The sequence below is a fragment of the Maribacter spongiae genome (genome assembly GCF_047345125.1).
Classification (GTDB): Bacteria; Bacteroidota; Bacteroidia; order Flavobacteriales; family Flavobacteriaceae; genus Maribacter.
In genome coordinates, this window is record NZ_JBLFEQ010000007.1 from 1 (window position 1) to 115,343 (window position 115,343).

At 39.5% G+C, this 115,343-nt stretch carries 112 protein-coding genes and 1 other RNA gene (1 of these 113 running past the window's edge); 54 read left to right on the forward strand and 59 right to left on the reverse strand.

The window, feature by feature from the left end; translation table 11 throughout:
- Positions 1-445: 445 nt before the first annotated feature.
- Together uxaC and ACKWB9_RS10770 are read right to left on the reverse strand one after the other, a co-directional pair.
- Entirely contained in the window at positions 446-1,843 is a 1,398-nt protein-coding gene (gene uxaC, locus ACKWB9_RS10765; protein ID WP_414003021.1) for a glucuronate isomerase, read from the reverse strand.
- A 78-nt stretch (positions 1,844-1,921) separates the two neighbouring features.
- On the reverse strand, positions 1,922-2,866 hold the full coding sequence (locus ACKWB9_RS10770; protein WP_414003022.1) for a ThuA domain-containing protein: 945 nt from the start codon (positions 2,864-2,866) through the stop codon (positions 1,922-1,924).
- A 259-nt stretch (positions 2,867-3,125) separates the two neighbouring features.
- Between ACKWB9_RS10770 and ACKWB9_RS10775 the strand changes: the two genes are divergently transcribed.
- The 5 genes from ACKWB9_RS10775 to ACKWB9_RS10795 are packed head-to-tail and all read left to right on the forward strand — an operon-like array spanning position 3,126 to position 7,946.
- On the forward strand, positions 3,126-3,944 hold the full coding sequence (locus ACKWB9_RS10775) for an SDR family oxidoreductase (protein ID WP_414003023.1): 819 nt from the start codon (positions 3,126-3,128) through the stop codon (positions 3,942-3,944).
- A 1-nt stretch (position 3,945) separates the two neighbouring features.
- Positions 3,946-5,142: a mannonate dehydratase gene (gene uxuA / locus ACKWB9_RS10780; protein ID WP_414003024.1), complete on the forward strand. Its 1,197-nt coding sequence runs from the start codon at positions 3,946-3,948 to the stop codon at positions 5,140-5,142.
- Positions 5,143-5,151: 9 nt separating this feature from the next.
- Entirely contained in the window at positions 5,152-6,162 is a 1,011-nt protein-coding gene (locus ACKWB9_RS10785; RefSeq protein WP_414003025.1) for a TRAP transporter substrate-binding protein, read from the forward strand.
- Positions 6,162-6,635 carry a TRAP transporter small permease gene (locus ACKWB9_RS10790; protein ID WP_414003026.1) on the forward strand — a complete coding sequence of 158 codons (474 nt, stop codon included), beginning with the start codon at positions 6,162-6,164 and terminating at the stop codon, positions 6,633-6,635. The genes ACKWB9_RS10785 and ACKWB9_RS10790 overlap by 1 nt, the downstream gene beginning before the upstream one ends.
- Complete coding sequence (locus ACKWB9_RS10795) at positions 6,636-7,946, forward strand: TRAP transporter large permease (RefSeq protein ID WP_414003027.1); 1,311 nt, start codon at positions 6,636-6,638, stop codon at positions 7,944-7,946.
- A gap of 72 nt (positions 7,947-8,018) precedes the next feature.
- Here the strand turns inward: ACKWB9_RS10795 and ACKWB9_RS10800 are convergent, their stop codons facing one another.
- Positions 8,019-8,444 (reverse strand): DUF4268 domain-containing protein, encoded by a 426-nt coding sequence (locus tag ACKWB9_RS10800; RefSeq protein WP_414003028.1) that lies wholly within the window; start codon positions 8,442-8,444, stop codon positions 8,019-8,021.
- Positions 8,445-9,116 carry a ZIP family metal transporter gene (locus tag ACKWB9_RS10805; RefSeq protein WP_414003029.1) on the reverse strand — a complete coding sequence of 224 codons (672 nt, stop codon included), beginning with the start codon at positions 9,114-9,116 and terminating at the stop codon, positions 8,445-8,447.
- Between the two features lie 93 nt (positions 9,117-9,209).
- Between ACKWB9_RS10805 and ACKWB9_RS10810 the strand changes: the two genes are divergently transcribed.
- Complete coding sequence (locus ACKWB9_RS10810; protein WP_414003030.1) at positions 9,210-10,391, forward strand: THUMP domain-containing class I SAM-dependent RNA methyltransferase; 1,182 nt, start codon at positions 9,210-9,212, stop codon at positions 10,389-10,391.
- Between the two features lie 43 nt (positions 10,392-10,434).
- Here the strand turns inward: ACKWB9_RS10810 and ACKWB9_RS10815 are convergent, their stop codons facing one another.
- From ACKWB9_RS10815 to rlmD, 3 genes are read right to left on the reverse strand one after another with little or no spacing between them, the layout of a single operon-like run.
- A complete protein-coding gene (locus ACKWB9_RS10815) occupies positions 10,435-11,199 on the reverse strand; it encodes a DUF6048 family protein (RefSeq protein ID WP_414003031.1) in 765 nt (254 codons plus the stop codon).
- On the reverse strand, positions 11,180-11,689 hold the full coding sequence (locus ACKWB9_RS10820) for a DUF6452 family protein (RefSeq protein WP_414003032.1): 510 nt from the start codon (positions 11,687-11,689) through the stop codon (positions 11,180-11,182). Before ACKWB9_RS10820 ends, ACKWB9_RS10815 begins: the two co-directional genes overlap by 20 nt.
- Before the next feature lies 1 nt (position 11,690).
- The gene (gene rlmD / locus ACKWB9_RS10825; protein WP_414003033.1) at positions 11,691-13,103 is read right to left on the reverse strand and encodes a 23S rRNA (uracil(1939)-C(5))-methyltransferase RlmD; all 1,413 of its coding nucleotides are present in this window, start codon (positions 13,101-13,103) and stop codon (positions 11,691-11,693) included.
- A gap of 134 nt (positions 13,104-13,237) precedes the next feature.
- Between rlmD and ACKWB9_RS10830 the strand changes: the two genes are divergently transcribed.
- From ACKWB9_RS10830 to rocD, 4 genes are all read left to right on the forward strand, one after another.
- On the forward strand, positions 13,238-13,573 hold the full coding sequence (locus tag ACKWB9_RS10830; RefSeq protein WP_414003034.1) for a DUF3291 domain-containing protein: 336 nt from the start codon (positions 13,238-13,240) through the stop codon (positions 13,571-13,573).
- 22 nt (positions 13,574-13,595) lie between these two features.
- Complete coding sequence (locus tag ACKWB9_RS10835; protein ID WP_414003035.1) at positions 13,596-14,132, forward strand: RNA polymerase sigma factor; 537 nt, start codon at positions 13,596-13,598, stop codon at positions 14,130-14,132.
- 4 nt (positions 14,133-14,136) lie between these two features.
- Positions 14,137-14,523: a DUF6768 family protein gene (locus ACKWB9_RS10840; protein ID WP_414003036.1), complete on the forward strand. Its 387-nt coding sequence runs from the start codon at positions 14,137-14,139 to the stop codon at positions 14,521-14,523.
- Positions 14,524-14,693: 170 nt separating this feature from the next.
- Positions 14,694-15,971 (forward strand): ornithine--oxo-acid transaminase, encoded by a 1,278-nt coding sequence (gene rocD, locus ACKWB9_RS10845; RefSeq protein ID WP_414003037.1) that lies wholly within the window; start codon positions 14,694-14,696, stop codon positions 15,969-15,971.
- A gap of 69 nt (positions 15,972-16,040) precedes the next feature.
- Here rocD and ACKWB9_RS10850 read toward each other — a convergent pair whose 3' ends face one another.
- The 3 genes from ACKWB9_RS10850 to ACKWB9_RS10860 are packed head-to-tail and all read right to left on the reverse strand — an operon-like array spanning position 16,041 to position 17,005.
- Complete coding sequence (locus ACKWB9_RS10850) at positions 16,041-16,334, reverse strand: CCC motif membrane protein (RefSeq protein WP_414003038.1); 294 nt, start codon at positions 16,332-16,334, stop codon at positions 16,041-16,043.
- A 21-nt stretch (positions 16,335-16,355) separates the two neighbouring features.
- Positions 16,356-16,685, reverse strand: a complete 330-nt coding sequence (locus ACKWB9_RS10855; RefSeq protein WP_414003039.1) for a CCC motif membrane protein — start codon at positions 16,683-16,685, stop codon at positions 16,356-16,358.
- Between the two features lie 14 nt (positions 16,686-16,699).
- Positions 16,700-17,005 carry a DUF2752 domain-containing protein gene (locus tag ACKWB9_RS10860; RefSeq protein WP_414003040.1) on the reverse strand — a complete coding sequence of 102 codons (306 nt, stop codon included), beginning with the start codon at positions 17,003-17,005 and terminating at the stop codon, positions 16,700-16,702.
- A gap of 60 nt (positions 17,006-17,065) precedes the next feature.
- On the opposite strand from ACKWB9_RS10860, the gene ACKWB9_RS10865 reads away from it, so the two are divergent.
- On the forward strand, positions 17,066-17,608 hold the full coding sequence (locus ACKWB9_RS10865) for a Smr/MutS family protein (RefSeq protein WP_414003041.1): 543 nt from the start codon (positions 17,066-17,068) through the stop codon (positions 17,606-17,608).
- A gap of 11 nt (positions 17,609-17,619) precedes the next feature.
- Here the strand turns inward: ACKWB9_RS10865 and ACKWB9_RS10870 are convergent, their stop codons facing one another.
- On the reverse strand, positions 17,620-18,123 hold the full coding sequence (locus ACKWB9_RS10870; RefSeq protein ID WP_414003042.1) for a hypothetical protein: 504 nt from the start codon (positions 18,121-18,123) through the stop codon (positions 17,620-17,622).
- A gap of 114 nt (positions 18,124-18,237) precedes the next feature.
- Here ACKWB9_RS10870 and ACKWB9_RS10875 point away from each other — a divergent pair, with 114 nt between their 5' ends.
- Positions 18,238-19,386, forward strand: a complete 1,149-nt coding sequence (locus ACKWB9_RS10875; protein ID WP_414003043.1) for a cysteine desulfurase family protein — start codon at positions 18,238-18,240, stop codon at positions 19,384-19,386.
- Here ACKWB9_RS10875 and ACKWB9_RS10880 read toward each other — a convergent pair whose 3' ends face one another.
- Genes ACKWB9_RS10880 through ACKWB9_RS10890 form a run of 3 tightly spaced genes read right to left on the reverse strand, consistent with a single transcriptional unit; the run spans position 19,387 to position 24,212 of the window.
- Positions 19,387-20,040 (reverse strand): hypothetical protein, encoded by a 654-nt coding sequence (locus ACKWB9_RS10880; protein ID WP_414003044.1) that lies wholly within the window; start codon positions 20,038-20,040, stop codon positions 19,387-19,389.
- 9 nt (positions 20,041-20,049) lie between these two features.
- On the reverse strand, positions 20,050-22,479 hold the full coding sequence (locus tag ACKWB9_RS10885) for a TonB-dependent receptor (protein ID WP_414003207.1): 2,430 nt from the start codon (positions 22,477-22,479) through the stop codon (positions 20,050-20,052).
- Between the two features lie 41 nt (positions 22,480-22,520).
- Positions 22,521-24,212 (reverse strand): M23 family metallopeptidase, encoded by a 1,692-nt coding sequence (locus tag ACKWB9_RS10890; protein WP_414003045.1) that lies wholly within the window; start codon positions 24,210-24,212, stop codon positions 22,521-22,523.
- Positions 24,213-24,604: 392 nt separating this feature from the next.
- On the opposite strand from ACKWB9_RS10890, the gene ACKWB9_RS10895 reads away from it, so the two are divergent.
- The 4 genes from ACKWB9_RS10895 (at position 24,605) to rny (ending at position 26,985) form a co-directional block, all read left to right on the forward strand.
- Positions 24,605-24,895, forward strand: coding sequence for a hypothetical protein (locus tag ACKWB9_RS10895; RefSeq protein WP_414003046.1), 291 nt, complete (start codon positions 24,605-24,607; stop codon positions 24,893-24,895).
- 12 nt (positions 24,896-24,907) lie between these two features.
- The gene (locus ACKWB9_RS10900) at positions 24,908-25,204 is read left to right on the forward strand and encodes a cell division protein ZapA (protein WP_414003047.1); all 297 of its coding nucleotides are present in this window, start codon (positions 24,908-24,910) and stop codon (positions 25,202-25,204) included.
- Between the two features lie 58 nt (positions 25,205-25,262).
- A non-coding RNA gene (ssrS, locus tag ACKWB9_RS10905) (6S RNA) lies at positions 25,263-25,372 on the forward strand.
- A 44-nt stretch (positions 25,373-25,416) separates the two neighbouring features.
- Entirely contained in the window at positions 25,417-26,985 is a 1,569-nt protein-coding gene (gene rny, locus ACKWB9_RS10910; RefSeq protein WP_414003048.1) for a ribonuclease Y, read from the forward strand.
- 153 nt (positions 26,986-27,138) lie between these two features.
- Here rny and ACKWB9_RS10915 read toward each other — a convergent pair whose 3' ends face one another.
- From ACKWB9_RS10915 to ACKWB9_RS10990, 16 genes are all read right to left on the reverse strand, one after another.
- The gene (locus tag ACKWB9_RS10915; protein WP_414003049.1) at positions 27,139-29,382 is read right to left on the reverse strand and encodes a DUF349 domain-containing protein; all 2,244 of its coding nucleotides are present in this window, start codon (positions 29,380-29,382) and stop codon (positions 27,139-27,141) included.
- A 155-nt stretch (positions 29,383-29,537) separates the two neighbouring features.
- Complete coding sequence (locus ACKWB9_RS10920; RefSeq protein WP_414003050.1) at positions 29,538-30,290, reverse strand: shikimate dehydrogenase family protein; 753 nt, start codon at positions 30,288-30,290, stop codon at positions 29,538-29,540.
- Entirely contained in the window at positions 30,262-31,281 is a 1,020-nt protein-coding gene (locus ACKWB9_RS10925) for a DUF368 domain-containing protein (RefSeq protein ID WP_414003051.1), read from the reverse strand. The genes ACKWB9_RS10920 and ACKWB9_RS10925 overlap by 29 nt, the downstream gene beginning before the upstream one ends.
- Before the next feature lie 12 nt (positions 31,282-31,293).
- Positions 31,294-32,208, reverse strand: coding sequence for a DUF368 domain-containing protein (locus tag ACKWB9_RS10930; RefSeq protein ID WP_414003052.1), 915 nt, complete (start codon positions 32,206-32,208; stop codon positions 31,294-31,296).
- 16 nt (positions 32,209-32,224) lie between these two features.
- Entirely contained in the window at positions 32,225-33,628 is a 1,404-nt protein-coding gene (locus tag ACKWB9_RS10935; RefSeq protein ID WP_414003053.1) for a tetratricopeptide repeat protein, read from the reverse strand.
- A 97-nt stretch (positions 33,629-33,725) separates the two neighbouring features.
- Positions 33,726-34,907 (reverse strand): aspartate aminotransferase family protein, encoded by a 1,182-nt coding sequence (locus tag ACKWB9_RS10940; RefSeq protein ID WP_414003054.1) that lies wholly within the window; start codon positions 34,905-34,907, stop codon positions 33,726-33,728.
- Positions 34,908-34,986: 79 nt separating this feature from the next.
- Positions 34,987-36,669: an OstA-like protein gene (locus ACKWB9_RS10945; RefSeq protein WP_414003208.1), complete on the reverse strand. Its 1,683-nt coding sequence runs from the start codon at positions 36,667-36,669 to the stop codon at positions 34,987-34,989.
- A gap of 102 nt (positions 36,670-36,771) precedes the next feature.
- Positions 36,772-37,761: a ThuA domain-containing protein gene (locus ACKWB9_RS10950; RefSeq protein ID WP_414003055.1), complete on the reverse strand. Its 990-nt coding sequence runs from the start codon at positions 37,759-37,761 to the stop codon at positions 36,772-36,774.
- Between the two features lie 21 nt (positions 37,762-37,782).
- Positions 37,783-40,896, reverse strand: coding sequence for a PVC-type heme-binding CxxCH protein (locus tag ACKWB9_RS10955; RefSeq protein ID WP_414003056.1), 3,114 nt, complete (start codon positions 40,894-40,896; stop codon positions 37,783-37,785).
- Positions 40,897-41,086: 190 nt separating this feature from the next.
- Positions 41,087-42,541, reverse strand: a complete 1,455-nt coding sequence (locus ACKWB9_RS10960) for a Gfo/Idh/MocA family protein (RefSeq protein ID WP_414003057.1) — start codon at positions 42,539-42,541, stop codon at positions 41,087-41,089.
- Between the two features lie 10 nt (positions 42,542-42,551).
- Positions 42,552-43,346, reverse strand: coding sequence for a 3-keto-disaccharide hydrolase (locus tag ACKWB9_RS10965; protein ID WP_414003058.1), 795 nt, complete (start codon positions 43,344-43,346; stop codon positions 42,552-42,554).
- A gap of 106 nt (positions 43,347-43,452) precedes the next feature.
- The gene (locus tag ACKWB9_RS10970) at positions 43,453-44,724 is read right to left on the reverse strand and encodes an adenylosuccinate synthase (RefSeq protein ID WP_414003059.1); all 1,272 of its coding nucleotides are present in this window, start codon (positions 44,722-44,724) and stop codon (positions 43,453-43,455) included.
- 25 nt (positions 44,725-44,749) lie between these two features.
- The gene (locus ACKWB9_RS10975) at positions 44,750-45,196 is read right to left on the reverse strand and encodes a Fur family transcriptional regulator (RefSeq protein ID WP_414003060.1); all 447 of its coding nucleotides are present in this window, start codon (positions 45,194-45,196) and stop codon (positions 44,750-44,752) included.
- Between the two features lie 49 nt (positions 45,197-45,245).
- Positions 45,246-47,450, reverse strand: a complete 2,205-nt coding sequence (locus ACKWB9_RS10980) for a RelA/SpoT family protein (protein ID WP_414003061.1) — start codon at positions 47,448-47,450, stop codon at positions 45,246-45,248.
- Between the two features lie 44 nt (positions 47,451-47,494).
- Positions 47,495-48,727: a M48 family metallopeptidase gene (locus ACKWB9_RS10985; RefSeq protein WP_414003062.1), complete on the reverse strand. Its 1,233-nt coding sequence runs from the start codon at positions 48,725-48,727 to the stop codon at positions 47,495-47,497.
- A 49-nt stretch (positions 48,728-48,776) separates the two neighbouring features.
- Positions 48,777-49,583, reverse strand: coding sequence for a TrmH family RNA methyltransferase (locus ACKWB9_RS10990; protein WP_414003063.1), 807 nt, complete (start codon positions 49,581-49,583; stop codon positions 48,777-48,779).
- Positions 49,584-49,659: 76 nt separating this feature from the next.
- On the opposite strand from ACKWB9_RS10990, the gene ACKWB9_RS10995 reads away from it, so the two are divergent.
- The 14 genes from ACKWB9_RS10995 (at position 49,660) to ACKWB9_RS11060 (ending at position 63,222) form a co-directional block, all read left to right on the forward strand.
- Positions 49,660-50,472, forward strand: a complete 813-nt coding sequence (locus ACKWB9_RS10995) for a DUF6503 family protein (RefSeq protein ID WP_414003064.1) — start codon at positions 49,660-49,662, stop codon at positions 50,470-50,472.
- Positions 50,473-50,653: 181 nt separating this feature from the next.
- A complete protein-coding gene (locus ACKWB9_RS11000; protein WP_414003065.1) occupies positions 50,654-51,112 on the forward strand; it encodes a (2Fe-2S)-binding protein in 459 nt (152 codons plus the stop codon).
- Positions 51,113-51,130: 18 nt separating this feature from the next.
- Positions 51,131-53,347, forward strand: a complete 2,217-nt coding sequence (locus ACKWB9_RS11005) for a xanthine dehydrogenase family protein molybdopterin-binding subunit (RefSeq protein WP_414003066.1) — start codon at positions 51,131-51,133, stop codon at positions 53,345-53,347.
- A gap of 3 nt (positions 53,348-53,350) precedes the next feature.
- Positions 53,351-53,590, forward strand: a complete 240-nt coding sequence (gene moaD, locus ACKWB9_RS11010) for a molybdopterin converting factor subunit 1 (protein ID WP_414003067.1) — start codon at positions 53,351-53,353, stop codon at positions 53,588-53,590.
- On the forward strand, positions 53,590-54,006 hold the full coding sequence (locus tag ACKWB9_RS11015) for a molybdenum cofactor biosynthesis protein MoaE (RefSeq protein ID WP_414003068.1): 417 nt from the start codon (positions 53,590-53,592) through the stop codon (positions 54,004-54,006). Before moaD ends, ACKWB9_RS11015 begins: the two co-directional genes overlap by 1 nt.
- A 35-nt stretch (positions 54,007-54,041) precedes the next feature.
- Positions 54,042-55,025 (forward strand): GTP 3',8-cyclase MoaA, encoded by a 984-nt coding sequence (gene moaA, locus ACKWB9_RS11020; protein WP_414003069.1) that lies wholly within the window; start codon positions 54,042-54,044, stop codon positions 55,023-55,025.
- Positions 55,025-55,498, forward strand: a complete 474-nt coding sequence (moaC, locus tag ACKWB9_RS11025; RefSeq protein ID WP_414003070.1) for a cyclic pyranopterin monophosphate synthase MoaC — start codon at positions 55,025-55,027, stop codon at positions 55,496-55,498. Before moaA ends, moaC begins: the two co-directional genes overlap by 1 nt.
- Positions 55,482-56,075 carry a molybdenum cofactor guanylyltransferase gene (gene mobA / locus ACKWB9_RS11030; RefSeq protein ID WP_414003071.1) on the forward strand — a complete coding sequence of 198 codons (594 nt, stop codon included), beginning with the start codon at positions 55,482-55,484 and terminating at the stop codon, positions 56,073-56,075. The genes moaC and mobA overlap by 17 nt, the downstream gene beginning before the upstream one ends.
- On the forward strand, positions 56,072-57,121 hold the full coding sequence (gene moeB / locus ACKWB9_RS11035) for a molybdopterin-synthase adenylyltransferase MoeB (RefSeq protein WP_414003072.1): 1,050 nt from the start codon (positions 56,072-56,074) through the stop codon (positions 57,119-57,121). Before mobA ends, moeB begins: the two co-directional genes overlap by 4 nt.
- 6 nt (positions 57,122-57,127) lie before the next feature.
- Complete coding sequence (locus ACKWB9_RS11040) at positions 57,128-57,904, forward strand: sulfite exporter TauE/SafE family protein (RefSeq protein WP_414003073.1); 777 nt, start codon at positions 57,128-57,130, stop codon at positions 57,902-57,904.
- Between the two features lie 64 nt (positions 57,905-57,968).
- On the forward strand, positions 57,969-59,159 hold the full coding sequence (locus ACKWB9_RS11045) for a molybdopterin molybdotransferase MoeA (RefSeq protein WP_414003074.1): 1,191 nt from the start codon (positions 57,969-57,971) through the stop codon (positions 59,157-59,159).
- A 572-nt stretch (positions 59,160-59,731) separates the two neighbouring features.
- Positions 59,732-61,747: a beta-glucuronidase LacZ4 gene (lacZ4, locus tag ACKWB9_RS11050; RefSeq protein WP_414003075.1), complete on the forward strand. Its 2,016-nt coding sequence runs from the start codon at positions 59,732-59,734 to the stop codon at positions 61,745-61,747.
- Positions 61,748-61,804: 57 nt separating this feature from the next.
- Positions 61,805-62,092 (forward strand): hypothetical protein, encoded by a 288-nt coding sequence (locus tag ACKWB9_RS11055; protein ID WP_414003076.1) that lies wholly within the window; start codon positions 61,805-61,807, stop codon positions 62,090-62,092.
- A gap of 152 nt (positions 62,093-62,244) precedes the next feature.
- A complete protein-coding gene (locus tag ACKWB9_RS11060) occupies positions 62,245-63,222 on the forward strand; it encodes a Fic family protein (RefSeq protein WP_414003077.1) in 978 nt (325 codons plus the stop codon).
- Positions 63,223-63,339: 117 nt separating this feature from the next.
- Here ACKWB9_RS11060 and ACKWB9_RS11065 read toward each other — a convergent pair whose 3' ends face one another.
- Complete coding sequence (locus ACKWB9_RS11065; protein WP_414003078.1) at positions 63,340-64,401, reverse strand: DUF3810 domain-containing protein; 1,062 nt, start codon at positions 64,399-64,401, stop codon at positions 63,340-63,342.
- A 68-nt stretch (positions 64,402-64,469) separates the two neighbouring features.
- Here ACKWB9_RS11065 and ACKWB9_RS11070 point away from each other — a divergent pair, with 68 nt between their 5' ends.
- Positions 64,470-65,927: an aminoacyl-histidine dipeptidase gene (locus tag ACKWB9_RS11070; RefSeq protein ID WP_414003079.1), complete on the forward strand. Its 1,458-nt coding sequence runs from the start codon at positions 64,470-64,472 to the stop codon at positions 65,925-65,927.
- A gap of 55 nt (positions 65,928-65,982) precedes the next feature.
- Here the strand turns inward: ACKWB9_RS11070 and ACKWB9_RS11075 are convergent, their stop codons facing one another.
- Genes ACKWB9_RS11075 through ACKWB9_RS11085 form a run of 3 tightly spaced genes read right to left on the reverse strand, consistent with a single transcriptional unit; the run spans position 65,983 to position 68,697 of the window.
- Positions 65,983-67,122, reverse strand: a complete 1,140-nt coding sequence (locus tag ACKWB9_RS11075) for a peptidylprolyl isomerase (protein ID WP_414003209.1) — start codon at positions 67,120-67,122, stop codon at positions 65,983-65,985.
- A 10-nt stretch (positions 67,123-67,132) separates the two neighbouring features.
- Entirely contained in the window at positions 67,133-67,684 is a 552-nt protein-coding gene (gene gldI, locus ACKWB9_RS11080; protein ID WP_414003080.1) for a gliding motility-associated peptidyl-prolyl isomerase GldI, read from the reverse strand.
- The gene (locus ACKWB9_RS11085; protein WP_414003081.1) at positions 67,681-68,697 is read right to left on the reverse strand and encodes a DHH family phosphoesterase; all 1,017 of its coding nucleotides are present in this window, start codon (positions 68,695-68,697) and stop codon (positions 67,681-67,683) included. The genes gldI and ACKWB9_RS11085 overlap by 4 nt, the downstream gene beginning before the upstream one ends.
- A gap of 256 nt (positions 68,698-68,953) precedes the next feature.
- Between ACKWB9_RS11085 and ACKWB9_RS11090 the strand changes: the two genes are divergently transcribed.
- Positions 68,954-69,373, forward strand: a complete 420-nt coding sequence (locus ACKWB9_RS11090; protein ID WP_414003082.1) for a nucleoside-diphosphate kinase — start codon at positions 68,954-68,956, stop codon at positions 69,371-69,373.
- 62 nt (positions 69,374-69,435) lie between these two features.
- Here ACKWB9_RS11090 and ACKWB9_RS11095 read toward each other — a convergent pair whose 3' ends face one another.
- The 3 genes from ACKWB9_RS11095 to recF are packed head-to-tail and all read right to left on the reverse strand — an operon-like array spanning position 69,436 to position 71,229.
- Positions 69,436-69,732 carry a DciA family protein gene (locus ACKWB9_RS11095; protein WP_414003083.1) on the reverse strand — a complete coding sequence of 99 codons (297 nt, stop codon included), beginning with the start codon at positions 69,730-69,732 and terminating at the stop codon, positions 69,436-69,438.
- The gene (locus ACKWB9_RS11100; RefSeq protein ID WP_414003084.1) at positions 69,732-70,148 is read right to left on the reverse strand and encodes a hypothetical protein; all 417 of its coding nucleotides are present in this window, start codon (positions 70,146-70,148) and stop codon (positions 69,732-69,734) included. The genes ACKWB9_RS11095 and ACKWB9_RS11100 overlap by 1 nt, the downstream gene beginning before the upstream one ends.
- A gap of 1 nt (position 70,149) precedes the next feature.
- Positions 70,150-71,229, reverse strand: coding sequence for a DNA replication/repair protein RecF (recF, locus tag ACKWB9_RS11105; RefSeq protein ID WP_414003085.1), 1,080 nt, complete (start codon positions 71,227-71,229; stop codon positions 70,150-70,152).
- A gap of 124 nt (positions 71,230-71,353) precedes the next feature.
- On the opposite strand from recF, the gene ACKWB9_RS11110 reads away from it, so the two are divergent.
- From ACKWB9_RS11110 to ACKWB9_RS11140, 7 genes are all read left to right on the forward strand, one after another.
- On the forward strand, positions 71,354-72,121 hold the full coding sequence (locus ACKWB9_RS11110; RefSeq protein ID WP_414003086.1) for a tetratricopeptide repeat protein: 768 nt from the start codon (positions 71,354-71,356) through the stop codon (positions 72,119-72,121).
- Entirely contained in the window at positions 72,121-72,603 is a 483-nt protein-coding gene (gene ribH / locus ACKWB9_RS11115; protein ID WP_414003087.1) for a 6,7-dimethyl-8-ribityllumazine synthase, read from the forward strand. The genes ACKWB9_RS11110 and ribH overlap by 1 nt, the downstream gene beginning before the upstream one ends.
- Before the next feature lie 141 nt (positions 72,604-72,744).
- On the forward strand, positions 72,745-73,038 hold the full coding sequence (locus ACKWB9_RS11120; RefSeq protein WP_414003088.1) for a riboflavin synthase subunit beta: 294 nt from the start codon (positions 72,745-72,747) through the stop codon (positions 73,036-73,038).
- Positions 73,038-74,885, forward strand: coding sequence for a DNA mismatch repair endonuclease MutL (mutL, locus tag ACKWB9_RS11125; protein WP_414003089.1), 1,848 nt, complete (start codon positions 73,038-73,040; stop codon positions 74,883-74,885). Before ACKWB9_RS11120 ends, mutL begins: the two co-directional genes overlap by 1 nt.
- A complete protein-coding gene (locus tag ACKWB9_RS11130; protein WP_414003090.1) occupies positions 74,886-75,644 on the forward strand; it encodes a rhomboid family intramembrane serine protease in 759 nt (252 codons plus the stop codon). It begins immediately after the preceding gene.
- 3 nt (positions 75,645-75,647) lie between these two features.
- Positions 75,648-76,526 (forward strand): rhomboid family intramembrane serine protease, encoded by an 879-nt coding sequence (locus tag ACKWB9_RS11135; protein WP_414003091.1) that lies wholly within the window; start codon positions 75,648-75,650, stop codon positions 76,524-76,526.
- Between the two features lie 5 nt (positions 76,527-76,531).
- Entirely contained in the window at positions 76,532-77,545 is a 1,014-nt protein-coding gene (locus tag ACKWB9_RS11140; RefSeq protein ID WP_414003092.1) for an endonuclease/exonuclease/phosphatase family protein, read from the forward strand.
- Here ACKWB9_RS11140 and ACKWB9_RS11145 read toward each other — a convergent pair.
- From ACKWB9_RS11145 to udk, 9 genes are all read right to left on the reverse strand, one after another.
- Positions 77,522-77,842, reverse strand: coding sequence for a DUF6122 family protein (locus tag ACKWB9_RS11145; protein ID WP_414003093.1), 321 nt, complete (start codon positions 77,840-77,842; stop codon positions 77,522-77,524). The genes ACKWB9_RS11140 and ACKWB9_RS11145 overlap by 24 nt on opposite strands.
- Entirely contained in the window at positions 77,835-78,464 is a 630-nt protein-coding gene (locus ACKWB9_RS11150; RefSeq protein ID WP_414003094.1) for a WbqC family protein, read from the reverse strand. The genes ACKWB9_RS11145 and ACKWB9_RS11150 overlap by 8 nt, the downstream gene beginning before the upstream one ends.
- A gap of 10 nt (positions 78,465-78,474) precedes the next feature.
- Positions 78,475-80,193, reverse strand: a complete 1,719-nt coding sequence (lepB, locus tag ACKWB9_RS11155; protein WP_414003095.1) for a signal peptidase I — start codon at positions 80,191-80,193, stop codon at positions 78,475-78,477.
- Between the two features lie 106 nt (positions 80,194-80,299).
- Entirely contained in the window at positions 80,300-81,001 is a 702-nt protein-coding gene (gene dapB / locus ACKWB9_RS11160) for a 4-hydroxy-tetrahydrodipicolinate reductase (protein ID WP_414003096.1), read from the reverse strand.
- Between the two features lie 85 nt (positions 81,002-81,086).
- Positions 81,087-81,740, reverse strand: a complete 654-nt coding sequence (locus ACKWB9_RS11165) for a DUF5683 domain-containing protein (protein WP_414003097.1) — start codon at positions 81,738-81,740, stop codon at positions 81,087-81,089.
- On the reverse strand, positions 81,733-82,638 hold the full coding sequence (locus ACKWB9_RS11170) for a ParB/RepB/Spo0J family partition protein (RefSeq protein ID WP_414003098.1): 906 nt from the start codon (positions 82,636-82,638) through the stop codon (positions 81,733-81,735). Before ACKWB9_RS11170 ends, ACKWB9_RS11165 begins: the two co-directional genes overlap by 8 nt.
- 1 nt (position 82,639) lies before the next feature.
- The gene (locus ACKWB9_RS11175; RefSeq protein ID WP_414003099.1) at positions 82,640-83,413 is read right to left on the reverse strand and encodes a ParA family protein; all 774 of its coding nucleotides are present in this window, start codon (positions 83,411-83,413) and stop codon (positions 82,640-82,642) included.
- A 192-nt stretch (positions 83,414-83,605) separates the two neighbouring features.
- On the reverse strand, positions 83,606-83,932 hold the full coding sequence (locus ACKWB9_RS11180) for a septum formation initiator family protein (RefSeq protein WP_414003100.1): 327 nt from the start codon (positions 83,930-83,932) through the stop codon (positions 83,606-83,608).
- Positions 83,932-84,546, reverse strand: coding sequence for a uridine kinase (udk, locus tag ACKWB9_RS11185; RefSeq protein WP_414003101.1), 615 nt, complete (start codon positions 84,544-84,546; stop codon positions 83,932-83,934). The genes ACKWB9_RS11180 and udk overlap by 1 nt, the downstream gene beginning before the upstream one ends.
- A gap of 106 nt (positions 84,547-84,652) precedes the next feature.
- Here udk and ACKWB9_RS11190 point away from each other — a divergent pair, with 106 nt between their 5' ends.
- Positions 84,653-85,867, forward strand: a complete 1,215-nt coding sequence (locus tag ACKWB9_RS11190; RefSeq protein WP_414003102.1) for a multidrug effflux MFS transporter — start codon at positions 84,653-84,655, stop codon at positions 85,865-85,867.
- A gap of 162 nt (positions 85,868-86,029) precedes the next feature.
- Here ACKWB9_RS11190 and ACKWB9_RS11195 read toward each other — a convergent pair whose 3' ends face one another.
- The 3 genes from ACKWB9_RS11195 to ACKWB9_RS11205 all read right to left on the reverse strand — a co-directional run bounded on the left by ACKWB9_RS11195 (position 86,030) and on the right by ACKWB9_RS11205 (position 89,899).
- Positions 86,030-88,153, reverse strand: a complete 2,124-nt coding sequence (locus tag ACKWB9_RS11195; protein WP_414003103.1) for a gamma-glutamylcyclotransferase family protein — start codon at positions 88,151-88,153, stop codon at positions 86,030-86,032.
- A gap of 125 nt (positions 88,154-88,278) precedes the next feature.
- Positions 88,279-89,154, reverse strand: a complete 876-nt coding sequence (locus ACKWB9_RS11200) for a hypothetical protein (RefSeq protein ID WP_414003104.1) — start codon at positions 89,152-89,154, stop codon at positions 88,279-88,281.
- 448 nt (positions 89,155-89,602) lie between these two features.
- Positions 89,603-89,899, reverse strand: a complete 297-nt coding sequence (locus ACKWB9_RS11205; protein WP_414003105.1) for a hypothetical protein — start codon at positions 89,897-89,899, stop codon at positions 89,603-89,605.
- A 43-nt stretch (positions 89,900-89,942) separates the two neighbouring features.
- Here ACKWB9_RS11205 and ACKWB9_RS11210 point away from each other — a divergent pair, with 43 nt between their 5' ends.
- From ACKWB9_RS11210 to ACKWB9_RS11220, 3 genes are all read left to right on the forward strand, one after another.
- Positions 89,943-90,389, forward strand: a complete 447-nt coding sequence (locus ACKWB9_RS11210) for a hypothetical protein (RefSeq protein WP_414003106.1) — start codon at positions 89,943-89,945, stop codon at positions 90,387-90,389.
- A gap of 214 nt (positions 90,390-90,603) precedes the next feature.
- Complete coding sequence (locus ACKWB9_RS11215; protein WP_414003107.1) at positions 90,604-91,404, forward strand: TIGR00266 family protein; 801 nt, start codon at positions 90,604-90,606, stop codon at positions 91,402-91,404.
- 315 nt (positions 91,405-91,719) lie between these two features.
- On the forward strand, positions 91,720-92,316 hold the full coding sequence (locus tag ACKWB9_RS11220) for a hypothetical protein (RefSeq protein WP_414003108.1): 597 nt from the start codon (positions 91,720-91,722) through the stop codon (positions 92,314-92,316).
- Positions 92,317-92,875: 559 nt separating this feature from the next.
- Here ACKWB9_RS11220 and ACKWB9_RS11225 read toward each other — a convergent pair.
- On the reverse strand, positions 92,876-94,438 hold the full coding sequence (locus tag ACKWB9_RS11225) for a M81 family metallopeptidase (protein WP_414003109.1): 1,563 nt from the start codon (positions 94,436-94,438) through the stop codon (positions 92,876-92,878).
- A gap of 122 nt (positions 94,439-94,560) precedes the next feature.
- Between ACKWB9_RS11225 and nudK the strand changes: the two genes are divergently transcribed.
- Entirely contained in the window at positions 94,561-95,145 is a 585-nt protein-coding gene (gene nudK, locus ACKWB9_RS11230; RefSeq protein WP_414003110.1) for a GDP-mannose pyrophosphatase NudK, read from the forward strand.
- A 21-nt stretch (positions 95,146-95,166) separates the two neighbouring features.
- The gene (locus tag ACKWB9_RS11235) at positions 95,167-95,664 is read left to right on the forward strand and encodes a peptide-methionine (S)-S-oxide reductase (RefSeq protein WP_414003111.1); all 498 of its coding nucleotides are present in this window, start codon (positions 95,167-95,169) and stop codon (positions 95,662-95,664) included.
- Positions 95,665-95,668: 4 nt separating this feature from the next.
- Here the strand turns inward: ACKWB9_RS11235 and ACKWB9_RS11240 are convergent, their stop codons facing one another.
- On the reverse strand, positions 95,669-96,934 hold the full coding sequence (locus tag ACKWB9_RS11240) for a D-alanyl-D-alanine carboxypeptidase/D-alanyl-D-alanine-endopeptidase (RefSeq protein WP_414003112.1): 1,266 nt from the start codon (positions 96,932-96,934) through the stop codon (positions 95,669-95,671).
- A 188-nt stretch (positions 96,935-97,122) separates the two neighbouring features.
- Between ACKWB9_RS11240 and ACKWB9_RS11245 the strand changes: the two genes are divergently transcribed.
- Positions 97,123-97,335 carry a hypothetical protein gene (locus ACKWB9_RS11245; RefSeq protein WP_414003113.1) on the forward strand — a complete coding sequence of 71 codons (213 nt, stop codon included), beginning with the start codon at positions 97,123-97,125 and terminating at the stop codon, positions 97,333-97,335.
- Between the two features lie 9 nt (positions 97,336-97,344).
- On the opposite strand, the gene ACKWB9_RS11250 is transcribed toward ACKWB9_RS11245, so the two are convergent.
- Complete coding sequence (locus ACKWB9_RS11250) at positions 97,345-98,283, reverse strand: LysR substrate-binding domain-containing protein (RefSeq protein ID WP_414003114.1); 939 nt, start codon at positions 98,281-98,283, stop codon at positions 97,345-97,347.
- Between the two features lie 335 nt (positions 98,284-98,618).
- On the reverse strand, positions 98,619-99,455 hold the full coding sequence (locus ACKWB9_RS11255) for an endonuclease/exonuclease/phosphatase family protein (RefSeq protein ID WP_414003115.1): 837 nt from the start codon (positions 99,453-99,455) through the stop codon (positions 98,619-98,621).
- An 831-nt stretch (positions 99,456-100,286) separates the two neighbouring features.
- Here ACKWB9_RS11255 and ACKWB9_RS11260 point away from each other — a divergent pair.
- Together ACKWB9_RS11260 and ACKWB9_RS11265 are read left to right on the forward strand one after the other, a co-directional pair.
- Entirely contained in the window at positions 100,287-101,018 is a 732-nt protein-coding gene (locus tag ACKWB9_RS11260; protein WP_414003116.1) for a GLPGLI family protein, read from the forward strand.
- Between the two features lie 156 nt (positions 101,019-101,174).
- Entirely contained in the window at positions 101,175-103,835 is a 2,661-nt protein-coding gene (locus ACKWB9_RS11265; RefSeq protein ID WP_414003117.1) for a carboxypeptidase regulatory-like domain-containing protein, read from the forward strand.
- 228 nt (positions 103,836-104,063) lie between these two features.
- Here ACKWB9_RS11265 and ACKWB9_RS11270 read toward each other — a convergent pair whose 3' ends face one another.
- The 4 genes from ACKWB9_RS11270 to ACKWB9_RS11285 form a co-directional block, all read right to left on the reverse strand.
- Positions 104,064-104,819, reverse strand: coding sequence for a hypothetical protein (locus ACKWB9_RS11270; RefSeq protein WP_414003118.1), 756 nt, complete (start codon positions 104,817-104,819; stop codon positions 104,064-104,066).
- Positions 104,820-104,848: 29 nt separating this feature from the next.
- Positions 104,849-105,361 (reverse strand): nuclear transport factor 2 family protein, encoded by a 513-nt coding sequence (locus ACKWB9_RS11275; RefSeq protein WP_414003119.1) that lies wholly within the window; start codon positions 105,359-105,361, stop codon positions 104,849-104,851.
- Positions 105,362-105,421: 60 nt separating this feature from the next.
- Positions 105,422-106,189: a hypothetical protein gene (locus ACKWB9_RS11280; protein ID WP_414003120.1), complete on the reverse strand. Its 768-nt coding sequence runs from the start codon at positions 106,187-106,189 to the stop codon at positions 105,422-105,424.
- A gap of 407 nt (positions 106,190-106,596) precedes the next feature.
- Complete coding sequence (locus tag ACKWB9_RS11285) at positions 106,597-107,895, reverse strand: DEAD/DEAH box helicase (protein ID WP_414003121.1); 1,299 nt, start codon at positions 107,893-107,895, stop codon at positions 106,597-106,599.
- A gap of 216 nt (positions 107,896-108,111) precedes the next feature.
- Here ACKWB9_RS11285 and ACKWB9_RS11290 point away from each other — a divergent pair, with 216 nt between their 5' ends.
- From ACKWB9_RS11290 to ACKWB9_RS11315, 6 genes are all read left to right on the forward strand, one after another.
- Positions 108,112-109,521, forward strand: a complete 1,410-nt coding sequence (locus ACKWB9_RS11290; RefSeq protein WP_414003122.1) for a C-type lectin domain-containing protein — start codon at positions 108,112-108,114, stop codon at positions 109,519-109,521.
- Between the two features lie 455 nt (positions 109,522-109,976).
- Positions 109,977-111,320 carry a histidine kinase gene (locus tag ACKWB9_RS11295; protein WP_414003123.1) on the forward strand — a complete coding sequence of 448 codons (1,344 nt, stop codon included), beginning with the start codon at positions 109,977-109,979 and terminating at the stop codon, positions 111,318-111,320.
- Positions 111,321-111,546: 226 nt separating this feature from the next.
- Positions 111,547-111,825, forward strand: coding sequence for a 2TM domain-containing protein (locus ACKWB9_RS11300; RefSeq protein WP_414003124.1), 279 nt, complete (start codon positions 111,547-111,549; stop codon positions 111,823-111,825).
- Between the two features lie 55 nt (positions 111,826-111,880).
- Positions 111,881-112,177: a 2TM domain-containing protein gene (locus ACKWB9_RS11305; RefSeq protein WP_414003125.1), complete on the forward strand. Its 297-nt coding sequence runs from the start codon at positions 111,881-111,883 to the stop codon at positions 112,175-112,177.
- Positions 112,168-112,503 (forward strand): 2TM domain-containing protein, encoded by a 336-nt coding sequence (locus ACKWB9_RS11310; RefSeq protein WP_414003126.1) that lies wholly within the window; start codon positions 112,168-112,170, stop codon positions 112,501-112,503. Before ACKWB9_RS11305 ends, ACKWB9_RS11310 begins: the two co-directional genes overlap by 10 nt.
- A gap of 106 nt (positions 112,504-112,609) precedes the next feature.
- On the forward strand, positions 112,610-113,365 hold the full coding sequence (locus tag ACKWB9_RS11315; protein ID WP_414003127.1) for a LytR/AlgR family response regulator transcription factor: 756 nt from the start codon (positions 112,610-112,612) through the stop codon (positions 113,363-113,365).
- 73 nt (positions 113,366-113,438) lie between these two features.
- On the opposite strand, the gene ACKWB9_RS11320 is transcribed toward ACKWB9_RS11315, so the two are convergent.
- Both ACKWB9_RS11320 and ACKWB9_RS11325 read right to left on the reverse strand, forming a co-directional pair.
- Positions 113,439-114,632, reverse strand: coding sequence for an LETM1-related biofilm-associated protein (locus ACKWB9_RS11320; protein ID WP_414003128.1), 1,194 nt, complete (start codon positions 114,630-114,632; stop codon positions 113,439-113,441).
- Positions 114,633-115,163: 531 nt separating this feature from the next.
- Positions 115,164-115,343: the 3' end of an efflux RND transporter permease subunit gene (locus ACKWB9_RS11325; RefSeq protein WP_414003129.1), read on the reverse strand. It continues 2,070 nt past the right edge of the window; only the last 180 of its 2,250 coding nucleotides appear in the window; its start codon lies off the right edge, out of view; it ends in the stop codon at positions 115,164-115,166.

Below are 115,343 nucleotides of genomic sequence, written 5' to 3' on the forward strand. Positions count from 1 at the left end.
AAGCCCGTCCGCGCCGATGGTACTGCTATACCAAGTGGGAGAGTAGGAAGCCGCCTTCCTCGAAGGGCCCTTCACGTTACGTGGAGGGCCCTTTTTTTATGGAAAAGACCCTCCCCCGTTCAGGTTCAGGGGGCAAAGTATTAAGAACAAAGTGTTTAGATAAAAATTGTAGTTAATCTATACAGGAAGAATTCTACATTTTGACACTTGGTCCCGATAGCTACTAGGAGTGTTTTAAAAACTTTTACTTTGGCATATTGAAGAATCTAGTTGGGGAGCGATTGCAGCCACTTCAATCAATGAAAAATCGGTATACATCTATAATTAAGGGTATTGTAAGAACCCGTAATTTTCACTAAAATCCAAAAAGTTTAACTGGTTTAATTAAAAGGGTATAATCAAATTTATACTTTTTGACCAGGAGGAGTTAAATAACGTGAGTGGTTTAAAGATTAAAATATGATTTTGCATTGTTATATGATATATCCTGAATTATTTTTCCGATCCATGACATATCATTGGGCAATTGGCCATTTTCAATTTCCTTGCCGAATAAGTTGCATAGAATTCTCCTGAAATATTCATGTCTGGGAAATGATAAAAAACTTCTGGAATCCGTCAACATTCCAATAAAACAACTAAGCAACCCTATGTTGGATAACGCATTGATCTGTTTTGTCATTCCATCTTTTTGATCTAAAAACCACCATCCGGATCCAAATTGTAGTTTCCCTTTTATGGATCCATCGTTAAAATTACCGATCATACTGGCCATGATCTCATTGTCTCTTGGGTTGAGATTGTAAATTATGGTTTTACAGAGCTGGTCCGTGCTATCCAATTTATTTAAAAATCCGGACAGGGATGCCGCCTGGGACCAATCGCCGATAGAATCCCAGCCTGTATCAGGACCCAGTTGCCCAAACTTACGGGTATTGTTATTTCTTAGCGCACCTAAATGAAATTGTTGTACCCACCCTAAACTATGGTATTCTTTTGATAAGAATTGCAAAAGAGCACTTTTAAATTTATTGGTTTCAATTTCTGAAATAGGGGAACCTTGGTATTTCTTTTTAAATATCGTAGTGATTTCATTATGCGTAAAATCCTCTGCATATAAATGGGGCAGCCCATGATCGGATATGCGACATCCATTATTGTGAAAAAATCGTATTCTATTGGACAAAGTTTCGCATAGCTCATCGTAAGAAGTTATAGATCGGTTATCCGCCGCTCCCAATTGTTCTATATAACCCAAGTAACCTTCGGTTTCTATAGCCAATGCTTTATCTGGCCTAAATGCCGTACTAACGCTCATTTTAAGACCTTCATTTGTGATTTTACGATGATCGGAGAGTGTATCGGTAGGATCTTCCGTAGTGCAAAGGAATTCAATATTCATTTTATGCAACAAATTCCTACAACTAAACGGTTTTGTTTGAAGCTTTTCCTGGGTTTCCCCAAAAATATCATCTGCATTTTCCGGACACAAAAGGCTATTGATATCAAAATAACGTTGCAGTTCCATATGTGTCCAATGGTATAAGGGATTTCTCAAGGTGTACGGAACGGTAAAAGCCCATTTTTGAAATTTTTCTTGATCGCCCGCATTTCCGGTAACATATTTTTCGTTGATTCCCACTGTTCTCATGGCCCTCCATTTATAATGGTCGCCATTTATCCAAACCTGCGTTAAATTTGAAAAAATGGTGTCCTGAGCTATATCGCCGGGTGATAAATGATTATGATAATCTATAATCGGCATGTTTTTGGCATACTCATGATACAGTTCTACTGCATATTTATTCTCTAAAAGAAAGTCCGTTCCTAAAAATTCTGTCATATTCTTTTTTATGTAAATGGTCTTCTGGATTAGCGATTGGGCCAAATGGTTTATTGATTATTGATAAAGCCTTGGAGGTCATTGGCCGTTTTCGGATATTTTTAATGGGCTATCATCACATTTTAAATCTCCCACAATATACTGCATACCGTCCAAATAAAATTGAAGTAGTTCCGGATTTTCCAAACTTTGCGCGTTATGCCCGGGAGCACTGTAAAATACCCTTCCCTTCCCATGTTTTTTAATCCAAGAGATATAGTTTGAACTATTCTTCGGTTCTTTTTGTAATCCTTCCAATTTATTTGTCTCTATGTAAAGTAGCGGTCTAAAATTGTAATCGTTATACGCATTTTTAAAAAAGTAAGGCTCGTCTACATGAATAAATCCATCTTTTTTAAATGCCTGTACCATTGGATGGGTAGAATCTACCTCTTTTACATGCATTTTTTGTTGTTTGGGATGGTAGTCAAAGCTGCCTCCTGTCATTTTGCTAAATTCCAGGGAATTGTTTTGTACCGTAATACCTCCATGTAATAGCATTAATCCACCTCCCTTTGAAACATACATCATTAAATTTTGTTCATATTCCCGGGCTAATTGAGCAATCCTTTCTTTGCTCAGGGTAGAGTTTTGGTGCAATAAATCTGCAAATAGATTTCTGTCCGGATTTGCAGGACAGGTGTTGTTCAGAATTATGCCATCATATTTTTTAAGATTGTTTTTTTGAAAATTTTGAATGTCATAGCCTATATGCACTTCAAAAGCACCTGATTTTTTACCTAAGATTTTAAGCATGACATTATTATGGGGAATGCTCCAATGTTCATATCCCGTAGCCTTGGAAAAAACCAATATTCTCTTTTTTTTCGTATTTTTTACCCTAGGGGACGAAGGGGCCAATTCCGTTATCCGTGAGTGCCAATTTTCCGAAACTTCAAATGATTTTGGTATCTGTGACCACAGATTGTAGCTTGCCAAAGAAGCCCCAATAAACACCATTATCTTTTTTATTTTATTTTCCACGGATCCTCTATAAAATAATTTTAGGGATGGGTCGTAAATTACTATAATTTCTGCAATTAATGTATATCCGTTAACGGGTATAAACTTTGTTTTTTTTGTAAAAAAGTTTAAAATATAACATAGGGGTATTTTATATATTTAACTAAAAACTATTTGCAGTATCTTGCCAATGGTAAACTTTTGGAACGGGAAATAGGCTATATCAATATAGTTTATTGCCAATATAAAAGTCCAAGATAAGGTCAAAAAATAAAATTGAATGAAAGATTTATTTTCCATAAAGGATAAAATATATGTACTTTCCGGAGGGACCGGAACTTTAGGTGGTTCCATTGCCGAATATTTGGTGCGGGAAGGTGCAAGAGTTATATTGTTGGGGCGTTCCCAAAGTAAATTACTGACCAAGAAAGAAGCATTGAATACAATCGTTTCCGATAGTACGTTCTCTTTTGAGGTGGATGTATTGAACGAAGAAGCCCTTATAGAGGTAAAGAAAGAAATAGCTTCTGATTTTGGCAGGTTGGACGGATTGATAAATTTGGCAGGAGGCAATATTCCCGGAGCTACGTTAACATCGGAACAGAGTATATATGATATTGCCATTTCAGATACGAGAAAAGTTTTGGATATCAATCTTTTAGGGACCGTAACCCCGACCATTGTTCTGAGTGGAATCATGGCGGAACAAGGTTTTGGGTCTATCATAAACATATCTTCTATGGCTTCCAAACAGGCAATTTCCCGTGTTTTGGGTTATTCTATGGCCAAGGCGGGCGTAGATACGTTTACGCAATGGATGGCCAATGAAATGGCCTCTAAATTTACGGACAAGATTAGGGTAAACGCTATCGCGCCTGGCTTTTTTATAGGAAATCAAAATAGAAGATTATTGACCAATGAGGATGGTTCATATACGGATAGAGGTAATAAAATAATAGATAACACGCCAATGGCTAGATTTGGGGATGCTTCTGAACTTAATGGTGCGGTACATTACTTATTGAGTGATGCCTCCAGTTTTGTGACCGGAAGTATTTTTGATGTAGATGGTGGATTCAGTTCTTTTTCAGGAGTATAAAATGGAGTATTTAAAGAAAACATTTCGTTGGTTCGGACCAGAATTTGGGGTAACCTTAAATGACGTTCGTCAACTGGGAGTAGAAGGTATTGTGGCGGCATGTCAAGATGTGCCTTTAGGGGAAATATGGTCCGTAGAGGCCATTGTCTCGCTTAAAAATGAAATAGAGGTACATGACATGGAGTGGTCCGTAGTGGAGAGTGTCAACGTTCATACCGCTATAAAATATGGTCTTCCCGAGCGGGACAGATATATTGCCAATTATATTCAAACCCTTAGAAATCTGGCCCAAAACGATATTCGTGTAGTATGCTATAATTTTATGCAACTCATCGATTGGACTCGTACCGATCTGGACCATAAATTGCCCAATGGTGCTTCGGCTTTATTATATGATCCTATTGCCGCTGCGGCCTTTGATCTGTATATTTTGAAAAGGGAAGGGGCGGAACGTACGTATGATGCGGCAACTTTGAAAAAAACCAGGATTTATTTTGAAGGTTTGGATGCTGTCGGGCGAAAAAACCTAGAAGAGGCTATTCTTGCAGGAATGCCGGGTTCCAGAAAATTGATCGCTCTGGACGAATTTAAAAAAAATCATGCAACTGTACTTCAGATAAGCAAAGCGCAATTACAGGAAAACTTGGCCTATTTTTTAAAGGCCATTATCCCGGAAGCAGAAAAATTAGGTGTTAAAATGGCCATTCACCCAGATGACCCGCCATTTTCTGTCTTTGGTGTGCCACGTATCGCATCAAATTATGAAGAACTCAAATTTATTTTGGATGCTTGCCCGTCACCGAGCAATGGCCTAACTTTTTGTTCAGGTTCTTTGGGAGCGTCCGGTGGTAATGATCTGGTCAAGATTATTGAGGATTTCGGGGACAAAGTTCATTTTATCCACCTTAGAAATGTGGCGAGACAAGATGATGGCAGTTTTTATGAAGCAGAACATTTAAATGGTTCCGTACCCATTGAAAAAGTAATGCGCGCGATCGTTCTGGAGCAAAAAAAGAGAAAAGAAAATACCTCTGGCATTATACGGATTCCCATGCGCCCTGATCATGGCCATGTTTTGTTGGACGATATGAAAAGGCAAGACGATTTTTATTGTGGTTATTCGTTGGTGGGAAGGGCAATGGGATTGATGCAGTTGTCCGGATTGGAAAAAGGTATCCGGGAAGGGCTTAATATTTAATTGTAAAGAATGGATCGTTTTAGATTATCGAACATTTTGAGGTTTAGGTTGGTGTATTCCTTTGCTGTGATGGTAACGGGCTTATTTATGTTAAGTTCTTGTTCTGAAATCCAGGATAGGAAAGTGCTTTATTTTGCGCATACTTTGCCTACGTCCCATCCGGTGCATAAAGGGATTTTGGCCATGAAAGAGTCCGCGGAAAAAAAATCCGATGGAAAACTACAGATTAAGATATTTCCGGATGGCCAATTGGGAAATGAACGTGAAGTACTGGAATTATTACAGATCGGCAGTATTGCAATGACCAAGGTAAGTGCGGCATCCATGTCCAATTTTGCACCGGAATATAAAGTTACCGGTATTCCCTATTTATTTCGCGATAGGGAACATTTGTTCAATGTTTTGGAAGGAGAGGTAGGAAAGGAATTGTTGGAGAGCGGTTCGGAGTATTTGTTACGCGGACTTTGTTTTTATGATGCCGGTGCCCGTAGTTTTTATGCCAAGAAAAAACCTGTAAATACACCGTCCGATCTGGATGGAATGAAAATCAGGACCATGAACGATCAAATGTCCGTGGACATGGTCAATACACTTGGAGGGTCTGCAACACCTATGGCCTATGGCGAATTGTACACGGCCCTGCAGCAGAACGTTGTGGACGGTGCGGAAAATAACATCCCTTCTTTTGTTACCTCCAACCATTATGAGGTGTGTAAGTATTATACGTTCGATGAGCATACCATGGTGCCGGACGTGGTCGTGGTGGGTACCACATTTTGGAATCAGTTGAATGATCAAGAAAAACAGTGGCTTCAGGAAGCGGCAGATGAAAGTGTGGCCAAGCAAAAAGTATATTGGGAAGATACGGTAAAGGAGAATATGGAGGTATTAAAAAAAGCGAACGTTCAGTTTTTCTATCCGGATAAAACCCAATTCTCCTCAAAATCGACTCCTGTTTTGGAAAAAATGATGCAAGAGCCGGAAATGAAAAAAGTGATCGAAAAAATACAGGCCAACTAATGCAAAAGACGTATAACATCCTCATTAAAACCATTGAAACATTTTTGATCATTATTTTTGGGTTGCTCGTAATCGATGTGGTCTGGCAGGTAATATCTCGGTATATAGTAGGACAATCAAGTTCCTTTACCGAGGAATTTGCCCGTTTTTCATTGATTTGGCTGACCGTTCTGGGAGCGGCCTATATCAACGGACAAAAAGAAGGGCACCTTTCCATGGATTTCTTATTATCAAAATTACCCGAGAAGAAAAAACAGGGAAGGCAAAAGGTCATTCAAGTGCTTATGGCGATTTTTGCTTTTGTAGTAATGGTCATAGGCGGGGGCAATTTGGTGTATACTACGCTAAAATTAGGACAAACATCTTCGGCCCTTCACCTGCCCTTGGGGTACGTGTATGCCATTGTTCCGGTATGCGGGGTGGTCATTATGTTCTTTTCCCTATACAATATCAAGAAACTAAATTTTAAATAGATGAGCATAGAATTAATAAGTGTTTTGGTGCTTTTTATAAGTTTTATAGGGCTTTTGGTCTATGGGGTCCCGGTAGCCTATTCCATCGGTATTTCCACAACACTTGTATTGATCGTCAACATTGCTTTTTTGCCATCGGTTACCACGGCTAGTCAACGGATGACCACAGGAATAGACAATTTTGCACTTTTGGCGATTCCCTTTTTTATTTTGGCCGGAGAACTTATGAACAGGGGAGGTGTCGCAAGGCGATTGATAGACTTTGCCAAGTCCCTTGTTGGCAGTTTGCCCGGCGGATTGGCTTATGTAAATATCATATCGGCCATGCTTTTCGGGGCGATTTCGGGTTCCGCCATTGCAGCGGCTTCCGCCATTGGGAGTACGTTGACGGACAAAATGGAAAAAGAAGGCTATCCACGGGAATTCAGTGCAGCCGTTAACATCAGCTCCTCAACGACCGGTCTTTTGATACCCCCCAGTAACGTTTTGATAATTTTTGCCTTGGCCAGCGGAGGAACGGCATCCGTGGCCGCTTTGTTCATTGCCGGTTATATTCCGGGAATCTTGGTAGGGTTGGCCATTATGTTGATGGTCTATATTTATGCTAAGCGAAAGGGATTGCCCAAAGCGGACAGGGTAGGTTTTAGACAGTTGTTCCGTGATTTTAAAAATGCTTTTTTAAGCCTTACCCTTTTAGTAATCGTTATAGGCGGTATTGTAGCGGGGATTTTTACGGCCACGGAAGCAGCGGCCATTGCCGTGGTCTATGCCATGCTTTTGGGTTTTTTTAATAAGGAACTACGGTTCGGGGATTTTAAGCCTATCTTATTAAAGAGTGCAAAAACTACCGCTATTGTTATGTTTTTGATAGCCACTTCCATGGCTATGTCCTGGTTGTTTTCTTTTGAGGGGATTCCCCAAATGTTAACAGGGTTATTGGTAGATTCCGTAAACAATCCTATCCTTGTTTTTTTGATCATTAATTTGATTCTTCTTATTGTAGGTACGTTTATGGACATGACCCCGGCCGTTTTGATTTTCACACCTATATTTTTGCCGGTGGCCATGACCTTGGGGATGCATCCCGTTCAGTTTGGGATGGTCATTGTGCTGAACCTTTGTATTGGAATCTGCACCCCTCCCGTAGGTACCTTACTGTTTGTGGGGAGCGGCGTGGCCAGGGTTCCGGTCACCAAGGTAATCAGACCTTTATTGCCTCTATTGGCCGCTATGACGGCGATTCTATTCTTGATTACCTATTTTTCCGGGATTTCCCTATGGTTGCCTCGTTTTTTTGGATTGATTGATTAGTGTTGGGTTTTAGCTTTGTTCCACATGTTTATCATGAAGTTCTTTGAAATTGAAGATGGGGCAGTTGGGAGGTCAAGACGTTATAATATCCCGATATTCCAAAAAGAAAGTTTCAAAACAAATCATGGTTTCATTTAAAAATACCATAGTTTCCCGCCATGTATTTTTGTCATGGATGGAAACTCCTGATTTTTCTAGGTAAATTCTAGAAATTCCTTTTTGATTTTCCAACAAGTAATCCTCTTCAAAAATAGCTTCGGGAAAATATTCATCCGTTAATATCGATTTTAGGGAACTCAATTTTTCCCAAAGAAAAATACGCCGTTCCAGATTACCATCCGCATCTAAGGAAACCATTGCCTTTTTTACATCAAAATGAAACTTAAAAGAAAGGCCCTTTACCTTGGTCTTGTACAAAATCCATTTTTTGGGATAGGATTTTCCAAAAGCGATCCAAAATTCCTCCCGAAGTTTACGTGATTCCTCTTTGTTGAACATCTACAAAAAATAAGCAATAACGATACCTGCTACGATTACGATCAACTTTCTAAGGTTGAACTTATGCCCCTCGGAACTCTCGAACAATATAATGGTCGAAATATGAAAAAACACACCGATAACGAGGGCATTGAGTATAGATGAATATTGGAGGAGCAAATCAACATTATCCGCTAAATATGTCCCTAAAGGTGTCATCATTGAAAATACCAACATAAAGAAAATAGCGTTCTGTAACTTTAGTTTGGAACCGATCAAAAATATACTGAGTATAATGGCAATGGGAACTTTATGGATTAAAATGCCGTAAATAATGGTATCGTTATTAACAATGGGCAACCCTTCCAAAAGGGAGTGGATACAGATACTTATAAATAGCAGCCATGGGAAATTGGCATTTTCAACTGAAAAATGGACGTGGCCATGCTCTGCTCCTTTAGAGAAAAATTCTAAAAATATTTGAAACAGGATGCCGAACATTATAAATACACCAATGTGTCTGGAGTTGGTATTTTCATAAATTTCCGGGAGCAATTCAAAAATGGTAAGGGCCAATAAAAAGGCACCGCTAAAAGCCAAAAAGAGTTTATAATATTCTTTTGCTTGAGGTCTTACCAAATACACAAAAATAAAACTCAGCACTACTGCCAGAATGGGTAAAATGTAGATCATCTTTAGGTGGGTACGGTAAATTGTCCAATATTAATAAAAGGGCAAAGGGTGCGTCAAAATTAGTTTATTTTTGCGGTATTATAATGGAATATGATGAGTAAAAATTTCAAAATGTTGGCCAAGACACTTTTTGGTTTCGAGGAGATTTTAGCCAAGGAATTAAGAGGTCTGGGAGCGGGAAATGTTACTCAGGGTACACGGCATGTCTCTTTTGAAGGGGACACGGGTTTTATGTACAAGGCCAATCTTTGTCTTAGGACCGCCATAAAGATCATTAAGCCTATTCAATCTTTTTCTGTAGGGAACGAAATGGACCTGTACCGAAAGATATACCAGATGGATTGGTCCCGATATTTGTCCCCGGACCATACCTTTGCCATAGATGCTACGGTGCATTCGGATGACTTTACACATTCATTGTACGTTTCCCAGAAGACAAAAGATGCCATTGCGGATAAGTTCAGGGATATGAACGGCCGTAGGCCGAGTGTGGATGTTAAGAATCCGGATTTACGAATTAATGTCCATATCCATAAGAATAATTGTAATGTATCCCTGGATAGTTCGGGTAGTTCACTGCACCATAGGGGGTACAGGATTTCGACCAATATTGCACCTATAAACGAGGTATTGGCAGCCGGACTTTTATTGTTGAGCGGATGGGACGGACAGTGCGATTTTCTCGACCCCATGTGCGGGAGCGGGACCATGCTTACGGAAGCGGCCATGATTGCCTGCAATATCCCCGCTAATATTAACCGGAAAGGTTTTGCTTTTGAGAAATGGCCCGATTTTGATGATGTATTGTACGGGAAAATAATGGATGCCTGTTTAAAGAGGACACGGGAGTTCCATTACAATATTATAGGATATGACAAGGCACCTTCCGCTGTACGCAAGGCCCGGGAAAATATTGAAAACGCCAACCTTTCGGAGTATATCACCATCGAAAGAAATAATTTTTTTAAAACCATAAAACAATCGGAAGGCCCATTGCATATGGTCTTTAACCCGCCATATGGTGAAAGGCTGAACCGTGCGGATATTGATTCAAGTTTTAATGTTGAATCGTTTTATAACGATATAGGGAATACCTTAAAACAAGGATACCCGGGGACCAACGCCTGGTTTATAACCTCTAATTTGAATGCCTTGAAATTTGTGGGGCTCCGGCCTTCACGGAAAATTAAAGTCTTTAATAGCCACTTGGAATCCCGGTTGGTGAAATACGAAATGTACGAGGGCAGCAAAAAGGCAAAGTTTCAAAAACAATGAGATGGATATGTCGCTAAAAAAGAGGTAAAAGAACTTTAACAAATTATTGCCCTTCTCCTGTTTCCGCTATTTTTTTCTTCGTCTTATTTTTTTTCTTGTAAAAGGGTAAAAAATACGAAATGGAATAGTTGTAGCCTACACCGAATTTACTACCGTCCGTAACCTTGTTAAAGCCCGGTATCCAAAGATCGGGAAAACGTGTGTCGCTTGTATCCGTAAACAAAAAACCTAACCGAACACTGGCCCCTAGAAAAATATTGGCAAAAAGTTCCACCTTGGTTCCAAATACTGCTTCTATCCAAGCTGCGCTTCTCCCCGAAAATTCTTCCGAGACGTCCGAACCTGGGGCAAAACCATCGGGATTCCAATAGCGGTTGGAGTCAAAATACTGATAATTGTTCAAGGTATGGCTAAAGGTACTGTACGCCAAACGACCCCCTATAAAAATCGAGTTTTGTTCTCCATACCAGTTGGCATAGGTATTATTGTCAACACCGATCTTAATATAACTTCCCGAAGTGGTAAAGTTAAGCAGATCTTCCTGTTTTGTTTTTTCTTCATTACCCAGTTCCCCGGCGATGTATAATGTTTGGGTAAGCCTATAGTCCGCTACAATTTCAACCCCCGTATAATCATCGTCCAAAAAACCGAGAATAGGCCTGCTCAGATCGATTCCTGCCCTTAGACCATAGGATTGTTTATAAACAACGGTATCCTTGGGCCGTGTATCAATGGGTTTGTCTTGTCCATAGCTATAGCCACCGATCAGACTCAAAAAGAGAAGTAGACTAATGAAATATCTTAACATGGGTAGAATCTGAATTAATGACCTGTGATTGAACGACCGTTATGTCCTGTATCCAAGAATCCGTGTCCGTGGTCTGTAGAGATGCGCTTAAATTCTCATAATTGACAATAAACCCACAAGCCCTGGATTTAAAATCCTCCAGTCTATCATAGGAAATATTAATGGTGTCTATGTTGCCCGTTTCCACACCATTTTCATCTGAATCGGAATCCCGTATCAACAAAAAACTAGTGATATCTTCTGTGGTTTTTAGAGGGATACTAATGGTATTCAAATTGGTACGGTCCATTACGGTATTTACAGTGACCGTTTGTCCAAGGCCAACTACCCGTAGGCTATTTACGTTTTTGGTATCCGTACTATTGGCATTATCAAAAAATTCTATGACCAATAAAGGTGTATTGGCATCTACGCAGATATCATCCTTTTCGCAGGATGAAACCGCAACAATGGCCAAAAAAAATATGATGATCAAACGTATCTTAGGCATGCTATGGTTTCTTGGTTAAAAGTACAACATTTTCCACATGGTGCGTTTGGGGAAACATATCTACGGGCTGTACTTTTTTTATGTGGTAAGCCTCCTTCATTAATTCCAGATCCCTTGCCTGTGTTGCACTATTGCAACTCACATAGACCACTTTTTGGGGGGCGATATCCAGTATTTGTTGTACTACGGCCTTATGCATCCCATCACGTGGCGGATCGGTAATAATAACATCCGGAGTACCGTTTTCCGCAATAAATTCCTCATTGAAAACGTTTTTCATATCACCTACAAAAAAATCCACGTTGGGGATATTGTTCCTGTCGGCATTGGCCTTTGCATCCAATATAGCTTCCGGTACGGATTCTATCCCAATAACTTTTTTAGCTTTTTTGGAAATGAATTGGGCTATGGTCCCTGTGCCCGTATAGAGGTCATATACCAACTCTTGCCCTGTGAGGCCCGCAAGGTCTCGGGTTATTTTATACAATTCATAGGCCTGTTCGGAATTGGTCTGGTAAAATGACTTTGCGTTTATCTTGAATTGCAGCCCTTCCATTTTTTCAAAAATATGATCACGACCGTTATAACAGATAACGTTCTGATCATAAATGGTATCGTTCTGTTTTTGATTGACTACGTACAAGAGCGATGTAATTTCCGGAAAGGTCACTTTTAAATAATCCAATAAAAGGTTTCGTTTTTCCGGTTCATCTTCAAAGCATTGGATCAAGACCATTAGCTCTCCAATGGACGAAGTGCGGATCATTAAGGTCCGTAGCATTCCCTTATGATGCCTGGGATTATAAAAGGATATGCCATTTTTAACGGCAAACTGTTTTACCGCTAACCGAATGGTATTGGAAGGGTCTTGCTGTAAGTGGCATTTTTTAATATCCAGGATTTTGTCCCACATGCCCGGTATATGAAAACCCAGCGCATTTTTGTCCTCGATGGTCTCCTCGGAATTTATCTCCTCCAAGGTCAGCCATCGGCTGTCCGAGAAGGAGAATTCCATTTTATTCCGATAGAAATATTGTTTTTTGGAGCCTAAGATCGGGGAAATTTCGGGCAGTTCTAAATGGCCTATTCGCCTTAAATTGTTTTCAACTTCCTTCTGCTTATAAAAAAGTTGATGCTCATAGCCCATATCCTGCCACTTGCATCCGCCACAAGTACCAAAATGCTCACATACGGGTTGTACTCTTTTATCGGATAGGTGATGAAATTTAGTAGCTATTCCCTCAAAGTAGGCCTTTCTTTTTTTAGTGGTCCGTACATCTACCACGTCTCCTGGAACGGTATTCGTTAAAAAAATTACCCGTCCGTCCGGGGCTTTTCCAACAGTTTTGCCTTTTGCGCCCGCATCCACAACTTCAACATTCTCAAAGACCTGTCTCCTGTTCTTTTTTCGCATTGGGCAAAAATAGGAATTGGATTGTATTTATTCCGTTAACTTTAAAATGAATAACAATATTTTAAGGAAAATATGAACCTTTTCAAAATTTCGCTGTCCTTAAACTAGAAATGTATTGAATAATAGATTTTATTATGAAAGCGACTATAACATCAATAGAATTAAAGACCCCATTTAAATTTTTCCGGCTCTCCTCTTCGGCATGGAAAATAACGAAGCAACTGAAATCTATGGGCTATATAGATTATAAGAAAAAAGGCTTTTGGACAAAACACTATACGATGACATTATGGCGATCGGAAGATGAAATGAAGAAATTTGCCTTGAGCGGACCCCATAAAGAAGCAATACGCAACAGTCGATTAATTGCCAAAGAGATAAGGACCATTACTGTTGATGCGGATAAATTGCCATCATGGTCTATTGCCAAACAACTATTGTTCCGAGGAAAGGTGATTTATTTTAAATGAGACCATTGTCAACAAGGGCGTAATGAACGACTCAAGAAAAATATTTGATGGGCTATTGGTACTTCAATATCGTTCGGGGGATGAAAAAGCTTTGGAGTTATTGGTAAAGCGGTATCATAAGAAACTATGTGGGCGCTCTCATTGGTATGTCAAAGATATGGACATATCCCAGGATATTGTACAAGACTGTTGGCGTATTATCATGCATAAAATCAATGATTTAAAGGATGAAAACGCATTTGAAAGCTGGGCCATGAGAATCGTGACCCGAAAGTCGTTGAATTTTTTAAAAAGAGAGCAAAGGCAAAGGGAAAAACTTAAATCCTATGGATCCATGCCACGGGAAGAAGAAGTTTATGATGAAAAGACGAGTGAGATACAGAAACTTAATAGTGCGTTAAAAAGCCTGCCCCATAATCAACAAGAGGTATTGCAATTATTTTATAAAGAGGAGTATTCATTAAACGAGATCAGTGAGATTTTACAAGTATCCGTGGGGACAATAAAATCGAGATTGTTCCACGCACGGGAAAAATTAAAAACAATTCTTAAAAATTAATCGTATGAAAAAGGATAGGGAAAAAATCGATCAGCTTATTAAAGAAACGTTGACCAAGGAAGAGGCAAAATTTTATGAGGGTTTGGAAGAGCCGAGCCTGTTTGGAAAATTGAACGAAGTGCATAGCGGTAAACTAGGATGGCTTGCCATTGTAATGAACATAGTGCATTTGGTGTTCTTTGTGTTATTTATCTATTGTATTTATAATTTTTTTAATACGGAGGCCACTAAAGAATTGATCCAATGGGCGGCCGGAGGGTTTTTATGTATGATCGTTATGGGAATGCTTAAACTTTATATATGGATGCAAATAGATAAGAACGATATTTTGAGGGCAATAAAACGATTGGAACTTCAAGTGTCCGCATTATCATATAAAACCGATATATAGAACCATTGTTGAAGGATTTGATAAATGAACGGAATATTTAGTAATTTAGCAGCTCTACAAAGGATGATTTCTCTCCTACGCTGAATTTTCGTCCCGATAACCATCGGGATTTCGAAAGGAAAAAGGTATAGAAGGAATTACTGAAGTTTTATTTAAAAGTAATTTTTATCATGTCAGTTTTAGAAAAAATGACCACGAAAGATGCCATTGCATTGGAAGACCAGTATGGTGCTCACAACTATCACCCCCTGCCCGTGGTTTTGAGCAGGGGCGAAGGGGTTTTTGTATGGGATGCGGAAGGAAAAAAGTATTATGATTTTTTATCCGCTTATTCGGCCGTGAATCAAGGACATTGCCATCCTAAAATTGTTGGGGCAATGGTAAATCAGGCGCAAACCTTGACACTTACTTCAAGAGCATTTTATAATGATGTTCTGGGTACGTTTGAAAAGTACGCAACGGAAACGTTTAAGTTTGACAAGCTCCTGCCTATGAATACTGGTGCGGAAGCTGTTGAAACGGCCTTGAAGCTATGTAGAAAATGGGCCTATGAGAAGAAAGGGATCCCTGAGAACGAAGCAAAGATAATTGTTTGCGAAAACAATTTTCACGGGCGTACCACAACAATAATTTCGTTTTCCAATGATCCCGTGGCCCGCAAACATTTTGGGCCGTTTACCGAAGGTTTTATAAAAATCGAATACGATAACTTACGGGCCTTGGAAAACGCTTTGGAGCATAATACTGATGTAGCAGGTTTTTTGGTAGAACCTATTCAAGGGGAAGCAGGGGTTTATGTTCCATCCGAAGGGTATCTGAAAAAAGCCAGGGAACTGTGTGAAAAACACAATGTACTGTTCATTGCCGATGAGGTACAGACCGGAATTGCCAGAACGGGAAGGTTATTGGCCACTTGTGGAAATTGTTCCTGTACCGATAAGCATTGCAGTGGAACACCTGAGGTTAAACCGGATATCCTAATTTTGGGGAAGGCGTTATCGGGAGGTGCTTATCCCGTTTCCGCTGTTTTGGCCAATGACGATATCATGGAAGTCATTAAACCGGGCAACCATGGCAGTACCTTTGGTGGCAACCCCATAGCTGCCGCCGTTGGGATAGCTGCTTTAGATGTGGTCAAGGATGAGGAACTGGCGAATAATGCTTATGAGCTTGGTGAACTTTTCCGTTCTGAACTGAACAAGTTCATACCCCGAACACCCTTGGTAAATGCGGTTAGGGGAAAAGGGCTTTTAAATGCTATTTTGATTAATGATACGGAAGACAGTTCCACGGCCTGGGACATTTGTATGGCATTAAAGGAAAATGGATTGCTGGCGAAACCAACGCATGGCAATATTATCAGGTTTGCCCCACCACTGATCATGACAAAAGATCAACTATTGGATTGCATTGCTATTATTATAAGAACGTTGCAAGAATTTAAATAAGACACAATACGTTCAAATAAAAAAGCCCCGTTTCAACAATTTGAAACGGGGCTTTTTAAATGGAATTCACTAATGGGCAGCCCCATATAGAAGGGCACCAATGGCTCCAAAATAGATAATGCCCAGAATTAAATAAACCAAGGCTACCCCTAAACCGATATAGGATAATACACGACCCGTTTTTACATTTTCGTACCCTGTATAGCTATCTCGGTTCGCTTCATACAGTTTTTCTGCCTTTTTTGCATTGCTCAGACCAATAAAGCTAAAAATAGCTCCAAAAGGGCCACAGCAAAAAAAGGTCAATACAATAGATAATATCCCAAAAGTGAGGGCATTGCTTGCGCCCGGTAGTTGTTGCATACTTTCTTGAACTTGAGTTGTTTATTGTCCGTATTGTTCCATTATTTCTTTTACTTGCTCTGTATAAGCATCCAATCCACCTAAGGACATGATGGAATAAACGGACCAAAGCAGACTTATAGCCCCTAGGGCAAGACCTATTATAGCTATGATCTTAGCCGTTTTTAATGTACTAAAATTTGAATACCCCTCCGGATTTTCGCTATACAGTTTAGTGTCCTTGTTCACCAAAAATAATGCTATTCCAGAGAGCAATATTCCTCCGATACCTGCACTAAAACAGCAGCAGATAAAAGAAATAATGCCAAGTACTATAGCAATGGTTACGTTTGGTAATTTTTGTTGTTCCATAATAAAGGGTTTAGTTAGATGAATTTTAAAATATAATTGATCAAGATCATACCTACGGTACCGATCATTAGGACCGTGGTAATCTTATTGGAAAATTTAAAGGAATAAAACCTGTCCAGGACCAGGAACCCAAAAAGCAATAACATGGGATAAATGGCCGGATACATCCCAAAGGCCGCTAAAAATTCACCTTTGGCCAAATAGACCAAAGATCTTTGGATACCGCAACCTGGGCAATCAAAACCGAACAACTTCTTGGTAAAGCACGGAAGCATGTAATTTTCTAGACCCAATAAAAAAGCCAAAGCCGTAGTACGCATAATTGCCTTATAGGATGAAATGGAAAATTACTATTATTTTTGTGTAATCAAAATAAAATCATGGCTGTTTTTAAAATAGGGGATAAGGTAGAGGCCATAGATGATGTTATTCGTGGTATTATCACGGCTATGGAAGGCAAAAACATTACTGTTTTAAGTGACGATGGTTTTCCGTTAACTTTTGAAAAAGAGGAATTGGTCAAAATAGAACAAGCTATTTCAGTAAGTAATTATGAAGTCGCTCAGATTAAAAAAGAGAAAGAAGGACCTAAGAGGCGAAAAATTGTCCACCTAAGACCAAAACAAAGAAATTTGCCAAAAATGGAGGTCGATCTCCATATTGGTCAGTTGGTAAAAAAACCAGGAACACTAAGTAATTATGATATGCTCGACCTTCAAATGGAAACTGCAAAAAGGCAACTGGAATTTGCCATATCCAAGCGTATTCAAAAGGTAGTGTTCATACATGGAGTAGGGGAAGGTATATTGAAAGAGGAGCTAAAATATCTTTTTAAAAAATATGATAATCTAAAATATTATGATGCCGATTATCAAAAATATGGAATGGGAGCAACGGAAGTCTATATCTTTCAGACCCCCTAAAATCGGACGGTTTAGAGTTTGGTGGTTACTTTTCCGAACTCGTTGATCTGTAAATTGGTGATCCTACTACCATCTTCCATAACAAATGAGATGCCACTTAACCGGATCGTGTGTTCAAAGGTCTCTGCATCTACGGCAACGGTATTCACAAGGACCGTACCTGCCTGAGCTTCTATTTCTTCAGTTACCACAGGTTCTATCGGCGGCACGGCATCACAAAAATAGGCTGTAGACACATTATCGGAGAAAATACGGTACGTGACTCTTGTATTTCCGGGGACTGCACTTTCCAATTCCGTTTCGGTCACTTCATTTTTAATAAGTCCATCGGCCAATTCTATGATCAATGCCTCGTCATCGTTGATCTTAAAAACAACATTGGTTCCCGTTACGTTGATCGTACCACAATTTTGAACGGTGGTAATACTGTCAAAATTTATGGTCTCTATCTCAAGGTCCCCATCATTGCATGAAATAAGAACCGTACTAAGTATTAAAAAGAAGTATTTCCCCATGCTCCAAATTTAAATTAAATAATGGATATGCGACCAATGGACAAAAACCATTTATGTGTAAATTAACTTTATTTGGATTATTTTTAGAGATTATAAATTTCAGGTCGTTTTACAATGAAAAAGGTGTATTTGGATAATGCCGCTACAACGCAGGTCAGAGCCGAGGTCATAACCAAAATGCAGGATGCTTTATCCAATACCTATGGAAACCCGTCCTCTACACATAGTTTTGGAAGGACATCAAAAACCGCCATAGAAGGTGCAAGGAAGACTATAGCAAAGTATTTGAACGCGCATCCGTCAGAAATAATATTTACTTCGGGAGGTACCGAAGCGGATAATATGGTTTTAAGATGTGCGGCAAGGGATTTAGGTGTGGGTACCCTAATCACCTCAAAAGTAGAGCACCATGCGGTTTTGCATACGGTAGAAGAGCTTCATGGGAGTGGGCAAATAGCTTTGGAATTTGTTGATCTGGATGCTTATGGCAATCCAAATTTGGAACATTTGGAGGCTTTGCTCCAAAAGGACGATTCCAAAAAAATGGTGAGTCTAATGCACGTCAATAATGAAATTGGAAACAAAATAGATATACAGGCTATCTGTGAACTGGTTAAAAAATATGATGCGCTTTTTCATTCCGATGCGGTACAGTCCATTGGACATTTTGCCTGGGACGTTCAAGACATGCCTGTTGATTTTCTGGCGGCATCGGCGCATAAGTTCCACGGCCCAAAAGGAATAGGGTTTGCCTATATCCGAAAGAATTCCGGTTTGGGAAGTATGATTTCGGGAGGTTCACAGGAACGAGGATATAGGGCGGGTACCGAATCATTTCATAACATTGTCGGTTTGGAAGAAGCATTCGTTTTGGCATATGAGCATTTAGGGTCGGAAAAGGAATATATCTCGGGATTAAAACAATATTTCATAGACCGGATAATGGCGGAAATCCCCAAAATCAAATTTAACGGTCATTCTGGGGATCTGGAAAAAAGCACTTATACCTTGGTCAATGTATGTTTACCGGTAAAACCGGAAAAGGCACTCATGTTATTGTTTCATCTGGATATTAAGGGAATCGCCTGTTCCGAAGGGAGTGCCTGTCAATCCGGAAGTAATGAGGGGTCCCACGTACTCTCCGAGATATTGTCTGAAGAGGATCTGAAAAATCCTTCGTTACGTTTCTCTTTCTCAAAATACAATACAAAAGAAGAAATAGACTATACGATTAGCGTATTAAAGGAATTTACGTTGCAATAACTATTTGTTTTTTCGATCTCTCTTGCGTTCGCGCTCGTAGGGGAATTTACGAATGGCCAGTTTCATCATTTTATCAATGAGGTCGGTGGTATTCTTTCCTGTTTTTTTATTGATTTGCTTTTCGTATTTCCAAAGTAGTTTGCCCGTATCCCCATCACTTATTTTTACACCTATTCTGCCATAATTGGAATCTCCGGAGAAATAATCGGTAAAACTAAATTCCGTGGGCACCCCTTTGGATAATAAAATGTTCAAATCCAGGGTTCCGCTTATGATTCCGTCCACCTGAAGGATCTTACTCAATTGTTTTATGGTATACACATCAATATTTTGATAATCTATCCCTTTCTGTGCCAAAATAGCCTTGGTATCCTTGGTGTTTTGAAATTCAACAGAAAATTTTTTTTTCTTTTTCCTTTTTGAAAAATAAGTTTCCAATGCGTTTTGAACTGCATAGCCTTCTTTTTCCTCAAGGGATTTTACATCTTCATCAAAAGATGATTTTTTTAGCTCCAGATGGGTAAGGAAAGGTAAGATGGCCAATACTTCATGATTTTCGCTGAGCTCATCGAATTTATGGCTTTCATAGATGTTTTTCTGGGCGTTAAGGGCCAGGCCGGAAAAGAGTATGCTAATTATGGTCGTTCTGATCATCTTCAATTTTTAAAGCCGCATTTGCAATCGTAAATTTAAAACCCTGGAGGTCAAAAAATTTGGTACGGCAAATTCGTTCTTACTATCTACATCCCTCACCCAAGTATTTGTTATGGAGTTTTGGTTATTAAAAAGATTAAAAACCTCGAACCCCAGACTCAATGCCTTGAACGAACGCAGCCAGTGATCGCTACCGAATGTTTTGTCCTTGCCTGCAAAAATATAGGAAATTCCTAAATCTGCCCGTTTGTAATCCCTTAATCTATTTTGAAAGATATAAGGATCTGCATAACTGGGAGAACCTCCCGGTACTCCGGTATTATAGACTAGGTTCATGTACATTTTTAAATCTGGAATGGTTGGGACGTAGTCTTGAAAAAGAATCCCCAACTTTAACCGTTGATCGGTAGGCCTTGAAATATAGCCCCTATTATCCCTATTTTCCTCGGTCTTGAGAAAACCAATGCTTATCCAGGATTCCGTGCCGGGAACGAAGGCACCGTGCATTCTTAACTCGGCACCATAGGCATACGCTTTGGCGGTATTGTTGGCTGCATATCGTATGCGAACATCCTCCAAAGTATATGGATTGACCTGTCGCAGGTTCTTATAGTATAATTCGCTTATAAGTGTAAAAGGCCTTTCCCATAGTAAGAAACTATATTCATTGCCTATTACAACGTGAATGGATTTTTGTGCTTTAACATTGGGTCTAACCGTTCCGGTGCTGTCCCTAAGCTCCCTGTAAAAAGGCGGTTGATGATACAGTCCCGCAGAAGCCCTAAAGAGCATATCTTTTTTCCAATTGGGCTTAATGGCAAACTGTGCCCTGGGGCTTACGACCATTTGGGATACTTTTTTTATTGCAGTGCCGCTTACGGTCCAGTAATGTGTACGTATACCTAAATTATAATAGATATCGCCATTATTCCATTGGGTCTGTGTGCCCATTTGCAAAAAACCGGAAAATCTATTGGTCTTTACAAAGTTTGTGGCATTTATACCAGTAAAAGGAACCAGTGGCGCATTAAATGGTTCTTCTGGTTGATTGTTGATAAACTCCGGACGTGGAGGTCTTACGGAAAACCCTGCGGAATCGATAAATTCCGATTCCTGAAGTTGATCCCTGATATCTTCATGGGTGTATTTTACCCCCCATTCGTATATCGTATTGTTTTTTTGATGTATCCCTTTATGTTGAAGATTAAAAATTAAGGCATCCAGATCATTTCTTGTACGGTTGAATTGTGATCCGATTCCTCTGGAATTGATAACATTACCCAATGTTTCACCACCCAAATTGGAATCGATTTCGCCCAATTCATACGATGCTATTACATCCGAATATTCTTCTTCGGTAGTATGGTAAATGGATGAAATAAGTTTTAAGGTCGTATTATCATCCAAGTAGTAATTGCCCTTTAAGGCACCCAGGGCCGTACCATAACGATTATTTTCCCTTCCATCATAAAAAACCAATAAGGCCCTTGGATTATTTATGGTGCCAAAATTGGTCTGCCTGTTCAAGGGCTCGTTCTTGTAATTATTAACGGATAGATTTCCCAAAAAATTTAAATTGAATTTATTGGAAAATCGGTAAGTGATATAACTCTGGACATCTGTAAAAGAAGGATTGAAATTGCTTTGCGTCTGTTGGCTATTGACGAATAAAGCGTTATTCCGATACCGGATTCCCGAAATACTGCTCAGTTTTTTGTTTTTGGATGATGTTTCCAAACTGGCACTGGCCCCTAAAAAACTAAAATCTGCCCGGGCGGAAAAAGTGGTGGGGGTTTTATAGGTGATATCCAAAACAGAGGATAATTTGTCCCCATATTTAGCCTGGAATCCACCGGGTGAAAATTTAACGTCCTGTACCAGATTACTGTTTACAAAACTTAACCCCTCCTGTTGGGCAGAACGTATCAAAAAAGGGCGATACACTTCTATTTCGTTCACATAAATAAGGTTTTCGTCATAATTACCGCCTCTGACCGAATATTGCGTGCTTAATTCATTGTTGGAAGAAACGCCGGGAAGCAACTTCAATATATTTTCGACCCCGGCATTGGCTCCTGGAATCTTTCGAATACTTTCCGGGGAAATGGATCGAATACCATTTACCCGTTTTTCACCGTTCGGGGAAACGGTAACTTCGGCCACCTGAATGGCATCGGTCTTTAATACAGGGTTGAATAGGTACGTTTCATTAGTGGTCAAAATTAAATTTTCCAAAAGAACATCCTTATGTCCCAAATGGGAAAAGACAATACCGGTTTCGGTATCTGCAACAATTTGGAGTACATAAAACCCGTTTTTGTCGGTAGAAGTGCCATATTGCCCAGCACTGATATTTACATCGGATAAAGGTTGTTGTTGTGCATCAAGTACAATTCCCGTAATAACGGCCGTTTGTGCAAGACAATGAAATTGGCACATCAGCGCAAAAAGAAAAATAATTTTACGGATTTTCAAACGCTTTATTTTCTATAAAAAGAGGTTTTAAGAGTACTCTTATTGCCAACATTATCAATAACGGTAACTTCAAGAACACATTGCTTTTTATCTAAAATTCGATCATCAAAATTATAGGTCAATGTTTTCTTTTTAGGTTCGTACTCCATTAAAATCCATTCCCCGTTCAGGGTGGCGGAATAGGTATCTATGCCGCTTAGGTCGTCGGCAATATAAACACTTAAATATTTATAGTTGTTGAGCCATTGCTTTTCCTTAAAGTTCTTGGTGCGTATTTTGGGTGGAACAGTGTCCCTGGCCAGGGTATAGGTCCCGAGATTACGTGTTCTTGTCGTAAAGCTATTCCCTCTTTTGTAGGTATTCGTGTAATTGGGATGTAGATTTTTATCCAATCTGGCGATAAAAAGCTGTTTCTGTGCGGACTTGGAATATCTGGACACATCAAAAGTAATGGTAAAGTTCCGGTGGGCAGGTACCGTATTGTTATGTATTTTAACCGTATCCTCCCCTTTTTTTAGATCGATATAAAAGTTTTCATAAAAGGTGTTTTCCGGAAAATAGACTTTGGCACCCTTTAGATCATAATTATTGGTTTTTTTTGCGATTACATAATCGGTTGTTTTTTTAGAGGCCTTTGGGAGTTTAACAACATCTTTTTTCCCTTCTATCGGAATGGTGACTTCTACTTTGTTTCCTTCCAGGTCTTTAAGGATTAGCCGTGCATTATAACTAAGTCCTTCTTTTACTTCAATCTGACCGTTATTCTCAAGTTTGTTATAAATACTGAGGAAATTCCCCGGAGCCTTAAAGCACTTCTGGATGCGTTTCCTGTACTTCCCCAGATACTCATAATCCACCAAAGTGTTAATGTAGCGGGTCTCCCCAAAGGAGAATTTTTCAAAGTTATATGAGGTATAGGTTTTACCGTTTACGATAAGTTCCACGGCATATATCCCATTTTTATTGGCAGCCATGTCCTGGCGGTCAAAACCTATAAAACCTACCCCTATTTTGCCCGTAGCATTGATCTTATTAGCTAGGTACGTACCGTCCGATTGTCTGGAAAAATTGAGTTGTATTTTTTCCTCGCTCCCGTTCACCTGTGCGGATTTTGATAAAGGATATATAAAGAGTTTTTCCAGGGTAGGGTTTGTAGCATCTGCAACTTCAATTCCGTATAACAGGGGGTTGGTCGGTCTTTCCGAGATACTGCTTCTGATTTCAAAATGCAGGTGGGGACCGGAAGAGCCGCCCGTATTGCCACTGTAGGCAATAATTTCTTTTTTGTTTACCTTGATTTCCCCATAATCCGGGAACACCTCTACCTCATAGGATTTTTTCCGGTATTGGATTTTTTTAATGTATTCCTCAATGGCCGGGGAAAACTTTTGAAGATGCCCATATACAGAAGTGTACCCATTGGGATGGGCTACATAGAGTACTTTTCCATACCCCCAAAGAGAGACTTTTATCCGGGTTACGGTACCATCTCCAATGGCATAGACCGGTAAGCCCTCACGTTGTTGGGTCTTTATGTCGATACCGGAATGAAAATGATTGGAACGCAGTTCCCCAAAGGTGCCCGCCAAAATAATGGGAACATTCAGTGGGGGGGTAAAAGCATCGGTAGGGTAATTTTCTTGGCCGATCAAGGCATATGAAAATAGCAATAAGAATCCAATGACAATTTTATTCATAGCATTTTTTTGATAATGAACCGGTTTAAACTTTTTTTTGACTAAAAAATTGGCCTTTTGCACCCTGGCCTTGTAATTTCTTCCTTCCGTAGTGCTTGCTATCTGCCTGCCGGTAGGCAGGTGCAACTCAGAAATACCTTCGGCAGGGGTGCAAAATCCTTAATTCCTGCCCGTCCGGCAGGTTCGCTATAATCCAAAAAGTTTAAACCAGTTCAGTACGAAAATAGTTAATCAACATCAATTCTTGAAAATAGACGGGATTAAATAAATCAAGGGCCGTAAACCTGCCCGTTTCATGGCTTTTCATAAATACTTGTAAGATTATTTTATAAAACTATTGTCAAGTCGTGTTACGAATGTTAACTTTGTGTAAATCGCATTGATTTTTTTGTATGGGAGAATTGATCCAGATCGTTGATTCCTTAGAAAACAAAGTTAGTAAGTTACTTCATAGACTTGAAGTATTGCAAAAAACGAATAAGGAACTGAAAAATGAATTAACGGATCTAAAGGCCGATCAGGAAAATGCTGACAAAACGGTATCGGAATGGGAGGAAAAATACAATTCGCTCAAACTTGCAAATTCAGTGCTGGGCAGTAATACGAATAAGACAGAAGCTAAGCTTAAAATAAATACATTAATACGGGAGTTGGATCATTGCATTGCGCAACTTTCGGAATAGTGTTTAAATAATATGTCAGAAAAGCTCAAAATCAAGCTTTCCATAGCGGATAGGGTCTATCCTTTGACCATAGACCCCGCCCAGGAGGAAGGTTTGCGAAAAGCGGCCAAAAATATAGAACAACTGGCCAAAAAATTTGAGCAGAATTATGCGGTTAGGGATAAACAGGATATTTTGGCCATGTGTGCCTTACAGTTTGCCTCTAAAATCGAGCAAAAAGGCATTGAGCAAACAGAAGGTACCAAGGAAGCCCAAGAGCGATTAAGAGCATTGGACGAATTGGTAAACTCTAAGTTGTCTTTAAAATAAATACGTTCTTTAAAATAAACTTTAAGTTACTGCCCACATTGGTAATATCTTTTGACGAACTCAACACTAATCTGTTTAAAAAGGGTGAGTTTAGGTTGTAAAAGCAAGCCCTACTTGTATAGGGATCCTTGATCAATCTGTTAGCCCTAAACCTGTTTAATGGAGTTTGTACAAAACTTCTCCAATGTGGGCTTTTTTATAAATATGACACTATGGATAATACGATGATTATAATAGCAGCTCTAGTTGGACTGGCGCTTGGCTTTGCCATTGCCAAATTTTTGGAAAAGGGAAAAGCTTCCAAAACGATAGCTAATGCAAAAAAAGATGCTTCTAGGCTCTTAAAGGAGGCAAAACTTGAGGGAGAGACCCTCAAAAAGGATAAAATTTTACAGGCCAAGGAGAAGTTCCTGGAGCTGAAGGCCGAACATGAAAAAGTAATTATCAATAAGGATAAGAAAATCAATGAAGCCGAAAAACGTACTCGGGACAAAGAATCCCAAATAAGTAACGAGTTGGCCAAGAACAAAAAACTGAACTCCCAATTGGAAGGGAAGCTAAACGATATTGAGCATAAGAAAGAATTTTATGAGCGAAAACAATCCGAGCTTGAAAAGTTGCATAAAAATCAAGTCCAACAATTAGAGGTCATATCCGGATTGTCGGCGGACGAAGCCAAAGATCAACTGATCGAAAGCTTGCATGAAACCGCCAAGACGGACGCTATGGGGTACGTTCAAGCTACGATGGAAGAAGCTAAACTGACCGCACAGCAAGAGGCCCGTAAAATCGTTATCAATACTATACAAAGAATCGGAACGGAAGAGGCCGTTGAGAATTGTGTATCGGTCTTTAATATAGAATCCGATGATATCAAAGGTAGGGTCATAGGTAGGGAAGGAAGAAATATTAGGGCCTTGGAATCTGCAACGGGAGTAGAGATTATTGTAGATGATACCCCGGAAGCCATTATTCTCTCTTGCTTTGATTCCGTGAGAAGGGAAGTCGCGCGGTTATCACTTCACAAATTGGTAACGGATGGTAGAATACACCCGGCCCGGATAGAGGAAATTGTTAAGAAGACCGAAAAACAAATTGAGGGCGAAATTGTGGAAATCGGAAAACGAACGGTTATCGATTTGGGTATTCACGGTTTGCATCCCGAATTGATAAAGGCCGTAGGCCGAATGAAATACCGTTCTTCCTATGGACAAAACTTATTACAACACTCACGCGAAGTAGCCAAATTGTGTGGGGTAATGGCATCCGAACTGGGGTTAAACCCAAAATTGGCCAAAAGGGCAGGGCTATTGCATGACATTGGAAAAGTTCCCAATACGGAGACTGAAATAGAAACACCACATGCTATTTTAGGGATGCAATGGGCCGAGAAGTATGGAGAGAAAAAAGAAGTGTGCAATGCCATTGGGGCGCATCATGATGAGGTAGAGATGAAGACCTTGATTTCTCCGATAGTCCAGGTATGTGACGCCATAAGTGGTGCAAGGCCAGGAGCAAGAAGACAGGTGTTGGATTCTTATATCCAACGATTAAAGGATCTGGAGGAAATAGCCTTTGGTTTTGGAGGCGTGCAAAAAGCATACGCCATACAAGCAGGCAGGGAACTTCGTGTTATTGTTGAAAGTGAAAAGGTGAGCGACGATAAGGCGGCGGAACTTTCTTTTGAAATTTCACAAAAAATACAGACGGATATGACGTATCCCGGTCAGGTGAAGGTCACGGTTATCCGCGAAACCAGGGCCGTAAACGTGGCAAAATAAAAATTGAGAATAAAAATAAACTTTAGATGAGAAAAGCCCTATATAGGGCTTTTTCTTTTTGACTCCGAGTTGTGGAAAAGTTAATGTTGTAGAAAAAGACAATATTTCGGTCCCAATAAAATTTAACGTGATATGTCCGTATGCGGATCAATATTATTCTTCCTCACCGGTATCGTATTCTTCTTCCTGTTCTTTTTGGAGGTTATTCTCCAAGATGTTCAATTTTTTAAGCTTAGCTTTCCAGGCTGCCAATGAATCTTTGTGTTTTTCAACTCTTTTGATTACATCCTGTACCAGTGGATTATTTTCTGAAGCATTGGAAAAAAACTGTAAATTGTTTTCCAGTTGGCGAATTTCATTTTTGCTTTCATCTATTTTTTTACGGATGAAGGAACGCTCATTTTGTATGGCCCTTTCCTGATTTTCGTTTTTGGCCAACTGTTGAATTTTATTACCGTATTTCAATAATTCCGATTCTTGTCTGCTTATGTTCATTTTCTGAAATAACGCATCTATAATCTTATGGAATTTTTGATTGATACTTTTTTTCCTGAACGGGACATTGCCATATTTTTTCCATTCTTGGATAAAAGCCTTTACCGTAGTTAGATCCGCCTCTTTTTCCCCGCTTAATTGAAACTCCTTAAGACGTTCCATACAAGCCTCTTTATTTTTTAAATTCTCTTCCTCTACCTTATAGGCACTGTTCTTAAGGGTATGCAAGCGGTCAAAATAGTGATTGCAGGCATTCTTAAATTCCTTCCAAAGCTTATCCGAATATTTTCTGGGCACATGGCCTATTTTTTTCCATTCACTTTGGATTCTTTTCATTTCTGAAGTAGCAACGTCCCAGTCATCGCTATCCTTTAAGGATAATGCGGTATCCAGTAAGGCTCTTTTCTTGTCCAGGTTTTCTTGTTGGTCTTTTTTTAGGTTTTTATAAAAGGCATTTTTATGATGGTTAAAAGCCCTTACGGCATCCTTAAAGGCAGACCATGTTTTCTCATTATCTTTCTGCGGAACTTTACCCGCCTTAAAAAAAGCTTCTCGAAACGCTTCCAGTTTTTTTATTTGCTGCTGAATTTCCCTGTGATTATTAGAAACCTTCTCCGATAGGTTCCGGATAGCGGCTATAATTTCTTTTTTTTGCTCCAGATTTTGCTCATGTATTTTATCCAGGTTTTTAAAATATTCCTGTCTTCTTTCATGAATGGCCTTTGTGGCCTTGCTGAAACGCTCCCATATTTCTTCCCTATGTTCTTTACTTACCGGGCCAATGTCCTCTTTCCAGATTTTGTGCAATATCTGTAATTCCCGGAAGGCCTTGTTCAAATCGGGTTCTTCGGCCAGGCTTTCCGCCCGATTCGCAATTTTTTGCTTTTCCTCCAGATTGTGTTTAAAATCCAGATCGCGCAATTCCCTGTTTAAATGAAGAAAATCATAGAATATCTCTATATGGTGATGGTACGTGCGCCAAACATTATTATAATTTACCCTGGGTATAGGGCCGGCGTTTCTCCACTTTTCCTGTATATCCTTAAAGTTTTGGTAGGTAGCGTTTATATCTTCCTCTACATTGACCAATCCCTTTAGGTTTTCTATGAGTTCAAGCCGATAGGCCAGATTTTCCTTGTGGCTCTTTTCTAGATTTTTATAATATTGATTTCTTTTTTCACGATAATCGGTATAGACCTCGTTGAATTGTCTTTTGGTTACGGAATTGTAGCGAAAATCTATTTCATTGCCTCCACTGGCAATAAAATCTTCTTTCTTTTGCTCAATAAATTCCTGAAACTTAAGATTGAATTCGTCCTTTATGCCATCAACATGTTTTTTGATGGCCTGTACCTTTTCATTTCGGACTAATTTTTGCAATTCGCCCACTAGATTCTCCATGGACATGGCATGATAATCCAAAATAGGTATTTGATGCCTTTTTTCATTTTCACGGTCTTCTGCATCCTCGGCATTGGAATCGTCTATTTCTTCCTGAACATCGGCATCCTTTTCTTCTTTTTCACCGGATTTTGTGGCTACCGCTTCTTCTTCTTCTTCTTCTTCTTCTTCGGCCACTGGAGTATCCACAGTTTCTTCCAAAATTGGTTCTTCGGTTTCGGTAGTTTCCGTATTTTCCTGTTTTTGTTCTTCTTCGCCGGATACTTCTTCTTTAGCCACTGTGGTATCCTTGGTTTCTTCCAAGACGGGTTCTTCAGTTCCGGTAGTTTCTACATCCTCCTGTTTTTGTTCCTCATCATCGGGTTTTACAACCGTTGTTTTTTCTTTAATCTCTGATTCATCGGTGGTTTTCTCCAAAATCGGTTCTTCGGCCTTGGTAGTTTCCGTGTTATCGTGCTTTACCCCATTTTCGGGTAATTGTGTTTCTTTGTCTTTTGACATGATCGTTGCTTAGGTATCTACAAGATAACAACTACCTCAAGAATGGCAAAGAATATGGAATTTCTTTTTGGAAATACCTGTTATGTTACAGCCATTTTTTAAAAGAAAATAGATTAAAAAAATAATTGAGTGGATTTAGTCCCATATAAGAGGTTTTATCCATTCCATATTTCCCATGCTTTTTCCGCTTGTAACTCCAACATTCTTAATCCATTACATATAGTAGCGCCTTGTTGTTCCCCAAATTTTAAAAAAGTCGTCTTTTCGGGATTGTAAATAAGGTCAAAAAGTAAATGTTTTTTGGTTATTGAAGTATATGGAATGTCGGGTTTTTCATTAATATTCGGATAGGTGCCCAATGGGGAACAATTTATGATCAATAGATGTTCGGTCAGGATTTCTTCATTTAGTTCTTCATAAGTAAAACCGTTGTTTTTTCCACTTCGCGATACAAATCGGTAAGAAATCCCTAAATTGTCCAATACAAAGGCAATCGCCTTGGAAGCCCCTCCGGTTCCCAAGATCAAGGCTTTTTTATGATGCTCTTTTAAATGTGGTTCCAGGGATTTTTGAAACCCGTGGGCATCTGTATTATATCCAATAAGTTGTCGCCCTTTGATCTTGATTGCATTAACGGCACCAATTTTTTTTGCCGATTTTTCCAATTCGTCCAAATAAGGGATAATTTCCTCCTTATAGGGAATGGTCACATTTAAACCCTTTAGATTGTCGGTGTCCTTAATAAGGTTGTCGAATTCCTGAATGGATTCCAGGTCAAAATTCTCATAGCTACAATGGTCCAGGTTTAAATCTTTAAACTTTTTACCAAAATAACCCCTTGAGAAAGAATAGGATATGTTTTTTCCTATTAAACCGAATCTAAGCGTGTTTTTTTCTGTTTTTTCCATACCAATCCAAAAGTAACAATATACCAATACCCAATAAAACAAAAAATAAGGCCCACCATGTTTCCGAAATCTGCAAATTGGGAAGAAAACGTTCGTAATTGACGATAATCTGCTCTCCATTGGAATCCAAAAACACCTTTCCGTCCAACCCCTCTTTATAAATGGTCTTTTTCCATGGCCAAACCGTTCCTAATGACCCGGTAATAAACCCCAGGATTACCGCGGTGGTGATGTGTTTATAGCGTTTTAAGACAAAACTGAGGATATGTGAAAGGGTTACAAGACCGGTTGCGGAACCTAAAGTGAAAACGGCCAATATTTTTAAGGTCCTTAATCGTTCACGGTTGTCCATAAAACCAAAATCGCCCTGTAACAGTTCCGCAAAAGTATCGTACAGGGCATTTACGGAATCTACCAATAAAAGTACATAATTGCCTAGCAGAATGAGTATGAAGGAACCGGACAATCCCGGCAACGTCATCCCGGAGACGCTTATCATTCCACAAAGGAAAATGAATAAGAGGTTGTCGTTCTCCTTGGCCGGACTTAAAAAGCTAATGGCTATTCCTACGGAAAGCCCTATAATTGCAGTGGTTATGGTATTTTTTGTCCAATAGCCAAAATCTTTGCCTATATAATAAATGGATCCCAGAATCATTCCAAAGAACGTGGCCCAAACGAATAGTTCGTTATGTTCCAGAAAATAATCCAGTACTTTGGAGACGCTGAAATAACTGACCAACATTCCAAAGATCAATAGCGCCAGAAAAGAACCGTTGACATACCTGTAAAAACTCTTAAAACGGCCATTGAACAACAGTTTAAAGGCTTTTGCGTTAATTTTTTGTAATGAATAGATGAATTCCTCATAAAATCCGCCCACAAAGGCGACGATTCCTCCCGAAACCCCGGGCACCTTATTTGCCGCACCCATGCAAAGCCCCTTGATTACAAGGAAGAATTTATCCATAAAGGTTCTTGGGTGATTCATGCCGGATAGCGCTTACTTTCTAGAAGCTGTTTTTTCCAGTATAAAAATAAGGGAAAAACCTATGATTGCGGTTATAATGGCAAAGGTTAATTGATTATCGCCGTTGTAGGTAAACGGGGATATATTTTCATCCAGGATAATCTCTTTTTTTCCAATTTTAATTGTTTCCACAACATGTTTCCACGGCCATATTTTATTTAAGGAACCAAGAATAAATCCGGTCAATAGGGCCAAGGTGATGTCCTTATAGTTGCCGAACATCCATTTTAAGATCCTGGCAAAACTCAGGATGCCGAAAACGGCCCCAAAGGTGACCGTCAGTACTATTTTAAAATCCTTATCGTTAAGGGCATCCAAAATAGTTTTATAAGAGCCTAGGAGAACCAGTATAAAGGAACCGGATATGCCCGGTAAAACCATAGCACATACAGCAAGCGCCCCGGACAGAAAAAGAAAAGGAAGGTTACCGGTATTTGAAGACGGGGGCAAGGTGGTAATATAAAATGCGATTACGGCCCCTAAAACAAACAATAAAATGGTAGTTAAACGCCATTTTTTAATCGCTTTTGCCACAAATAGCACACTTGCCAAAACAAGGCCAAAAAAGAAGGCCCACACGGGAATCGGATGATTTTCAAGGAGCCAGGCGATAATTTTTGACAAAGAAAAAATGCTTATGGCCATACCCAAAAAGAGTGCGACCAAAAAATTGCCGTTCAGCTTTTTCCAAAACGCTTTAAAACCTTCTTTTTGAAGTGTTCTGAACGTGGCCATATTTACATTGTTGATCGAAGTTATGAACTCCTCGTAAATACCCGCGACAAAGGCTATGGTTCCTCCGGAAACGCCCGGAACCAACTCTGCGATACCCATGGCGATACCTTTTAATGCAATAATGAAATAATCAATGAATTTTCTGTTTCCCATAAGAACTACCGGAGTGTTACGATTCCTTTTTAGAATCCGTTATAACGGATTTTACCCATTCTGAATGGGCAAATTTAGGGAATTGATTCTCCAAAAGATATAGTTCTTTTAAGTCTTTGTCAATTTTCAATACATCCAAGAGCGCTATTCTGGCATTGATGAAATCCTCTAACATAAGCAGGAAAGCAACCATCTTATAGCGTATTTCAAGATTTTCAGGATAAAATTCCTTTCCTTGCTTTAATATCTCCACACCGGATAGGGTGTCACCGACTTTATTGACGACTTCCGACCATTCAAGCCAGGTATCCAATTCATAATTGCCCAGATCTACAGCCTGTTTAAAGGCAAAATCCGCCTGATCGTACTGCTGCAGTGCATGATGTATTTTACCGCATTTTTTCCAGTATAATGGGTTTTCGCCATCTATATTAAGTGCCCTGTTTATATTTTCAAGGGCTTCTTCATATAATTTATGCTTACTGTAAAAATTAGTAATGGCCAGCCAACCTTTGTCCAAAAGCGGGTCTTCCCGAACCGTTTGTCTGTAATAGTATTTGGCCATTTTATCGTTATTCAGCTTCTCATAACATCTACCTATTCTTAGGAAAGCATGGGATGTTGGATCTTCAATATTGATGGTAATCTCATAATTTTCAATGGCTTCATGATACTTGCCCAATTTCTCCAATACTTTTCCTTTTTCAAAATAGGCCCCGATAAACGAATCATCCGAAATAATCGCAAAATCAAAAGCTGTCAAAGCCTCAGGGTACATTTTTTCTATATAGTAAAGTTTGCCCAGTTGATGCCAAGCTACTTCGCAATAAGGGTTTCGTTCCAGATAATCGTTCAAGTAATGAATTGCACCTTCATAATCTTCTAAAAATTCAAAACAATAAATTACATTGTATAAGGACGAGTAGTCCTGTTCGTCAAAATCCAAACATTTCATAAAACTTTCCTTGGCCAACTTAAAATCGTCCATAAAAAGATATTCCATTCCAAGAAGCGAATAAATATCGAAACTGTTTTGGGATAGCTCCAGGGCCTTATGCAATAGGATTACCGCTCCTTCATGATTGTCCTGTTTGGAGAGGATATTGGCACGTTGAATGTATATCTCCTCGTTATTGGCGTCCAATAATTGAAGCTCGTCCAAAAGGATTTCCGCCTTGGCCAGATTATTTTCAAAGACCATGACCTCTATATTCAGCAGCTTTAACTCAATAGCGTCCGGATGTTGCTGTAAGCCAATTTTTATACCCTTTTTGGCCAGGGATATTTTACCATTGTTCAGGTAATGGTGAACAATATCCTCAAAATCCTCCGCATCAAAGAAGTAGATATCATCCGTCTTTAACATGGATTCAAACTTGGTGATGGGTTGATCTGGTCTTTCGTTAGATTCTAACGCCATAGGAACATTTTGATTAGACTATGGACTTAAAAGTAAGTCTTTGAAGTTTTTTTTACCTTACTATTGGTCTTATATTATTAACAAATTAGTTAACAACTTATTGCGATAATTCCTCTAAGATTTGTAGAATAAAGACGCAGCCCTGTCTAATTTCCTCTTCTGAGATGGTCAGGGGAGGGGAAATCCGGACCGCTTTTGGTTCAAATAACAGCCAGAACAAAATCAGGTTTTTTGCTTTTGCCCTAAGCACCAATTCATTGGCCATTTCCTGATTTTCAAACAATAGGGCCAACATAAGTCCCTTGCCGCGTACCTCCTTTATTTTTGGGTGGGTCAAAAGACTGCGGAACAATTTTTCCTTGGCAATGGTTTCAGGAATCAAGGAAGTATCCAACAACTCCTTTAAGGTTGCTAGACTTGCTGCCGAGATAACGGGATTTCCGCCAAAGGTGGTAATATGACCCAATTTAGGTTTTTCCTGTAAAGCGTGCATTATTTTTTGACTGCTGGTGAATGCACCCACAGGCAATCCCGAGGCCATTCCCTTACCCATGACCAAAATATCCGGGACACAGTTGTAATGTTCAAAAGCGAATAATTTTCCAGTGCGCCCAAACCCTGGTTGAATTTCATCTAGAATAAGTAAAGCCCCGACTTCATTACACTTTTTGCGTACTTTTTCCAAATAACCCGCTTCCGGAAGAATAAAACCGGCACCTCCTTGAATGGTTTCCAAAACAACACAAGCGGTTTTTGGGGAAATATGTTCCAGTTCTTTTTTCGAGTTAAAATGGATAAAGGAAACATCCGGGATCAAAGGCCTGAAGACGCTTTTGCGCATTTCATGCCCCATAAGACTCAGACTTCCCATGGTATTGCCATGATAAGCGTTATGGGCGGCGATAATTTCCGAGCGTCCCGTATATCTTCTGGCCAGCTTTATAGCACCTTCAACGGCTTCTGTACCGGAATTGACCAAATACGTAGTTTCCAAAGGGGAAGGTAGGTTTTTTGCAAGAAGTTGCGCATACCGTACCGCCGGGGATTGTATATATTCCCCGTAGACCATAACGTGCATATACTTCTCTGCCTGATCTTGAATGGCGGATATAACTTTCGGATGACCATGGCCCAGGCCACAGGCCGAGACTCCTGCAACAAAATCCAAGTGTGCATTACCTTTGGTGTCATAAATATAGCTTCCTTTGGCATGGGAGATTTCCATGCCCAAAGGATGTGGTGTAGTCTGAGCCTGATATTTTAAAAAATCCTTTTTCATATATAGGATGTTCTTGGGCCTGTCGGATTTATAAAATCAAATGAGTTGGTTGCATGCGGCCAAAACAGAAAATCCCCGTCTATTGAACTTTTTTGGGCTTCACTTTCTTTTTTGGATCCGTAGCCTTGTTGTTTGAGGCTTTGTTTATCGGGTCATTCTCATTATTACTGCGTTCTTCCTCCTCGGCATCTCTATCTATGGGGTTGTCTATTCCTTTGATTACGACCAACTCAATAGTATTATCGTCTTCGTCAAAAATGTCATCTTTGGTCATGATCCGTTCATCTCCCCACCACACAAAACCTTTTAAGATCCTACTGTTTTCCGGTAAATCTTTTTCCGGAAAAATATCACCGTCCGGATTGGTAAAGAACGTAAGGTCTTCCACATCATTGTCCGCCATGGTGATCCTAATGGCACTGCATATGGTCTTGTCTATGCCTATGAGCTCATCATCATCGTTATACATGTAATAAATGACCTCCGTATTCTTGACAAGGTCAATGATCTTAAGTTCATTCGCTATAAACTTACCGAACAAATCCTTTCCTTTTGCCTGGTTGTAGCCCACCTTGCTAATACTGTCCAAAGAAATGATAAAAGCATTGCCCAATACTTTAAGGGAGTCCAGCTGATCGGTTTCCAGATTTGATTTTAAATGGATACTGTCTCCCGTCATCTGATTTTCACCGTTCCAAAGAATAGGCCTTGTAATCAATTGGGTAATGCCCGTTCTTTCTTCGTAATGGATGGAATCGCATTTACCGCTTAGGTCGGTCTTATAGAATTTGGCATTCCTGAAAGCCCTGATAATTCGTTCATCCCGCTTTCCGGTAATCATAAGCGTATCCCCATGAACATATAATGAATCCTTTTCCTGAACCGAAATGGATACCGCCCTTTTGGTGGCGAATACAGAATCTTTTGCTTTGTGCACTTCGGTATAATGGGCTTTGATAACCCCTTTGTTGATGGTGTCCGTTACCGTAATATTATTGGTGGCGGAAGCAAATTCCCTGGCCTTGTTAAAATAAACGCTATCCCCTTCAATAACTCTGTCGTTATAATCTATACGGGTGTTTTTAATACCATATCCGTTTTCAACCTTGGTATCATAAAACCCCCGTTCACAATATATTTTATAATTTTCCCCAACAATGGTGGAAGGACCGTACAGGTACACATTTTTAGAGGTCTGGTAATAATCCATTTGTTCGGAATCCAAGGTATATTGTGGATTGTCTATGTGTACACTGTCCAAGAACCGATACTTTTTAAGTTCCATAAAATAACGCCCTATTCTACTGGTAAGGGTGTTGGCGGAATCTACAACGGTACCATAATCTTGGTAATAGGCTTCTTGTTTTTCACGGTCCAAGCGCAATGTATCCGTTTTTAAGGTCATGTTGGAGTTGGTGAGTACCACATCTCCCCGGGCTTTGGCCAATTTTGTATCCCCGTCATAATCAATTCTTTTGCTCGTCATTTGAACGGAATCCCCCTGTTTCAATAGGACGTTGCCCCTGGCTTCCAATCTGTTTTCCTGTAAAAAATAGATAGCGACATCACACCAGAGGTCGGCCCCTTGATGCTCAAACTGCACCTGTTTTTCATCTTTACTAAAAATAGAGGTTCCCGGGAACTTTATTTCATCTTTCATGAAATTGGCCCCATGTACAATATTGATCTGTTTGGGTTCTTCCTGTGCGAAAATAGAAATCGAAAAAAATAGGAAAAAGAGGGCTTGTACGGTATTGCGCAAGACTAATTTTTTAGGCAATTGAAAAAGTTTAAACCAATTCTTTTTCAAAAATAGGATTTTTTCAGGCAGATCAAGTCAAATTAATATAGATTTAGCAATCCATTATTCGATCGGCCTTGGTTTTTGGTTCAATTTGTACCGTTTTCCGAACCCTGAATTGTTGGGCTCATAGGGTGTATCCAGTTTAGCGTTTACACCATTGTCGGGAATTTGGTTTTCTTTGTCCAAGGCCCAAAAAATTCCGTTCAAGGCCAGCTTTCTAACAGATTCCAGTTTAAAATCATAAGGATGGCCAAGCGTGGTAAAAAATACTTTTGACCTTATACCGGACGATCCCATATAGCTTTTGGTCCAGGCAACGGGATTTGTTATTGGAAATTTATCCAGGTTCCCTTTCATTTTATGTTGTGATTTTAAAGATCTGCCCTCCAAAAGAGGTTTGGAATCACCGTAAAGTTTCCAATCACCACCATCTACATGGTATAACCAGGAATAGGCCTTAAAGGAGTCTACGCCCTTTAGAATGGAATGTTCGGGGATTATGGGCGTTATGTGGGACAATGGTTTTTGACCGTCGTCAAAATGGCCATGGTGCGTAATCCATTGTTGCCCAAAAACTTTTGTTGCCCATTCATCGTTCCAATAGTTCAAATCGGGGTCTTCATATTTAAACGTATGTGTGGCCGTTCTAAAACCTACTATCGGCTTGCCCGATTCTACATAATCGGAAATATAATTGCGCTCCTCTTCCGGAAGGGTTCTATATCTGGCAAAAATGACCATAAGGTCCGCACTTTTTAAGGCCTCCAGTCCTTCAATGTGATCTTTTCTATTGGGATCTATATAACCCAGGGAGTCCAGCGCATAACATACGGTTACCTTGGCATTTAGTTCTCGTTTTGCCAAACGGGCCAGCATGGGCATAGATTCCTCTGATCGGTACTCCTCATCCCCGGTTACAAATACGATATGTGGAATTTGAATATCGTCTACCGTAGTGTTTTCAGAAATCTTTTTACTTTTTGCCCGTTCCCCACAACTAAAGGACAAGCATAGTAAAAGGCATAGGGCACTTGCATATTTTTTTTTCATAATGGTCGTTATTTATAAATATTATTTCATAGGATGCATTTCCAGAAGCTCGTCCGGGGCATAAAACCCTTTCTTGTCTTTTGTGGCCTCACGTATTTTTTGCACGGTTTCCGGCTTTATAACGGAAGCCCTGTTACCAAAAGCATTTCTTACATAAGTTAATACGGCCGCCATTTCGTTATCGTCCAATAAACCCCTAAAGGCCATCATTGGAACCTGACCGTCATACTGATTGCCCATCACGTTCATGGGGCCCTGTAGTCCGTTCAAGGCTAGTTTTATGAGCCTTTCTTCACTTCCCGTTACCCATCTTCTATTTACCAGGGTGGGGTAACCTGCGGCTTGTAGCCCAGCCCCACTTTCTTGATGGCATGTAATGCAATATCCTTCGGTTTCATAAATTTTCTTGCCTTGGGCAAAAACCTCCAGATCTTTGCCTTTTAAATGTGATGCAAGGATTTGATTCTTGCTGTTTTCGATAGATTCATTGGTAAGACGGGTCTTGGCAAATTGATATGAAGCATCCATCCATTTATCCAACGGACGGGTTTCTACAATCTTCAATACTTCCAGCCCTTTTCCCCTTTCGAGCCATGAAGCGGCGGTAATCGCTTCTAACCGAACCCTTCCATGATTATCCGAGGCCGCAATTTTCAATAGATCCAAGCTGTTTTCCAATTGATGGCCCATATAGCGTAAAACCCTAACGGCCGCCGCACGGACCCTATAGTCCTTAGCGTTTAATAGTTCTTGCAATAGTTCGCCATCTACGGTATTCAATCCCCAGGTTACCCAAAGGGCTTCCAGTTTATGATGTTCATAATCCGGGGAATTTTTATCCAATGATAATACCCAATCCGAAAGTTTTTTCAATACTTTTTCTGGATCTCTGCCACGTAGTTCCCTTCGTGTCCTGTATCTTGAGCGATATTCGGGGAGCTTAAGGTTTTCTAAAAGTTGTTCTATGCTGGCACCGGCGATTTTTGCGGGAGTCACCAACGGCCTGGAAGGATAGGTAATCCTGTAAATTCTTCCGTGAACGTGGTCCCTTAACGGATCACGGGCATTATGCTGCATATGTCCAATGAGTACATTGTGCCAATCGACCACATATAGTGAACCATCCGGGGCAAATTCCATATCAACGGGTCTGAAATTTTTATCCGTACCGCTAATAAGGTCCTGTCTATGTTTGGTTTTAAATCCGGTCCCTTCCTCGATCATTTGATGTTGTTTAATTCCGAGAAATCCTATGCAATTGGCCAAGATCATATCTCCCTGGACATCATCGGGAAAATGCCGGCTAGAAATAAATTCCATTCCGGAAGTAGGCCGAACACGTTGTGCTTTTTCAACCAAATCTTCCGTTAGGGGAGACGCCATTCCATAAATGGGTTTTAAGGTACTGGGCATCATCCATTGTACCGTGGTACTGGATGTATGTAAAAAGAAATCCTGCCCCCAATCATCAAAAGCTATGCCCCAGGGGTTCGGAATACTTACCTGAACCGTTCTTTCCAATTTTTTTCGTTGGGGGCTATATCTATAAAAACCTCCATTTGTTCCCCGTACCGGACCATAAGGGGTTTCTACGTTAGTGTGCAGAAATATACCTTCGGCCATATAAAATGCTCCCGAGGGGTCGGCACAAAATGCAGAAATACCATGGTGGGTATCATGATCGTCAAAACCACTTAAAATGATCTCTTCCTTATCGGCTTTGTCATCGCCATCGGTATCCGTATATAACTTTAAGTCGGTACCCTGACTTACATAGACCCCTTCCGGTGCAAATTCAAAACCGGTAGGGAGGTGTAGGTTTTCTGCGAAGGTAATTTGCTTGTCCGCCTTTCCATCATTGTCCGTATCCTCAAGAATGATCAATTTGTCATTGGGTTTTGGGTCTCCCGGACGATAGTGGGGATAGGAGGGGAGCGTGGCGACCCAAAGCCTCCCTAAATTATCAAATGATAATTGGGCAGGGTTGGCCAAATCCGGAAATTCTTTTTCTGAAGCAAAAAGCTCCACTTTATAACCTTTGGGTACTGTTAACGTTTTAATGGCTTCCTCCCCATATTTATAAGCTTTGGGGTCTTCCGCATTGCCAAAATTATAATTGGTCTCCACCGGAGGCAATGCAAGGGTGTTTTGATCTGCACGTGCTACATTGAATTTTTTGTCTTGAGCAATGGCCCAAATTGCACTGTCCCTAATGGCTGTGAGTTGTCTTGTCTTTTTTACCTCGAACGGATAGTTGTCCGGACCATAGGGGGCATGTCTCCTGCCATAAACGTGTACGCCATTGGGTATTTTATAATCGTTGTGCCAGTAGAAGTTTTTTTCGGCAACGGCCGCTTTGATCGCATCCCTTTTTTTAGGAATTTTTACCGAAGCATTTCCCGTAATCTCTTGGGTGAGGTATAAGGCTAACTTTTTATAACCTTCCTCATTTAATTGGAACCCATCTATAGTAAGGTTTGTTCCGTTGGCATACCATTGTAGGGAAGGTTCGTAGGCATTTATAAAGGGTATTCCATGTTTGGTACAAACGGTTTTCATGGTTTCTGTATATATGGCCAGGTTTGCATTTTCCGTTTCTCCGTTGGGAAGGTCATATTCCTTGGACAAATCCTGAAAGGCAATAGGGGATACAATGACCAATTGTGCATTGTTTTGCCCGTTGTATTTTTGTGCTTTGGTATGTTGTATAAAGGCATCCAGTTCATTTTTAAAACTATCCAACCCTTTTTTGCCATTGAAGGATTCAGCACTTCCAAAAAAAGCAATGATAACATCTGCTTTTAAGCGTGTGAGCCATGCATCTGGATATTCAAAAACCCCTTCGCTACCGGAATTTCGGGCAAGTTCCGTTTGAAATTTTTCAGCACCCGGAAAGGCCCAAGGTGAATTTCTTGAGGAATGTGGCCTAAATCCCGGAGTGTCACCACCATCGCACATATTTCTTATGGTCAGTGAATCATTGGGAAAGCGCAGGTACAGTTCCGTTTCAAAACTTCCGTAATTCATCATCCTGGACCCTAGATTGTTTCCTATAAGGACAATATTGGAATTCCGTTCAATGGTAACCAATGGTTTCCCTGAAGACTCACAGGCCGTGAAAAAAAACAAGAACATGCCATAAAATAAACTTAATGATACAAGCTGTTCGATTTTATGAAATCCCTTTTTTAATGGATTGGATGAGTGCATGTTCGTGTTGGTTTAATTGGCTTTTCAATAGTAATAAAAAAAGCCACAATGAAGTGGCTTTAAAACATATATGATATTTTTTAAGAATGGATAAAAAGCTGAACGGATATCATCTTTAAAAATTTCGATAATCCCCTTCTAGATATTTGTTCGCTTCTTCTTCCGAGAATTTTGCGTTTTCATTGTCCCAGTGCAAAGTCTGGTTTGGGAATCTCCCTGCGATTACACCCAATAAAATGGTTTCCGTTAATCTGGAAGCATAGGAAAACGGGGCGGTACATTCCGCAGTGCCTAAACAGGCATCTACAAATTGGTGGTAATGTTTGGGTCCTTCGGATTCATAATTTCTTATGGGCTTGCCCATATTATTGGCTTTTTCCACAGCAGCGATTTCCGCAGAGATATCAACATATTCCCCATCTACTATTTTCTTGGGCAATTGCATAAAGTGGGGGAGCAAGAGGCGTCCTTTTTCCCCGATGAACATAGCACCTTGTTCAGGAAGTTCGCCTTCACCGGTTACTTTGGTCTCAAGGGACATTTTATCTTCCAGGGTAGCTTCCTTTCCATCCGATGATTTTTCTGTTTCGGACATTTCACTCTCAGCATTGGGAAGTTTTAGTTCTTCATGCATTTTTGGTGCTCCGGGGCCATCATACCAGACCCATTTTAAGGTCTCCGTAGTGTGCTCGGTTCCTGGAAATTCATACGTGACCGTATTGTTTTCCGGATACCCGAATCCATTGGATGCCTTACATTCATTACGTATTGTTCTAGGAACATCCAATTCTAAAGCGTTGTATGGGGTGTCAAAAATATGTACGCCCATATCGCCTAGGGTACCACAACCATAATCCATTAACTTTCTCCAATTTCCGGGATGGTACACTCCTTCTTTATAAGGTCTTTCCGCTGAAGTTCCAAGCCATAGGTTCCAATCCAAAGTTTCTGGAACGGGATCTTTTCCTTCGGGAACCGGCCCATCATATCCCCAGTTTTTTGGAGACCATGCCCTTACCGTATGTACTTTTCCAATGATTCCCGATTGTATAAGCAGTGTGGCCAATTTATAGTCATAAAAAGAATGTACCTGTATACCCATTTGCGTAACAAGGCCTTTTTCTTTGGCCAATTTGTTCATGGCCCTTGCTTCGGAAACATAATGCGTCAAAGGTTTTTGGCAATATACGGGTTTGTCCATATCCATGGCCATCATAGAAGCAGGTGCATGTGTGTGATCCGGTGTGGATACAATAACGGCATCTATCTCGTTTTTCATTTCCTTTAGCATGACCCTATAATCCGTATAGGTTTTTGCGTTGGGATGTAATTTTTTGGCGGCCGCCAATTTGTTCGCATCCACATCGCATAAAACAGTTACATCTACCTTGGCGTGTGAGGAAATATCCTTTAAATCCGCTGCTCCCATGTTTCCCACTCCTATATGGGCCGTGCGTAAGCGTTTGTTAGGGGAGGCTACGGCATCACCACAAGATAACATGAACGAAGGCATTATTGCGGCCGATGAGGCCAATAAAGCCGTTTGTTTTAAAAACTCTCTCTTTTTCATAAACTGCGAATTATAACTTTTTAATTTTGATATTTCTAAACCAAATTGGACTGGAATGATCCTGTAATCCGATATATCCGGTTTTATACTTGCCGTAGTCCGGACTGGTTTTCCATTTATCGGAATTCTTCCTTTCGTACCAATCTTCCGTCCATGGGGCAAAGGATAATACTTTTTTTCCGTTCAACCAGTATTCTACATTTTCTGGAGTGAAGACAATTTTGGACGAATTCCATTCCCCTACCGGGTTTAATTGCTTTTTGCTTGGGTCTGCCGCATGCATTGCATAATCCGAGGCGGTTTGTTGTAATGGTTTTAGTTCTTCCGGTTTTTCCGTATACCCCAAACTTTTATTATAGGCTGTTAAGTCGTGGATTTTGGCATAATTCTCATCATCTATCAGTTGATATTCCGGAGAGACTTCGGGCGGGCGGTTATACCCTTCCTTTAAATGATAAAAGATACCACTGTTACCTCCCTTTGGAAGTTTCCATTCCAGATATAGTTCAAAGTTTTCAAATTCCTCTTTGCCGTAAATAATATCCTTTCCTCCTTTGTAATTTTGTTCCAGGCCCAGTTCCGTATCAAAAGTCAGGGCACCGTCCTCGATTATCCATCCAGGGGGCAAGGTCTCACCGTTATAGGCTCTCCAACCTTCCGTACTTGTACCATCAAAAAGTACGATCCATTCATTTTCTGTTACGGTTTCGGTTGCATTTTCGACCAATTTTTCCTTTTTCCCCTCCTTACAGGAGAAACTTAAAACTATTGCCGCTATGGCAATGGTTATAGATTTCAATTTCATTTTAATCTTGATTTTAATTTTAATTGCGTAAGATAATAAAAAAAAATAGTGATAAACGTGCAAAGTATTCATCACTATTCATAAAATTTTCAAAAAAATGTTTTTCCTATCTATATATGGTCTGTTTTCTATCGGGGCCCACGGAAACTATTTTAATGGGGACCTCTAGCTCTTTTTCCAGAAAATCTATATAGGCATTTAAATTGGGGGGCAATTCTTCCGATTTGCTCATTTTGGTCAAATCGGCGGACCAGCCATCCATATCCGTATAGATAGGTGTTACGTTTTCCGCTTCGATATTATAGGGCAAATGCTCTATTTTTTCTCCTTTGTAATTGTAGGCCGTACACACTTTTAGTTTTTTGAATCCACTGAGAACATCACCTTTCATCATCATGAGCTCTGTTACTCCGTTTATTCTAACGGCATATTTTAAGGCCACCAGATCCAACCATCCGCATCGTCTGGGCCTACCGGTGGTCGCTCCGAACTCATTTCCTATACGGCCCATGGTTTCACCGTCCGCATCAAAAAGTTCGGTAGGGAAAGGTCCACTGCCCACACGGGTGGTATATGCCTTGAATATTCCTTTAACTTCCTTAATTTGATTGGGCGCCACGCCAAGCCCCGTACAGGCTCCCGCTGCCGTAGTATTTGATGAGGTTACAAACGGATAAGTGCCAAAATCAATATCCAATAAAGAGCCCTGTGCACCCTCTGCCAATATTTTCTTTCCTTCTTTTTGAGCTTGATAGAGGTATTCCTCACTATCTATGAACTGTAGTTCTTTTAATGCGGAAACAGCTTCAAGGAAATGAACTTCCAATTCGGCCAGATCATACTGGATATCTACGTTATAGAAACCGATCATGGCTTCGTGCTTATTGGCCAACGAACGGTATTTTTCTTTCCAATCTCCCAATTCAAGATCTCCGACCCGCATTCCGTTCCTTCCGGTCTTGTCCATATATGTCGGGCCAATGCCCTTTAAGGTAGAACCTATTTTTGCCTTGCCCTTGGCCGCTTCCGAAGCGGCATCCAATAATCTGTGGGTAGGTAAGATAAGGTGTGCCTTTTTGGAGATCAATAACTTCGATTTAATATCGATATTGAACTTTTTAAGGGCATCCAGTTCTTTTTTGAAAATAACGGGGTCTATAACTACACCATTACCCACGACGTTGATCGCATTTTTATGGAAAATTCCCGATGGGATCGTATGTAGTACATGTTTTATCCCGTCAAACTCCAAGGTATGTCCGGCATTTGGACCACCTTGAAACCGTGCGATAATATCATAGTTTTTGGTTAATACGTCAACAATTTTCCCTTTTCCTTCGTCACCCCATTGTAGGCCCAACAATAAATCTACTGCCATTTAAAAATATGCTTGAATAGTTGTTTTAATTTTCTGTTTTGTTCTTTGTTCCGTAAAAATAAAGGGAATGGGTATTGATCTTAATATCAAATACTTCCTCGATCGTTTTTTTGATGGATTGGATCCGGGGATCGCAAAACTCCATTACCTCTCCGGTATCCGTAAGGATAACATGATCGTGCTGACGGTCAAAATAAGACTTTTCATATTGCGCCTGGTTTTTTCCAAATTGATGCTTGCGCACCAACTTGCAGTCCAGTAAAAGTTCTATGGTATTGTATAGGGTTGCCCTACTTACACGGTAGTTCTTGTTTTTCATTTTGATATAGAGCGACTCAATATCAAAATGGTCTTCACTTTCATAAATTTCCTGAAGTATGGCATAACGTTCCGGGGTTTTTCTATGCCCGTTTTCCTCTAAAAAAGTGGTAAATACGTTTTTTACAATTTCCTGGTTCTTGTCGGAAGCCATCGTCATTACGTTAATGTACAAATGTACAGCTAAATTTTAATTTCGTTGCCTAAAGCCTGGCGACTTTATCTATACCGCCGATCTGTTTTAAGTTTTGTATCAATTTGGTAAGAATAACATTGTTTTTAACGACTACCGTAATTTGTCCCTTAAAGGTTCCACCGTCCGTACTAAAGTTAAGATTACGCATGTTTACGTGCATGTTTCCGGATATCATATCGGTAATTTCGCTGACCAGTCCAAGATTGTCTATCCCGGTCAGTTCAATGTCCGCCTTAAATTCTTCCTGTGATGAATCTACCCATTTGGCACTTATGATCCTGTAGGCATAATTGGATTGTAACGATATGGCATTGGGGCAGTTTTTCTTGTGTACTTTAATTCCCTCGGATACACTTACAAACCCAAATACCTCATCCCCCGGAATGGGATTGCAACATTGTGAAAGGGTATAGTCCAATTTTTCTTCTTCCTTGCCAAATACGAGCATATCGTATTTGGAGGTGATTTCCTCTTTATTGATGTCTTCGGGAACGGGATTCCTTCTTATCTTGTTCTTAAAGAAACTTATAAAAGCATTGTTATAAGAGGATGAGAAATCCTTGATCATTTGATTGTCGATAGATCCTACGCCTACTCGGTAGAAAAGATCCAGACTCGTTTTTAACTTAAAGAAAATGACCATCTTATTGATCACATCTTCATTGAGCGTTATTTTTTGTGATCTTAACTTCCTTCTTAATATTTCTTTTCCGTCTTCCCCGATGGATTTTTTCTCTTCCCGTAGGACGGATTTAATCTTTGATCTTGCCCTTGCCGTATTGGCATAATCCAACCAGTTTTGATTGGGCTTTGCTTGATTGGAGGTAATTATCTCTACTTGATCTCCACTGTGCAAGGTAGTATTAAGGGGAACCAATTTCCCATTGACCTTTGCTCCCCTTGTCCGCATTCCTACCTCTGTGTGGATATTGAACGAGAAATCCAATGGAGTTGCTCCTTTGGGCAATGATCTTAATTCACCTTTGGGCGTAAAAACGAATATTTCCTTGGAGTATAGGTTTAATTTAAATTCTTCTACAAAGTCCACCGCATTGGAATTGGCATTTTCCAAAGCTTCCTGCAGTTTGTTGAGCCAAATTTCTATCCCCTGTTCTTTTTGGTCCCCATGTTTGTATTTAAAATGGGCGGCATAGCCTTTTTCGGCAATTTCATGCATGCGTTCACTTCTGATCTGGACTTCTACCCACCTTCCCTTAGGGCCCATAACGGTGATGTGCAATGCTTCATAACCCGTAGATTTGGGGGAAGAGATCCAATCCCTTAATCGGACCGGATTTGGTGTAAAATGATCGGTGACGATCGAATAGATTTTCCACGCCAAAAACTTTTCGTCCTGTATCGTAGATTTGTAAATGATCCTTATGGCGAACTTGTCGTAAATTTCATTAAAGGAAACATTTTGGGTCTTCATCTTTTTGCGCATGGAGAAGATGGATTTCATCCTACCCTTAATGATATAGCTTAAACCTTCCTTTTTTAGAGAGTTGTCAATAATGTCAGAAAAAGAATCGATATAGGCCTGTTGTTCTTCCTTGCTTTCTTCGACCTTGCTTTTAATATCCTCGTAAACCTCTGGCTCGGTATATTTTAAACTTAGGTCTTCCAGTTCCGTCTTAATGTTGTACAGACCTATTCTATGTGCCAAAGGGGCATATATATATAAGGTTTCCGAAGATATTTTCACTTGTTTGTGCTCTGGCATGGAATCCATGGTGAGCATATTGTGATAGCGATCGGCAATTTTGATGATGATTACCCGAACGTCATCGTTCAGCGTCAATAACATTTTTCTGAAATTCTCCGCCTGTTGGGAGATGTTCATGTCCTTTTTAAGATGGGATATTTTTGTAAGCCCATCAACAATACGGGCAACACTTTCCCCGAACATACGATCAATATCGTCTAAGGTATATTCCGTATCCTCTACAACATCATGTAATAATGCAGATGCTATGGATACGGCATCCAAACCTATTTCGGAAGCTACTATTTTAGCAACGGCGATAGGATGGAAAATATAGGCCTCCCCAGATTTTCTGCGTTGATCTTTGTGGGCATCTACCGCCACCTCAAAAGCGGAACGTATCAGCTTTTTGTCATCATGGGTCAATGTCTGATAGCTGATACGAAGCAATTCCTTGTATTGCTTGGCAATGAGTTTGTTTTCTTTTTCTATGGTAGCCTGTGTCATACTAGATTAAAATTACCACAATCTTAACTGTTGGACAACAAAAATTATGCCTTTAAATTCTGAATCCTATCAATTAGGGGAGGGTGGGAGTAATGCATGAAAACGTAGGCCGGATGAGGTGTAAGATTGCTCAAGCTGTTTTTGGATAATTTTTTTAGGGAACTTATCAAGGGCAGGGCCGCAAAAGTGTTCTTGGCAAAATCATCCGCTTCGTATTCGAATTTTCTGGAAAGATGGTTCATGATCAGGCCCGTAATTTCGGAAATGGGACTGTATAAAATTCCAAACCCGATCAATGCCGCATGAAAACTTGGTCTGTTCACCCCTATGGCCGTGGATAGGGAGGGATTGTTTATAAAGAGTGACAAAATAAACAGCATAATACCCGTAAGTGCTATACTGGCAATGAGGTTGAAAATAATATGGTTTCTTTTATAATGGCCTATTTCGTGGGCCAGTACGGCAACGATTTCATCCTCTTCCAGATCATTGATCAATGTATCGTACAAGGTAACCCGCTTTTCCTTTCCAAAGCCGGAGAAATAAGCATTGGCCTTTGTAGATCGTTTGGAACCATTGATGACAAATATATTTTTAAGATCAAAGCCTACCTTTGTGGCATAAGACTCAATTTTTTCCTTAAGACTCCCTATTTCCAGAGGTTGTTGTTTGTTAAACAATGGCACGATCAGTTTGCTATAGAATAAATTCATGAACACGATAAAAACAGCGGCCAAAACCCATGTGTACCACCAAAAACCGGCTCCTGCCCATTGAAAAAACCAAATAACGAGCGATAGAATGACACCGCCCAGAATAATGGTCATTGCCCATCCCTTTAGCTTATCTATAACAAAGGTCTTTGTGGTAGTTTTGTTGAATCCGAATTTTTCTTCGATTACAAAAGTTTGGTAACAGGAGAATGGTGTACTCAACACATCACTTCCTATCATGATGATACCAAAGAACAATAAAGCCTGGATAATGGGGTTTTTTGAAACGCCGATAACAAAATTATCTACCCAGGCAAAACCGCCAAAAATTAAAAAGCAAAGAATCAATGACAGGGAAAAAACAGAAGTAAGGATTCCGAACCGGTAATTGGTCTTTTTGTAATCCTGTGATTTTTTGTATTCACTTTCGTTGTAAACATCCTTTAAATCTTCTGGAACCGGGTCTTGAAAACGTTTTGCGTTTAAGTAATTAAGGATAGTGGCCAAAATGAACTCACCTATCAAAATTCCTAAAATGCAATAAAAAATAAAGGTGTTATCCATTAATTTGTTTTTCAAGTTAAGGCAGATGTAAACAATCGTAACAAGTATTTTACTTTCGCCTTTGTCTTTTCGCCTCAAAGATAAGTATTGCCGCAGAGACCGATACGTTCATGGAATCTATTTTCCCTTCCATTGGAATAATTATATTTTGGGTCGCACTTTTGAGCCACGATCCCGTCAATCCCGTGTCTTCCGTACCTACTACTATGGCGGTAGCACCGTTATAATCAACAGTGGTATAATCTACCGAAGCTGTTAACGCCGCACAATAGCTATTTATTTTTTTGTCCCGTAAAAATTCGATGAGTTCCTCGGTCGTTGCCGTAACTACGTTCCTGGAAAAGAGGCAACCTATGCTGGAGCGTATGATATTTGGGTTGTACAGGTCGGTTTTTGGATCGGCAATGATTACGGCATCCAGATCAGCGGCATCCGCCGTACGTAACAATGCACCAATATTGCCCGGTTTTTCGGGAGCCTGGGCAATTAGGATTAGGGGGTTTTGGGTTTTCATACGTAAGCTTTCCAATACATGGGGTTTTGTCTTACCCACGGCCAAAAGCCCTTCTGTAGTATCCCTATAGGCTATCTTTTCATAAACTTCGCGCGAAATGGATATTAAAACTCTAGGGTCAAAGCATGTCTTCAAACGATCTATTTCATGTACGGTCAAAAACTGTTCGCAAAATAGAACCGTTTCAAATTGATATTCCGCTTTTTGGGCGAGCTCCAGTTCCCGTTTTCCTTCCAGTACAAAAAGTCCTGTTTTTTTACGTTCTCTGGATTTTTCCTTTAACAGCAAAACTTTTTTCACCAAAGGATTTTGGGTACTGCTAATATATTTAACTTCGTGCATAGGATACAAAAGTAATTTAATCTGTTAATTATATTGAAGAATTGCGACTGATCCAGAAACAAAACCAAATGCCAATATGATACATAGTAAAAAAATTACGTCACTTATTTTTTTATCACTTTTTTTAGCTTGTAAAGAAAACCCAAAGCACCAAAACACGGCTACGGGAACTGTTGAGATTGAGAAAACCGAACCTGCGAAATCCTATCCGGAGGCATTGCATGCAATTTTTGAGGCCCATGGCGGTCTTGATTTGTGGAAACAGCAAAGGACTCTGACTTTTGATCTGCCCAAACCAGATGCTCCGGAGACCCATACCATAGCACTTTCCTCTAGAAAGGAAAAGATAGCGTCGCCCAAGGTGACGATGGGGTATGATGGTGATGGAGTATGGGTGTTGGATGAAAAGAAAGCATATAAAGGCGATGCTGCTTTCTATCATAACCTAATGTTCTATTTCTATGCCATGCCCTTTGTATTGGCGGATAATGGTATTAATTATGGGGATACCGAGAATTTGGAATATGAAGGGAAATCATATCCCGGCATTCGTATCAGTTATAATAGTGGTATTGGGGCATCTCCCAAGGATGAATACTATTTGCATTATGACCCCGAAACACACCAAATGGCTTGGCTGGGCTATACGGTGACCTATGGCAGTGGAGAAAAATCGGATAATGTAAGATGGGTCAGGTATAATGATTGGCAATCCGTAGCGGAAGTGAAACTTCCAAAATCCATTTCATGGCATAATTATGAGGGTCGCACGATCAAGGAATCCAGGAATACCGTAACCTTTGAAAATGTCACGTTGAGCGAAAAGGCCAGACCGGATAGCTTTTATGCCAAGCCCGATAATGCCGAATTTGTAAAAAAGGAAATGTAGGTATGCCGTAGCATTTTAAACTTTAACATAAAAAAAGGTTAAATGCTATTCTAATCTTTTAGATCAGTTACTTTTATAAGTAAATTAGAAGCTCTTGCATAAAGTAGGAGCTTTTCTTTTTGATGCATATACTTATTGGTAGCGACCTTGAATATATAGATATTAATACAACAACTGCAATATGCCGACTTTCGATTTAAAAATAAACGGAAAATCCCATTCAGTGGAAACCTCTGAAGACATGCCCCTGTTGTGGGCATTGCGAGACCATTTGGATATGGTAGGAACTAAATATGGATGTGGAATAGGACAATGTGGTGCCTGTACTGTGCATGTTAATGGTAATGCTACAAGAAGCTGCCAATTGAAAGTGTCCGAATTGGATGGCATGGAAATCACCACTATAGAAGGTTTGTCCACAGATGGTTCACATCCCGTACAAGAGGCCTGGAAAGAAGTGGATGTACCCCAATGTGGGTATTGCCAGGCTGGTCAGATCATGACCGCTTCGGCCTTTTTGGATAAGAACCCAAATCCGAATACCGAGGAAATCAAAAATGCCATGCACGGTAATATCTGCCGTTGTGCTGCATATAACAGAATCCATAAGGCCGTTGGCGTTGCAGCGGAAAAAATGTAACCCTAACAAAAGAAAAAAATGGCAACACCTATACCTTCAAATTACAGTAGAAGGGCATTCTTAAGAACATCGTCTTTGGTGAGCGGCGGAATGCTCATTGGTTTCAATCTTTTTAATGCCTGTAAGCCCAAAGCGGAAATGCCCGTAGATCTGGCTTCCTTAAATTATAACGATTTTAATGCCTTTATAAAAATAGCGGACAATGGCAAAGTGACCATTTTTTCGACTAATCCGGAAATAGGGCAGGGAGTCAAGACTTCTATGCCCATGATAATCGCAGAGGAGTTGAACGTACCCTGGGAAGATGTTTATGTAGCCCAGGGTATTCTGGATACCAAAAATTATACCCGACAGGTAGCGGGTGGTAGTCAATCTATCCGTTTTAGTTGGGATGCCTTGAGGCAAACGGGGGCTACGGCAAGACAAATGTTAGTGAATGCCGCTGCCGTCAAATGGGGAATCGATCCTGCCGAATGTGAGGCTAAGGGTGGAAAAATAACGAATAACAAAGGGGAGACATTGGGATATGGCGATGTTGTTAAGGAAGCTTCGGGTATGGAAATACCGGAAAACGTACCGTTAAAAGACCCAAAAGACTATACGATCATCGGTCATGATGCCAAGAATGTGGATCTTGATAAGATCATTACGGGAAAACCATTATTCGGAATGGATTATAAGGCTGAAGGCATGGTGTATGCCTCGGTTTTAAGGCCCCCTGCTTTCGGTCAGGTTCTGGAATCGTACGATGCCGCGGATGCAAAAGCAATGCCCGGCGTTATCGATGTTATCAGAATAGGGGAAAGGGGAAGAAAATTGCTTGAAGGAGGAAAAAAGAACTGGACGGTACAATTGGCCAATACGGATAAGGTAGTGGTCATTGCCAAATCTACTTGGGATGCCATGCAGGGAAAAAAGGCCATAAAGGCTACGTGGTCCAACAATTCTACCTTGGAAAGTACTACGGCACATGATGCGTTGTTGACGAACCTTTTAGATGGTGATGAATTTAGGACCCTTAGAAAAGATGGTGATGTTGAAAAAGCATTTAAGAATGCGGACCAAATCATCGAACGAACCTATGAATCTCCGTTCCTGCCTCACAATTGTATGGAACCCATGAATTTTTATGCGGATGTGACCGATACTAAAATTCATTTGGTGGGGCCCATACAAACCCCGGAATCCAGTGCAGAGGCCGTGGCCCAACTGTTAGAGCGCGACCTAGAAGATGTGCATTGTGAAATGACCCGTATGGGGGGCGGTTTTGGAAGAAGGCTATACAGTGATTTTGTTCTGGAGGCCGCAGAAATTTCAGATGCCATCCGAAAACCTGTAAAAATGGTTTCTTCCAGAGAGGATGATATGACTACGGGCGTATATCGTCCGGCCATTAAATATCGCATTAAAGCAGGTTTGAAAGATGGGCAAATCTCCGGATATCAGTTAAAGGAGGCGGCGATCAATGGAAATATGTACGGATTGATTCCTAATTTTTTTCCTGCCGGGGCTTTGGAGAACTATCAAGTAGATGTGGCCAATTATCAAAGTAATATTACTACAGGGGCCTGGAGGGCGCCTTTTACCAATTTCCTTTCCTTCGCAGAGCAGAGCTTTTTAGACGAAGTAGCGGAGGCCCTGGAAAAAGATCCGGTACAAATGCGTTTGGACCTCTTGCAAAAGGTTAAGGGAACTACGGATGAACGGATCCAATATTCCGCGGAACGTATGGAAGACGTAATCAATCTGGTTGTGGAAAAATCCGGGTATAGAACACCACAAGAAGGGGTTTATCAAGGTTTCTGTGCATATTACTGCCATAACACCCATGTCGCCGAAGTGGCGGATGTGGTCATGGAGCATGACCGACCGGTCGTAAAAAAGGTAACCGTTGCAGTGGATTGTGGTATCGTGGTCAATCCTTTGGGGGCTTTGAACCAAATTGAAGGAGGTGTTGTGGATGGTGTTGGACACAGTATGTACAGTGACTTTAAATTTAAGGATGGCCGACCAGAAAGCAATAATTATGATCAATATAGATTGATCCGTATGCGCGAGGCACCCCTAGTAGAGACCCATTTTGTGGAGAATACGTTAAGCCCAACAGGACTCGGGGAACCATCATTGCCCCCGGCCGGAGCGGCAGTTTCCATAGCCATGAATAAAGCGACCGGTAACCGATTGTACAAACAGCCCTTTATTAATAACATGAACACTAAAGAATTGGTAGGTTAGTCTATGGAAATACTTTTTTTTGGAATTGCAAAAGATATTGTAGGAGCCTCTCAAATGGCCTTTTCAACAGCGGATATGCCCTCTTCGGTAGCGGAATTAAAACAACATTTAATGGACTCCTATCCGGAATTTTCCAAGTTGAGCTCTTTGGCAGTCGCTGTGAATAGCGAATATGCCCAGGATGATGTACCTTTGGAAAGGAATGATGAGGTTGCCATTATTCCACCGGTAAGCGGAGGATAATGAAGAAAATTATTGACATCGTAGAAACTATTGATACTTCCCAGGTGTACACGGAACTGTCGGATACACAAAGTGGAGGTATCTGCGTTTTTATAGGAACGGTCCGGGAATTTACGGACCAACAGGAAGTTACGGCCTTAATGTTCGAGACCTATAGAAATATGGCACTTAAGGAGATGGACAAAATTGCCGAACAGGCTATGAAAAAATGGTCTTTGAACAAGGTTTTGCTCAGGCATGCCATAGGTGAAAAAGAAGTGGGAGAGCCCGTGGTAGTGGTTGGGGCTTCCTCTGCCCACCGACCGGAATGTTTTGAGGCATGTAGGTTCTTGATCGATACATTAAAAGAAACCGTACCCATTTGGAAAAAGGAAATATTTAAGGATAAATCGGTTTGGGTATCCGCACATCCTTAAGAAAACATCCGATAAGGAAGTAACCCCAAGGTAAGATGCTGATAGATAATCACAATAGAACCATAAATTACCTCCGTCTGGCGGTTACGGACAGGTGTAACTTGCGCTGCAATTATTGTATGCCTTCCGAAGGAATAGATTTTGTCAAGAACGATAAACTATTTACCATAGATGAGCTTTGCAGGCTGTCCGATATTTTAATTTCCCAGGGTATTGATAAAATCCGTATTACCGGAGGGGAACCTTTTGTCCGCAAAGATTTGATGGTATTGCTGAGGTATTTATCGGGCCTGGAAGGACTCAGGGATATTTCGGTAACTACCAATGCCACTTTGATCGGGCCTTACATTGATGAATTAAAAGCATTGGGTATTAAAAATATCAATGTGAGTTTGGATGCCATAGACAAAAGTACATTTGAACGGATTACCGGAAGGGATCAGTATGACGTGGTACACAATAATTTAATTCGCCTGATTTCCGAAGGCTTCAATGTGCGTATTAATTTTATTGCATTGGAAGGTCAGAATACCCAGGATATTCTGCCCGTTCTGGAATTGGCCAGGCATTATGATGTGTCCGTCCGGTATCTGGAAGAAATGCCCTTTAATGGAGGTTCCAAATTCTTCCGGTCCATTGCATGGGACTATAAAAGAATTCTGGGGCATATCAGGGAAGTCTATCCCGATTATTATCCGCTGGAATCCCCGGCAACCTCTACATCAATCAATTATAAAATTCCCGGTTTTAAAGGCACTTTTGGTGTTATTCCATCGTTTAGCCGTACTTTTTGCGGAAGTTGTAACCGTTTACGGATTTCGGCGACCGGAGATGTCATTACCTGCCTGTATGCCAAGGCCAGTACCAACCTAAGGGATATTATGAGGGGAACGAATGCCAAGGAAAAAATAAAGGAAGAAATAGTGAGAGCGGTCGGAAACCGGTCGAAAACAGGATTTGAGGCCCAAGAGAAATACGAAAATGTGTTTTCCAACTCTATGACATCAATAGGAGGATAATGATTAAAAAACTATCACATATCAATGAGGCCGGAAATGCGGCCATGGTAGATGTATCGGGAAAACGATCATCGTCCAGAACCGCAATAGCCTCGGGGAGCGTAAAATTTCCACCGGAAGTTTTTCAAACCTTGGCGGAACAGGATTTTCTGGGCAAAAAAGGAAGTATTGTACAAACAGCGGTCATTGCAGGAATTCAAGGTGTAAAAAAAACAGCGGATCTGATACCGTTGTGCCATCAGATCAATTTGTCTAAAATACATATTGATATTGTTCCGGGAAACAACGAGTTTCATATTACATGTACAGTGAAATGTGATGGTAAGACCGGGGTGGAAATGGAAGCGTTAACAGGGGTTTCCGTAGCATCCTTAACGATCTATGATATGTGCAAGGCCCTGTCACAGGATATTTGTATTGCCCAGGTTAAATTGGAACAAAAAACAGGAGGGAAAAATGACTTCCAACGCTAAGATATACGGATTGGTCCTCTCCGGAGGTAAAAGTACCCGCATGGGGCAGGACAAGGGACTTATAGCATACCATGGTATCCCCCAACGAGAGTATCTATATCACTTGCTGCATTCGGTTTGCGACAAGGCTTTTTTAAGTGTACGTTCGGACCAACTGAATGAAATATCCAACGATTTTAATACCATAAGGGATAAAGATGAGTTTAAGGGGCCTTATAACGGGCTGCTTTCGGCACACGGGCAATTTTCTGAAATAGCATGGCTCGTATTGGCCTGTGACCTGCCCCTAATGGACAAAATGGCCCTTGAGGAACTTATTGCGGCCAGGGATACCTCAAAAATGGCGACCGCGTTTGCGGATAAAACGAACCCGTTACCGGAACCGCTTTGTGCTATTTGGGAACCCCATGCCCTTGAAATTTCTATGGCATATCTGAGAGCAGGGAACGGTACTTGCCCCAGAAAATTCCTGATCAACAATGATGTGAAGTTGGTATTTCCGGAACACACCGATGTGCTGCTCAATGCCAATTCCGAGGTGGAGTATAAAGAAGCTTTGTTAAGATTAACGTCATGAATGCCGAAAGATACCACAGACAGATTATCCTAAAGGGTTTTGGACCTGAAAATCAGGTGAAACTAAAAAGGGCGAAGGTCTTGGTTATAGGTGCCGGTGGCCTTGGAGTTCCGGTTTTGAGTTATCTGAACGCCATGGGTGTAGGTACTTTGGGTATTGTTGATAATGATGTGGTTTCGGAATCCAATCTGCATCGCCAGGTACTTTATACCGAAGACCGGATAGGGCAATCGAAAGTTCATGCGGCAAAAGAAAAATTGCGAGCACAAAATTCAGAGACCGAAATCCAGGACTATAAAACGTATTTGGATGTTTCCAACGCACTGGAAATTATCAAGGACTATGATTTGGTCGTGGATGCTTCGGATAATTTCCCCACTCGTTATTTGTTGAACGATGCCTGTGTATTATTAAAAAAACCATTGGTTTATGGGGCTTTGCACGGTTTTGAGGGGCAAGTTTCCGTTTTTAATTACCAAAATGGCCCTACCTATCGCTGCTTGTTCCCGAATATGCCCAAAGCGGATGAGGTACCGGATTGTAACCAACACGGGGTTCTGGGCATTCTACCGGGAATCATAGGGAACTTCCAGGCATTGGAAGCGATAAAGGTACTTACGAATATGGGAACGGTACTATCCGGCACTCTGCTATTGTATGACGGGCTTTCACAACGTGTACAGCGCATGAATTTTACGTTGAACCCCGAAAATTTAAAATTGGATAGGTTATCTAACAATTATCACTTTGAATGTGAAGCACCCATAAAATCTATCGAAACCATAGAGGTACAAAACTTGCTTAAGGACCGTGCGATAGAATTGATAGATGTACGGACGGTGACGGAGTTTAATGCGAATCATTTAAAAGGTGCCAAACATATCCCTTTGGATGCATTGGAGCAGAGGGTGAATGAAATAGATATGGATGCTCCCGTTTATATCATATGTCAATCGGGTATCCGTAGTCAAAAGGCGGTGCGATTACTTCAGCGATTGTTCCCCGATAAAGAATTCATAAATGTGGCAGGAGGTATGACCGTATAAATACTTATGCTGATACCTATTGAACATTTAACGCTTCTTTGTTTGGGATTTTTTATTGTGGCTACCCTGTATTCTTCCGTTGGTTTTGGTGGGGGATCTAGTTATTTGGCTTTATTGACACTCTTTTTGACCAGTTTTTTTGTCATTCGTTCCATAGCTTTGGTATGTAATTTGGTCGTAGTTTTGGGGAGTACATATCTCTATTTCAAGAATGGGCATGCCAAGTTGAAGGATTTTATGCCTTTCGTCTTAACAAGTATTCCCTTGGCATTTTTAGGGGCTTCCTTTAAATTAAAGGAAAACATTTTTTTTGTTGTGCTGGGTATTTCCTTGATTTTGTCGGCCATTTTCTTAATCGTGCAAACGTTTATGGTGTTGGATCCGCAACGCGAAACCAAACAATACCCGAACTATTTGAGTTATATTTTGGGTGCGGGAATCGGTTTTCTATCAGGACTTGTGGGCATCGGGGGCGGTATTTTTCTGGCACCTGTATTAAATCATTTAAAATGGGATAAGGCTATAAAAATTGCAGCTTTGGCCAGTTTCTTTATTTTGGTGAATTCTATTTCGGGTTTGGGCGGACTCTTTGTGAACGGGACTATAGACCTGCCCTGGATAGAGACCATATGTTTGGTGCTTGCCGTATTTTTGGGCGGGCAATTGGGTATTCGTTTAAGCCTGCGCCAATTGTCGGCCAATGGGATTAAAAGGGTTACTGCCCTTTTGGTCTTTATCGTTGGAATTAGGGTATTGTTGGCGAACGGTTTGGGAGTTTTGTAGTTTATGATATATGAAATTATAGTTTCTTTTTTCCTCCAAAAGAGGGGTTTTTAAAAATTATTGAATGATCACATTTCAGGAAGCCTGTCAAAAAGTACTGGAACATCCATTGGATTTGGGAACCGAAACTGTGTCCCTGTTAGAAAGTACAGGCCGTATTTTGGCTGAGCCAATAGTAGCTGACCGGGATTTCCCACCTTTCAATAGGGCTACTAAAGACGGTATCGCAATTCAATATACTGCCATTGAAAACGGGGTTCAAAAATTTGCTATTGAAGGTGTTGCCAGTGCGGGAATGCCACAACAGGAACTAAAAAATGGCAATGCCTGTTTGGAGGTTATGACGGGGGCCGTAGTGCCTTCCCATACGGATACCATAGTGATGTACGAACATTTGAGTATAGAAAATGGTCGGGCCACCTTGAACAAAGAAGTTATCAAAGGTCAGAATATCCATTACAAGGGTAGCGATACAAAACAGGGTACGCTTGTCATAGAAGCCGGTACAAAAATTACCCCGGCCGAAATTGGTGCAATGGCTTCTGTAGGTAAAGCACAGGTGTTGGTAAAGGCCCTGCCCAGGGTATGTGCCATAGCCACGGGAAATGAACTGGTAAATATTGATATAATCCCGGAACCCCATCAAATACGAAAATCCAATAGTATTACCCTGCAGGCCGCCATGTCCTTCATGGGGATTTCCGCTACCTCTATGCATCTGCCAGACGATAAGGAGAGTATTGAAAAGGGATTGGAGAGAGCATTAAAAGAAAATGATGCCCTATTGTTAAGCGGTGGTGTTTCCAAAGGAAAGTTTGATTTTATTCCTGAGGTTATGGAGGCACTGGGGGTAGAGAAAGTATTTCATCGTGTGGCCCAACGCCCCGGGAAACCTTTTTGGTTTGGCATACATAAAAAACGAAAGACCGTTATCTTTTCCTTTCCCGGGAATCCGGTATCTACATTTGCGAATTACCATTTGTATTTTCTGCCGTGGTTGTACACCTCCTGGAACATTCCGTTGGAAAAGCAATTTGTGAAATTGGCGATCGAAATTCAGGTTACTCCCCCTTTGACCCGTTTTATACAGGCAAAAACGCATTGGGAAGACGGTGTTTTATATGCCACCCCCATAACCGAAAACGGTTCCGGTGATTTGACGAGTTTGACCAAAGCGGACGGATTTATCTGTTTGGAACCCCGCAAAGATTACTATGGGATAGGGGAGTCGGTATGGTTTGTAGAAACACGTTGATTTATGCAACTAAAAGATCAATGGTATAAGTGTTTTTTGTGTTAATTTGAAGGTATAAAGATGTATTATACATCTGTATAAAGAAGTTAGGGCACATTTAGGAATAATCTATTTTAAAAATCAAAATGTATCATTGTATAAAACGTTGAATATGAATACTCTACAGATAAAATCAAGAATTAAAAAGTGCTTGACAACGTTCCGGAAAATGTACTCGAGGAGATTTTGAATTATCTAGATGAAATTCAGGGAAAATCGGCCGACAAAGTTGTCATGTCCCAACGACTTCGCAAAATTCTTTCTGAGGATAAAGAATTGCTCGAAAAGCTTGCACAATGATCGACTTAAAGCAGGCTTTATGCACTCATCAAATTTTGATTGAAAAGTTTGGGGGTGCAGATGGAATTAAAGATCAATGAAAAGCCATAGTCCACTCGTAACTTTGCTATCTTTGGTTTACAGCGGAAAATCCGCAAGGATTTTCACGCAACTACTTATAGACGAGACTATTGTGCATAATTTGAATACAAATCTGAAATAAAAAATAATATATACAAATAACCTTTAGATTAATGAAAACAAAACTATTTACTTTATTATTTATAGCCTTTACAAGTATAGCAACGTTATATGCGCAACGGCAAATTTTAAATTTAAACAATGGCTGGGAATTTAGGTATGGTTATGAAGTCAATAGAAATAAAAAAACAAAAATAAACTTACCACATACATGGAATACAAAAGATGCTTTAGGTGGTAATATAGATTATTATAGAGGTTTAGGGGTGTACACAAAGACACTGGAAATTAAACAAGCGTGGGAAGGTAAAAGGTTGACGATACGATTTCTAGGGGCAAATTTGGTGGCAAACGTTTTTATCAATGGGAAGCACGTTGGAGAACATAGGGGAGGGTACACCGCTTTTGCATTTGATATTACCCCGTTTGTGAATTTTGGCAAAGAAAATTTGATCACGGTAAAAGTTAACAATGCCCCACAGCTTGATGTTATGCCCTTATTGGGAGACTTTAATTTTTACGGAGGTCTGTATCGTGATGTTCAGTTGTATGTAACGGAACATGACTGCATTTCTTTATTGGATCATGGGTCGGAAGGTGTATATCTTCATCAAGACAAAGTCGACAATGATAGCGCTTCCGTTCGTGCAGTGGTTAAACTTTTAGGTGAAAATACGGTAAAAGTGAACGTAACCGTTTTAGACGATTTGGGAAATGAAACATTTAGAGCCTCACAAGTTAAAAATGATAAGAACGATCAAATAACCATTCCCATAGAAATTAACGAGCCTCACCTTTGGAACGGTACATTGGATCCTTATTTATATAGCGTTAAAGTACAACTTGAAAAAGATAAAAAAATAATAGATGAAGTAATTGTGCCGTTGGGGTTGCGCTATTTTCATGTAGATCCGGATAAAGGAGTGTTCTTAAATGGTGAATATGTTCAACTTAAAGGGGTTTGCAGACATCAGGACAGGCCAGAATTGGGCAATGCCCTAGCATCGTTCCATCACCAGGAGGATGTAGAGATTATGAAAGACATGGGAGCCAATGCCTTACGTATGGCACATTACCCGAACGACCCATATATGTATGAATTGACAAATACCGAAGGCTTTTTGGTGTGGAGCGAAATACCATTTGTAGGACCGGGTGGTTATGCCGACAAAGGATATGTTGATATGCCAAGTTTTAAAGAAAACGGTAAGGATCAACTTATTGAAATGATACGTCAGAACCTGAATCATCCTTCAATATTGTTTTGGGGATTATTCAATGAATTAAAAGAAGATGGGGACAATCCGGTAGCCTATATTAAAGAATTGCAAAATTTGGCGAACGCTGAAGACCCTTCTAGAATAACCACATCCGCTAGTAACCGATCTGGAGAAATAAATACTATAACCGACCTTATTGCGTGGAACTTGTATTTTGGTTGGTATGGCGGAAATCCCTCAGGTATTGGAAAGTGGGCAGACGGGAAACATGCCGAAATGCCAGATACGCCTATTGGAATTAGTGAATACGGTGCAGGAGCAAGTATACTACATCAAAGTGAGGAATTAAAGAAAACGAATCCGGGGAGTTATTGGCACCCGGAGAACTGGCAGACTTATTTTCATGAAGAGCATTGGGAGCAAATTGATGAACGTCCATTTATATGGGGCTCATTCATTTGGAATTTATTTGATTTTGGTGCCGCTCATCGTACAGAAGGCGAAAAGGATGGTAAAAACGATAAGGGAATTGTCTCATTTGACCGTAAAGATAAAAAAGATGCATTTTATTTTTATAAGGCCAATTGGAACAAAAACGACCCAATGATCCATATTGCGGAACGAAGACTGATCCATAGAACAAAAGTGGAACAGACCATTAAAGTATATTCCAATCAGAAGAAAGTGAGGCTGTGGGTCAATGGAAAAGAATATACCCCGTCAAGTAACACCGCGGATTATTCACGCTTTTATTTTAACGTAACACTTTTGCCGGGAGAAAATAAAATTATAGCCACAGGTAAAAAGGGTTTAAAGGATGTTATTCGGATTCATTTAAAAAAACATTGAAACATCAATGTTCAAAATGAACGGCCTGACCGAATATAAAAGCCGGTTTAGGCGAGATTGGAAGTGGTTTATTCCCTTGGTCGTCATTTTAACTTTGTATCTTTTGTTTTTATTCAAAAACTAGGCGGGAATATTATGGAAATCGCCAAGGTCCATTCGGAATCACCCCTTTGCGATAATGTGCTGGAAATAGCAAAAAAAGATGAAAAAGTAATACAAATATTAGGGGAATTGCAGCCCCTCGGTAAATTGGCGATCTTTGAAGGTGTGCATAAATATTCAAATGACTACAGTACACTTAACATTACGGTTAACGTTATTGGTTCAAAAGAGAGAGAAAAATAAGAAGTAAAATGGATATTTTGGCGGATAGGAATGGAGGCGAATGGATTTATAAAACCATAAATATCCGGATCAAAAAACCAGAGGATTTAAAACAAACCATTAAAGTAATAAAGTAAATCGTATTTTTGATACTATCATTTGATACTATCATAATGAAACCTCCTTACGAGATAACATCGGCTGTTCTTCAATTAATAACTTCTATTTCGGAAAAAATAGGAGAGGTAAACGCAAATTTTCTCGATAAACCTTCTCCAAAATTGAGGAAACAAAATAGAATTAAAACGATTCATTCATCTTTAAAAATAGAAGGAAACACACTGACAGAAGAACAAATAACGGCTCTTCTTGAAAATAAAAAAGTTGTTGGCCCCAAAAAAGACCTTGTTGAAGTATTGAACGCTATCGAGGTTTATGAAAATTTAGGGAAATATGATCCAATTAACGAAAAATCATTTTTAAATGCCCACTTGAACTTAATGGGCAATTTAATCGAAAATGCCGGAAAATATAGAAATAAAAACGTTGGTATTGTTAAAGGCTCAAAAGTGGAACATTTGGCCCCTCCATTTGAAAATGTACCTTTTTTAATGAGAAAGCTTTTTAATTACCTGGAAAAATCGGACGAAATAGAATTAATTAAAAGTTGTGTCTTTCATTACGAAATGGAATTTATTCACCCTTTTTTAGATGGTAATGGAAGGATAGGCAGATTGTGGCAAACCTTAATCTTAATGCAGAAATATCCAGTATTCGAATACCTGCCATTTGAAACCTTAATAAGCATTGAACAGAAAAAATACTATAACGCATTAGCCGAATCGGATAAATCCGGAAAGTCAACAAAATTTATTGAATATATGCTTACCGTCATTGATAGTTCACTAGACGAAATATTGAATTTTAGTAATCGAACTTTAAAAGAAAAAGATAGATTGGAGTATTTTATTTCTTTGAATATACAGGAATTTACTAGAAAAGATTATATGAATGTTTTTAAGGACATTTCTTCTGCCACGGCCAGTCGGGATTTAAAAAGAGGGACAGAATTAAATTTATTCAATAAAATAGGAGAACTAAGCAAGACAAAATACAAACTAATAATCGGGGGAAACAATACCTATCGATAGGGTCTTGACTAATTAATTCCAAAGTGTATACCTTCCGATCACCAAGAGCTATATAATGCAAGGTTACGTTTAAACAGCACTCTTTTTGAACCTGCCGATCGTCATTTGAATTTGGACTTATAACGGATAGGCCTTATGATAAGCCACCAGTAAAGAGACCACAGCATTATAACTTTGTATTCCCTTAGGTTGGTTGTTCGCTTTTAAAAAAGAATTGAACATGGATTTAAAAAGTGGTTCCAACGGGTTTTCATAAGATTTCCAAAATTCCCTCATTTCCTGAAAATTCAGCTTTACGCCCTCGTTCAATTCCGTAAGCAGCCTATTAAAAATATCCTTATCGCCTCTTCTGATATCGTTCAAGCAATACCCCAAAGCATAGGCATAGGCCGTATATTGAAAATAATCGTCCGTATTGTTTATGGTGGCCAGATAACCGATAAAATTGGTCTCGTCTTCTGCGGAGTACCCCAATTGATGCCCCATTTCATGCCCTGCGACTACGGGAAACCTGAAATTGGGCAACCTGCCATTCACCTGTGCCTCATTGGTAAAAGGGTTTAGATAACCGGCATAGCCCATATAGGTCAATAGCGTGCTAAAAAGCGATGTCTTGACACTCTCTTTCTCATAATCCAAAAAATCATGCTTTCTGGACAATAATCGGTACCCTTCCAGACTTTTTTGAAACATTTCTTCCTGAGTATATGGAATTTGGACCTTGATCCCCGTATCCCCGGTAATCTTAAATTGAGCCTCATTGGTTTTAGCGATAAGGGCTTTGGTAAAATCCACTAATTCCTGATAGTCATTGGTTTCTCCGAGCCGTAATTTTTCCCCGATGGGTTGCCGGTAATAATTAAAGCCCCACATGAAATGAAAAGTAAAATAAGCTATGGAAAGTACCATGGCGATATTTCGTAAAAACCCAAGCTTGTTCGTCCAAATGTTTCCCCTGTTTTTATAACAATACCCTATGGCAAGAACGATCAATATAAAATAGAGAATATCTCCCAAGGAAAAAGGGATCCAACCTAACAACCCTCTAAAGAATTTGGAAATTAATGGATAGAGGCCGTTACTGTAATAGGTCTCTATAAGTTGCGTTTGGTTGCCCAGACCTTTGACCAAAAGTATTTGCGGTATAATAGAGAGGGCTATTCCATTTTTTAAGGACATCTTCATGGTTTCAAAAATAGCGAAATCCTTTTGCTATCTGTATTTTTGGACTTTATAAATAGACCCTAATGAATAAGGAAATAAAAGAGTTGGAACCAAAGGTGGTCTGGACAAATTTTACTGATTTGAATGCAGTGCCCAGACCCTCAAAAAAAGAGGGCCGTGTAATCGCTTTTATGATGGGTTTTGGCAGGTCGCTCGGGCTGGAGACCTTCACCGATACCGTTGGAAACGTAATTATTCGAAAACCCGCCAGTAAAGGGATGGAGGACAGAAAAATGGTGACGTTGCAATCCCATTTGGATATGGTACATCAAAAAAATGCGACAGTCGATTTTGATTTTGATACCCAAGGGATATCCATGTATGTGGATGGCGATTGGGTAAGGGCCAAAGGAACCACATTAGGAGCGGACAACGGGATGGGCGTAGCGGCCATCATGGCCCTGTTGCAGCAAACGGATATTCCCCACCCGCCCTTGGAAGCCTTATTCACTATTGATGAAGAAACGGGTATGACCGGGGCATTTGGACTAAAAGAAGGAGTTCTTCAAGGGGAGATACTGTTGAATCTGGATACGGAGGAAGATGACGAAATAGATATTGGTTGTGCCGGTGGGATCGATGTTACGGCTGAAAGGAGTTATGATGAAAAACCCCGGGAGCAAGGGGATATTGGATTTGAGATTACCGTAAAGGGCCTTAATGGAGGGCATAGTGGAATAGATATTCATAAAGGCCTGGGCAATGCCAATAAAATAATGAACCGTTTACTTTATGTTGGCCTGGCGTACAATATGCGTATTGCCGTTTTGGAAGGTGGCGGTCTGCGCAATGCCATTCCCCGGGAAAGCTGGTGTAGCATGAATATATATAAAACCCTGGAATCCCCATTTTTAGAGGCTTTTAAAAAAACGGCCCATGAGATTAAGTCGGAACTAAGGACTATGGAGCCGGCATTGAGCATTACTATTTCTCCCTGTAAAGCTTCTGAAAAAGTTATGGAACCTGATGTCCAATCTAAAACGATAAAGGCTATTCTGGCGGCCCATAATGGTGTTTATGCTATGAGTGCTTCTATTCCGGATTTGGTAGAGACTTCAAACAATATTGCAAAGGTTGAGGTCAGGAAGGGTGAAATACGAATAGGCTGTTTAACACGATCTTCGGTCGAATCCGCTAAAATAGATCAGGCCCATGCCCTAAAATCAGTTTTTGAACTGGCTAATTTTAAAGTATCCTTTAGTGGTTCATATCCTGGATGGAATCCCAACACCGATTCTGAAATATTGAATATTACCAAAAAAGTCTATACGGATTTATTCAAGGAATCGCCCAAAGTGATTGCCTGTCATGCAGGTTTGGAATGTGGTATTTTGGGACAAAATTATCCGGATATGGATATGGTCAGCTTTGGCCCCACCATTATGGGGGCACATTCTCCCGATGAGCGGATAAGTATTTCATCGGTCCAAAAATTTTGGCGCTTTTTATTGGCTGTTTTACAGCAAACACCAAAAAAGTAACGTGCAAAAAAACCCGCTTGTAAATCAAGCGGGCTCGTATCCTTAAAAAGGAAAATTACTCTGTAATTCCCGTAATTTCTATATCAAAGACCAAGTTGGCATTTGGGGGAATAGGGCCGCCGCCTTGTTCTCCATAACCCAGGTGTGGGGGAATATAAAACCGTGCTTTATCGCCCACTTCCATAGTGAGAATCGCTTCTTTAAAACCTGGAATCATGGGCATGTCGGGACTATAGGTCAAGGACATTGGATCCAAACTGCCACGGTGCATTCTGGTAATCTCTTTTAACCTCTGATATTTTTCCGCTATTTCACTATAATTGGTATCGAATAGAGTACCATCTTCCAAATATCCGGCGTACATAACATTTATCTTTTGTCCAATTTTTGGTTTTTGGTCCGTACCTTCGTTCAGGACCACCATTTTTAAACCTGATGGCAAAGCTTTTGCTGTTTCTTTTTGCGTTGCCAAAGTTGTAGCGAACCCCGCCTTCATTTTATTTACCTTGGCCAGTTTTTCCGCTTTTTCTTTTTCTATTGCCGCCAATCGATCTTCTTCGTTCGCAAAATAATCGGTCATTATCTGTACCGCATCAAATTTTCTGGCCGCTTTTCCATTGCGTATGATCTCAATGGTTTTCATACTTATGCTATCCGTAGGCATGTCTCTAACTCCCACTTTTGTATTTGCAATAGAATCCACTACATTCAAGCCTTCTATAACTTCGCCAAAAACCGTATGCTTACCGTTTAACCATGGAGTTGGTTTGTGAGTTATAAAAAATTGGCTTCCATTCGTAGTAGGGCCTGAATTGGCCATGGACAGAATACCTTTTTTGTCGTGTATCAAAGAATCATTGAATTCGTCCATGAATTTATAGCCGGGGCTTCCGCTTCCTGTTCCCGTTGGATCACCACCTTGGATCATAAAATCTTTGATTACCCTATGAAAAATAATGCCATCATAATATTTTTTTCCTTTATACTGTTCGCTCACAAAAGGATTTTCCCCCTCCGCTAGGGAAATAAAATTGGCGACGGTAACGGGTGTTTTTTCATATTCCAGCTTAACAATGACATCCCCTTTGGTCGTTTTGATATCTGCAAAAAGGCCATCGCCCAAATCGGCACGCTGACTCGTTTTACAACTGGCCATTGCCAAGGCGATCAGGGAAATGAGGTACATTCTTTTTATCATAATCAATTTAATTTTCTGTGTTAGGTTCTTGTTTTTCTATTTTTAAAATGGATATAGTCGATTTTAAGGGAACATTGCCCCCAATTTTATTATTGTCCCCATGATAGCCATATGCCATGGACGAAGGAAATAAAAATGTGGCTTTCTCCCCTTCCTTTAATAATTTTACGGCCTCCCTTAGTCCTTGAAACAGTTCTTGCCTGTCTACCTTATAGTTGACTATGCCTATAGTTTCCTTTGAATAAATGGTGTCGTTGTCCAATGTTAGGATATTATAGTCCATAATGACCAGGTCACCCGTTTTTGGGGTATATGTAGCGGTTTCGTTCACGGTATGGTAATGATACCATGAACCGGTGGAGCTATGGGTGTAATCCTTTAGAGAGTCCAGTCGGACAATTTCCTGGATTTTCTTTTCCTCGGCTTCTAAAAGCCTTTTGCTCCTTTCAATGGATTCCTTGAAAAAACTCCCGCTCTTGGTCCGGACCGGTCTTCTGGGTTCCGGGCCGTTACAGTTCCATAGGTTTAGGATCAAAAGAAAAAGAAGACCGTTTCTCATGCGTTCAATAACTTCTTATATTGCGGTAATAACGATAAAAAATACGAGGTGGTCTCTGGAATGGATTTTTCACTTTTTCCACCTGCCGCATTAGTATGCCCGCCGCCTTCAAAATGTTTCCGGGCAAAATCGTTCACGGAAAAATCGCCTACGGACCTGAAGGATATCTTTAGAATGCCCTCTTCCTTATTTTCAATGAATATGACCGCAAATCGGACCCCCTCTAGGGTAAGACCATAATTTACAAAACCTTCCGTATCTCCCTTCACATAGTTATAGTTGTCCAGTTCCTCTTGGCTCAATGTAATATAGGCCGTATTGAATTCCTTAAGAATGACCATATTGTTCAATGCACGGCCCAAAAGATGCAATCTGCTCGGTGCATTGGTATCGTAGATCCGGTGATGTATTTCGGTCCCCTCGGCACCTTTATCTATTAAATCGGCAATTACCCTGTGTGTAGTACCGGTGGTGCCCCTAAATTTAAACGAACCGGTATCCGTCATAATACCGGTATATATACAATTTGCCATTTGATGATCGATCAGGTCCGCATCTCCCAAATTGGATATGAGATGATATACCATTTCGCAAGTAGAACTCATATTTACATCGGAAAACATGATTTGGGCATAATCCGACGGTTCTTGGTGATGATCCACCATGACAAAGGCGGTATCCAGAGCTTCCAGTGTTTTGGTCATTTGGCCCACGCGGCCCAAATGGTTAAAGTCCAAGGTGAAAATAATGTCCGCTTCTTCCAGTTTTTTTTTGCATATCGAATTTTTATTTTCAAAATTCAATATTTGATTTGCTCCGGGCATCCATTTTAGAAACTTTGGAAAATCATTGGGAGAAACAATAACAGCTTTATGGCCCTTTATATTCAGATAATGCCAAAGTGCCAATGTGGATCCTATGGCATCGCCATCAGGGTTTTTATGGGGTATGACTACTATTTTCTTAGGTGATGAAAGTAGCTCCTTAAGTGCATTGATATGCTCAAAATTCATGGGCGCAAAGATACAATTTAATCTAATATAATTCCTCGGGTTTTTCCCGGGAGTTTATGTTTTCATTGCTTCTTGGGAACGGTTTAAATCATTTTTGCGACTTGTTTTAAATGAGTTCGTTATCATCGATTTTTGTCGGATTAAAATTATTTTGGAATATTTTGTGATGGTAATGCCGTTGTGCTTATATAGGAACAATAGCATTAAAAATTGTTTGTTGTAGGGAAAACCGTATTTTTGCGCAAAATTTTGAAACATGGGTGCAAACAGAACTTTTACGATGATTAAACCAGATGCGGTCGAAAATGGTCATATTGGGGCTATTTTGGAAAAGATTACCGCTGCAGGGTTTAAGATCGTTGCTATGAAATATACACAATTGAGCAGAAGGGACGCCGAGGAGTTTTATGCGATTCACAGAGAACGTCCATTTTTTGGGGAATTGGTACAGTTTATGACCAGGGGGCCTATTGTGTCGGTCATTTTGGAAAAAGATAATGCCGTTGAAGATTTTCGTGCATTGATCGGTTCCACAAATCCGGCAGAAGCGGCAGAGGGAACCATTCGAAAATTGTTTGCTAAAGATATAGGAGAAAACGCGGTACATGGTTCGGATAGCGATGAAAATGCCGCTATTGAAGGTGCTTTTCATTTTTCCGGTAGAGAGATCTATTAGTTTTCTCGGTTTGCCACATAATTTAAAAAGCCCGTCAGGTTTTAAAACCTGACGGGCTTTTTTTATCGCAATACCAATTTCTTGACCAGGACCTTGCCCAATTCTTCATTGAGCATCGTTATGATCTTGGTTTTTCCCAGACTTAGTTCTTCTCGCAGAACGGAGGACGATAGCGAAACGAACAAGGTATCCCCCTTAAGCTCTACAGCGGTCGTATAGCTGTTTACACCGTTCCCCATAAGATTTATCCAGGCCGTTTTGGCATCTACCTTATTGATGCCCTGCTGCAACTTATTTTTCTGAATGAAGGCGGAAAGCACTTCTTTCATGGAAAGATCATCATTTTCCCTTTTTGCCATCAGGGTGTTATTTTAAGGGGTTCGTATCGTTTATAATGGTATATGATATTATCATTGTTTTTTACCGAAAATGATGATTCGGATATTTCTTGAATGACCTCCCTCCATGCACTCAGGTCATTTTTATAATGCATGATAAAAATATTTTCTTCTTTTAATATGATGAAAGGTTCCGCATCGTCCGAAGTCTCAAAATTACCATTGAACTTTGGATTGACTTTTTTTCGGAATCCTTTTAACGAATCAATTTTAATGAAATCAATATTCATATTGACCTTATAGACCTTCTTTTGTCCGTTGGGAAATTCAACTTCCGAAATCTCCCAATACCCGTTTAACAACCGTAAATCGTTTTCGGTAATGGAGTTTGTGCAGGCGACACATAGTAAAACTAAGAACAAGTTGGCGATCCGCATACTACAATTTAAATATTTTATAGGTCTGATGTATTTTTTTTACCACATTTTCGGTACGTTCCGCATGGGTATCGCTCACAAATATCTGCCCAAAATTGGAATCGTCCACCAAAGCGACAATATGCGCCACTCGGTTTTCATCGAGTTTATCAAAGATATCGTCCAGGATTAAAATGGGTGTGGTATTGGATTGTTCTTTCATAAAGTGGAACTGTGCGAATTTTAAGGCGATCAAAAAAGATTTTTGCTGCCCCTGACTCCCAAATTTTTTTATGGGATATTCCTTGATCTTAAAACTGAGGTCATCTTTATGAATACCCACACTGGTATATTGTACGGCCCTGTCTTTTTCTAAGCTTTTCTCCAAAAGACCGGATAGATCGTCTTTGTACAGTTTACTGTCATATCTAAGGTCTACTTTTTCGGTATCGCCTGTTATAGCCTTGTATTGCTCTTGAAAAATGGGAATAAAGGCTGTTACGAATTCTTTTCTCTTTTCAAAGATTTCGTTTCCAAAGGTTTGTAATTGCTTGTTATAGACCTCCAATGTGGCAGGTTCAAAAGTATGGTTTACGGCAAAATATTTTAACAGGGCATTTCGTTGGGCAAGCACCTTGTTATAGTTCATCAAGGCTTTAAGATAGGACTTGTCCGATTGTGAAATAACACCGTCCATAAACTTTCTTCGGGTGTCGCTTCCCTCAATAATAAGATCCCTGTCGGCAGGAGAGATAATGACCAGGGGGAGCAGACCTATATGATCGGCGAACCGTTCGTAAGGTTTGCCGTTTCTCTTGATGATTTTTTTGGTATTCCGTTTTAGGCTGCAAACAATCTTTTCCGTTCTTTCGTCCTTCTCGAAAGTACCATCGATTACAAAGAAATCCGCATTGTGTTTTATGTTTTGGGAAGATACGGGGTTAAAATAACTCTTGCCAAAGGACAGGTGATAGATGGCATCCAGAATATTGGTCTTCCCCACGCCATTGTCACCTACAAAGCAATTTATTTTAGCGTCGAACTCCAAATCCTTGGATTCAAAATTCTTATAATTAATGAGTGATAGTTGCTTTAATATCATGAAAAACGCCGTGAATTTTAGTGTAAAAGCGTTGATAGGAGCTTAAAATATCCAAAAATAACGAATAAATAGAGTATGGGATTTCAATAAAAACTTTATTTTTGCGCGACCAACAAAATAAGTTATGGCAACATACAAGAAAAGAGGTTTTAAGCCCAAAACAAAGGCTGAAACCCAGGAGTTTGATGAGCAGGAAAGTACAACGGCAGAAGTATTCAGTACACTGGATGAGAGTGCTTCCAAGACCGAAGAATGGGTTTCCCGAAACCAAAATTATATTTTGGGGGTCATAGGTGTCATCGCTATTGGGGTATTGGGATATTTGGCGTTCAATCAGTTTGTACAAAAGCCCAAGGAGACCAATGCCGCCAATGAAATGTACTATCCGCAGCAGTATTTTGACCAAGCCTTGACCAGTGCTACGGCAAAAGATTCCTTGTTTACGTTGGCTTTGGAAGGAGCCGAAGGAAAATATGGATTTTTGGATATCATTGATGAGTATAAAGGTACCAAAGCGGCTAATTTGGCAAATTATTCCGCTGGGATGGCCTATTTGAATATGAATAAATATCAAGAGGCTATTGATTATCTGGAGGATTTTAAATCTGACGATGATGTACTCGGAGCTTTGGCCAAAGGTGGTTTGGGAGATGCCTTTGTGCAATTGGACCAGGCTTCCGATGCGTTGGGTTATTACGAGGCCGCCATAGCGCACAGTACAAATGAATACACGACCCCAAAGTTTTTACATAAGGCCGGAATTACGGCATTGGAGATGGGAAATAAGGAAAAGGCCTTGGATTATTTCCAAAGGATCAAGGATGAATTTTCAACTTCTGATGCGGGTAAAACGATAGATGCCTTCATCGGAATGGCAAAAAGCGGTACATAATGGCTACCTCGACCAAAAATTTATCCGCTTACGATAAAACAACGATCCCAAATGCGAAAGACCTTCGGTTTGGGATCGTTGTTTCTGAATGGAACCCAAAAATCACGGAGGGGCTTTTTAAAGGTGCGGAAACGGCTTTGTTGGATTGTGGTGCCTTGGTTTCTAATATTGTTAGATGGGATGTTCCCGGAAGTTTTGAACTTGTTTTTGGTTGTAAAAAGATGATCGAACGGGGAAGGTTCGATGCCGTTATCGCCATAGGAAGTGTGATACAGGGAGAGACCAAACATTTTGATTTTGTTTGTAGTGCCGCTGCACAGGGAATCAAGGACTTGAACGTGCGTTTTGAAACTCCCGTAATTTTCTGCGTACTTACGGATAATAATCTGCAACAAGCCATAGATCGCAGTGGTGGTAAACATGGCAATAAGGGTACGGAAGCCGCTATAGCTGCTATTAAAATGGCCTCATTGGGCAGATAGCTTTACTTTTTATAATTCCATCATCGGATATTATCGAAACTTTTGACTTCAACTTAAACTCGTTGTTGCCTTCTGTTAACAATTTTTGGCATTCCTGTTGATGCCCTTTTTTTGATTTTAAGTAACTTTGAATCTATGGGGATGTTGAGTAAAATAACACGTTTACGAAAGAACAGACAATTTGAGTATAGTCCTAGATATTATGATGGTCAAGGAAAGGGCAACCCATATAAGATAGAACCAAAATTCGATCAATTCAGAAGTACTTTACATAAACAAAGAGGGTTGAAGAATAAGATTAACAATGCCTTTGAGGATGCTAAGCGTAAAGGAGACCGTAATCTTAAGCTGCGAATAATCGTTATTTTTGCTGTTTTGCTATTTCTGGCGCTTTACATCCTTGATTTTGACCTTTCAATTTTCTTTACTGAATAATGGCGGATATTATTAGACTTTTGCCGGACCATGTGGCCAATCAAATAGCTGCGGGAGAGGTGGTACAACGCCCTGCCTCTGTGGTCAAGGAACTTTTAGAAAATGCCATAGATGCCAGGTCTACGGAAATAAAGTTGATCGTTAAGGATGGGGGCAAAACCTTGATTCAAGTAGTGGACAATGGTACGGGGATGAGTGAGACCGATGCCCGCTTCAGTTTTGAAAGGCATGCGACCTCCAAGATCCAAAAAGCGGAAGACCTGTTCAATTTACATACCAAGGGTTTTCGTGGTGAGGCCCTGGCTTCTATAGCCGCCATTGCCCATGTGGAAATGATGGCCCGTACAGACGGTGAGGAAGTGGGTACCCATATAAAAATCGAAGGAAGTAAGGTCGTGAGCCAAGAGGTCGCAGTGGTTCCCAAGGGAACTTCATTGTTGGTAAAGAACCTTTTTTTTAATATCCCCGCCCGGCGTAATTTCCTGAAATCCGATCAAGTGGAATTACGTCATATTACGGATGAGTTTCACCGGGTGGCCTTGGCACACCCTAATATTGCATTTTGCTTTTATAACAATGGCAGTGAGGTCTTTAATTTGCCCGTTGCTGATTTTAAAAAAAGAATTGTTCACATATTCGGGAGAAAGACCAATGAAAAATTGGTCCCGGTCCAGGAAGAGACCCAGGTGCTAAAAGTAACGGGGTTTATAGTAAGACCCGAATTTGCGAAAAAGAGCAGGGGGGAGCAATTTTTCTTTGCCAATAACAGATTTATTAAAAGTCCGTATCTGCATCATGCCGTTGCAGGGGCTTTTGACGGTTTAATACGTCAGGGGACGCACCCCGGCTATTTTTTACGGTTAGAGATCGATCCCGCTTCCATTGATATCAATATCCACCCCACAAAGACCGAAGTTAAATTTGATGACGAGCATACGTTATATGCCATATTAAAATCTACGGTAAAACATAGCCTGGGCCAATTTAACGTAATACCCGCACTGGATTTTGAACAAGATCAAAATTTAGAGACGCCCTATAATTATAAGGACAAAGAGGCCCGCATGCCGGACGTAACGGTAGATGCCTCCTTTAATCCGTTTACGGAAGCAAAGCAAAAAAACAAGGGAACCACTAATTATACCAAAACCAGTGCCAGGGGTTGGGAGAACTTGTACGGAGGTCTGGAAGTCAACTCGCCCCCTGTACAGCATTCCAATATCGAATTTGAGTCGGAAACGGTGAACAGCACCATATTTGATTTGGATAAGGATGCTCCCGATGTTCCGGGCACTACTTTCCAACTGCGTAAAAAGTATATCATTACCACGATTAAGTCGGGTATGGTGGTCATTAATCAAAGTAGGGCACATCAACGGGTACTTTATGAAAATTTTTTAAAGAACATTACCATAAAAGAAGCGATAAGTCAGCAATTATTGTTTCCGTTGACCTTGAATTTTTCTACCAACGAGCTACATATTCTAAAAGAGATCAAAGAGAGTTTAAATTCCGTGGGTTTTGTGTTTGAACGTATACATACGGATGGGGTAGAGGTCAAGGGTGTTCCGGTATTGGTTTCCGAAAGTGAAGTACAGATGGTCATGGAGCAGTTGATAGCCGATTTTCAATTGGAAATACCCGGAGATAGTTTTTCCCAAAGTGATATGCTGGCGAAGACCCTGGCGAAGACATTATCGGTCAAGACCGGGGAGGTTTTGGATGAATCGTCCCGAATGAGCCTGGTGAACGACTTGTTCGCCTGTAAGGAAACTACCTTGAGTCCGTTCAATAAACCAACGTATATTACGATTACCGAAAATGATATTGAAAGAAAATTTATTTAAATGGGGAGAATAACAGAAACAGTAAAACATTTAATTATTATTAATGTAATTATATGGATTGCTACTATTACAGTTGGAAATAATGGAGTTATGACCGGTTTATTCGGACTTCATTTCCCTTATAATCCACTGTTTAGGCCTTGGCAAATTATCACCCATATGTTTATGCATAGTGAGGGGATTTTTTTGCATTTATTAGCAAATATGTTTGGCCTGTTTATGTTTGGAAGTCCATTAGAGCGGATGTGGGGAAGAAATAAATTTTTATTTTTCTATTTTTCAGCAGGATTAGGAGCAGTTCTCCTTCCGATGGTTATTGATTTTTATAATTTTAATTCGATTTTAAATTTACTGGAAAATTCAGGTTATAATAGACAAGGCGTAATTGAAACTTTGCAAAATGGAGATTATTTGCCGAATTGGATTGATTCAATTGGAGAATCAAAATGGAGTACTTTAAAAAATCTATTTTTTCAAGAAGGGGTTGGTGCTTCAGGTTGTGTTATGGGACTATTGGTAGCTTTTGGCATGACATTCCCTAATACTGAATTAATGTTGATTTTTCTCCCAATACCTATAAAAGCGAAATACTTTATTCCTTTAATTTTAGCTTATGAAACAATATCTGGAGTTTTTGGAGGAATGACCTTTTTCGGTGCAAATGTTGCCCATTTTGCCCATGTGGGAGGAGCCTTGTTCGGTTTTTTAATGATGTGGTACTGGAAAAAGAACCAGTTCAACCAAAATAGATGGGATTAAGGGATGGCACAGGGAAATTTAAAATATCAGTTTAACCGTTTGAATGTTGCGGAAAAGCTTATTGCCATTAATGTTCTGGTTTTCATTATTAATGGATTGGTTCCTTTTTTATTGCAAATTTCCAGGAACGGTATTGTTCAATGGTTTGAACTCCCCAAGGGTTTTTTAGATTTTCTCATGCAGCCCTGGTCATTGGTCACCTACTCCTTTTTTCATGGCAGTTTTGGCCATCTCTTTTGGAACATGTTATTGATCTACTTTGTTGGGCGGATATTTTTAAATCTTTTTGATGCCAAACGTTTTTTGAACGTCTACCTTTTAGGAGTTATCCTAGGAGGGCTCTTCTTTATATTGGGCTATAATATATTCCCCGCCTTTTTTAATGTAAATGCTTATTTAATAGGTGCTTCGGCAGGTGCAAATGCTATTTTGATCTTTATTTGTACCTATATTCCCAACCAGGAGGTACGGCTTATTTTTTTTAATGTCAAGTTATGGTATATCGGTGCTTTTGTAGTACTCATGGATTTGATCCAGTTGCCTTATAGTGGTAATGCGGGAGGGCATTTGGCACATTTGGGAGGAGCTTTGTTGGGCTATTGGTACGCCAGACAACTGTTTAAAGGTACGGATATAGGTGTTGGATTTTCCCGGTTTTTGGATGGTATTGTGAATCTTTTTAAACGAACGGAAAAGAAATCCCCTTTAAAGACGGTATATCGGAAACAAAAAAAAAGTAATGCAAAAGGCAAGGCAAGCTATGACGAGCAAAGCCATCAAAAAAGAGTAGACGCTATCTTGGATAAAATCAGTAAATCCGGTTATGAAAGCCTATCCAAGGCAGAAAAGGATTTTCTTTTTCAAGCGGGCAAGAAAAAATGAGGGTCGTGGGAAAACTATCATTCTTTCATAAAATCGTTTATACGATCAATGCCATTTTTGCCCTGTTCTTGCTTTTGGCCTGTATTGTTCCATATATTCCGTCCGCTAGCTTTTCCTTTTTAAGCCTTGCTGTTCCTTTACTGGTCATTTTAAATGCAATTTTTGTTGTGTACTGGGGAATGGTAAGATTCAAGCTATTATGGTTCTCGGTAATCGCCTTGGTCATAGGTTATTTTAGTTTGGGGTCTTTTGTAGAGTTTAGCCGGTCCCGAGAAGAAAATAAAATTGAAAAAGATGTAAAGGTTATGTCCTTTAATGTACGGGGTTTTAATAAACGCAACGATATCGCCAGGCCTACGGTTTTTGAAGAGATAAAACATTTGATCGATAACGAAAAACCCGATGTCATATGCTTTCAAGAGATAAGTTTTCAAAAAATAAAGGAATTTGTAGATTATCCGTATAGATTTTTGGAACACAGGAAAGGAAAATCCTCACAGGGAATTCTTTCTAAATTTCCAATGGTGAAGAAGGGTTTTCTGGATTTCCCCGAGACATCCAACGGGGGAGGTTATGCGGATATCGTAGTTGAAAATGATACCATTCGAATTTATAACCTTCATTTGGAATCTTTGAGAATAAGGCCCGGAATGATCAAAAGGGAAAAATCGGACAGACTTTTTAAACGCCTGCGCTATTCTTTTTCCAAACAACAGGAACAGGTCGCCTTTTTTAGGGAAAATGCCGATTCCTGCCCTTATGGGAAAATAGTCTGTGGTGATTTTAACAATACCCAATTCTCTTATGCTTACCGAACGATAAAAGGGGATATGAGCGATACATTTTCCGAAAAGGGCAACGGTTATGGTAAGACCATTAAGTTTTGGTGTTTCCCCCTTCGTATCGATTTTATCCTGGCTAATCCCAATATGGAGGTTTTAAGCCATAAAAACTATAATTTACGACTTTCCGACCATGAACCCGTTATGGCTTCGTTAAAACTGGGTTCCAATAAATGAGCAGTCCACAAAATCGGCCAATAAGTGTATTAGAAAGGCGAGGCCCCATAAACGTGTCCTTTTAAAAAATAACATCCCTAAATAGATTCCAAGGGCCCAATAACTGTGCAACGGATGAAACCCGATGCTACACCTGTTGGGGTCAAAAATAGGTTCTGCCCATAAGTGATCTAGATCAAGTAGCATTCCTGCTAAGAGAATGAACAATACTGCCCATTTTTTCTTTTTGAAAAAGGTGAAAGCTAATATAATGGGGACGAGAAAATGAATACCGTAATGGAGAAAAAATCTAAGCACCTTTAAGATTTAATGATATTTCCTTAAGATAGGTAATGGTATTGGGCCCTAAGTTGAACAACAGATCCAGAATACTGAGATTGGGAACAAAACCGTGTCTATCACCAAAGACCTGTATATACTCCGGATTGTTTTTGGCCATCTCTTTTTTAGCATTTACCAGAAACCGGAAATCACTTATCTCAATAGGGTTTGTTTCAAAGCGTTCCGTTTTGGCCCTGGGCATATCCGTTTGAAGACAAGCACAAATAGTCTTAATGGTCCTAAAATTAAAATCCATCAGTTTTTCGAAACCGGATTCATAAAGTGGTTTTATATCGTCTTCATAAAACTCAAAAAATGGGGAGGTCCTATAGGCCGTTTCCAAAGTTCGCCAATGTTGGCGCTGCCATTTATAGGAATTGTCCAGTTGCACCTCTTTGTACAATTGTCTTCCTGTTTCATTGCCCACATGAACAATGGGAATGCTTAACATATGCTTACCACGGTCTGTACAGATATGTGTTCTGTTCCGATAGGTCTGTTTTTGATAATTATCCTGAATTTCCCAGACAATTTCATTGTCACATAAAAACGAAAAACTCTGTATGGTCGGGAAGTACGTAGGATGTAATAAAACCATTCGGAAAATATTAGTTATGCCGCTTTCTTTTCCAAAACCAATTTCCAATAAAATATGCTCCTAGGAGAATCAGGAAGTATTTGAAATAGGACCGGGGTTGGCCATCACCATTAACAGTTGTAAAGATCCTGTCCCAACGTGGTCTCCATTGCCAGGGTTTGTTGGTGCTGCCACTGCTATTCGTAAAATTATCAAAACTCATCCATACAAAAATAGGAGTTCCTACAATGTGGTTTTCGGGTACGTAACCCCAGGCACGACTATCTTCTGAATGATCCCTATTGTCACCCATCATCCAATAATAATCTTGTTTAAAGGTGTATGAGTCCACAGGTTCCCCATTGAGATTGATTTGATTACCGTTTACGCTGATGTCGTTACCTTCATAATCGCGGATAATTTTTTTGTAAAGCGGGAGTACCTTTAGGTTTAAGGGAATCGTGGTTCCCGCCTTAGGAATATAGATAGGTCCCATCTGGCTATAGTTCCATTGATAATCCGGATTTTGGGGAAACAGGTTCACACCTCTTTTGCCTTTTGGTATAATTTGTCGTACAACGGAATCTATGCTGGTGTCTTTTCTTAAGATGGAGACCATCTCGTCGGTCAAAGGGGCCGGACGTTGCCTGTCTGTTTCTTCCGTTAGGGCCAGGCGGTATTTTTTAATGACATTTGGGGGAATGCCCTCGCCTTTGGTGTATAACTTAATAAGGCCATTTGCATTACCCTGGTTATATCCCATTATATACGGGTTGATCGCATTGGCCTGTTCCTGGTTCAGGTTCTTGGTGCTATATACCCTGGTAAAATCATTAACGCCGATTTTTTTTAAGAGCCTGGAGGATACTCCTTTTGAACTATAGATAATATAATCATATTGGGGTTTGGCACTGCCTGGAAGTTCCAGTTGTTTGCCATTGACAAAAACATAACCATCACTTATCTCCAGGGAATCGCCCGGCAATCCTACACAGCGTTTTACATAATTGGATTTTTTATCGATGGGTTTTTTAACCCCTTTTTCTTTTTTGAAGAAAACACGAACGGTATCCGCAGGCCAACTAAAGACCACAATATCGTTACGATCTACCTTAGTAAAGCCCGGAAGCCTAAAATAAGGCAGTTGGGGCTTGTTCAAATAGGACCGTACACCAAGAATAGGCAAGGTGTCATGGACCATTGGGGCAGCAACCGTCGTCATTGGAGTCCGGGCACCGTAATGAAATTTGCTGACAAAGAGAAAATCCCCGACCCTGAGCGTTCTTTCCAATGATCCTGTTGGAATCACATAGGGTTGAATAAAATAGGTATGTACCAAGGTTGCAGCTACTATGGCAAAAACTATAGAGCTTACCCATTCTCCGGTCGCTGTCTTTGGCTGTAAACTTCGGTCCTTAATATGATCGACGTCCAAGGCATAGTTTATATAATATATGTAAAAACCAAGGGTCAGCAGAACCAACCATGTCTCTAACCGACCGTTTCTACCAAAACTCCGGATGGTCTCCACCCAGATTACGGGGAACATCAATAGGTTAATGATGGGAATGAACAGTAATATCACCCACCATTTTGGCCTGTTGATGATTTGCATGAGAATAACTGCATTGTATATGGGAATTGCCGCTTCCCAGGCCTTTCTACCTGCTCTTACGTAAAGTTTCCAAGTGCCTAAAAAATGGATGATTTGTACAATTAGAATAAAAATGATCCATTGTGTACCGTTCATAATATTGTTGTTTGTTGATTATTTGGATTTTGTTTATAATCTATGGGTCAATAAACCGAATGATCGCTTGTCCATAGGTATCAAAAGGCAAAAATAGTTACTTTTTTTAACCAAGGTTTAACACATCTCTCATAGTGAAAACCCCTTTTTTATCAAAGATCCATTCAGCGGCAATTACCGCACCCAAAGCAAACCCTTCACGATTGTGGGCCGTATGTTTTATTTCCAGACTATCTACAGTACTGGAATAGTCAATAGTATGGGTGCCGGGCGTTTTTCCTATTCTTTTTGAGGTAATGGGTATGCTATTGGCATTTCCTTCCTCTAATTCCCATGCCGTGTAATCGGAATTGTCAATGATCCCTTCTGCCAATGTTATGGCCGTACCACTGGGGGCATCCAATTTTTGTGTATGATGTATTTCTTCCATCGCGACTTTGTATTGAGACAGGTTCCGCATCATTTTGGCAAGATGCTCGTTCAATTCAAAAAACAGATTCACGCCCAGGCTGAAATTTGAGGCATATATAAAAGCACCTTCGTTTTCTTTGCAGCGTAGTACCGCTTCATCATATTTATCCAACCAACCCGTTGTGCCCGAAACGATAGGCACATGGTGCTCAAAACAACTGGTAATGTTGGAGAAGGCTGCCGACGGCATACTAAAATCTATGGCGACATCCATTGCTGAAAAATCGATCTCGTCCGTATCCACATCAATTTTGGCAACAATTTCATGACCTCGCCCTATGGCGATACCTTCAATCATTTTACCCATTTTGCCATAACCAAAAAGTGCAATTTTCATTTATATATAATTTATTTTTTTGAGTGGGCCAAGGCAATATAGCTTCATATATCAACATCGGATAAATGACCCTGTTCGTTTATAGTTAAAATTTTATGGTCAATGCCATTCCGTAATTGGGATCGTTCGTAACCGGGTTTAAATTAAAATAAGGTTCAAAATCAAACCCCAAATCATCGTCTATACTGAATTGCTTTAAATGGGCATCTACATTGGCATCTACAATATTCAATGCGTACATGGCAATAGAGATGACCAACCACAGATCCCGATCTCGCTGAAATCGTTCTTGTTGATTCTCCAAGTCGAGCTGATCCAAATCCGGGGGATCCGTAGGCGCATTGTCACCATTAATATCAAAAAACTCATCATCCGTAAATCCCGCTTGTCGTCTTTTAAAAGCGGTTCTAAAACGCTGGTATTGATCATTGTTCCAGGTATAGGCATAAATGCTTCCGCCAATGACCCCATATACAATAGGAAGTTTCCAATACCTTTTATTGTATATCTGGCCAAGGCCCGGCATTACCGCAGAATAAAAAGCGGCTTTACTCGGTGCGAGGGGATTATGTACTTTTTTCTTTTTCAACAAAGAATCTTGCATGATAACACCGTTATTGCGCAAGGTTGTTTTAAGGCTATCGGTTTCTTTGTCCGTTTTCTTTGTTTCTTCTTCCTGGGAAAAAGCCGTAGAAAAGCAAAAAAGGGATAAAAATAGTATGCGAAACAATTTATGCACCCGTAATGAGTTTTTTGATACGTTCAAATTCTGCTTCGGAATGAAACGGAATGGTAATTTTACCTTTGGACTTATCGGTAGCTTTTATATCCACTTTCACCGATAAACGATCTGTAAGTTCCGTGATACCCTCTTTAACGAAACCTTGAACGTTCGCAATTTTCTTTTTTGATTTTTCAACAGGATTACTTTCAATATGATAGGTCTTTACGGCATTTTCGGTATCCCGTACGGATAAGCTTTGGCTTATAATTTTTTCATAGAGCGAAATCTGATCCTGTTTTTTGTCGATATTCACCAGGGCCCTACCGTGTCCCATGCTTAAAAAACCGTCTCGCATACCGGTCTGGATAATGGGGTCCAATTTTAGCAAACGCAGATAATTGGCAATGGTAGATCTTTTTTTGCCCACGCGATCACTTAATTTTTCCTGGGTCAAATTAATTTCATCGATCAGCCGTTGGTAGGAAAGTGCAATCTCTATAGGATCTAGATCCTGCCTTTGAATATTCTCTACCAAGGCCATTTCCAGGGATTCCTGGTCATTGGCAATTCGTATATAGGCGGGAATGACCTCCAGACCGATAAGCTTGGAAGCCCTATACCTTCTTTCTCCCGAAACTAACTGATACTTGTTGAAACCTAATTTCCGGACAGTTATGGGCTGTATTACCCCCAATTCTTTGATAGAAGTGGCCAGTTCCTGTAAGGTCTCGTCATTAAAATTGGACCTTGGCTGAAAAGGGTTGACCTCAATATGTTCCAAGTCCAACTCAATAATGTTGCCTACTACCTTATCGGCATTTTTATCGGAAGCGGATTGTATATCGTTTTCTGGATCCTTGAGAAGTGCGGAAAGTCCTCTTCCCAAAGCCTGCTTTTTTGTCGCCTTTGCCATATTAAACGGTCTGCTTATTTTTCTTTACCACCTCATTGGCCATATTCAGGTAATTGGCCGCTCCTTTGCTCGAAGCATCGTATTTTATAATGCTTTCACCATAACTGGGAGCTTCGCTCAAACGTACATTACGCTGAATAATGGTGTCAAAAACCATATCCCCAAAGTGTTTTCGAACTTCTTCGACCACTTGATTTGATAATCTTAGCCTTGAGTCGTACATGGTCAATAACATTCCTTCTATATCCAGATTGGGGTTATGGATGCGTTGTACACTTTTAATGGTGTTCAATAATTTTCCCAAACCTTCCAATGCAAAGTATTCACATTGGATGGGAATAATTACGGAATCCGATGCTGTAAGTGCATTTAAGGTCAAAAGCCCCAGGGAAGGGGCACAGTCTATAAGAATGTAATCATACTCGTTTTTAAGATCTATAACGGCCTTTTTCATCATATATTCCCGTTCGTCCTTATCCACCAGTTCGATCTCAATAGCGACCAGATCGATATGTGCGGGAATCAGATCTACATTTGGCGATGTAGTGGGTATAATGGTTTCCTTGGCGATTTTGGTGTGTTCCAGAAGTTGATAGGTGCCCAATTCCACTCCCTCGACATCCACACCCAGACCTGAGGTGGCGTTCGCTTGCGGATCGGCATCGATCAACAAAACCTTCTTCTCCAGTACACCTAGCGAGGCAGCTAAATTTACCGTTGTCGTAGTTTTTCCAACGCCTCCTTTTTGGTTTGCAATAGCAATTATCTTGCCCATAAATAAAGTAAGTTAGGTTGTAAAAATACAATTATTTATGGGGCTAATAAAAGGATTTTGTTAACACTGGTCGAATAATGTAATGCTTTTCCATAAAAAATGGTTAAAGTTTTAATTATTAGGTATTTATAACCTTTAATTGGATGTTTGCTACAAGTTTTCGGAACAGAATCGAAACACAGGGAATCTACCTTATCTGGATTGTTTTAGACTGTCTTCGTATTCGATCAGGTAAATTTCCTCGTTCTTTTTTTTGAGATAATATTCCTCACGTGCAAATTTTTCCAACTCCTCCTTGTCGGAAAGCTTTTTAATGATTTTTTTATCCTTTTCGATTTCCTTTTTTAAAAAATCCTGGGTTTTTTCGAGCTTTTTAATTTCTTTTTTTAGTTCCAGATGGATTAAAAGGGAATTGGCATCAAAAAAAATCATCCATACCACAAAAACGCTCAAGACCAATACATACATATTGGTCAAAATTTTGAACCATTTTTTTTGTTTTAATTTCTTTAATCCCATTAAGACTCCACTAATTTTTCGTTAATAATACTCCTTACGATTTCAACGGCCACCGTATTGTATTTATTATTGGGAATGATAATATCCGCATATTCCTTGGTAGGCTCTATGAACTGATCGTGCATGGGTTTCAAGACGGTTTGATATTTCTCCAAGGTCTCGTCCAAGTTCCACCCTCGCTCGTTTACATCCCGTTTTAACCTCCGGATCAATCGTTCGTCGGTATCCGCATGAACAAATATTTTAATATCGAACATATTCCGTATTTCCGGATTGGTCATGATCAGGATTCCTTCAACGATCATTACCTTGGAGGGGTTTGTGGATATCTTCTTGTCCGTTCGGTTACATTCCAAAAAGGAATAAACGGGCTGTTCAATGGGCTTTCCGCTTTTCAGTGCTTTTAAATGCCGGGCCAGCAGGTCAAAATCTATGGAATTGGGATGGTCAAAATTTGTTTGACGCCGTTCTTCCAAGGTTAGATGGGACAGGTCATTGTAATAGGAGTCCTGCGAAATTACGCCTACTTCGCCGTTGGGCAGCTCATTGATGATCTGATTTACCACTGTGGTCTTTCCACAACCTGTACCTCCTGCTATTCCTATTATAAGCATGAAACAATTTTAAACAAAAATACATATTTGAACATCATTTTATAACGAAACCTAAAAATGAACTTTTCATAACCGCCCTTGATATTAGAAAAGCTATTTTTGCCGAATGCAAAATGAAAGTGCAAAACCCAATTTTGAATTTATAGCTTTAATGGCATCTTTGATGTCTATTGTAGCATTGGCCATAGATGCCATTCTACCGGCTATATCCCATATTGGGATTGCCATAAACAGCTTTGATGCCAAGGATAATCAGTTGCTCATTACCATGATTTTTTTAGGACTTGGGGTGGGGCAACTTTTTTTTGGGCCTTTATCGGATAGTTTTGGGCGAAAGCCGATTGTTTATTTGGGCTTTATATTGTTTGCGGTAGCAAGTATTATTTGTGTTCTGGCCCCAACATTGGAAGTAATGATCGTTGGGCGCATTTTGCAGGGTATAGGTCTGTCCGCACCGAGAACTATGGCCATATCTATCATACGAGATACCTATAAAGGGGATTATATGGCACGTATAATGTCGTTCGTGACGGCTTTTTTTATTTTGATCCCCGTCATAGCCCCGGCCATAGGAAAATGGATCATGGACGGTTTTGGATGGAAGGGAATTTTTTACATGCAATTGTTCTTTGGCCTCGTGGTGGGTATTTGGTTTTGGAAACGGCAAGGAGAGACGTTGAGGCCCCAATACAAAATTCCATTTTCACTGAACATATTTGCCAGTGGGCTCAAAGAGTTTTTTAAATATAGGGAAGCGGTGGCATTTACATTTATCTCCGGCTTTATTACCGGGGCTTTCCTGGTCTATTTGAGTGCATCGCAACATGTTTTTGAAGACCAATATGATCTGCCGGAACAATTCCCGTATATTTTTGCCGGCTTGGCCGTTTCCATTGGCCTTTCTACCTTTTTGAACGGGACACTTGTACTAAAATTCGGGATGCGTAGATTATCATTAATGGCACTCACGGCCTTTTGCGCGATTGCATTGACCTATATGGTTGTTTTCTGGGGAAAACCTAATCCCAGTATTCCGGTATTGGTAGCTTTTTTATCGGTTCAATTTTTTTGTCTAGGGTTTTTATGGGGCAATTTTCGTTCCATAGCCATGGAACCTATTGGTCACATTGCTGGGATAGGGGCAGCTATCAATGGTTTTATTTCGACCGTATTGGCAGTACCCATTGCAAACTATATTGGAAATTTTGTTGAGGATACCGTATGGCCCTTGTTTGTCGGATTGGCAGGTTGCGGACTTTTGGCATTGTTTATATTTCTTGTGTTTAGGCAAAAACCACAACTTTTGGGGAAATCCGTATAGTTGTCACGGATTTTCTTAAAAAAGGGAAAGGTTGTATTTTGTATATGGATGGTAACGGGTTACGTTTTATTTTTCCGTTAAGTCATGAAAAAGATTTAATAACTGTATCCCTTGATATATACCACGGCCGTATCATTATTCATACAAAATAGTATGCCATATTCAATTCAATGTTGGAAATACGGCGGTTCTATAGCCAACGGGATTTCCATGATTGTCATAATTCATTGTAATTGGAGGCTTTTCCGCAAATTTTGCTTCTAAACCAACACACTTTCCATTAACTACATAAGCCCCGATGATAAAGTTCCAATTTTCCCATTCAGTAGTATTAATGGGTATGATGGAACGTCCATGATTTAACTTCTCCTGTACAATATAGTTTTTGTTCAATAGTTTCAAAAACTCGTTTCGAACGGTAGCGTTGTTTCTACCGGTTACAAATTCTTTTGAACCGAAGCCCGTGAAAGATTTTAAGATAAATGAATCTAAATTATTCAATACTTCATCTTTGTCAAGATATTTTTCGTTCCAGATATAGGTTGCAGGCATGTTTTCATGGAGGACTTTCTTTTCGTTTTCGGTCAATGTTATCCCTATTTTTGTCAAATCCGATTCAAATAAGTCCATTTTTTGAACGGCAAGGGCAAGCTTATTGCCCAGTAACCAAGAGTTCATAGAGTTTACCATGCATACACTGTTCTGGCTGTATGCCTTAAAAATAGGATTGTTTTTAATATCCTCGTCTGAATGGTTTTTACTTTCAAAAAAGCTATTCCATAAAACTCTTTTATATACCAAATCTATTTTCTTTCGTGAAGATTTTACGATCAATGAATTATTTTCAAAATCCAATTCATGAGGTTCATATATTTCGGCATCGTAGTTCTCGCTTATAAGTAATTTTTTAAAATATTCGAACTCGGTTCTGGTAGACCACATTTTCCAGTCCTTTTCAAGTATTGCGATTACTTTTAAAGGCTCGTTTTGATTCTTTTTTTGATTGAAATCTTCCCAACTTTCCACTAAACAGTCCAAAATTGCATCACATACATCTTTCTGGTCTCTCAAAATTTTTAAATCGATATCAATTTTGTCGGATAACTGTTTTTTATTTAAGAAATCCCTTTGTTTTTTTAGAAGACAATCCAAATGAAACATTCCACCGGGGCTGTCCGTATTAACCTCGAACACTTTTATACCATCTTTTGTTAAGCATATATCAACTCTTGTAACTTCCGGTAATTTTCTGGTATTTAAGGTACTTTCACTTGCTAAATCAAAGCATGTATCACTATAACCACTTAAGTCTTTTAAATATTTGTCCTGTTCGATTAGATTGAATGATTTTTTTGATAAACCGATAACGGTCTCCGATACCTTGATTATCTCGGAATATATTTTTCGGTTAAGAACCAGGGGAAGATTAATTGAAGGTATGGGAAACTCATCTTCATTGAAATACCTAACGCAGTTATTATTGAACAGATATTGGTTTAATGATTCCGATAGTTCCTTAAGTTCTTTCTTACCAGTAAAATGTTCTTTTAGTTTTATGGAGGGGTAATATGATTTAACAATCTTATGATTTTCAGGAGTAATGTGTTTATTACCAAACCCTAAGCTGCTTAAAGTGTTCTTTATGGATTCAAAATATTCATTTCTAATTACAAAATGATCAAAATTATCAATATCGGAAATGAAAGTATATATTTCGGAATACCCCATGAATTTCTTCTTAAAAATTATGTCCGAGGTAATGTTCTTTAACTTATAGTTACGTTCCCGATCCTTTAACTTTTTTAATTCTTCATTGGTGACCTGAATAATTGCTCCATCAACCTTGTCTTTTATTTCCTTGGTATAAAATAGATTGAGCGCTCCATAGTCATTAAACTCGAAGCTATTCCATTCATTATCGATCATATTTATTTGAGGTCCTACATTAATCCATCTTAATGAATAACCTCTTGTAGAGCAAGGAAGATATTCAATTTGTTTCGTTTTCCTTTCTATGGTACGCAAAAGGCTTTCTGGATTTAATAAGCTACCATAAATAAATATATAATTAGGTTTTGCCGTTATATTATAAGAAAAAGAATCGACCTTTTTTAATCCTTTTACTTTTCCTTTGATCGGGATTGTTTTACTAACGATTAAGTATATAATAATTCCGACAGGGATTATTGCAATAAAATATGACGAAATTGCAATTGTACCTATAATGGAGGCAATTGCACCTATTGTTCCAAATATCCTTTCGAGTGTTTTAGTGTCAATATCCATTTATGCGGTTGTTTTGTTGGCTTGAAGTCATGGTTTTTGCAGACATTTTTTTAAGATGGATCAAAATAGTTCGCTAACATTTAATGTGAAATGTGTTCTAGTGCATATTTTCATATATTGTTGTACTAAATGTTTCTTTCGGGTTTATAATCCCATTCGATTAGATAGGTATCTCTGACAAAAGGCTCCTCTACTCGAACCATGATCTTTAAAGTATTGTTTTCTAAATCTTGAAACACAAAATGCTCCTGGCTTATTATTCTTTCTCCTGATTCCAATTTGAAAACTTTAAAAACGGGAAATGGTATTTTCTCCGGAAACTGAACAATTAAAGACATTGTTTGAGGTGATTCCTGATAATTGGATATAAGCCCGTAACGAGGGAATTTATTAAAAGCGTTCCAATATGTTGCCTCGTTTATTATGGTAACATCATTTGATTTTCCTAGATTGATTTCCAATACCTTTTCAATCTTAAAATTTCCTCTCAAATCGTTATTAAGATCTGTTGATTCAAAAAGCTTGGAATCATGGGTCAAGCTTCTTACATCTAAATGTGCTCCCCCCGTCTTATATGGCAACCTTAAAATATTATGATTGCCCTTAACATTTTTTAGATCGATCAGATGATGTAGTCGTACGAAACTCGTAGGAATGTCCATAGAATCAGGACTAACATAGGTCATTGTTCTTAAATCCAAAGTTGTAATTTTTTCATGTACCACAAATTGGTCAAGATTTGAATTGGTATCGCTGTCTCCATCGGGATTTGATCTAGTATTTCTAATATGCTCGGTGTAAGTCCAAGCTACAATGCCGCTCATTGCAATTATGAATACGAATATTATGATTAACCTTAAGATCTTATACCCCTGCTCTTTGGTTAAATTGGGAAAGATTTTTCTACGAATAATTTCTCTAAAAATCACAAGTATTAATCCGATACTTAAGCCGGCAATTCCTGCAATTTTTCCTAATACATTAAATAACTCGGGATTCATTTTTCAAGTTGGTTAAAACGGTTCAGTTATGATTTTGTAGCAGAAGATCCGTCAAGGTTGCTTCAATCTGGAAATCAAGCCGGTTAAAAGTAAGAATTTTCAGGTTAGGAAAGAAGGGGGTATTATGGCCTTCCCATATTAACGGCTTTATTTCAACCGCATTGGCAGTGCCCATTATAGACTATATTGGAAATTTTGTTGAGGATACCGTATGGCCCTTGTTTGTCAGATTGGCAGGTTGCGGACTTTTGGCATTATTTATATTTCTTGTGTTTTTGCTTTGCCAATGTTCTAATGTAACGTTTGGTGCGTTATGTATACGTCATATATCGAATGGTAAAAAAGAAATAACTATGGGCAATGCAAACCATGAAATAGATTATACCATTTTAGGTATACATCAAATAGGACAAGAGTTTTTATTGGTAGGTAGATTTAAACCGAAGAACTAGAATAGGTTGGATGAAAAATATTTTTGTGCAAAGCCCAAATAAATCAATACTATACAGACCACTTCAATAAAAAACCAAATTAAGCTCGATATGGTTGTTTTTTTGTTGAGTAACCTATAATGTCGGGCCTCTATCTTATATCGGTCTGACTTTTGTGCTTCCGAAAATTTATATTTCTTGGAAAGTTTATCAAATTCTCTCGCAAATGCTGTCAACTCTTTTGAATTCAACAAGATTTTTATCAACTTATATCCCCAAATGGAAATGAGCAGCACTACAAAAAAACTAACCATAGAAGTCTTCTTAAGAAAGGAATTGGTAAGATAATAAATGATTATGGCAGATTCGATTGAAACAATAAAAATTAAACCATTGTACAACTTGCTTTTTATAGGGATAGGTCAATTATATGGCGCTTTTGTTATCTATAAGTTAGGGGTATTGACAATAAAAGAAGCATGGGTTAACCAAGTATGTCTAATAGCTGCTCTTGCATTGATAGGATGGTCTGCGTACCTGATTTATTCCTTTTCCAAGTTTTATCGGTTAAAAGATGATAAGATTATATTGCGAGAGAATGACCTCTCACTTTTCGGGATTGAAATCAATTATTACGATATAAAGGATTTTGGTATAGATATATCGGATTCTGTTTTGTGTGTTAATATACACTTGAAGTACTTGAATGAACCGATTCCAGTAGTTTCAAAATACATGAAATTAAAGGAGTTCCACATTCTTATGAAAATCTTGATTGACAAAACCAATCAAAATCACATGTAAGGTCTCAATTTAATATATTGAATTGAAGGAAGGTAATATCGGCATTATCTTGTCTTTGAGAAATGAAAGGTTACGAACAACTTTAAATACGAAAAGTTCTTCAAAAAAGTATTGAATTTTGTTCATTAAGTGTAACAATACATTTATAGATGCATACTAACAAGGTATTAGATTGTTAAATCAACATATTCAACAAAATAAAAGAGACTCTAATATGAACACAAATCACGAAATAGATTACCAGATTTACGGGGAAGAAATGCAATATGTGGAAATAGAGTTGGATCCGCAAGAAGCCGTTGTGGCAGAGGCCGGGAGCTTTATGATGATGGACACGGATATTAAAATGGATACCATTTTTGGGGACGGCTCCAATCAGGACAGTAGTGTATTGGGCAAAATATTCTCTGCGGGAAAACGCATGCTTACGGGTGAAAACCTCTTTATGACCGCATTTTTGAATGTTGGACGAGGAAAGAAGCAAGTGAGTTTTGCTTCTCCCTACCCCGGAAAGATAGTACCCATAGACTTATCCGAAAAAGGGGGTAAATTCATTTGCCAAAAAGACGCTTTCCTTTGTGCTGCCAAAGGCGTTTCCATTGGTATCGAATTTTCCAAACGTTTGGGTCGCGGTCTTTTTGGAGGAGAAGGTTTCATCATGCAAAAACTGGAAGGGGACGGTATGTCCTTTATTCATGCCGGGGGAACGTTGGCCAAAAAAACATTGGCTCCGGGAGAGGTGTTGAAAGTGGATACGGGATGTATTGTAGGTTTTACCAAAGATGTGGATTATGATATAGAATTTGTAGGCGGTATAAAAAACACCATTTTTGGTGGAGAAGGGCTTTTCTTTGCAACCCTTCGGGGTCCTGGAACGGTATATATACAATCCTTGCCGTTTAGTAGGTTGGCCGGTCGTGTATTGGCATCCATTCCAAGAGGTGGAAAAGATAAGGGAGAAGGAAGTATTTTGGGTGGTTTAGGAGACATTGTGATGGGGGATAATAGGTTTTAATGCCCTATTCAAAGAAAGTGGGTTTTTTCTTCTTGTGGATTTATTCTTAATAGTAGATCATTGCATTTAAGTATTCGTTTTTTGTACCAAGGGTTTGTTAATTAAATCTTGTTGCTTACTTTTCAGAACCCAGAACCCAGAACCCAGAACCCAGAACCCAGAACCCAGAACCCAGAACCCACTCGTTCATGAACTTTAAAGATCGTATTTATCCGCAATCCTTGTATAATTTCTTTATTAAGATTCAGTTAGACCCAAAAACAGGTAAGACAATAGATAAGTATTCAGGCAGTATTGATATAAATAGATTATGATATGAATGGATTGGAAAAAGCAAAATTGAAGGATAAAATATTAAATTTTGCTATAGTCAAAAAAAGTCAATGGGAGGTTGAGGAGTTATGGGAGGATAAATTTAAGCATGGCTATTCCATTAGACATATTGAATCTATTGTAGAAGAAATATTAATAGAGTTACCAGAGGTCTTAGATAAATATCCACAACCAGGGAGTAAAAATTACTATCTCAAATCAAGCCCAAAAGACTTCTTGGACTGGGGCGGATTTGTTAGTTTATATGAGGTTTCACAAATTGAGAATAAAGACGTTTATGATAAAATAAAATTAGAAGATGAGATAAGAAAGCTTCAAAAAATCAGCTTAGAACAAAAAACAAAAACTCATTACTTACCAATTGTAATTTCCATTATCAGTTTAGGTTTTGCAGCTTATTCACTTTTAAAACCATTCGACAGCGTTCCACAAGAACAATATGATATCAAGATGAAATCCATCAAAAAGGAGCTAAAACAAATTAAGGTTGACTTCAAACAGAAGAATGACGAATTGAAGGATAGGCTATCTAAGGCTGAAATGTTGATTGCCGTTTATGAATCAGATTCTACGAATTAATTTAAATCAACATCAACAAGTTAGCGAGTAAAACTAAGGTGCTACCTAGTGTTAGAATTACTCCAAATACGAATCTTACCTTGTATAAAGATTTCCAAGTATCTTTCTTCCCATTAAAGGCATCACGATTCCAATGGGCTTCTAACAAACCTAGTCCAACAAAAAAGACGGCCCAAATAAAATCTGTGATTGACCACATTCAAAAAAAGATTGAAATAAGGTAGATTAAACCTGTTACGGCAGCGATAACAAAGTAATACCCGAACAGAAATAGTAAATCCTTGAACATTTCTTTGGTGAATCTTTTAGGTAGCATAATTCAAATATTGGATTATTGAAATTTTATAACGATTTCAGGCAGTTTATTCTCTTTTTACCCCATCCAACAATGTTCCATAAGGGCAATACAATACCAAGATTGAACCCATTGAAAAGGAACTACAACAGCTTAGGATTGATTTTAAACAAGAGAATGACAAATTGAAGGTAGGCTATCTAAGGCTGAAATGCTTCCTTTTTAGGCAGTATTTAAACCGAGCAACTTCCGTATAAGTAGTTTTTAGTTATCCGAGGCCGGAATCAAACGTGCCCTTAAATCGGGAGTATCCATGTAGGTGTCCAAAGGAAACATGGGTCTTTTGATGTGTTCATAACCCAAACGTTCCAAATCCTGGTCTACACCGCCGGGGGTCAAAGCCATGATCCAATCTCCCCGCATTTCATAAAGTTCGGGTACAAGATACCCTATCTTAACAATTACGATATTCGTGTTTTTAGGATTTAGCCCCAAGTCCGTAAAATCGTTTTCCTGATGGTACGGTTTACGCTTTTTGGTCACGATTACATGAACACTGCCTATTTTAACAACAACTTCCACTTCTGCATCCCTATCTCCTTCCTTAATGGCTTCAACGGTTCCCTCCAATTGAAGTGGTGGTGCAAAGCGATTGTCCACGGCAGCACCTGCTATTGCCTTTACTTTTCCGCCGATTCCTACTTTTAAAGCTTCCTCAATAAGTTTTGGTCCGGGTATAGAGGCGTAGATCAATGATGGTCCGTTCTCGGATTTGAACTCCGATCGGTTAAGGATTTCACGGAGCGTCCATGTTACGTCCCCGGCGCCTCCGGCGGTAGGGTTGTCTCCCATATCGCTGATTATAAATGGTCGTTTATCACTTTTCAAAGCCAATTTTAAACTTTCGTCAAAAGTCGTGGTGGGCGCAACAAATTCAAATTCGTTCCGTACGTCCCAAAAACTTTGGGCCAGTTTTTCGGCTCCCTGGATCACCTGTTCCTTGTCATCTCCCGTGGTCATGACCACGCCATGGTTACGAGGTTCGTCCGCCCAGGCATAACCGATCCATATTGCCGCATCAATAACTCCTTCCTGTTTTGTAATGGATGGTATTTGCGCATAGAGACTTTTCCCCGGTTCTATACGTGTACTGGTTTTTTCCCCCGGCAATAGAATGGGTACGGGAACCCATGCTTTATATTTGGGCTTTCCCTTTCCGTTTTCCAAACGGTCCAACAGGTTCGTAATGGAACGCTCTTTGGATTCCAGGGCATCTTCATGGGGCGCCATCCGATAACAGGTAATCAAATCACTATGTTGTGCCAATCGTTTAGATACGTTACCATGTAGATCCATTGATGTGGAAACCAAAACTTCCGACCCTATCACCTCTCTAATACGTTTGATCAAGTCTCCCTCGGCATCGGTAAGTCCTTCAACACTCATGGCCCCATGGATATCAAAGAAAAGACCATCGTACGGACCGTTTTCCTTGAGCATTTTTAGGGTTTTCCCTACCATGGATTCATAAGCTTCCCTGGTCACCATACCACCCGGCAATGCCTTTCCAAGTAAGGTAGGTATCCATTCTGCCCGTTTACGAATATCGGTATCCTTTGCAAAAAAAGGATATCGTTGAAAAATGGAATTCCCGATCCTGGCATGAAAAGCTTCTTCATGGGTCCGTGCCGGGGAAAAGGTACTGGACTCTATTCCAAGGCCTGCAATGGCAATACGGGGTAATTTTTTTTGATTGTTTTTGACCTCGGGTTTACAATTAAGGGTCAATATTGCAATAAGGGCCAAGTAGAAAAATTTTCTGTACATCACGAATTGAAATAGAATTTGCTTAAATATAATACTATCCATTTTAAGAATAGATATTCTGGTTGTTTTGATTGGCCGGAACACCGTATAAATCGATACCTTTATTTTTTTAATCTAAAACCGTGGATAACAATCATATTAAAAACATAAAAAAGGAACTTTTATCGGACAATTGGTACACGCTCAATAAGTTTACGTTCGATTATCAAAAAGATGACGGCTCATGGGAAACACAGCATCGTGAAGCTTATGACCGGGGCAACGGAGCGGCCATTTTATTATACAATAGGGAAAAGGGAACTGTAGTGCTTACCAGGCAATTTCGTATGCCCACTTATGTTAATGGTAATAAGGATGGTATGATGATCGAGGTCTGTGCGGGACTCTTGGATGGCAATAGCCCCGAAGATTGCATCCGTAAAGAAGTGGAGGAGGAGACGGGATATAAAGTGCACAGGGTAGAAAAGGTCTTTGAGTCCTATATGTCGCCCGGCTCGGTAACGGAAATCTTACACTTCTTTATTGGTAAATATGAAACCCATATGAAAATAGGGGAGGGCGGCGGTGCCGAAGATGAAACGGAAAATATAGAAGTATTGGAATGTGGATTTGATGAGGCTTTGGGTATGATAAAGTCCGGTGAGATAAAAGATGCCAAAACTATTATGTTATTGCAATATGCCAAGATCAATGTGTTATTTCCCTGAGTTTTTAACGACTGTTCCTGTATGGAAGGTATTCAAAAAATCGGTCTGGGCGGCGGTTGCCATTGGTGTACGGAAGCCGTTTTTCTATCCTTAAAGGGAATAGAAAAAGTGGAACAGGGTTTTATAGCCCCAATAGATAAGAAAAACGATTTTTCCGAAGCTGTAATCGTACACTATGACCCGAAAGTTATTGGAATGTCGGATTTGATAGCCATTCACCTACATACCCATAAAAGTACTAAAGACCATTCCATGAGGGCCAAATATAGATCGGCCGTTTATTATTTTTCGGAGGAAGATGCTCGGTCGGCCCAGGAAATAATAATGGATTTGCAACAGGGTTTTGAAGAACCCATCATAACCCAGATCCTTGAATTTGGAACTTTTAAACCATCGGACGAATATTTTCACAATTATTATTATTCAGACGTGGAAAAGCCGTTTTGCAAAACTTACATATCCCCTAAAATAGGAATGTTGATGCAACGTTTTACCACTTTGGTAAATAACGAGGTTTAAAAGCCTAGTAGCCGTCCCTCAGAGCTTCAAAAATATCCTGCATCCGCTGTTTTACTTCGGTATTCGGATGTTTAAAGTGATTGTTCATAAAGCTGAAAATAAGGACTTTGCCCGATTTGGTCAATAAATACCCGCTTAGGCAATAATTGTTTCCTAAACTCCCTGATTTGGCATAGATATAAGGTTTGCCATTGCCTCCGTACCAATCGGACAAGGTTCCGGAAACCCCACCTGCCGGGAATATATTAAAAAGCTGTTCTTTGGGGATTTCCCGATATAATTTTTCCAACACATAAACCATGGATCGTGGCGTAAACAAGTTGTACCGGGAAAGCCCGGAACCATCTACCCATCTGGGCCGTTGGGGTACGTCCGTTAAAAAATCCCTTAAAACTTTATTGCGTGCTAGTTTACCGTTCAAGGTATCTGTCCATTGCGATGCGGAAAGTAACAGTAGTTGTTCCGCAATAAAATTATCGCTGTTGTGCATCAATCTAAGGTAGAGGGAGTCGGACGGCATACCATAAAGTACTTCTTTTGGGCCATTGGGCATGGCGTTTACCTCATATATGTTCTTATGGAGCGTTTCTTCCAATATATTTTTGATAGTGGTATGATCTGTTTTAAAGGGAACTTCCAAAGTGTCCGTTCGATCGGCATCAAAATAAAATAGATTTTTATCCGGTTCCCTATTAAAGGTGTTGCCCTTGGCTATAATACTATCTTTAAAATAAGTGGGCGAGACCCTCCGGGTAGGTGCACTGGATATTGAGGTTACATTGCCATATACTGGAAAAGCGTTCCGTTCCGGGGAATAATACCATTGAAAGTCATCCCAGGACCATCCGGCCCCCCATGGGGTATCCTCAAAATTATCCGCAAAAAATGCAAGGTTTTTGTATTGTCTTAAAAATGAATAAGCCGTACTGTCCTTTAAATGTGGGTGCAAAAATGAGGGATCTCCGGTCCCTTCAAAAAACAAAGTATCATTTTTAAAGATATATTTTAAGGCGGGTATTTTTTTGGGAAGTGCCTTCAGTGCCGTGTACAGGGTGAAAATCTTGGTGTTACTGGCGGGGGTAAAATACTTTGCACTGTGCCGATCGTAAATAGTATCCCTGGTATCGGAATCGATAACCAAGAGGCCGGTAAATTGGTTTTTATAAAACTCCGTTTTCAGTATCTTCCCAATATCCTTATGCAATCTCTTCTTGACGGGGGCACAGCTCAACGCTATGCTCATAAGACCGGATATAAGGAGTTTTTTCATATTTATTTCATTACAGTGAACCGTTGTGAGCGGACAATATTCGCTCAAATCACGAAAAAAATAAATGTACAAAAACGCACGAACAAAGGTTTAACAAAATTTGATGGTTTTTAACTTTTTAGAGGCAATTTTACATATTGTTTTATGTTTAACTTTATAGGGCGACTAATTAATAAAGAACGTACTATATGGCCAAGAACATGTTGGAGTATAACAAAACGGTACTTAAAAAAGTAAGTTTTGATGTGAGACTCTTTTATAAAGAATTAAAAAAAGCACTCCTGAATTTATTGCCAGAAGAAGTTGAGGAATTGAAAATCTGGTTGGAACAATTTATTATGGATAAACCCGAACTAAAACAAAGCTTAATTTACATAGAGAACAATAGAAAGACCCGTTAGGGCTCTTTTTTATTTACCTATAGGGCTTATTATCTTTACATCATTAAAGGCGATGGCTCCTCTTATTACGGCGGCTATGGTGTCTCGTATAGCTTCGGTAATCTGAATTTTCAACTCCTTTTTATGGTATATAATGCTTACTTCGCGAGCGGGGGAAGGCTCTTTAAAAAATTTCAGTTTTTCTTTTTTATCCTCATCCAGTTCCAAGGTATTAAGATAGGGCAGGAGTGTCATTCCCAGACCTTCATTGGCAAGGTTGACCAAGGTTTCAAAACTACCGCTTTGGAGCCTAAAATGCTCTTCGCCTAGCTTTTTGGGTGTATTACAAAGGTTTAAGACCCCTTCCCTAAAACAATGCCCGTCCTGCAACAAAAGAATATCGGATACGTTCAGATCCTCGGGCTCCAGTTGCGAAGCGTTCCATAACCGGTGGTCCCTAGGAACGTAACCCACAAAAGGTTCGTAGTATAAGGGTCTTTCCGTAATAAAATCCACTTCCAAAGGAGTGGCGGCTATGGCAGCGTCCAGATGCCCATCGTGTATATTCTGAATCAGGCTTTCCGTATTCTGTTCTTTTATGATGAGGTTTACCTTTGGATATTTATTGATGAAAGTTTTTAAGAACATGGGCAGTAAAGTAGGCATAACGGTCGGGATCATTCCCAACGTAAAATCCCCACCGATAAACCCTTTTTCCTGGTCGACAACATCTTTGATGCGTTCCGCTTCATTTACGATATTCCTGGCCTGGGCCACTATTTTTTTGCCCACTTCCGTGATTGAAATGGGCTTTTTACTTCGGTCAAAAATAAGTATATCCAATTCATCTTCAAGCTTTTGCACCTGCATGCTTAAAGTGGGTTGTGTTACAAAGCTCTTTTCCGCCGCCAAAGTAAAATTTTGATACTCCGCCACGGCCAGTACGTACTGTAATTGGGTTATGGTCATGTCAATGATTGTATGATATAAATGTATAAAAAACCATCAATAAAACTTATGATGATAATCATATTAATCCCATAAATATATAATTGAACATATCTTGACCGGATGCTTTTTTCAGAGGTTTTCAAAACGCCATTATCCCATTTCTACCTTCTACGGACATGGCAACACAAAACTGTACACAATGGGGCTTGCATCGTGAAACAAAAGAAGTTATCCCAAAATCTATTTCGATAGCCTGCCCAGTTGAAGTTATTGAGGTATTTTAACGTATTGGCAATCGATATGAATTTAACGATCCTCCGCACCCATAAGTAACATGATAAACTTAGTATTCGCTATAATCGTGACACTCTACTAAATACCGGTAAATGATCGGAAATATGTTTGTTGTTTTCCATACGATCATCAATATGAATGTAACTTTTTACGTTTAAATTTTTGGTGAAAATATAATCGATACGTTTATCCACATCCATGTTGGGGTCAAAACCATTGAACGTGCCTTTGGGTCCGTAAAATGGTCTTTCTGTGATGGCCTGACCATCTGAATATACTCTTTGTAAATATTGAATAGGCGTTTCATCCGGGGTCAAGTTAAGATCGCCCATTAAAACGACCGGAAAATTATCCGTGTTTAGTTCACTGATTTTTTTGGCGATAAGTATTGCGGATTTTTCCCGGGCAATTTTTCCAATATGATCAAAGTGTGTGTTGAAAATGTATAGTTTTTGTTTTGTAATCCTGTTTTTAAAGAGTCCATAGGTGCAAATACGTGCTATGACTGCATCCCAGCCTATAGAAATTTTATCGGATGTTTCGGACAACCAAAAAGTCTTGCTTTTCAAAAGTTCATATTTAGAAACATCGTATAAAATTGGGGAGAACTCTCCTTTCAATTTTCCATCGTCCCTGCCTGCGCCTATGTATTTATAATTGATCAAGTTATCGATCAAATATTTTAATTGTCCATAAAGGACTTCCTGCATCCCTATAAATTCAGGTTCGTAATGATTTATCAAATCTACCACAGCCTGTTTCCTGCCGTTCCAATTATTGACGGTATCGTTTACATTGTCATATTTAATGTTATAGCTCATAACATCCACATCTTGCGCTGTTAGGATGTTTATAAAGAGCAAAACGAAAAGGAAAGTGATGACGGGGTTTTTCAATATCGAATAATTTATAGGTTTAAAACCGGGTTTAAGTTAGGGGTTGAACTTTACATCCATGATATGGAATGGATTAAAAGGGAGCAATATCCGCCTTTTTAAAATTGTTTTAAAAGATACATAATAAGATTAGGAGGCAAAGCATATTTGCCTTACAATTCTTTTTTAATGAAAAACCCGGAAGAATATCCGGGCCTTGATAAAGATAGGTCTGCAGTTCTTTTATTGACGTGATAATGCTTTTACTTGGGCACTGGTTCCACTAAGATCCTCTCGCAAGACCTGGTATTTTCTTTTTATTGTCATGGAAGAATTAAAAAAAGGAAACATACACTGTTCCCTTAATATCTAAATATTAAATCGTTCAAAACCAATTATTTAGATAATTCTTGGATGAAAAAACAGAAAACGCATGTTTTTTACACATTGCTTTTGTGATAATTCACCTACTTTAGCAGGAGTTAAAGAATTACTTCCCCCGTTTACCGTTTGGTTTATAAACAAACTACGATTCCCTCAAAAGCTAATACTATAAAACCCCTTGGGGTTATAACAGTTACGGATTGCATATATAACCATTAAAAAAACAGATCTATGAAATAGAACCATATTTTGTTCCAGAGTATGGATGGTCTTATAAGTTTGATGACAACTGCCAGGGTCATTCAATCGATGGAACCTCTTATTTATGGGCAATAACATTTGGCGCACGATCTTGGAAAGGAGAAATCTCTAGAAGATGTGAAATAGTACCACAAATATATTAGAAACAATGCGATTGCCCAGAATTGTAATAAGCAGTTTTGGGCAATCTTTTTAAATGATTTGATTATGAAAAATCTTAGACTATTATTGTTACTTATTGTTTTGTTTCCGATTATAAACAGGGCACAGGAAAAACAATTGGTGCTGGACTATACCCTTACCAATTGTAACACTTTAAAAGCTAAGGCCACAATTTTTAAACAGGGGCAGTTGGATACTGTTTTTGGGCAAAGACCACTACACCCCGAAGGAGCGATACCAGGTGTTCCAATGGAAGTTCGTGAAGAAGATATGCGGTATGAGACCTATCATATACTATTGTTCAAAGAATATCCGACCAAAACCTTAAAGCACCATGTATCCCTAAAAAAAGATATTGATATGGTACTGCAACAAAAAATGGATCTGTTTGATTGGAAGATAACATTTGAAAAAGAAACCATATTGGGCCTGCAATGCCAACAGGCCAAGGCGCATTATAAGGGCAGGGATTATACGGCCTATTTCACCACCAAACTAAATTTTAAGGGAGGCCCATGGAAATTCCATGGCCTGCCCGGAGTCATCTTAAAAGTAGGTTCTGATGATGGACACTATTTTTTTGAAGCGACAGCTTATCGCATTGTTTCGACCAATAAAAAGATAAAAGACCCTTTTGCAGATACTAAAACCGTTGATTGGGAATGGTATTATAATAAATCGGTTCAAATAATAGATGTTAAATCTGCCAAATATAAAAGAAAGATACAGTACAGTTGTAATGGAGATATTGAAAAGTTTCCCTTTTCATATTGGTGAACGGTTCCCAAAAAAAGAACTGATTTAATGTGCAACACATATAATGTCACCCTTTTCTTATTTTACCGCCTCATATTATATAGTGAACTTAAAAAGCATCATCATAAAAAACGAACACATGAAAAAAATGATGGAATCTTTTAAAAACTAATGTTCTTGAAACATAGCCTTTTCTTAAATCTCCTTATAGGATTTTTGTCCATTTCGGCTTTTTCCCAAAAAGAAATCACCATTTCAGGCACTATAGCGGATGCCAAGGAAGAGCCCGTTTCGTATGTTGATATATTGCTAAAAAAACAAGACAGCACCCAACAAATTGTAGCCTTTGATATTACTGATAATCAGGGCAGGTACAAAATCACCCATTTGACCAAAATGCCCAAGTATTGGGTGGAAGTATCTTCTTTAGGGCATAAAAAGACCAGAAAACCACTTGAAATTTCAAATGACGCCAATCGGTTTACCTTAAATTTTACCCTTGAAGAACGCACCGAAGAATTGGAAGAGGTCGCCGTATATGCCGAAGCAGCCCGTGTAAGTGTAAAAAATGACACCACCACCTTTAATTTGGAAAAACTTACCAATGGTTCAGAACGAGTGGTAGAAGACATTCTAAAGAAACTGCCCGGAGTCAAATTGGAAGCCAATGGTAAAATAAAATTCAAGGGCAAGGATGTGAAAAATGTACTGCTAGATGGCGATAACCTTTTTGATGGCGGTTATACCCTTGGCACTAAAAATATCAATGCCAAACATATAAAAGGGGTAGAGGCCATAGAAAATTTTGAGGACAACCCCTTGCTCCAGGGGCTCAGTCAAAATGATGATGTGGCCCTGAACCTTAAGTTTCAAGATGGACTTTCGTTTTCTGGCAAAGCGGAGTTGGGTTATGGTCATAAAGAACGTTATTACGCCAATACCACGGGCATAGCAGTGACTAAAAAACTTAAAGGTTTTGCCACCCTTAGCTACAGCAATATGGGCAGGCAAGCATCGTCTAATTATTTTGATCCATCAGATTTTTTAAGAGGAAGATTCGGTGCCAATACCTTTAAATCGCCCACTTATATTACCGAATCTTCGCAAGGCAATTTGTCTCAAGGGCAGAACAGTATTAGCAACAATGCTTTCTTTGGCAGCCTAAATGTATTGCCCAAATTATCGAAAACAGAGACCCTGCGATTGAACATGGATTATTTTTCGGATCGGTCGGTACAAGAAAGTAGTTCCAGCACCCTTATCAATACCGACCCTGATAACCCCATTGTCATAGAACAATCGGATCGTAAAACCAATATTCCCCGTTTTGTGAATGCCAAGCTCAAGTACAGGTGGTTCGCCAGTAAAAAAACTTCGATAGAAGCACAGTTGAAGCTCTCTAAAAAAAAGGAAATCAATAATCAATTGGGCCTTAGAAATGGGGCAGAACAAGGGGGAAACCTTAGATCTAACAATAAATATGCTTGGGCCAACACTAAATATACGCACAGGATCACTAATCGTAGTGCCCTTAAATTAACGGCAGTAGCGGCATATGACGAGGCACCGGAAAGGTTGACCCTTATCTCAGGAATCGATTTTGACTCCAATACGCTGGTATCGGGTACCACCAATGAACAACAGGTGTTTGCCAAAAAGCAAAGTATGAACCTTGCGGGGCAATATTACAGTCGAAATAAAAAAAACCACAAATTCAGTCTAGATTTTGGGTTAGATTATTTTAAGAACCGTTTAGAAAGCGACCTGACCGATATCGCGGGGAATACTGTGTTCCAAAATAACCTGGCTTATGGGGTATTTATGCCACAGTTGACAACGAGTTATTTTTTTAAGACCAAAACGGTTGAAATATACCCTAAGATTAGCGGTAAATGGTACAATTATGATTATAAGGATTTATTGGGAAATAATTCACAGCAAGGCAATCAATGGTTATGGGATACTTCATTAACCTTTAAGTATATATTGAACAAGAAGCACTCCGTAAACGCATCGGTCGGAAGTACCAATACCCCTCCGGATGAGAATAAGCTGTACACTGATTTCGTTTTGGGAACCAATCGGTCATTGAGAAACAACGTTCTTAATTTTAATAAGATTAAAGCCGAGAGTGCTTCAATTTTCTATAGGTATTCTGATTTGTTCAAGGATATTGATGCCAATTTGGGTTTTAATTACCAAAAAAGTAATAATGCCTATTTTTCCAATTATACGGTGGCTCAAAACGTATCGTACCTTACTTACTTTCTAGAAGGTTTTGGTTCTAAAAATCGTAACATCAATGCTGGCATCAGTAAATATGTAAACGGGTTGCGTTCAAAGCTGTCCCTGACAGGATCCTACGACCAGCGTGATTATTTTAATCTGGTCAATAGTTCGGACCTTCGTGAAAATAAGAGCAATACCCTAAGTGCGGGTTTCAACATAAGCACGTCATTTATTGGCAAATTTCTGTTCAGCAACGACCTATCCTATAGCAAAACGGAATTTGTCTCGGAAGATATCAATACATTTACCAATGAAGGTATCACCAATAAATTTGGTGTTTATTATATTCCCAATGACCGTTTCCGGATAGATAGCGACCTCAATTATACTGTACCCGATGTGCATAGCTCCGATAACCGTACCCTGTTTTGGGATCTTTCTGCCCGGTATACCAATAAAAAGAAAAACCTGACCTATCGTTTGGAAGGCAAAAACTTGTTGGACCAACAAGATGTAAGTTTTGTAAACAATTCCGATTTTGCACAGCGCAGTAGCACCCAATCTCTTTTGGCACGTTATTTTTTATTAACAGTGAGCTTTAGGTTCTAATTTTCTCTAAATAAATTTGTTACCTATTTTTGATAATCTATGGATTCTTATGGACCTCGATATGCGCATGACACTTACCTTTTATTGAACTGGTTTAAACTTTTTGGATTATAGCGAACCTACCTGCCGGACGGGCAGGAATTAGGGGTTTTGTTCAATGCATCGGTGTTTATGAAGAAAAACCCGGAAGAATATCCGGGCTTTGATAAAGATAGGTCTACAGTTCTTTTATTGACGTGATAATGCTTTTACTTGGGCACTGGTTCCACTAAGGTCCTCTCGCAAGACCCATATTTCTGTACTATCACCGTCCGTGGTCGCTTCAACGTCGGCCAGGAATCCTTGAAAACTCCTCGCCCCGTGCACTTCTTCAAAATATTGCGGGAATTTGTCTTCTTTCCCCAACCAGGATGAATTGTCAAAGAATTCTACCCATCCAAAATCCAGACCGCTCCTATTGTTCATCTCATTGCTATAGACCCCATAGAGCTGATCCGGCATTTTTTCCTCGTACACTTTGACCACTTTTTTTATGACCTTGTCCATAAAGTCCTTTCTTTTGAATCGTTTTACATCGATCATGAAAACGGAAACTTTGTTAATTTTAAAATCCCTCGAAAAATTGGAAAGTTCTGGGTGTATTTTCATATAGTTTACTTCGACTTCGGGCATCAGGTATTTGGATATATTTTCTGCATTGTCACTGGAATGTTCTTCACTATGGGGTCTATCGTCCATAGCACTCCACGGTAAAGGCCCCATGATCAGCATATATTTACCGGCATTTTGACCGTTGAGTATATTGTAGACCCTTGCACCATATGGCCCTTCTGCATGGAATTTTTTGTTGTGTGCCGCTATCCCCGCTTCAAATTCTACAATTTTTTCAGGATTTACGGTCAACATGACGTTTTCTATGATCAATTCTTCTTGCGCTATCATTAAAAAAGGTAGCAGCACCAATGTGTACAGTATTTTTTTCATTTTTTATAATTGTTTAGTGTTGTTTAAATTTATTGTTCGGCGGTTTCTTCCATAGTCTCTTTCTTGGCTTCCATGGCCTGTAATGCCATAACGATTTCCGTGGGGTTCCAAAAACCGACTTCTCGCACTATTTTCCCGTCAATGAATTGATAGGTCAAATGAACGGGAATTTCAACTTCCTGATTATTGGCGGCCAAAGTACCTTTCCAGTCCAACCAGCAATTGACCCATGTTTCGCCATCATCTGTAAGTACCATTTCATATTCCTGATCTTTGTCCAAAAATCCCCGACTGGAGTAATTCACATCCATTTCCTTATGGTACTTCATAACATCATTTGCGGAAACAGGGTTCTTTTTTGTATTGAAATATGTTTTTGAAGTATCCGCATAAACACTGGTATCATAGTTTTTACTATTGTAATTGGCAATGTGCTTTTTGACCGTGTCAATTTCAGGAGAGTTTTGCGTATAGCGCTGAGGTCCCCGGTTACATGCCATCAAAAACAGTATGGCAAGCGATAGGTAAATTGCTTTTTTCATTATATTGATTTTTAAGGTTGATAAAATAAAATCTCGATTTTTTAGATCGAAGTCTAAAATTTAATTGGAAGGGGAATAGGCCATATCTGGACGCATACGACCTACGAATTCTTCATATTTGAGCAAATTACCGAACAGGTCGCCCATTGTTTTGTCACCGTCTTCACCCAATGCTTTATCGTTGGCCGAGGCCTTGGTGGCATAATCTATAGCATCTTTGGCCGCCACGGCCACCATAAAAAATTCACCGCGTGTGCCAAAACCGCTTTTATACACCCGGTAATGGGTCTTGGAACCTTTTTCAACGAACATAGCACGAATGGCTTTCATTTTTTCCTTTATCATGGCCCGGTCGCCCGGAGTATAATGGAGGTAGTGGAATTTTCTATAATTCTGACCTTCCGGAGTTTGTGTAAGACCATCGGGCATATAGGATAGTTCCTTATCCAGATGAATTATATAGTTGTGTTCAATATCATAACATTTGTCCATCCTATCAAATAAGTCGGACATCGCCGTTCCGCCCATTTTTTCGGCCAAGGTGGCGAATACGGGTTTTTCAATATCGGCCATTGATTCAATTTTGCTTACCCATAGATAACGGGAATCAGCAGTATTCGAAACAATTACATCTACTTCCTGAATATTGTGTTTTTTCATGTTGTCCGTCAGTTCTTTGCAAATATTTTCATATTCGGCGACCATTGCCGGTCTTACAACATCTTCATGTACCCAATAAGCCTGGGTCGTTTTCTCTTGGGCGTGAAGAATCCCGGTAACCATGATGGAGAGTAAAGCCAAGAATAGCTTTGTTTTTAGTGTTTTCATAATTTATATAATTGGTTATTACTTGGTTGCGAATAACATTGTGGTAGTAGAGGATATTAAAATTAAAATATCCAAAAATCAGTAACAGAGGGGCCTGTTAAGCGTAAATACTTGGAGGGAACAGCAATATTTAATGCAAAATGCTACTAAATATACTATTAATTATTTGATTATTAGATATTTATAATGAATAAAATAAATCCTTCCTAAAAAGAAGAAGAAAAACTAAGGTTGGATTTTTGTTCCATTGCCCTTGTCATGTATTTTAATGCCATGTTGCATTTAAAAAAAACTGGAACAAAACACTATTTTTTTACGGTAATTTCAAACAAGAACCGGTATAAGAAGGGAAATTATGTTCAATTCTATATAATAATCGTTTTTTGAAGGTATGCTTAAATAACAAATTATTCGTTATTTTTAGAATGACCACCGCTTTTGTTTTTCGGATTTCGATTTCTATTTTTTCTACTACGATAGTTCGATTTTCCGTACCGATTCCGGTTTTTAGGGGGATTCGGATTTTTAGATCGTTGCGGCCGTGGCTTGTTTTCCTGTTCCGTATCATCATCGTCAACAAATTGATGCTCGGGCATTCTTGGCACCTCTTGTTTGATGAGTTTTTCAATATCCCTCAAATAAGGACGTTCTTCCTTATCGCAAAATGAAAGCGCTATTCCGCTGGCACTGGCACGTCCCGTACGCCCAATACGGTGTACATAGGTTTCCGGAACATTGGGCAGATCGTAATTGATTACCAGGGAAAGTTCCTCTACATCGATTCCCCGGGCGGCAATATCCGTGGCTATCAGAACACTTAATTTCCCATCTTTAAAATCGTTCAATGCCTTTTGTCTGGCCGTTTGGGATTTGTTACCATGGATAGCGGCGGATTTTAGATCGACCTTTGTCAATTTCTTGACAATATTATTGGCACCGTGTTTGGTTCGGGAAAATACCAGGACAGAATCTTTGGGGCGTTGCTGAATGAGATGAGCCAATAATTTGACCTTGTTCTTTTTGCTCACAAAGTAAACCCCCTGTGCTACTTTTTCCGAAGTAGTCTGTTCGGGTTTTATGGTGACCCTCTCAAATTCACCCAGTAGTTGGCGAGACAGATCTACAATGTCTTTGGGCATGGTGGCCGAAAAGAAAAGCGATTGTCTTTTAGGAGGGAGTTTGGCTATGATTTTTTTAATGTCGTGAATAAAACCCATGTCCAGCATTTGGTCCGCTTCGTCCAATACGGCAAATTCAATATCGCGTAATGAAACAAACCCTTGGTTCATCAAATCCAAAAGCCTGCCCGGTGTCGCGATAAGGATATCCACGCCATTTTTTAGGATATTCACTTGTTTACCCTGCTTGACACCACCAAAAATGACCGTATTTCTTAAACCTGTATGTTTACCATAAGCGGTAAAGCTCTCCCCGATCTGTATGGCCAGTTCCCGGGTAGGGGTTACCACCAGGGCCTTTATTTTTCTTTTATGCTGCCTAAGTGCGATCCCTTCATATAAATGATGCAGAATGGGAATGCCGAAAGCGGCTGTTTTACCGGTTCCTGTCTGTGCAACGCCCAATAAGTCTTTTTTCTTTAAAAGAATGGGTATTGCTTGTTCCTGAATAGGTGTTGGATGGGTATAGCCTTCGTCTTCCAAGGCTTTTAAAATGGGGTCGGCAAGGCCGAGGTCTTTAAAGGTCATAGTGTTTAATAAGCTGCGAAGTTACGGTTATTGTTCGGATATCCGAATCTTGTTATTGTTTGATGTTTTTATGGCAAATATTTTCGCTTAATATACTGATTGACCCTTAGACTTTAACTTTTCACCACTTATTTTATAGGGTAGGCAACATATATTGGGCGACTCTTATATATAGGGTTAATTTTAGGATAATAATGGGCCAAACAGGATTGTTCAATGAAACGTTATTTACATTTTTTGCTTTTTATTTTTTCCATAATATCCTTTTCATGTTATGGGCAGGATACTTTTGGAGACAATTTTAACAGTGTCAACTATACCAATAATGATGGATCACAAAATTTTATAGGAGGCTGGGCCGAAACAAATGAGACAACCGATCCAAATGCGGGTAGGATAAGAATCAATAGTAATCAGCTTCGGTTGTCCAATCTAGACAACCGTTATATCACTAGAAACCTTGATTTATCGGCCTATGGATCGGTCACTTTGACTTTTACTTATAATAAAACAGGAGGGGATGAAAGGATTGCTGTTCAATTATATAACGGATCTTTCTTTGTTGACGTCGCTATCCTTGATGGCAGCGGTAACGTATCATATAACCTGGATCCCAGTGAAATCAATGCCAACTCGGCCATACGTTTTAGATCGGATAGTGGCAATTGGGATGGAGGTTTTGAAAGATACTTTATAGAAGACCTTCTTTTTACCGCACAGCTACCAAACCAACCACCTCTGGTAGTAGGGTCTGGAGATCGAATCTATTGTCCGGGTGCATCCGTTCCCATTGCCGAGACCGTTTCTATTACGGATGCCGACGATACCACTACTTCCGCGGTATATATTCAGATATCCAGTGGTTATGTAAACGGAGAAGATGTATTGATGCTGACGGGAAGCCACCCCAATATAACCTCCAGTTGGGATGCCGTTCAAGGTGAGCTTACCTTACAGGGGCCGGCAAATTACAGCGAATTCGAAACGGCCATACTGGCAACGGAGTTTTCATCAAGTTCCGCAAACCCTACAGGAACAAGACAATTTTCTATTACCGTAGGCGAAGCCAACTTTTTACCTGCCACACAACACTATTATGAGTTTGTAGCGGATCCGGGGATTACCTGGACCGATGCCGAGATAGCGGCCAGTAACAGGACTTATTTTGGGTTGCAGGGCTATTTGGTTACCCTAACATCGCAAGAAGAGGCGGATTTTTCGGGTTCACAGGCTCAGGGCGTGGGTTGGATTGGTGCAACGGATACCGCCGTGGAAGGGGAATGGCGATGGGTTACCGGACCCGAGGCCGGAACCCAATTTTGGAACGGTGCGGCCGGGGGGACAGAATTGACGTTTGCCTTTTGGAATAACCTGGAGCCCAATGATTATGGTGGTAATGAAGATTACGCCCATATTACGGATAATAGCATTGGGATTATGGGATCCTGGAACGACTTGCCCAATGCAGGTGCTACAGGGCCTTATGCCGCACAAGGTTATGTTGTGGAGTATGGGGGTACCATTGGTGATCCGGTTTTGAATATTACGGCTACTACAACATTGACAGTAGGCCGATGTCAGGTGATTACGAACAGAAGGATCACCTACCGTATAAAACCTGATTAGTAACCTGTGATACATTTTACCTTATGGAAGGAGTAGGCTTGTTCAATTAGTTTCTAATGATAGAACTTGTTTAAACTTTTTCAATAAGCTAAAAATTGTCCTTTTATATCCTGGTCTTGTCATTTTTTTCCTTTGATTCCTGTACGTCCGGCAGGCGGGTTCACTACAATCCAAAAAAATTAAACCAGTTTATATAATATCAAGGACCGTCCTTGTTCTTAAGGTCGATTCCATCTTTGTCTGACCGTCGTTTTATACAATTCGCCCTTATGATGTTACAATTGGGTAAATCTAATTTCTTTGTAAATAACGATCGAGGCATTTTTGGGGAGATACGGCCCCATATTGTAAAGATGTTAAAATGGCGTTTGGACTTTTGCTAACTTTAGACCTGAAAGTTCGTTTTATCCCGACCGGGGACAGGATAGGGCAGGGGGCCATAGTAAAGAATTGTAATGACCGTATATCGTTTTTTAAAAGAACTGTTCAGGGCCTTTGTAGTAGGCACATTGGTCTGCATAGGCTTTCTTATATATTTTTATTTTACGGATAAAATCAAATACGACTATTTTATAGCAAACCCCTGGTGGGGGTATTATCAGAATATAATATTTTCGGTTATACTCTATATGGTCAATGCCTTTTGGTACTTTTTTCTTTTAAGGAAATATAGAACCAATATCTATACGTTAAAACGAATGGGCATTGCTATATCTGGAAATATAGTTTTAACCTGTGTTGGGGTTTTGTTTGCCCGGATCATAATCATGGTCGGTTTTTATGATAAATCCGTCTGGGAAGTTCTGGTATCGCAAAAAATAGAGAATTACCAACAGCCCATCCTTATATCGCTTGGAATTTCCCTGATTTTCTATGGAATATGGTACTATAGATATCGGCAAGAGAAGAAAATAAAAGAGCAAAAAATTATTGCCGGTACCGCTTCCGCAAAATTTGATGCGTTAAAGAATCAATTAGACCCCCATTTTCTGTTCAACAGTCTTAATGTTTTGACCAGTCTAATTGAAGAAGACCCATTCCAGGCCCAAAAATTCACCACTTCACTTTCTAAAGTTTACCGATATGTCCTGGAGCAAAAAAATAAGGATCTGGTTTCCGTAGATGAGGAACTTCAATTTGCAAGGACCTATGTAAAGTTACTGAAAATGAGGTTTGAGGACAGTGTTGTCCTGGATTTACCTGAAAAAAGTGCAGACCCCGAAGCTAAAATCATTCCATTATCGTTACAGTTGTTATTGGAAAACGCCATAAAACATAATACCGTCACATCGGCCAAACCTCTCCATATACATATATACGAGGACGGAGAAATGCTGTGTATAACCAATAATTTACAAGAAAAACGGGTCATTAAAAAAAGTAGTGGGGTCGGCCTGCAAAACATACGACAACGTTATGGTATCTTAACGGATAAAGAAGTCGTTATCGATAAGACAGATGAGAGTTTCATGGTTTGTTTGCCCATACTCACCCGTCAGGTTTCCATCATGGAAACTTCTCAGACCCATATTGATGATAAACGATATCAAAAAGCAAAAGAACGAGTAGCCGCTGTTAAAGGCTTCTATAGTAATTTAATAGCTTTCAGCATAGTTATACCCTGTCTGGCCATTTTAAATTATAATACGACCAGTTTTCCATGGATTATCTTTCCTGTTCTTGGTTGGGGCTTTGGGCTGCTTACCAATGGTATGGAAGCTTTTGGTTATAATCCTATATGGGGCAAACGCTGGGAGGATAAAAAACTTCGCAAGCTTATGGAACAGGAAGATTTTTAACGTATTGATTGGGGAAGGTTATGGTCAGCAGTTGAATCTGCTTATTGTCCATTATCTACTGTTCACAGCCCCATTGTTCACTGCCCCATTGTTCATTGCTCACTGTTCACTGCTCATTGTCCAGTATCCGACACCGACCTATCCTTCAAAAACTACAGTTCGGCAAAGTATTTTTTAATTGTTGTTGTTTGTTCAGGAAATTTGGAGCATAACTAAAGGATAGATTATGGAAAATACGGAGGAATACAAATATAAAAAAGCGAAAGAGCAGGTAGATAATATCAAATCGTTTTACGACAATTTACTGGCCTATGTTATAGTAATCCCCTTTTTGGCCTATGTCGATTATAACACCACAAGCTTTCCCTGGATTATCTTTCTTGCAATAGGATGGGGAATAGACCTAGTGTGCCAATGGGGCAATGTTCATGGATATAATCTCATTCTGGGAAAGGATTGGGAAGAGCGTAAAATCAGGGAATTTATGAATAGCGGTAAGCATTAAAGAATCATTATCTTTAAAAAACAAGGTGTAACAAATAGGAAATCAGTTCAATATCATGGATAATAAGGATAGGGAAGATAAATACTTTAGGGCCAAAGAGCGTGTGCAATGTATAAAGAAATTTTACACAAGCCTTATGTCCTATGCCGTTTTCATAACACTTCTGGGAGGGTTGAATTATTGGATAGATGAATGGAGGCACCCTTGGTTTTTATGGGCGGCTTTTGGATGGGGGATAGGGCTTGTTTTTCAGGCCATCAAGACCTTTGGGTTAAACCCTTTCTTTGGAAAAGATTGGGAACAAAAAAAATTAAAGGAACTCATGCAGGAAGAAGAAGAAAGATGGAAATAAAGGAAAACGATAATCGGAAATTAAGGCGTGCAAAAAAACGTTTACAGGAATTAAAAGGCTTTTATTGGCATTTAGCTTCATATATTGGAGTGAACACTTTTATAAGTATAAATAAAATAATTAGGGACCTTAGTGATGGGGAGTCCTTTGTGGCATCTTTTTGGGATTTTGGAACTTTTGCTGTCTGGCTTTTTTGGGGAATCGGTCTTTTTTTTCACAGTATAAAAGTATTCTCCATAAACCCTGTCTTCTCTAAAGAATGGGAGGAACGGCAAATTAAAAAATACATTGAAAAGGATAAGAGGGAGGCTGAGAAATTTAAGTAAGATAAAAATTAAAATAAACGATTACGGGCATTTATTCGTATCTCATAGCCCGTAGAATATCTGGGAATAAGGTGGCAAGAAAACTTTAAAATATAGAAAACGCGCGATGAAAGTTATTATAATCGAGGACGAAAAACCGGCCGCACGCAGGTTGGGAAGGTTGTTGGCGGAGTTAAATGTAGAAGTCTCTACAATGTTGCATTCGGTTGAAGAGGCCATTGTTTGGTTTGGGGAAAATAATCATCCCGATTTAATTTTTTTGGATATTCAATTGTCGGACGGACTTTCTTTTGAGATTTTTGATGCCATAGAAGTAAAAAGTGCCATTATTTTTACGACTGCTTATGATGAGTATGCCCTACAGGCATTTAAACTAAATAGTATAGATTATCTACTGAAACCTATTGATGGCGAAGAGTTGGAAAGTGCCGTAAAGAAATACCGTTCTTTGAAACCACGATTCCAGAAATTGACCCTGGATTTTGACGATATCAAAAAACTTTTAGTGGATCCTTTGGAACGTGAATTTAAAAAACGATTTACCATTAAAGTGGGCCAGCATCTAAAAATTATCAATGCCGATGAAGTCGAATGTTTTTATAGCGAAAATAAAGGTACGTATGCCGCGACCATGGATGGTAGAAACTATCTATTGGACACCACTTTGGAAAATTTGGAGACAGAGCTGGAGCCAAAATCGTTCTTTAGGGTGAACCGTAAATTTTGCGTGAATATAGACCATATAAAAGATATTGTTTCCTATACGAACTCACGGCTTCAAATTAAATTGAAACACTTTTCGGAACAAGAAATCATAGTAAGCCGGGAGCGTGTAAAAAACTTTAAGCTATGGTTGGAATAAAATAATTTAATTAGTTGACTTTAAATTATTTATAATGTAACATAAATTTTATCTATGACGATAAAAACAGGGATTAATCTTCTTTTTCCACCCTGTTTTCATCAAAGGAGGAGGGCAATAATTTGGGAATCAATTTAATGAAAATGGGAAGTAATATGGCTCCGCCGGGCAATATGAAAATGGCCAGGGAAGGAATACTCTTAAAAATATCCAAAAGCTGATTTTGTACTTTTTTCCGCTCTTCCGTAGAAAGATCCCTAAGGGTTGATTTGGACAAAAGAGAGACCAGTTCCGCACTTTCGGAAAGTTCTTTCTGTAACCTCTTGCTGTTTCTTAGAATAAGCCTATTGACCACTTTTCCCATACTATCGTAAAACTGAACGGCCAAATTCTGTTCCTTTAGGAAAGGAATGCTCTCCCCGTTTTTTGTAAAAAATGAAGTCACATTTGCCATGGCGGTAGCAATTTGATCAGGTGTAAAACCCAGATCCTTACCTATATCAAGAATAAATTCAGATTCGGAATATGCTAAAAAATGGTCCTCCCATACGGTAAGACAGGCCATATCCAAAAAATATTGGTTTTCCCATACAGAGTCATTCGTCAGTAAACCTTCCCTATAGGAACCATCAAATTTTTGTGTCTCCCCATCTATGAACGTGAGGGAAGATTCCAAGAGTTGGGCCAACTTCTCATCGCTTTTATTTTTTTCTTTGGAATTAAGGGTGTGGTACGCAATGTTTATGGCCAGATATTCCAATTTTTGGGCACGTAACCTAATGCCATCGGGATTTTTAAGATATTCTTTAAAAAGAAGTACGTCTATAAACAATAAAGAATTGGTTATAAAATTGTTGAACGTTTTTCCGATAATGTTGTCCTCCAAATAAATACGGGATTCCAATAATTTTTCAAGTTTGGCAGATGTTTTGTTTCCCGTAAAAAGCTTTCCAAGAAAAGAAATATGGTCAAGCTCCAATACCTGATAAAAATGAAAAATACGCTCAAGAAACGGTGTGAACCCATCCTCGTCCGTTTCCAGTTTAAAGGTAAAATAAAGGGTGTTCAGTAGGTTTATTTTAGCTTTTTCATCCTCTGAAAGCTTATGTTCCGGAGTTATAAATGATGGAATGTCCACATTAATACCATACACAAATCCCGCAGATCTCAGCGTGTTATACAAAGAAGTGAAATCCGTATAGGTGTTTTTATGCCCTAGGACCAAAGAGCCAAACTTTTCAATCCAACCAGATGCAGATGGGTTCATTAGAATGAAAGCATTTCTAATCAAAGGTAGCCAATATCCATTAGTGGAGAGACAATAAACATTCTTTTTAAAGAAACGGTACCGGGTTTAAGTTTTATTGTTTCTTTTGTTTTTGGGTTTTTGGGCTATTGATTAATGACCGTAACATGGAAAACGGGTTCAATATCAAAACCCCATATAATGGATAAAATGATTTGTTCATACATCTGGATATTGCAAAGTATATTACCACGTTATACAGTCTGTTGTATGCGTGTTTGAGTGTAGTTCATCGAAATTTTAGGAAATTTTAAGAAAAACATGGATGAAATGTATATATTTATCGACCAAGTGCAAAATAAAGCATTTGGTATGCCCCAAGCATATAAAGCAAAGTGCGTGTTTAAAAAACCTAACTGTATTAATTGCTGGCTTATGGAATACCTACTCTTCTCATTATGGATTACTGCAATGATCGTTATGATCGGTAAGAGCATTTTGGCTTATCGTTCGCTTCAAAAAACCCTTAACGGAAAAAATAGTGTAGCTTAATTAGCTATCAAGAAATTTTCGCAGTAATACAGGTAATAACAATAGATCCAATACTAAGGCCGTTACCAGTGTTACGCTAATAATAACCCCAATAGTAATACTGGGCCGGTGAATTGAGAACAGCAGCACCAAAAATCCAAAGAATAGAATAAAGGTTGTGATCAGCAACGCTTTTCCTGT

What these genes read in the sequence shown, in the direction of transcription:
- uxaC (WP_414003021.1), bottom strand. Translation starts at nt 1,843, where the DNA reads ATGACAGAATTTTTAGGAACGGACTTTCTTTTAGAGAATAAATATGCA.
- ACKWB9_RS10775 (WP_414003023.1), top strand. Translation starts at nt 3,126, where the DNA reads ATGAAAGATTTATTTTCCATAAAGGATAAAATATATGTACTTTCCGGA.
- uxuA (WP_414003024.1), top strand. Translation starts at nt 3,946, where the DNA reads ATGGAGTATTTAAAGAAAACATTTCGTTGGTTCGGACCAGAATTTGGG.
- ACKWB9_RS10785 (WP_414003025.1), top strand. Translation starts at nt 5,152, where the DNA reads ATGGATCGTTTTAGATTATCGAACATTTTGAGGTTTAGGTTGGTGTAT.
- ACKWB9_RS10790 (WP_414003026.1), top strand. Translation starts at nt 6,162, where the DNA reads ATGCAAAAGACGTATAACATCCTCATTAAAACCATTGAAACATTTTTG.
- ACKWB9_RS10795 (WP_414003027.1), top strand. Translation starts at nt 6,636, where the DNA reads ATGAGCATAGAATTAATAAGTGTTTTGGTGCTTTTTATAAGTTTTATA.
- ACKWB9_RS10800 (WP_414003028.1), bottom strand. Translation starts at nt 8,444, where the DNA reads ATGTTCAACAAAGAGGAATCACGTAAACTTCGGGAGGAATTTTGGATC.
- ACKWB9_RS10805 (WP_414003029.1), bottom strand. Translation starts at nt 9,116, where the DNA reads ATGATCTACATTTTACCCATTCTGGCAGTAGTGCTGAGTTTTATTTTT.
- ACKWB9_RS10810 (WP_414003030.1), top strand. Translation starts at nt 9,210, where the DNA reads ATGAGTAAAAATTTCAAAATGTTGGCCAAGACACTTTTTGGTTTCGAG.
- ACKWB9_RS10815 (WP_414003031.1), bottom strand. Translation starts at nt 11,199, where the DNA reads ATGTTAAGATATTTCATTAGTCTACTTCTCTTTTTGAGTCTGATCGGT.
- ACKWB9_RS10820 (WP_414003032.1), bottom strand. Translation starts at nt 11,689, where the DNA reads ATGCCTAAGATACGTTTGATCATCATATTTTTTTTGGCCATTGTTGCG.
- rlmD (WP_414003033.1), bottom strand. Translation starts at nt 13,103, where the DNA reads ATGCGAAAAAAGAACAGGAGACAGGTCTTTGAGAATGTTGAAGTTGTG.
- ACKWB9_RS10830 (WP_414003034.1), top strand. Translation starts at nt 13,238, where the DNA reads ATGAAAGCGACTATAACATCAATAGAATTAAAGACCCCATTTAAATTT.
- ACKWB9_RS10835 (WP_414003035.1), top strand. Translation starts at nt 13,596, where the DNA reads ATGAACGACTCAAGAAAAATATTTGATGGGCTATTGGTACTTCAATAT.
- ACKWB9_RS10840 (WP_414003036.1), top strand. Translation starts at nt 14,137, where the DNA reads ATGAAAAAGGATAGGGAAAAAATCGATCAGCTTATTAAAGAAACGTTG.
- rocD (WP_414003037.1), top strand. Translation starts at nt 14,694, where the DNA reads ATGTCAGTTTTAGAAAAAATGACCACGAAAGATGCCATTGCATTGGAA.
- ACKWB9_RS10850 (WP_414003038.1), bottom strand. Translation starts at nt 16,334, where the DNA reads ATGCAACAACTACCGGGCGCAAGCAATGCCCTCACTTTTGGGATATTA.
- ACKWB9_RS10855 (WP_414003039.1), bottom strand. Translation starts at nt 16,685, where the DNA reads ATGGAACAACAAAAATTACCAAACGTAACCATTGCTATAGTACTTGGC.
- ACKWB9_RS10860 (WP_414003040.1), bottom strand. Translation starts at nt 17,005, where the DNA reads ATGCGTACTACGGCTTTGGCTTTTTTATTGGGTCTAGAAAATTACATG.
- ACKWB9_RS10865 (WP_414003041.1), top strand. Translation starts at nt 17,066, where the DNA reads ATGGCTGTTTTTAAAATAGGGGATAAGGTAGAGGCCATAGATGATGTT.
- ACKWB9_RS10870 (WP_414003042.1), bottom strand. Translation starts at nt 18,123, where the DNA reads ATGGGGAAATACTTCTTTTTAATACTTAGTACGGTTCTTATTTCATGC.
- ACKWB9_RS10875 (WP_414003043.1), top strand. Translation starts at nt 18,238, where the DNA reads ATGAAAAAGGTGTATTTGGATAATGCCGCTACAACGCAGGTCAGAGCC.
- ACKWB9_RS10880 (WP_414003044.1), bottom strand. Translation starts at nt 20,040, where the DNA reads ATGATCAGAACGACCATAATTAGCATACTCTTTTCCGGCCTGGCCCTT.
- ACKWB9_RS10885 (WP_414003207.1), bottom strand. Translation starts at nt 22,479, where the DNA reads ATGTGCCAATTTCATTGTCTTGCACAAACGGCCGTTATTACGGGAATT.
- ACKWB9_RS10890 (WP_414003045.1), bottom strand. Translation starts at nt 24,212, where the DNA reads ATGAATAAAATTGTCATTGGATTCTTATTGCTATTTTCATATGCCTTG.
- ACKWB9_RS10895 (WP_414003046.1), top strand. Translation starts at nt 24,605, where the DNA reads ATGGGAGAATTGATCCAGATCGTTGATTCCTTAGAAAACAAAGTTAGT.
- ACKWB9_RS10900 (WP_414003047.1), top strand. Translation starts at nt 24,908, where the DNA reads ATGTCAGAAAAGCTCAAAATCAAGCTTTCCATAGCGGATAGGGTCTAT.
- rny (WP_414003048.1), top strand. Translation starts at nt 25,417, where the DNA reads ATGGATAATACGATGATTATAATAGCAGCTCTAGTTGGACTGGCGCTT.
- ACKWB9_RS10915 (WP_414003049.1), bottom strand. Translation starts at nt 29,382, where the DNA reads ATGTCAAAAGACAAAGAAACACAATTACCCGAAAATGGGGTAAAGCAC.
- ACKWB9_RS10920 (WP_414003050.1), bottom strand. Translation starts at nt 30,290, where the DNA reads ATGGAAAAAACAGAAAAAAACACGCTTAGATTCGGTTTAATAGGAAAA.
- ACKWB9_RS10925 (WP_414003051.1), bottom strand. Translation starts at nt 31,281, where the DNA reads ATGAATCACCCAAGAACCTTTATGGATAAATTCTTCCTTGTAATCAAG.
- ACKWB9_RS10930 (WP_414003052.1), bottom strand. Translation starts at nt 32,208, where the DNA reads ATGGGAAACAGAAAATTCATTGATTATTTCATTATTGCATTAAAAGGT.
- ACKWB9_RS10935 (WP_414003053.1), bottom strand. Translation starts at nt 33,628, where the DNA reads ATGGCGTTAGAATCTAACGAAAGACCAGATCAACCCATCACCAAGTTT.
- ACKWB9_RS10940 (WP_414003054.1), bottom strand. Translation starts at nt 34,907, where the DNA reads ATGAAAAAGGATTTTTTAAAATATCAGGCTCAGACTACACCACATCCT.
- ACKWB9_RS10950 (WP_414003055.1), bottom strand. Translation starts at nt 37,761, where the DNA reads ATGAAAAAAAAATATGCAAGTGCCCTATGCCTTTTACTATGCTTGTCC.
- ACKWB9_RS10955 (WP_414003056.1), bottom strand. Translation starts at nt 40,896, where the DNA reads ATGTTCTTGTTTTTTTTCACGGCCTGTGAGTCTTCAGGGAAACCATTG.
- ACKWB9_RS10960 (WP_414003057.1), bottom strand. Translation starts at nt 42,541, where the DNA reads ATGAAAAAGAGAGAGTTTTTAAAACAAACGGCTTTATTGGCCTCATCG.
- ACKWB9_RS10965 (WP_414003058.1), bottom strand. Translation starts at nt 43,346, where the DNA reads ATGAAATTGAAATCTATAACCATTGCCATAGCGGCAATAGTTTTAAGT.
- ACKWB9_RS10970 (WP_414003059.1), bottom strand. Translation starts at nt 44,724, where the DNA reads ATGGCAGTAGATTTATTGTTGGGCCTACAATGGGGTGACGAAGGAAAA.
- ACKWB9_RS10975 (WP_414003060.1), bottom strand. Translation starts at nt 45,196, where the DNA reads ATGGCTTCCGACAAGAACCAGGAAATTGTAAAAAACGTATTTACCACT.
- ACKWB9_RS10980 (WP_414003061.1), bottom strand. Translation starts at nt 47,450, where the DNA reads ATGACACAGGCTACCATAGAAAAAGAAAACAAACTCATTGCCAAGCAA.
- ACKWB9_RS10985 (WP_414003062.1), bottom strand. Translation starts at nt 48,727, where the DNA reads ATGGATAACACCTTTATTTTTTATTGCATTTTAGGAATTTTGATAGGT.
- ACKWB9_RS10990 (WP_414003063.1), bottom strand. Translation starts at nt 49,583, where the DNA reads ATGCACGAAGTTAAATATATTAGCAGTACCCAAAATCCTTTGGTGAAA.
- ACKWB9_RS10995 (WP_414003064.1), top strand. Translation starts at nt 49,660, where the DNA reads ATGATACATAGTAAAAAAATTACGTCACTTATTTTTTTATCACTTTTT.
- ACKWB9_RS11000 (WP_414003065.1), top strand. Translation starts at nt 50,654, where the DNA reads ATGCCGACTTTCGATTTAAAAATAAACGGAAAATCCCATTCAGTGGAA.
- ACKWB9_RS11005 (WP_414003066.1), top strand. Translation starts at nt 51,131, where the DNA reads ATGGCAACACCTATACCTTCAAATTACAGTAGAAGGGCATTCTTAAGA.
- moaD (WP_414003067.1), top strand. Translation starts at nt 53,351, where the DNA reads ATGGAAATACTTTTTTTTGGAATTGCAAAAGATATTGTAGGAGCCTCT.
- ACKWB9_RS11015 (WP_414003068.1), top strand. Translation starts at nt 53,590, where the DNA reads ATGAAGAAAATTATTGACATCGTAGAAACTATTGATACTTCCCAGGTG.
- moaA (WP_414003069.1), top strand. Translation starts at nt 54,042, where the DNA reads ATGCTGATAGATAATCACAATAGAACCATAAATTACCTCCGTCTGGCG.
- moaC (WP_414003070.1), top strand. Translation starts at nt 55,025, where the DNA reads ATGATTAAAAAACTATCACATATCAATGAGGCCGGAAATGCGGCCATG.
- mobA (WP_414003071.1), top strand. Translation starts at nt 55,482, where the DNA reads ATGACTTCCAACGCTAAGATATACGGATTGGTCCTCTCCGGAGGTAAA.
- moeB (WP_414003072.1), top strand. Translation starts at nt 56,072, where the DNA reads ATGAATGCCGAAAGATACCACAGACAGATTATCCTAAAGGGTTTTGGA.
- ACKWB9_RS11040 (WP_414003073.1), top strand. Translation starts at nt 57,128, where the DNA reads ATGCTGATACCTATTGAACATTTAACGCTTCTTTGTTTGGGATTTTTT.
- ACKWB9_RS11045 (WP_414003074.1), top strand. Translation starts at nt 57,969, where the DNA reads ATGATCACATTTCAGGAAGCCTGTCAAAAAGTACTGGAACATCCATTG.
- lacZ4 (WP_414003075.1), top strand. Translation starts at nt 59,732, where the DNA reads ATGAAAACAAAACTATTTACTTTATTATTTATAGCCTTTACAAGTATA.
- ACKWB9_RS11060 (WP_414003077.1), top strand. Translation starts at nt 62,245, where the DNA reads ATGAAACCTCCTTACGAGATAACATCGGCTGTTCTTCAATTAATAACT.
- ACKWB9_RS11065 (WP_414003078.1), bottom strand. Translation starts at nt 64,401, where the DNA reads ATGTCCTTAAAAAATGGAATAGCCCTCTCTATTATACCGCAAATACTT.
- ACKWB9_RS11070 (WP_414003079.1), top strand. Translation starts at nt 64,470, where the DNA reads ATGAATAAGGAAATAAAAGAGTTGGAACCAAAGGTGGTCTGGACAAAT.
- gldI (WP_414003080.1), bottom strand. Translation starts at nt 67,684, where the DNA reads ATGAGAAACGGTCTTCTTTTTCTTTTGATCCTAAACCTATGGAACTGT.
- ACKWB9_RS11085 (WP_414003081.1), bottom strand. Translation starts at nt 68,697, where the DNA reads ATGAATTTTGAGCATATCAATGCACTTAAGGAGCTACTTTCATCACCT.
- ACKWB9_RS11090 (WP_414003082.1), top strand. Translation starts at nt 68,954, where the DNA reads ATGGGTGCAAACAGAACTTTTACGATGATTAAACCAGATGCGGTCGAA.
- ACKWB9_RS11095 (WP_414003083.1), bottom strand. Translation starts at nt 69,732, where the DNA reads ATGGCAAAAAGGGAAAATGATGATCTTTCCATGAAAGAAGTGCTTTCC.
- ACKWB9_RS11100 (WP_414003084.1), bottom strand. Translation starts at nt 70,148, where the DNA reads ATGCGGATCGCCAACTTGTTCTTAGTTTTACTATGTGTCGCCTGCACA.
- recF (WP_414003085.1), bottom strand. Translation starts at nt 71,229, where the DNA reads ATGATATTAAAGCAACTATCACTCATTAATTATAAGAATTTTGAATCC.
- ACKWB9_RS11110 (WP_414003086.1), top strand. Translation starts at nt 71,354, where the DNA reads ATGGCAACATACAAGAAAAGAGGTTTTAAGCCCAAAACAAAGGCTGAA.
- ribH (WP_414003087.1), top strand. Translation starts at nt 72,121, where the DNA reads ATGGCTACCTCGACCAAAAATTTATCCGCTTACGATAAAACAACGATC.
- ACKWB9_RS11120 (WP_414003088.1), top strand. Translation starts at nt 72,745, where the DNA reads ATGTTGAGTAAAATAACACGTTTACGAAAGAACAGACAATTTGAGTAT.
- mutL (WP_414003089.1), top strand. Translation starts at nt 73,038, where the DNA reads ATGGCGGATATTATTAGACTTTTGCCGGACCATGTGGCCAATCAAATA.
- ACKWB9_RS11130 (WP_414003090.1), top strand. Translation starts at nt 74,886, where the DNA reads ATGGGGAGAATAACAGAAACAGTAAAACATTTAATTATTATTAATGTA.
- ACKWB9_RS11135 (WP_414003091.1), top strand. Translation starts at nt 75,648, where the DNA reads ATGGCACAGGGAAATTTAAAATATCAGTTTAACCGTTTGAATGTTGCG.
- ACKWB9_RS11150 (WP_414003094.1), bottom strand. Translation starts at nt 78,464, where the DNA reads ATGGTTTTATTACATCCTACGTACTTCCCGACCATACAGAGTTTTTCG.
- lepB (WP_414003095.1), bottom strand. Translation starts at nt 80,193, where the DNA reads ATGAACGGTACACAATGGATCATTTTTATTCTAATTGTACAAATCATC.
- dapB (WP_414003096.1), bottom strand. Translation starts at nt 81,001, where the DNA reads ATGAAAATTGCACTTTTTGGTTATGGCAAAATGGGTAAAATGATTGAA.
- ACKWB9_RS11170 (WP_414003098.1), bottom strand. Translation starts at nt 82,638, where the DNA reads ATGGCAAAGGCGACAAAAAAGCAGGCTTTGGGAAGAGGACTTTCCGCA.
- ACKWB9_RS11175 (WP_414003099.1), bottom strand. Translation starts at nt 83,413, where the DNA reads ATGGGCAAGATAATTGCTATTGCAAACCAAAAAGGAGGCGTTGGAAAA.
- ACKWB9_RS11180 (WP_414003100.1), bottom strand. Translation starts at nt 83,932, where the DNA reads ATGGGATTAAAGAAATTAAAACAAAAAAAATGGTTCAAAATTTTGACC.
- udk (WP_414003101.1), bottom strand. Translation starts at nt 84,546, where the DNA reads ATGCTTATAATAGGAATAGCAGGAGGTACAGGTTGTGGAAAGACCACA.
- ACKWB9_RS11190 (WP_414003102.1), top strand. Translation starts at nt 84,653, where the DNA reads ATGCAAAATGAAAGTGCAAAACCCAATTTTGAATTTATAGCTTTAATG.
- ACKWB9_RS11195 (WP_414003103.1), bottom strand. Translation starts at nt 88,153, where the DNA reads ATGGATATTGACACTAAAACACTCGAAAGGATATTTGGAACAATAGGT.
- ACKWB9_RS11200 (WP_414003104.1), bottom strand. Translation starts at nt 89,154, where the DNA reads ATGAATCCCGAGTTATTTAATGTATTAGGAAAAATTGCAGGAATTGCC.
- ACKWB9_RS11205 (WP_414003105.1), bottom strand. Translation starts at nt 89,899, where the DNA reads ATGGTTAGTTTTTTTGTAGTGCTGCTCATTTCCATTTGGGGATATAAG.
- ACKWB9_RS11210 (WP_414003106.1), top strand. Translation starts at nt 89,943, where the DNA reads ATGGCAGATTCGATTGAAACAATAAAAATTAAACCATTGTACAACTTG.
- ACKWB9_RS11215 (WP_414003107.1), top strand. Translation starts at nt 90,604, where the DNA reads ATGAACACAAATCACGAAATAGATTACCAGATTTACGGGGAAGAAATG.
- ACKWB9_RS11220 (WP_414003108.1), top strand. Translation starts at nt 91,720, where the DNA reads ATGAATGGATTGGAAAAAGCAAAATTGAAGGATAAAATATTAAATTTT.
- ACKWB9_RS11225 (WP_414003109.1), bottom strand. Translation starts at nt 94,438, where the DNA reads ATGTACAGAAAATTTTTCTACTTGGCCCTTATTGCAATATTGACCCTT.
- ACKWB9_RS11235 (WP_414003111.1), top strand. Translation starts at nt 95,167, where the DNA reads ATGGAAGGTATTCAAAAAATCGGTCTGGGCGGCGGTTGCCATTGGTGT.
- ACKWB9_RS11240 (WP_414003112.1), bottom strand. Translation starts at nt 96,934, where the DNA reads ATGAAAAAACTCCTTATATCCGGTCTTATGAGCATAGCGTTGAGCTGT.
- ACKWB9_RS11245 (WP_414003113.1), top strand. Translation starts at nt 97,123, where the DNA reads ATGGCCAAGAACATGTTGGAGTATAACAAAACGGTACTTAAAAAAGTA.
- ACKWB9_RS11250 (WP_414003114.1), bottom strand. Translation starts at nt 98,283, where the DNA reads ATGACCATAACCCAATTACAGTACGTACTGGCCGTGGCGGAGTATCAA.
- ACKWB9_RS11260 (WP_414003116.1), top strand. Translation starts at nt 100,287, where the DNA reads ATGAAAAATCTTAGACTATTATTGTTACTTATTGTTTTGTTTCCGATT.
- ACKWB9_RS11270 (WP_414003118.1), bottom strand. Translation starts at nt 104,819, where the DNA reads ATGAAAAAAATACTGTACACATTGGTGCTGCTACCTTTTTTAATGATA.
- ACKWB9_RS11275 (WP_414003119.1), bottom strand. Translation starts at nt 105,361, where the DNA reads ATGAAAAAAGCAATTTACCTATCGCTTGCCATACTGTTTTTGATGGCA.
- ACKWB9_RS11280 (WP_414003120.1), bottom strand. Translation starts at nt 106,189, where the DNA reads ATGAAAACACTAAAAACAAAGCTATTCTTGGCTTTACTCTCCATCATG.
- ACKWB9_RS11285 (WP_414003121.1), bottom strand. Translation starts at nt 107,895, where the DNA reads ATGACCTTTAAAGACCTCGGCCTTGCCGACCCCATTTTAAAAGCCTTG.
- ACKWB9_RS11290 (WP_414003122.1), top strand. Translation starts at nt 108,112, where the DNA reads ATGAAACGTTATTTACATTTTTTGCTTTTTATTTTTTCCATAATATCC.
- ACKWB9_RS11295 (WP_414003123.1), top strand. Translation starts at nt 109,977, where the DNA reads ATGACCGTATATCGTTTTTTAAAAGAACTGTTCAGGGCCTTTGTAGTA.
- ACKWB9_RS11300 (WP_414003124.1), top strand. Translation starts at nt 111,547, where the DNA reads ATGGAAAATACGGAGGAATACAAATATAAAAAAGCGAAAGAGCAGGTA.
- ACKWB9_RS11305 (WP_414003125.1), top strand. Translation starts at nt 111,881, where the DNA reads ATGGATAATAAGGATAGGGAAGATAAATACTTTAGGGCCAAAGAGCGT.
- ACKWB9_RS11310 (WP_414003126.1), top strand. Translation starts at nt 112,168, where the DNA reads ATGGAAATAAAGGAAAACGATAATCGGAAATTAAGGCGTGCAAAAAAA.
- ACKWB9_RS11315 (WP_414003127.1), top strand. Translation starts at nt 112,610, where the DNA reads ATGAAAGTTATTATAATCGAGGACGAAAAACCGGCCGCACGCAGGTTG.
- ACKWB9_RS11320 (WP_414003128.1), bottom strand. Translation starts at nt 114,632, where the DNA reads ATGAACCCATCTGCATCTGGTTGGATTGAAAAGTTTGGCTCTTTGGTC.